Origin of the sequence: Pasteurella sp. WM03 (genome assembly GCF_004570945.1) — a bacterium.
In the GTDB taxonomy this organism is placed as follows: Bacteria; Pseudomonadota; Gammaproteobacteria; order Enterobacterales; family Pasteurellaceae; genus Rodentibacter.
Genome location: NZ_SPPO01000002.1, coordinates 114952 through 230294, shown reverse-complemented (window position 1 = coordinate 230294; position 115343 = coordinate 114952). Strand labels below are relative to the sequence as shown.

Below are 115343 nucleotides of genomic sequence, written 5' to 3'. Positions count from 1 at the left end.
GTGTTGTCATTTGATAGCGCATCCCCTCTGCCGTCTCGTAAGGCTTCAAAAGTTTCCGTATTTTGTTCAAATTTTAATAATTTGATATTCGGATAATTTTTTGTGAAGAAAATATCCGCCGTGGTGCCTTTATCAACGATGAGCGTTTTGTCTTTTAATTGCTCAAGATCGGTAATGACTTCACCATTTTTTGAAACCACGCCAAGCGCCACTTTCATATAAGGATTGGCAAAATTAACCACTTCTTTTCGTGCAGCCGTTACGGTGAAATTGGCGAGGATGATATCCACTTTTTTGGAAAGTAAATATTCAGCACGATTGGCGGCATCCACCAACACAAATTCCACTTTATTTTCATCACCTAAGAGATCTTTAGTGATGGCTTTGCCGATTTCCACATCGAAACCTTGGCTTTTGCCTTGTGCATCTACATAACCGAAAGGTGGCTTGTCGCTGAATACACCAATACGAATTTTGCCGGCTTGTTTCAATTGCTCAATGGTTGAGGCTGTTTGTGAAGTCTCTTTGCTTGATGTATTGTCGTTGCAGGCGGTAATCCCTAGGGCTAAGGTTACAGTGGCAAAAAGTGCGGTTAAATTTTTAAATGTTTTCTTCATAGTTTGTTCCTCTCGGTTCATAGTTTAAGATGTTTAAAAATGTTTTCGCCCGATCCGTGGTAGGGTTGGTGAAAAAATCTTCCGGCTTGGCTTGCTCAATGATTTGCCCTTTATCCATAAAAACAATACGATTTGCCACTTGCCGGGCAAACCCCATTTCATGGGTGACAATCAACATTGTCATGCCTTCTTTGGCAAGCCCTAATATCACATCAAGTACCTCGCGTACCATTTCGGGATCGAGGGCGGCGGTGACTTCGTCAAACAACATAATTTCAGGATTCATACAAAGTGCACGCACAATAGCGATTCGCTGTTTCTGCCCTCCGGAAAGCTCACGTGGGTAGGCGTTTTTTCGATCAAATAATCCCACACGTTTTAATAATTCATCTGCTTGTTTTTCGGCTTCTGCCCGATCACGTTTCTGAACCTTTAAAGGTCCGAGTAAAATATTGTCGATCACTGATAAATGGGCAAATAATTCATAGCTTTGAAATACCATTCCAATTTGTTGCCGAGCATTGATCCAACTTATCTCTTTGCCAAGTTCGCCGGCATTTTGGAGCAATAATTGACCGCTCTTTATGGGCTCTAGGCCGTTTAATGTACGAAGTAATGTGCTTTTGCCGCAGCCGGACGGGCCTAAAATCACCACGACTTCGCCTTTTTCGACGGAAAGATTAATCCCTTTTAGTGCTTCAACCTCGCCATAGTTTTTAACAAGATTTTTTATTTCTAGTAATGCCATATATATTCCTTTAGCTTTCCCAACGAGTTTCTAAATAACGGGAAAATAATGAGAGCGGATAACAGATTACAAAGTAAAGAAAGAAAATGACCCCGTATATCCAAAGTGCCGCTGATTGATTGCTAAAAAGTGAGTGTTCAATAATTTGTTGACCCACTTTAATCACCTCTATTACACCGATTAACATCGCTAAAGAGCTGGTTTTCACCATTCGGGTGAAAAGATTGATGGCACTTGGGGTGACACGTTTTAGACTTTGGGGGATCAAAATATAAATAAAGGTTTGAAAAGGCGTTAGTCCTAAAGCATAAGCGGATTCAACCTGATGTTTTTCGATGGAGGTTAACGCGCCGCGCACAAGATCGCCCATTTCTGCGGTTCCCCAAAAAATAAAGACCCAAATGCAGACGGTGATAGCGTCTAAATGTATGTCAAACCATTTTGCCAAGCCAAAATAGGTGATAAACAGTAGAACGAGCAAAGGGATGATGCGGACAAATTCTAAATAAACTTGGCAAATCACTTTAATTACGGCATTTTTGCTTGTCATTACCACCCCTAAAATTACCCCAAAAAGACAGGCAAAAAAGACGGAAACGAAGGCTATTTCAGCGGTCACCCAAAGACCGTTTAGCAATCTGGTGAAATTATTGCCTTGGAATAATAATTCAAATCCCATATTTTGCTCTCCGTGTGCGTTGTTCTAAATAACGAATAGAAATTGAGATAGGCAGTAAAATAATTAAATAAAACACCACTAATAAAAATAACGCTTCGTTGGTTTTATAATCCATTCCGATAATTTCTTTTGCTATAAACATCAGTTCTGCCACCGCAACGGCACTAATAACGGAGGTTTCTTTCATTAAAAACAGACAGTTCGCCCCAATCGCCGGTATGGAAATAGCCAATGCTTGTGGAAAAATCACGTAACGAAAGGCCTGAAATGGTGTTAAACCAATACTGAGCGCAGATTCAATTTGACCTTTGGAAACCGCTTCTAAGCCTCCACGAATCGCTTCCGCCATGTAGCTTCCGCCCAAAAAAGCTAAGCCGATTACCCCGCAAGTAAAACCGTCTAATTTGATGCCGACTTTTGAAAGCCCGAAGTAAAGGAAGAAAACTTGAATCAATAATGGGGTATTACGTGAAAGTTCAATATAACTTTTCACCAACCAATTTAATGCCTTAAAGTGATAACTATTGATGACTGCACAAATCGTACCAATAATAAATGAGAATAAAATTCCCCAAAACGAGAGGGCAAGTGTTATCAATGTTGCATCAACAAAGCGTGGTAACACGCTGATAATGTAATCCCAATTCATTATTTCTTTCATCAGATAATCGTTTTCGTAAGCGTATAGTAGAGCAGATTTCTCTCATCGGGAAAGAATTGAAATGAATTAGTTATAATGGAATGGAATAAATGATTTTTATACAGGGGGAGAAAGAAAGGAGGAAAATAGGCATATTTGGGGTGTCTGATAAATTATAATAATCAAAGTGATCTGTTGAGGTGTAGAATATAAATACCAAGTTTAATCATAAACAAAAATGAAATGCTAATGTTTTATTACTGACGCAATACAGGCTTACTTAATTTAGCTAACAAATGTAGTAATATCTCACAGCGCTTAATTTTTAGTATGGTATATACTCAAAGATGAAATCCACTCTTACTTTTAAAGTTTACCTATGTTACGAATGCTATGAGGTAGCATGAGTAAAAATAATGATGGAATTTTATTCGGTTATTTAAGGGTAATATGAAGTTTTTAGCGGAAAATAATTTAAGCTCAAATTAATCTGACAGACACTGTAATTTTAAACGGGGACTGTCAGATTTGAGTCTGGCTTTGACGTATTATTGTGTGGTTAATTCATCGGCAATTTCTTCTGCTTGTTGTAAGACGAATGTTATTGCTTCTTCTGCTTTATCCGGTGGATATTTATATTTTTGCAATGCTCGGCGAACGAGTAGGCGAATTCTTGCTCGCACGGCTTCTTTATGTTGCCAATCAATACTGATAGATTTTCGCAAAATATCGGTAATCTCTTTTGCCAATGCTGAAAGGGTTTCATCTTGCATTAATTCCTTTGCACTCTCATTTTGGGAGAGGGCATCATAAAACGCCAATTCTGCAACGCTTAAACCGAGTTTTTCGCCTCGTCCCAAACGTTCGGAGAATTCTCTTCCCATTTGCACGAGAGCATCAAGAATTTCAACTACCGTGAGATTGTGGTTGTGATATTGATTTAAGGCTTCTTGTAAACGTTGTTCAAAGTCTTTCTGTGCTGCAAGGTTTCTCCCTGCTTTGGCTTTGATTTCTTGCTTCAAATAGCATTCCATTGCTAATACCCAAAGGCTTTTGGTTTCGCTATTTTTTATCGCTTGCAAAAACTCATCAGATAGCAAATCAATTTGTGTTTGTTCTTTGCCGAGTAACTCAAATAAATCAATAGTTCCGCTTGAAACAATACTTTGGTTAATTAAGGCTTTCAGTTGAATAAGCCGTTCTTTACTACCTGTACCTTTTTGTTCACGTTTGGAAAGCACCGAACGCACCGCATCATAAAAAGCAATTTCTTGATTATAGGGTTCTGCCTCTTTTAATGCACCACATAGAGCATAACCTTTTTTAAGGCTGGCTACAGTTTTTAAAAAGGCTTTTTTGCGGGGCTCAGGATCATCTGAATTTTTCCATTGTTGATGATATGCTTTATCATCATCGGTCTGTTGATCAAGTCTTGAGATATGTTCTGCTGCACGTGCAATGGCTTTGAGTAATAGTGCCGGTTCGGCTTCAGTAATAGCGGATGGCACATCAAAAGTCTTACCGTTAATTTTAGTTGTAAACAAAGTGCGGATAAATTCGAGTTGCTCTTTCATTTTAAAGAACACTTCTTGCACATTTTCCGCCAATTTCCCCTTGCCTGTGGAATTAGTGTATTGTTTCGTTGCCTCTTTTAATTCTTCGGCTAAACCCACATAATCGACAATCAACCCACCGTTTTCTCGGCTTTTATTTGCAAATACACGGTTTACACGAGCAATAGCTTGCATTAGATTATGTCCTTTCATCGGCTTGTCGAGATACATGGTATTACAACAAGGTGCGTCAAATCCTGTGAGCCACATATCACGGACAATCACGATTTTTAACGGATCATTCGGATCTTTAAAACGGCGTTCAAGGGTTTGCTTTTCTTGTTTGCTGTAAATGTGTTTCTGCATTTTGAGGTCATCGGATGCAGAACCTGTCATCACAATTTTTATCGAACCCTGATTGATATCATCAGAATGCCATTCTGGGTGAAGGGCGGTAATTTGATGATATAAATCCACACAGATTTGACGGCTGGAAACCACAATCATCGCTTTACCGTCCTGCTGTTCATTACGTTTGCTAAAATGGCTGACAAAATCCATTGCAAGATCCCGTAATCGGGCTTCTGAACCCAGTAATTTTTCTCGCAAGCGTAATTTCGGATTATCTTCGTTTTCTAACAGTTCATCAATTTCAGCAAATAAGGCTTCGTGATTGGTTTTTTCTGCCAGTTGAATTTGCCTTGCTTCATAAATAATCGGCACCGTCGCCCCATCTTCCACGGCATCTTGCAGATCATAAATGGAAACGTACCGCCCAAACACTTCTTGTGTATCTTTATCCTCAAGGCTAATTGGCGTACCGGTAAAACCGATAAAAGAGGCATTGGGTAGGGCATCCCGTAAATGGCGGGCGTAACCTGCTTGATATTTGCCGTTGTGTAATTTTTTGGTTAAACCATATTGGCTACGATGTGCTTCATCGCTAATTACAATAATGTTAGAACGGCTATTTAATATCGGGAATTTATCTTCTGTTTCCTCTAAGCCAAATTTTTGAATGGTGGTAAAAAACACCCCGCCGGACTCACGTTCACTTAATAATTGGCGAAGTGCTTCCCGATCTTCCACCTGTTGTGGCGTTTGTTTAATTAAATCTTTACCGCTACTGAAAGTTTGGAAAAGTTGTCCGTCTAAATCGTTACGATCCGTGACCACCAAAATTGTAGGGTTCTTCAATTCAGGTTGGGAAAGCAATTTGCCGGCATAAAACAGCATAGAAATAGATTTACCCGATCCTTGCGTATGCCACATCACACCAATGCGTTTATCCCCTTGTTCACTAGTGGCAAAAAGGGTGGATTCCACCGCTTCATTGACCCCGTAATATTGGTGATAAGCGGCAATTTTTTTAATTAACGCCCCATTAGAATTCCGTTCAAACAACACAAAGTAACGTACATAATCCAGCAATTTTTGTGGCGTGAGTAAACCATTCAACAAATTTTGCAATTCATCGCCAAAATCTAACCGCTGGCTCTGGGCTTTTTCATCTACCACTTTCCAAGGAGTAAAACGTTGAAAATCAGCCGAAAGCGATCCTAATCGAGTATTCAAGCCATCACTGATAATCAAGGCTTGGTTATAAACAAAAAGATCAGCAATTTCATCTTTGTAGGTTTGCAACTGATTAAAGGCTTGCAACAAATCGGCCGACTCACGCAAAGGATTTTTCAACTCAAACACTACCAAGGGCAAACCATTCACAAAACCGATAATATCAGGGATTCGTTTGCCTCCTTTACGGCTGCGAATTTCGAGTTGATTCACCATCACAAAACGGTTGTTTGTCCAGTGTTCAAAATCTACTAGGCGTGCCACATCAAATTTCTGCTCTCCGTTTTGCTGATATTCCACCTTCACGCCATCACGTAACCCTTTATAAAACCCCTGATTTCGCCCCACTAATTCGCCAATGTTGCCTTTAGTCACCGATTTCACCACAAAATCAACCGCACTTTCTGGCAATTGTGGGTTCAGTTTCTTCACCGCTTCTCTGAGCATTTCCACAAACACGACACCGCCCAAGTCTCCACGGGCAAATTTCCCTTCAGAAACCGGTAAATTTTTCCCATAGTAGTGCTCCCAGCCGAGATTTTGTAAGCGTTCTATTGTTAATTGTTCAATGTCGTTTTCGTTAATCATAATTGTTCCTCAAATTTTGCGATCTTGATCGTACAACTTATATTTGGCTATTTAAAAAATCTTTATTTTTCATTAAGTTATTACATCTATATATTAAGGCTATCAATAAAGTATGAATAGACCAAATAGGAAAACCGTTCGTGTTAAATGGGATAGTTATCAAAATGGTTGTTATTTTGTGACCGCTTGTACCAAAGATAAAATTCATTATTTTGGCGAAATAAAAAATCAAAAAATGTATTTATCACCACTGGGAATGGAATTACAAAAAATTATTAAAAACACAATAAATTTAAGATCTGATCAATTTATTGAAATACCTATTTACACGATCATGCCCAATCATTTTCATTTAATCATTATTATAAATAGCCATACAAACCAACATCAGCATTGCTTCGGTCATGGACAACGTAAAAATTTAGCTTCAATTATTCGTGGTATTAAAGCATCTTTAACCTCTTTTGCCATTAAAAACCAAATGCCATTTCAATGGCAACCTCGTTATCACGAACATATTATTAAAACGGAAAAAGCATTTACGTATATTTATCATTACATTGAAAATAATGTCATAAATTGGAAAATGGATTGTTTTTATTAAAACCTTATATATCAAATACGGACACACGCAGTGTGTCCCTACCAGTCACGTTATTTAATATTTTTTATGTTTCATCATATCAATATTTAATTAACCAAAATTTATTTCATATTTCACATATCAGTAGGGACACACTGCGTGTGTCCGTGTCAATTATATCAATTAATGTTTTGTTTTTTGATAATGCCAATATTTAATTCATTTGTGTTTATTTTATTTCAGTTAAAATTTGATTTCGGACACACGCAGTGTGTCCCTACCAATCACGTTATTTAATGTTTTTTATGTTTCATAATGTCAATATTTAATTAACCAAAATTTATTTCATATTCCACATATCCAGTAGGGACACACTGCGTGTGTCCGTGTTAATTACATCAATTAATGTTTTGTTTTTTGATAATGCCAATATTTAATTTATTCGTGTTTATTTTATTTCGGTTAAAATTTGATTTCGGACAAATGTCGGACACACGCAGTGTATCCCTACCAGTCACATTATTTGATGTTTTTATGTTTTATCATATCAATATTTAATTAACCAAAATCTATTTGATATTCCACATATCCAGTAGGGACACACTGCGTGTGTCCGTATAAATTGAAACAATCCACGTACACAAATATAACCTATCAACTATTTATTATTGAATATATTATTTGTTCGAGTGTGAACCTTACGGTTCACACACTCTATCCAACTTATTTATTTCTTCTTGTATTTTATCTAATTCTTTTTCTAAGGCTATTTGAGGATCTGATTCTTTTAATTTGTTATAAATTATTTTTATTCCTATTTCATTATTATAAGTCAATAATAAATCCTTTCCTAAATTAATATTGGATTCATTTAAAATATAATTGAGAAAATCTAGTATATTGCTGATAAGTTCATCAATGTCTTTCTTAGATATCTTCGCTTTTTTATAAAAAATATTGATATCATAATCTTCTGTATGTGCAATCGCCTTATCTCTAATTATTTTTAAACCATCTTTTATTCTTTTAAAATCAGGAAAAATTTCATCTAGCCTTGATAATCTTTTACCTAAAAAATATTCTGATTTTTTTCTTAATGTAGGTAGGTTTCCTACACCATCATTTGAAAAAATAGTATTTAATATCACTAAGCAATATTCAATATATGATTTTTTTATAAAAGCTAATGAAAAATAATATTGCTTATATATTTTTCCATTATCTTCATTATTCAATAAATTTATTACCTCCCATTCTTGAAGATAATGATTAGCTATCTTTAGTTTCTCAAAAATAGAATTTATTTCTTTTCTTATTAAGTTTTCTAAACACATTTAATACCTCTAACTCAATAATTTTGGTAATAATAAATCCCTAATTTCTGATAAATAGGAATTTTCTAAATCATTAATAAATATTTTTGAAAAAATTTCTTTAACGATATTTCCAAATAATTCGGTTAATTTAGGATTTGGAACAATAATTTCCTTAATCAAAAAATCAGGAAAATGCCCTTTATATTCAACAAATTCTTGTTTTCCTAATGTTGCTAGATAAGTCCAATAAATATTTAATTCTTTTCCCTTAAAAGCAAAAACATTTTGAATTGCACTAAAATCGTAAGAAATCAAACGCATATAGCAAGTGTGATTGGCAAAAACAATTACTGGTTCTTCAATACTAGCTTTTACTCCTGCTTCATTATTGTGATAACCAATAATACCTGATCGCCCTTGATCTAGAATTGGAATATTCCCTTTTTCAAGTGCCGTTTTTGAACTATATTTTTTACCAACAGGGATTTTCTGAATAACATCATCAATCCTTTTAACCTGCCACCCCCTCGGCACTTCTCCAAACCCATCAACCTCCTCAAACTCACTCGGAAAGGCTCTAGCAATTTCCGCTAATTCCGCATAGCGGTCGGGGTGGGTTTGGGAAAGTGCGGTTAATTCTTCCGGTGTTTTTCCGCTGATGATTTGCTGAGCGGCGAGTTCGGCTTCCGCTTGGGTTTTGCCTTGTGCGAGGGCATCGGCTTTGGCACGCACGGGGTCGAAATCCACAAACCAGCTTTTAAAAATCGCTTGGGCGATCTGTTCTAGGGTTTGGTTTATTTGAGTATTTAATTGAATTTTTTCATCGAGAGAAGATAGTATATCAACAATTTTATGTCGTATATTTTTATCTTCAAAGTAACTAATTTCTATAGAGTTTAATGCTTTCTGTGAAATTTTTTTCTGAACCGCACCAGTAACAAAAGGAGATACTTTTATGATCTGTAAAGCATAATACAAATACTTCGTTTCGTAATCATCTTTTCCTTTTAAAACATGAGTATGATTATTAACCCAATATTTTCCATTAGCTAACTGAACTACAGGAAAACCTTTTTCAGTCTCCACAGACCCATCTTCAGCAATTAAAACACTCAATCCCTGATGAGTAAAATCATTAACATAATCAATAATTTTTGCAGCTCCATAATAAGGTATATTACCTTTTCTTTTTTCTCTTTCATTTGAAGCTAGAGGAACTCTAAATCTATCTAGATTTTCAGCAAAATTAGAAATAGATATTTTTCTTGTATTATTCATAACAACCTCTTAAATACTCTTCAAGATGAATAAGATCAAAATTACTGATAGTAACAAAGCAACAATCATTTTTCTTGATCGTAAGGTAGTAGTCTTTTGAATTTTCAACAATGAAAAGATCAAAGCTATTAAAATTCTCTTCATTTAGTATTTCATTTGAAATCAATATATCTTTAGGCCTGTCAATATACTGTTTTATATTACGATTTTCTAAAATATCTTCTAACGAAAGAAGACCTAATTTAGTATTAACAACACTTATATTAGCCATTCCACTAAATAGTTTATCTAATCTAAAATCTGTTTCATAAATGTAGTACATAAAAACTCCTATTTAAAATCCTAGTGTTGATAAATTCGCCTTAATCTTCACTTCCAATTCCGCACTTTGTTTAAATTGTTCATTTAAAAGCGCGGTCAGTTTTTGCATTTTTTCGGCAAAGGGAATATCGTCATCTTCTTGTTCAGCGGTGCCGACATAGCGTCCGGGGGTGAGGACGTAATCGTTCTTTTCAATGTCCTCTAAGGTGGCGGATTTACAGAAAGCGGGTTGATCTTCATAGCCTTCGGATTTTTGCCAAGTGTGGAAGGTGTCGGCAATGTTGGCGATGTCATCAAGGGTGAAATCACGCAATACGCGGTCTTTCATATAGCCGATTTGACGGGCGTCAATAAATAGCACCTCATTTTTACGGGGCTTGTTGCGGTTTAACAACCAAATGCAGGCGGGGATTTGGGTGTTGGTGAATAGTTGTCCGGGTAGGGCAACCATGGCTTCCACAAGATCTGCTTGCACGATGGCTTTGCGAATCTCCCCTTCGTTGTTGGTTTGGCTGCTCATTGAGCCGTTAGCGAGTAAAAGTGCCATTTTGCCTTTCGGGGAGAGGTGGTAAATCATATGTTGTAGCCACGCAAAGTTGGCGTTGCCTTTTGGCGGTATGCCGTATGCCCAGCGAGGATCGTCCGAAAGGCTTTCGCTCCACCAATCTTTGCTGTTGAAGGGTGGGTTCGCCATAATGAAATCCATTTTTTTGTCGAGATGTTGTGGTTGAACGAAACTGTCGGCATTGTGTTTGCCAAAATCGTAATCAATGCCTCGAATCGCCATATTCATAGCGGCAAGTTTCCATGTGGTGGGGTTGAATTCTTGCCCGTAAATAGACACTTGGTTGATATTGCCTTGGTGGGCGGTGATAAAGCGTTCTGTTTGCACGAAAAAGCCGCCACTTCCCATTGCGGGGTCGTAAACCCGTCCAGAATAAGGTTCGAGCATTTCAACAATGAGAGAAACGATGGATTTGGGGGTGAAATATTGTCCGCCCCGTTTACCTTCTGCTTGGGCGAACTGCCCGAGGAAATATTCATAAATGTGTCCGAGAATATCTTTTGCCCCTAAATGAATCGGTGTGCCGTTGTAAGTGGGCTGAGTAAAATTGGTATCGGAAAAAAGGTTAATTAAGCCCCGTAATGTATCTTCATTCACCCCATAGCCACTAATGCGTTGCAATACGCCTTTGAGTTTGGCGTTGTCTTTTTCAATGGCATCAAAAGCATCATCAATTAAACGGGCGACACCGGTGAATTTACCGCCCCAAGGTAATGCCGTGCCGGTGTTAAAAAGGGCGACAGATTGTAACGCTTGCCAACGGGCGGAAGGTGGCACCCAGAATATATTATCGGCGATATAGTAATCACGGTTTTCTAATTCGGCGGTGAGGGCTTCTTGATAGTCTTCGTCCGAATCGTAAAACGTGCGGTCAAGATAAAGGGGATTTTCAGGATCGGCAAGTTCCGTACGGATTTTTTCCTGCTGGGTCGTGAAACTGTCGGAGATGTATTTTAAGAAAATTAAGCCGAGAACAATGTGTTTATAATTGGCGGCATCGAGTTGTTGGCGGAGACGGTCTGCGGCAGACCAAAGTTTTTCATCTAAATCATTAAGAAAGGCTTGCTGTGTTTGCGTTTCGCTGACACAATCTTGGTGACTTCTGACTTCTGACTTCTGACTTCTGACTTCTGCATAAAATTCGTCCTTTGTAAAGTGAAATGTAGATATTTTGAAAAAAAGTGCGGTTATTTTATAGAAAAGTTGAAGTCTGAACAATTTGATTTTAAGCGTACTGATGGGATTTTTTTGATTTGACATTTCATTGCACATTTCCCCCTTTCCTCGTAGAATACGCAAACGCTTTTAATATTATGTTGTAAATGCGCATAACAGGAATTTCAATAAGTAGGGATACACAGCATGTGTCCGAATTTTGATCTATTGAAATGATTTTATAACGGACACACTCAGTGTGTCCCTACAATGGAAATAAATGCAATACGACATAATACAGCCCCATCTTTAAAGTGCGGTTGATTTTGACCGCACTTTTTTTACAGTCAACTATCCCGAGAGATAAACGAGTATGTATAAATTATTCCGTCAATGTATTTTTCAAATGGATGCGGAAACCGCCCATAATTTCACCCTTCAATGTTTAAAACTTGCCGGCAGTCCATGGTTGCAGCCACTATTGAAATCCCTTATCGGCACGCCAAAAGGCTCGGAAAAAACTGTGATGGGGGTGCGTTTCCCAAACCCTATTGGCTTGGCAGCGGGGGCAGATAAAAATGGTGATGCCATTGATGGTTTTGGGGCGTTGGGATTCGGTTTTGTGGAAGTAGGTACAGTGACCCCCCTTGCTCAAGACGGCAATGCGAAACCCCGCCAGTTTCGTTTGATTGAAGCGGAAGGTATTATTAATCGTAATGGTTTTAACAATAATGGCATTGATTATTTGATCGAAAATGTGAAAAACGCACGCTATCGTGGTGTGATTGGCATCAATATCGGTAAAAATAAACAAACGCCATTGGAACACGGCAAAGACGATTATATTTTCTGTTTGAACAAAGCCTATAACTATGCCGGTTATATTACGGTGAATATTTCATCGCCAAATACGCCGGATTTGCGTCAGCTACAATATGGCGATTATTTTGATGATTTGTTGCAAAGCATTAAGGCTCGTCAGGCAATTTTGGCGGATCAATACAATAAATATGTGCCGATTGCGGTGAAAATTGCGCCGGATTTATCGGAGGCGGAATTGGTGCAAATAGCCGATACGTTGGTTCGTCATAGAATGGATGGGGTGATTGCCACCAATACCACTATTTCCCGTGAAAATGTCGCAGGATTGAAAAATGCCGAAGAGCAGGGCGGATTAAGCGGTAAGCCGTTGCAACAGAAAAGCACGGCAATTATTAAACGATTAAATGAAGAATTAAAAGGGCAAATCCCGATTATTGGTAGCGGTGGGATTGACGGTGTGCAAAATGCTCAAGAGAAAATGGCAGCCGGCGCTGAATTGTTGCAAGTGTATTCCGGATTGATTTATCATGGACCGAAATTAGTGAAAGAATTAGTAAAAACAATTAAATAATGACAAAAATATACGATTTACATTGTCATAGCACCGCATCGGATGGCGTGTTAATCCCTACTGAAGTGGTACAACGGGCAGCAGAGCAAGGCGTGAATGTGTTGGCATTATGCGATCATGATACGGTTTGTGGCATTGATGAGGCTAGTTCGGCGGCGAAAGAAGTCGGGATCGAATTGATTACCGGTGTGGAAATTTCCACCACTTGGGAAGGGCGGGGTATTCATATCGTAGGGCTGAATTTTGATCAAACTCACCCGAAAATGACCGCACTTTTGGAAAAGCAAAAAGCCTTGCGTGAGAAAAGGGCGGTAGAAATTGGGGCTAAATTAGAAAAAGCGGGAATCCCCAATTCCTATGAAGGGGCAAAAGCCTTAGCAAATGGGGAAGTGACACGTGCTCACTATGGACGATATTTGGTGCAAATTGGCAAAGTGTCGAACGATGGACAGGCTTTCAAACGTTATTTAGGACAAGGAAAACCCGCCTTTGTTAAAGCAGAATGGGTGGATATTCCTACTGCTATTGAAACCATTCATGCCGCAGGGGGAATGGCTGTCATTGCTCATCCGTTACGTTATAACTTAACAGGAAAATGGATTCGCAAATTGATAGCAGATTTCAAAAATTGGGAAGGCGATGCCATGGAAATTTCCGGCTACGGACAAACCAAAGACCAACGCCAAATGCTCGCCCGCTGGGCAAATGAGCTTGGCTTGTTCGGCTCGGTGGGATCGGATTTCCATTTTCCTTGTGGCTGGGTAGAGTTAGGAAAAAATCTCGATCTTCCTGAAGGCGTAGAACCGATTTGGGCAAGGTTTTAGCGTAGGGACAAATTGTGTGTGTCCGTTACAAAATCAAATTATTTCAATATGTTAAAATTCGGACACACGCAGTGGGCCTCTACAAATCCCAAGTGTAATACTGAAAAACAAGATAAAAATGACCGCTCTTTTACCCCAAATGCCCCACATCATTGACTTTTTCAACGGTAAAGCCTTTTTCGCTGTCATAATGTACAACGCTGATAGAGGTGTTGAGTAAGGAAATGGATTGTCCTTCTTCTCTGTGATTTTGCCAAGTCGCACCGCCAAGTAGAGCGATGAGTAAGCGTAATGTATGGCCGTGAGAAACAATTAAAATATTGCCTTTATGGTGGATTTGAATAATGTCTTGCATTGCGTGCATTACTCGTTCAGCCAGTTGTTGGTAGGTTTCGCCACCGTTTGTTTCTGCTTTGTAATTTGCCGGATCGCTGATCATTTGCTTAAATTCAGCCTGCTCACGCAAAGGTTCAACCCATTGTCCCTCCCATTTTCCAAAAAATTGTTCGTTTAGCCCTTTATGTTGAAAAAGTGGAATATTGCGTTCGCCAATAATATATTCTGCTGTGTCAATGGTACGTTTTAAAACGCTGGAATACGCTGCAACAAAGGGGATATGTTGCAATGCACTACCTGCTTTTTGTGCGCCTAAAATCCCTTGTTCCGTTAAAGGTGAATCACCATGCCCTTGCATTAAACCTTTTTCATTCCAAACCGTTCTGCCGTGGCGGATAAAATAAAAAGTCAGTTGTTTTTTCATTTTTCATTAAACCGAGTAAAAAAATAAGGAAGCCGAAACTTCCTTATAGAAAATAATTAACGGGAATAATAACCCGCCATTGCGCTATATACGGCGTTTTCTGCCTGAATTAGGCTATATTTCGCTTGTAAAATAGCAAGCTGTGAGGATTTTTCGGTGTTGGCCGCATTTAACCATTCACGCAATTCGGATACGCCGGCGTTATAGCGATTATGATAATATTGTGTGATACGTTTGTTGTAGTTAAAGGTTTTTTGCTGATTCGCAAAGGCACTTTGGGCTTGAGTGAAAGCAAAATAGTTGGTATCCACGTCATTTAACGCTGTGGTGATACTTTGCTCGTAATTTAAACGTGCAGTTTCATAATCGGCTTCAGAGATTTTCACGTTCCATTTTACCGTATTCCAATTTAAGAACGGCAAACTGATTCCCACTGTCCCACCTGCAACGGGGCTATGAAGAGCGTTGCCGACTTTGTTCCCCGTTGAGCTTAAGCTACCGCCCAAGGTGATTTCCGGGAACCAACCTTTTTCTGTGGCTTTGGCATTTTTAAATGCACTGCTTAAGCGGTATTGATTGCCTTTTACATCAGGACGATTGGCGATCACTGAAACCGGCACATTCAAATTCACGCCCACGTTTTTCACGTTAAGAATATGTGGGAAATTGATATTCAACGCTTCTTCCGGTTTTAAATTGAGTAAATTACGCAAGGTTTGTTCTGCGGTTTTGCGTTGGGTTTGGTAGTTGATTAAATTATTGCGTGCGGTTAAAACAGATTGCTGTGCTTGATCCACACTTGCCGCATCCGCAACACCTTGGCTTAAGCGGCGTTGCATAATATTGCTGATGTCATTGTAATATTTGATGCTTTCTTGCGTAGTGCTGATGGCATCATTTAAATAGGCGATTTGATAATAGGTTGTTACAACAGAATTGATTAAGGATAACTTCGTTGCTTCTAAATCTTGTGCTGAGGCTTTGTGTGTCCATTCTGCGGCATCGGCAGAATCCGCTAAACGACGCCATAAATCAAGAGTATAAGCTACGTTTAATGAACCGGTATGTGAAATGGTTGAACTGGCGGAGGTATCAATACGGCGTTGTGCTCCTGATGAGGTTGAACCGCTAAAGGTTGGCACTAAATTTGCGCCGACTAAATTCGCATTATAAAGCGCACGATTAACCGCAACGGCAGCTTTGGCAAGATCTTTATTGTTTAATAGCGCTTGCTCGACCACTCGATTAAGTTGCGGATCATTATAAAGTGCCCACCAGTTTTCTTTTACATTGAATTGTTTGGTGATTTCTTCATATTTTTGATAGTCTGCTTGGCTGGCTTGGTAAGAATCGCCAATATTGGCACAGCCGGCAAGGGTGGTTGCCATAACAATAGCAAGAGTCAATTTTTTCATTTTTAACATTGTTTTTTCCTTCATTCAAACATCATCGTATCAGTGTACAAAACCGAGGATTTAATGAAATGTAGGGACACACTGCGTGTGTCCGTTTATTACATATTGAAATAATTTGAATTTATAACGGACACACGCAGTGTGTCCCTACGGATAATCCCACAAATTGTTTTGCGCAACGGTTACATCATTAAAAGTGCGGCTGATTTTAACCGCATTTTAGGGTTTTACAAAATCTATTTCTATTCTCTGGCAAGGGCGGTAATGGGGTTCAATTGTGCAGCCCGTTTTGCCGGCATATAGCCAAATACCACACCAATGAGCGTTGAAAATAACACGGCTGTGATAATAGAGACAGTAGAAAATGCCATAGTGAAATCCTTCATAAATAGGTTAAATAGCAAGCCGATTAAACCGGAAAGCAAAATGCCGGTGATACCCCCGATTAAACAAATGAGCACGGCTTCAATTAAAAATTGTTGCAAAATATTGGTTTGACGGGCACCAATCGCCATTCGCACACCAATTTCTTTGGTGCGTTCCGTGACGGAGACCAACATAATATTCATCACACCAATCCCCCCTACAATGAGAGAAATAAAGGCAATGGAAGAAATTAAGAGTTTCATTGTGCCGGTAGTGCTTTCAATGGTTTGTTTAATGGTGTCGCTATTCATCACAAAAAAATCTTTCTTGCCATGGCGCAGGGTGAGTAATTCGGTGATGCCTTTTTCCGCCACGGTGGAATTAACATCATCGGCAATTTTCACGGTGATAGAGCTGATTTTTTTGCTGCCGGAAATGCGGTTCATCACTGTGGTGTAAGGTGCATAAACATTCAAAGAACTGCTTGCACCGCCCATTTGTCGGTCTGAGACCACACCAATAATTCGCAATGGGCGTTTTTCAAACATCACCACTTTCCCAAGAGGTGATTCATTTGGAAAAATGGCTTTTTTAGCACTTTCATCAATGAGAGCGACTTGATTATTTTCCTGTATATCTTGTGTGGAAAATAAACTACCTTGTTTTAGCGTTAGCCCCTCTACATCAAAATATTGTTCACCGACACCTTTCAGGCTTGTGGAAGAGAAAGTTTGATTGCCATACACCAATGTGCCACTGGAAGCACTATTTGGTGTCACACTTTGTATGTAGCTTTGTTGATTTAATGCATTGGCATCATGAACGGTAAGATTTTGCATTTGGTCGGCACGGCGATCGCCAAAGCCTGTGCCATTGAAAATAGTCATCGTGCTGGTGCCGATACCTTTGATATTTTCAAGAATTTTCTGTTGTGAACCATTTCCTAGTGCCACAACGGAAACCACGGAAGTAATGCCAATAATGATCCCAAGCATGGTGAGTAAAGAACGCATTTTATGGGCGACAATGGCGCTGACGGACATCCGAAAGGCCTCAATGAGTTGATCTTTGCTAAAGCCAAAGTGCGGTCTAATTTTTGCTTGATTTTCAACTGCACTTTTAACCGGTTCTTTTTGGGAATCTGCAATGATTTCGCCGTCTTTAATTTCAATGACTCGGTTTGCACTGGCGGCAATGTCACGGTCGTGGGTGACCATAATAATGGTATGCCCTTCCTTGTGGAGTTGGCGCAGAATTTCCATCACATTTTGTCCGCTGTGGGAATCCAATGCACCGGTGGGTTCATCGGCAAGAATAATTTCACCGCCATTCATTAAGGCACGGGCAATACTCACACGTTGTTGCTGACCGCCGGAAAGTTGGTTGGGTTTATTTTGCCATTTATCGCCTAGTCTCAATTTTTCGAGTAATTGTTTTGCTCGATCAAGACGTTGAGTTTGAGGGATACCGGCATAAATGGCGGGTAGAGCTACATTTTCCGCGGCGGTAAGGCTGGAAAGTAAATTATAACGTTGAAAAATAAAACCGAATTTTTGGCTTCGTAAATCGGAAAGTTGATCAGGCGAAAGTTGGTGGGTTTCTTTACCGTCAATTTTATAAGAGCCATTGGTTGCTGTATCTAAGCAACCAATGATATTCATTAGTGTGGATTTTCCCGAACCGGATTGCCCGATAATCGCCACAAAATCGCCTTTCTCAATATTAAGGGAAATATTTTTGAGAATATGGACACGATTTTCGCCTTCGCCAAAGTAGCGGTTGAGCTGATTAATTTCAATAATATTCATCAAATTTCTACCGCACTTTAGAACATTCTCGGGCCACGGTTGCTATTGCCAACTTGTTCGCCGGCAGCCACTTGTGACACGATGACATTTTCGCCTTCCGTTAAACCGGATTTAATTTCTGTTTGGAAATCATTTTGTACACCGATTACCACTTCACGTCTTTCAGGTTGATTTTTCTCATTGAGCACTTTAACAAAGGTTTTCCCTTCTTTCTTTTGAATTGCCATATTGGAAACTAACAAAACATTTTGTGCATCGGCAATTTTGATATTATTTTCTGTTGTCATACCAATGCGTAAAGTGCGGTCAGGATTATCGACGATGAGATTAGCGTAATAATAAACCGCCGTTGTCGTACTTGAGGAACTTGAACTGCTTGAGGACGTGGAGGTGTTGTCACTTTTTGTGGTGGTTGCCGGATCAACAGAGGAAATCACACCATGGTAATAGGTATTGGGATCAGACAAAATCGTAAAACTTACCTTTTGTCCGGCTTTGACTTTGGTAATGTCGCCTTCTGAAATTTCAGGTTTCACCAACATTCTGCTGAGATCAGCGACCGTGACGATGGTTGGGGTGGTTTGTGCAGAATTGACGGTTTGTCCTTCGGAAATCGGTGTAGAAATGATCGTCCCATCAATAGGTGAAGTGATCTGTGTATAGCCCACATTAGTTTCCGCTGTATCCACTTCAATTTCTGCTTGTTTAATGGACTCTTTTAATGCTTCCACTTCGGATTTTGCCGCATCAAACGTATTTTTAGCATTATTGACATCATCAAGGGAAGCCGCTTTTTGCCCGTATAGTTTTGAATAACGAGAATAAGCGGATTGTGCCACGGTAAGTGCGGTTTCTTTTGCTTTTAATTGTGCCTGATAGCTGGCAAGTGCAGCTTTTTTCGTATTCAGCGTATTAATTTGAGTGGTCGAATCGATCTCTGCGATCAAATCGCCTTTTTTTACTTCCTGCCCAAGGGTTACAGCAAGTTTAGTGATTTTACCGGAGACCTGTGCCCCCACATCCACCTCGTTAATACTACTGATGTTGCCGGAGGCGACCACGCTTTTTTCAATGTTCCCACGAGTGACTTTTTCGGTCAGATAGGTGGATTGCTGGTTGTGATTGTTTACAAAAAAATAATAGGCGAGTCCGCCTAAAATTAAGAGTCCGAGTATAACGAAAATTTTCTTCATTGAGCTTCAATTCCAACTAATGAACGTTTGTTCAGTTTGCGTATTTTAATGATAAACTCCGTGTTTTGCACGAAAAATTTAGAGATGAGACAAACCATTTCTTAATTGGTTTGCTTCGGTGGTGAATTTTCACATGGCAAAATTAGCTGAAAATTAGGATGGAAAGGGCGCTATCCTCATATCTCGCTTTTTGACGGCAAAACGTATAGAATAGCACGATTATTTTTTCTATTGATTTGAGAAGGTTATGAGCAATACAGAACATGGTTTAGAAAAAGCGGAAAATATGCGTCCGCACAATTTTATTACCCAAATTATTGATGAAGATCTAGCAAGTGGTAAACACAAAGAGGTTTATACTCGTTTTCCACCTGAACCCAACGGTTATTTACATATTGGGCATGCAAAATCAATTTGTCTAAATTTCGGCATTGCGAAAGACTACAATGGTTTATGTAATTTACGCTTTGATGATACCAACCCTTTGAAAGAAGATGTGGAATATGTGGACTCCATCAAAGAAGATGTGGAATGGTTGGGTTTCAAATGGGCGGGTGAAGTGCATTATGCCTCGGATTATTTTGACGCACTCTATAATTATGCCATTGAATTAATCAAAAAAGGTTTGGCTTATGTGGACGAACTCTCGCCGGAAGAAATGCGTGAATATCGTGGCACTTTAACAGAGGCGGGTAAAAACAGTCCTTATCGTGATCGTAGTGTTGAAGAAAATTTAGCCCTTTTTGAAAAAATGAAAAACGGTGAATTTGCCGAAGGTAGAGCCAGTTTACGGGCGAAAATCGATATGGCTTCACCGTTTATGGTAATGCGTGATCCGGTGCTTTACCGTATTAAGTTTGCCAAACATCACCAAACCGGCGATAAATGGTGTATTTACCCAATGTATGATTTTACCCATTGTATTTCCGATGCGATTGAGCGAATCACACATTCATTATGTACATTAGAGTTCCAAGATAACCGTCGTTTATACGACTGGGTATTGGATAATATTTCCATTGAACGTCCTTTGCCGCACCAATATGAATTTTCACGTTTGAATTTGGAAGGTACATTAACTTCTAAGCGGAAATTATTGAAATTGGTAACAGATGGCATTGTTGATGGTTGGAATGATCCGCGTATGCCAACCATTTCAGGTTTACGCCGCAGAGGTTATACACCAGCATCGATTCGTGAATTTTGTCGCCGTATTGGTGTAACCAAACAAGATAATGTGGTGGAATATAGTGCATTAGAAGCCTGCATTCGTGATGATCTCAACCAAAATGCTTGCCGTGCAATGGCAGTGATTGATCCGGTGAAAATAGTCATTGAAAATTTTGAAGGTGAAGAAATGTTGACGGCACCAAATCACCCAAATCGTCCGGAACTAGGCGAACGTCAATTACCTTTTACCAAAGAAATCTATATTGATCGTGCGGATTTTCGTGAAGAAGCCAATAAGCAATACAAACGTCTCGTACTTGGCAAAGAAGTGCGTTTGCGTAATGCTTATGTGATTAAAGCGGAACGTGTGGAAAAAGACGCAAATGGTGAAATTAGCACAATTTTTTGTAGCTATGATCCGGATACATTAGGCAAAAATCCGGCAGATGGTCGTAAGGTGAAAGGGGTGATTCATTGGGTCTCGGCAGTGCATAACCATCCGGCAGAATTCCGCCTTTATGACAAACTCTTTACGGTTTCAAATCCGGGAGCCGAGGAAGATATTTGTTCAGTCGTCAATCCAAATTCCCTTGTGGTAAAACATGGCGTGGTAGAACAAAGTCTTGGTAATGCACAAGCGGAAAAAGGGTATCAATTTGAACGTGAAGGCTATTTCTGTGCAGACAGCAAAGACAATCGCCCTGAACATTTGGTGTTTAACCTCACGGTTAGCTTAAAAGAAAGTTTTTAGTTTTCATCAATAAAAGTGCGGTCAAAATTAACGGTATTATGTAGCAGTTGCAAAAATCTATTTTTTGGTGAACTTGTAGGGACAGACTGAGTGTGTCCCTACATATTGTTGAAATTTCTATTTTTGTGCATTTGCTACATAATACCAAAAGTTAAGATGGTTTTTGACCGCACTTTTTCTTTAATCCCCTCCTGAGCTCGTGTTTAATGAGCTTCTAAGCCAATAAATTACCGATATATTTCACAAGCGTTATAATGCTTAATATTGCCATGGAAATAACAACGATAGCACCTGAAATCGTCATCCAAATAGGGTGTTTATAATCACCAATAATTTTACTGTTGTAGGCAGCGAGCAAAATGAGACCGAGAGAAATCGGTAAAATTAAACCGTTTAATGTGCCGACAAAAACTAATACTTGGGCTGGGCGACCGATAGTTGCAAGCACGGTAGTCGAGATAACAATAAAGGCCACTATCCAACAATTCTTATGTTTTTCTATCTTAGGTGAAAAACTGGTAATGAAAGAAACGGAAGTATAAGCGGCACCGATGACAGAGGTAATTGAAGCCGCCCAAATGACGATACCGAAAATCATTAATCCGATATTACCGGCTGCGTATGAAAATGGGGTCGCGGCAGGGTTTTTAGGATCGAGAGTAATGCCTTGTGAGACGACGCCTAAAACGGCTAAAAACAATACAATTCTCATTATAGAGGAAATGAGAATTGCTGATACCGAGCTTTTGCTGACCTCTTTTAGAGAACTTTTGCCTTTAATACCGGCATCTAATAAACGGTGAGCCCCGGCAAAAGTGATATAACCGCCCACAGTGCCACCTACAAGGGTAACAATAGCGATGACATCTAATTTCTCCGGTACGAAAGTTCTGAATATTGCTTCTCCAACAGGAGGGTTGGTTTGGGCTGCGACATAAATGGTTAAGGCAATCATCACGAATCCCATGATTTGAGCAAAACGATCCATTGCTTTACCGGCTTCTTTTACAAGGAAGATACATACAGCAATAGAGCCGCTAATTATCGCCCCTATTTCAGGTGACACGCCAGTGAGAATATTCAAGCCTAACCCAGCACCGCCCACGTTCCCAATATTGAAAGCCAATCCCCCTATGACAATAAGCAATGAAAGAAAATATCCCGTACCGGGTAAAATAGCATTTGCAATATCTTGGGCTTTTTTTTCTGAAACGGTGATAATTCGCCAAATGTTTAATTGAGCTCCAATATCAAGCAAGATAGAGAGTAAAATCACAAAGCCAAAACTGGCGAGTAAAGATTGGGTAAAGGTTGCGGTTTGGGTAAGAAAACCTGGGCCGATAGCTGATGTCGCCATTAAAAATGCCGCTCCGAGTAGGGCACTACGGTTAGTATTTGCCATATTGATCTCCGATAGGTTGTTATGCAACTTGAGGCTATTAATATTTTGCCGAAATGATGATTTGTTCTGCATGTAATGCTGCTCGAATTTTTTTCGCAAATTCAATCGCATGGTTACCATCGCCGTGTAAGCAAATACTGTCGGCTTGAATAGGTATATTGAAACCTTCGACAGTAGGAACGGTTCCCTCAATCACCATTTGTAGAACCTGTGCAACCGCTTCTTGATCATTTTCTACCAAGGCATTATTACAGCTGCGCGGCACTAACGAACCATCGGCTTGATAGTGTCGATCGGCAAATACTTCCGAAATGGTTCTGAGTCCGATTTCTTGTGCGGCAGAGAGCATTGCACTTCCCGATAACCCCATTAGGGCTAAATCGGGATTAAATTTTTTAATGGTTTGTACGATTAAACGGGCGAGAGCCGGATCTTTTGCTGCTTGGTTATATAATGCGCCATGCGGTTTGACGTAACTTAATATCACACCTTCAGCCTCACATAAGGCTTTAATCGCACCAAGCTGATAAAGTAAACTGGCTTTGAGTTCTGCATTGGTTAAATCCATATTAAGCCGACCAAAATTTTCTCGATCGGGATATCCAGGATGGGCACCGACGGCCACATTATTTTCTTTTGCCCATAAAATAGCTTTACGCATTTCGTTGTAATCTCCGGCGTGTAATCCACAGGCAATATTTGCAGAGCTGACTAATTGCAACAATTTTTCATCATTCGCATAGCCTTCGGCTAGATCAACATTTAAATCAACGCGTTTCATTTACTTTTCTCCTTATGTGGGCTAAATAATCTTGATCTTGTTGGTATAACTCTCGCGCTTGTTGATGGGTAACCTGTTTAAAATAAACGGTTTCACCAAAAGGTATTTGTGACAATTTGCTAATATCCGCTTGAATAACACAGGCAATTTTTGGATAACCCCCCGTTGTTTGAGCATCTGCCATTAATACAATCGGCTGACCGTCCGGAGGTACTTGAACTGTGCCTATTGGTACGGCATAAGAGAGCATTTCAAGAGGGGAATTAAGCATTAATTTTTGAGAACCGGAAAAGCGATAGCCTATACGGTTGCTATTTCGTTGTAATATCCAGCCCTGTTGCCAAAACAATGTTTGGGTTTCTTCGCTGAATGCCTCGTATTCTGATGAAGGGGTTGCATGAATGGTTTTTGTAAAAGGAATAGGTTCAATCCCTAAGGGACTAAGCACAGTGTCTCTTAATCCTGTCGCAATATGATCGCCTGATTTGAGTAAACGTCCTTGAAATCCGCCAAAACCTGCTTGTAAATTGGTGCTATAAGATCCTAATACCTTAGGCACTTTAAAGCCTCCGGCGACACAAAGATAAGCATAGTTGCCTTGGGTAATGCGTTTGATTTTTAGGGTTTGACGCGCTTTTGCCGTGTAACGCCAGTAAGGAGAAATAGGATTATCATCAAGTTCCGCTTCACACAATGCGCCCGTTAAACAAAATGGCGTGTCACAATCAAATGTGACTGTCAGGCTTCCTAAGGCGATTTCAAGTGCGGGCAAATCATTGGCATTTTTCAATAATAAATTTCCCGCTTGCAATGCAAGGCAATCCATTGCTCCGGAATGTCCGATACCAAATCCGCGTAAGCCAAAGCGGCCTAAATCTTGTAGATGAGCAAAACCTTGAAGATGTTGAATATAAATCATAGGATCATATCCTCCACAACAAAACGTACTTGATCGCCGGCTTTCAGTAAAACAGGCTGGCTTTGGTTCACATCAAAAAGTTGAATTTCGGTTTTACCTAATAATTGCCACCCGCCGGGGGAGGTGAAAGGATAAATTCCCGTTTGGCTCCCTCCGATCCCGACTGAACCTGCCGGGACTCTTGTTCTTGGTTCATCACGACGTGGGGTGTGAAGAGATTCGGGCAATCCGCCTAAATAAGGGAAACCAGGTTGGAACCCCATCATAAAAACCGTGTAGGTAGGGGCTGTATGGCGATTAATAATTTCTTTTGCCGTTGTGTGATGATATTTCGCCACATAATGCAAATCTTCACCAAACTCTCCGCCATAATGCACGGGAATTTCCACCAATTTTCCTTGAAAATGTGTTTTTTGTGATTGAACTTTCTCCCAAAGTTGATGCAATTCATTGATAAGTTGCAGAGGATCGATGTGAAGATGATAAAAAAGTGTAAGATTATTCATTCCGACGACTGTTTCAACTACACCGGGGATATCTTGTGCCAATTCTGACAACAGCCAAATAGATTGCTGTTTTGACAGTTCGGCGGGTGGAGGAAGTGAGCAAATCAAGGAATATTCGCTAGTGTGATGAATGGTAAGCATATGTTGTCCTTACGTTGCTTTTTTGTTAAAAATTTTTACTCCTATTTTTTTGCCTAGTCAATAAAAAGGCTTATAAAAATTATGAAAAATTTCAAAATTGTGAGCGATATCAAGATTTTAATTGATTTGTGCAGGAATAATGTCACGGCATTTGGTTTTTTAGGGGGAGATAATGGTAACATTATCCTGTTTAGGATCGTTGAATATAATAGTGCGGTTCTCGGTGGATGACGCCTGTTTTTAGGTCATCTGAGGTTATTTGTTTTTATGCTTAAAAGTACCAAAATAATGAATTTATCTCCTAATTTTAATTTTTGGCAAACCAAATCTCTACTTGAAATGGCTAACTCCGAATGGGAAGCGTTGTGCGATGGTTGCGGAAAATGTTGTTATCGCAAATATATTCAAGGACGCGGAAAACGACAAAAACTCTATTACACCCGTATTGCCTGTAATTTACTGGATATAGAAAGCGGAAAGTGCGGTAATTATTCGGAACGTTTTAGTATTGAAAAAGATTGTACAAAACTCACTAAAAAGAATTTACCTGATTTTCATTGGTTACCGGATACCTGTGCTTATCGGCTTCTTTACGAAGGTAAACCTCTGCCTGAATGGCACCCGCTGATTTCCGGTGATGAACAGAGTGTAAAAAATGCCGGTATTTTGATTAAAAATGGCGTGCATGAAAATGAGGTGATAGATTGGTTTGAATTTGTCATTGATAAGGAATAAATAACCAGAGAAAAAATGACCGCACTTAGTTCGACGCAGACAAGATAAATGCTGATAGGTAGTGATTTTTATGCTAGAATCAGCCCCCAATTTTATCGTGATGAGTAACATAGGAAAAAATATGAAAGTTTTAGAAGGCTCAGTAGCTGCACCGAATGCCAAAGTTGCAGTTGTTATTGCTCGTTTCAATAGTTTTATTAATGAAAGTTTATTAGAAGGTGCATTAGATGCATTAAAAAGAATCGGTCAGGTAAAAGATGAAAATATTACGCTTTTACGTGCACCGGGTGCTTATGAATTGCCATTGGTAGCACGCCGTTTGGCTGCCAGTAAAAAATTTGATGCGATTGTAGCCTTAGGTACAGTGATCCGTGGCGGCACCGCGCATTTTGAATATGTTGCAGGTGAAGCGAGTAGTGGTTTAGGCAGAGTGGCGATGGAAGCTGAAATCCCTGTTGCATTTGGGGTACTCACTACCGAAAACATTGAGCAGGCTATTGAACGTGCCGGCACAAAAGCGGGGAATAAAGGGGCTGAAGCCGCATTAACCGCACTTGAAATGATGAATCTTCTTCAACAAATTGATGCGGCATAAACAATGGCAGAACAAAAACAAGTGAAAAAAACATCGGCTCGTCGTCGGGCACGTGAATGCACTGTGCAAGCCTTGTATTCTTGGGCGGTTTCCGGCAATACTGCGGAGCAGGTAGAGCTTGCCTTTATGCTTGATCAAGATATGGACGGCGTAGATAAGCCTTATTTTCGTAAATTATTTCGTCAAGCCGTGGAAAATATGGAAACCGTTGATTTTTCCATTACGCCTTATATTGATCGTGGCTTTGAGGAACTTGATCCCATTGAAAAAGCCATTTTACGTTTAGCGGTGTGTGAATTACGTTTTGAGCTTGATGTGCCTTACAAAGTGGTGATTAACGAAGCCATTGAAGTGGCAAAAGTGTTTGGTTCGGACGACAGTCATAAATATATTAACGGTGTCCTAGACAAAATTGCACCGGCATTAGGGCGAAAATAAATTTAGATAATCTATAAATGGCACGCGTGTTTACGCGTGCTTTTTATTTTGGAGGGTAACAATGGCAATGGGTGAATTTGATTTAATTAAACATTATTTTGAGCAGCCACAGGGACAAGCGGATGACTTTGTTGCCTTATCCATTGGCGATGATTGCGCCTTGGTGAGCGTGCCGGAAAATTATCAACTGGCGATTACCACCGACACAATGGTGGAAAATACGCATTTTCTACCCTCCATTGCACCGGAAGATTTAGCTTATAAAGCGGTGGCGACCAATCTCAGCGATTTAGCCTCTATGGGGGCACAACCCAAGTGGCTTTCCCTTGCCTTAACCTTACCAAACGTTGATGAAAGCTGGCTCGAACGGTTCAGCCAAAGTTTGTTACAAACATTAAAAGATTACAACGTCACATTAATTGGCGGTGATACAACAAAAGGCGCATTATCCGTTACCATTACAGCACAAGGCTTGGTGGAAAAAGGAAAAGCCTTATGTCGCCATCAAGCCAAAGTCGGGGATTTGATTTATGTTTCCGGTACTTTGGGCGATAGTGCCGCCGGTTTGCAACAAATTTTATCGGGCAAAAGTGCGGTGGGTTTTGACGAAGAATTTTTACAACAACGTCATTTTCGCCCAACGCCTCGAATTACGCTTGGACGAGCATTAGCCGATATTGCCCATGCGGCTATTGATCTTTCCGATGGGTTAAATTCCGATCTCAGACATATTCTTAAACGTAGTCAATGTGCAGCAGAAATTGATCTTTCCAATCTGCCACTTTCATCCTCCTTATTAAATCTTTATGATCGCACAGAAGTGGAGCAATTCGCCTTGAGCGGTGGGGAAGATTATGAATTGTGTTTTACTCTTCCGCCGAAAAATCAGCCCTTACTTGAGTTTCGCCTAAAAAATCTTGATGTGCCTTGCACCTGTATTGGGCGAATTGTGCCTGAGTTTGAAACGAAAAAGTGCGGTCAGTTTTCCATCCGTTTTTTGCGTGATGGGCAGCCGATCGATTATTCATCAAAAATTGGCTTCGATCATTTTAAGGAATAAAAATATGAAAGAAGAGAATCCGTTAAAACGAATTTCTTTAAAAAATCCCGTTCATTTGCTTGCCGTGGGATTCGGCTCAGGTTTACTTCGTCCCGCACCGGGCACTTGGGGTAGTGCCCTTGGTACCCTATTAGGCGTGATTTTACTCGTACTTTTAGGAACAAAAACGTTCTTAATTTTGACCGCACTTTGTTTTGTTTTAGGCTGTTATTTATGTCAAAAAACAGCAGATGATATGGGCGTACACGATCACGGTGCTATTGTGTGGGATGAATTTGTCGGCGTATTTATTGTGCTTAGCGCTATTCCGACTTTATCTTTGCCGTGGATCGTAACGGCATTTGGGCTTTTTCGCTTTTTTGATATTCTCAAACCTTTCCCGATCCGATTTTTTGATAAAAAACTAGAAAGCGGTTTTGGCATTATGGTGGATGATGTATTAGCGGCGATTTATGCGGTCGTGGTAATTTTCTTGATTCAGATCTGGAGATAAAGCATGCTAAATTTATTAATCGTTCATTTGTTTGGTTTAATGACACCGGGGCCGGATTTCTTTTATGTGAGCCGAATGGCGGCAAGTAATTCTCGTCGAAATACGGTTTATGGCATTATTGGTATTACATTGGGCGTGGCATTTTGGGCGGCGGTTTCAATGCTCGGACTGACGGTACTATTTGCCACCATGCCGGCATTGCACGGTGTGATAATGATATTGGGCGGAAGCTATTTGGCGTATCTCGGTTTTTTATTGGTTCGTAGCAAACAAAATGCCGAATTTAAACCGCTTTCAGTCGAGGAGTTAAATCAACAAACCAACGCGAAAAAAGAAATTTTGAAAGGTTTATTGGTTAATTTATCCAATGCCAAAGCTGTCGTTTATTTTTCCAGTGTGATGTCTTTTGTGTTAGCTAAAATGACGGAAATATGGGAAATGGGGGCGGCATTCGGTTTAATTGTTTTAGTGACATTTTTTTACTTTTACCTGATTTCTTTTATTTTTTCGCGTAGTATTGCGAAACAGTTTTATAGTCGATATAGCCGTTATATTGATAACGTGGCTGGCGTGGTATTTTTGTTCTTTGGTGGCGTGTTAATTTATAGCGGCATCATGGAAATGATTCATTAAAATAAGAGGAAGTAACGATGACATTGAAAATTGCGATTGTCGGTGCCGGTGGAAGAATGGGGCGTCAATTAATTCAAGCGGTTCATTCGACGGAAGGTGTTGAATTAGGGGCAGCTTTTGAACGTAAAGGTTCATCATTAGTAGGCGCGGATGCAGGGGAACTTGCGGGTATCGGACATCTTGGTGTTGCAGTATCCGATAATTTGGAGGGGCAAAAAGAAACCTTTGATTTATTGATCGATTTCACTCGTCCAGAGGGTACGCTTGAACATATTGCATTTTGTGTGGCGAATAATAAAAAAATGGTGATTGGTACGACAGGATTTGATGAGGTGGGTAAAGCTGCTATTCAATCCGCTGCGGAAAAAATTGCCATTGTCTTTGCCTCTAATTTTAGCGTTGGGGTAAATTTAGTCTTCAAACTTTTGGAAAAAGCCGCCAAGGTGATGGGGGATTATTGTGATATTGAAATCATTGAAGCCCACCATCGCCATAAAGTGGATGCCCCATCAGGCACAGCACTTTCAATGGGAGAGCATATTGCGAAAACCTTAGGGCGTGATTTGAAAACCCATGGGGTATTTGCTCGTGAAGGCATCACCGGTGAACGTAAACCGGATGAAATCGGTTTTTCCACTATTCGTGCCTCAGATGTAGTAGGCGAGCATACCGTCTGGTTTGCAGATATTGGTGAACGGGTGGAAATTTCCCACAAAGCCTCAAGCCGAATGACTTTTGCAAACGGTGCGGTACGGGCAGGAAAATGGCTGGAAAATAAACCCTATGGTTTGTTTGATATGACGGACGTATTAGATTTGAATAATCTATAGTTCCAATTCAAGATCTGTTTCCACACGACAACAGCATAATAAAATTTCATTAGGTTGAACAAAGGCAAGGGGCGTTTCCGGATAGGATACCTTGCCTTTTTTGATCTTCACCCGACAGGAGCCACAATAGCCGCTGCGGCATTGGTATTCGTGATGGATATTATTGCGTTCAAGGTGGTCGAGTAGAGTTGTTTCATTATTAAAATCAAGGGTGGTTTGACTACGAATTAGGTGGATTTTCATATTTTGCATATAAAATTTGATTTGATGCATAATTATATAGGAAAAATAGAAAACTCTGTTAAAATTTACCGCTCTTTTTGGTTGTAATGTGGTGTGTATGTCCAATAAAAAAATAGGATTATTTGCGTTAACTGCACTGGTACTCAGTTCCATGATTGGTTCGGGGATTTTTAGCTTACCGCAAAATATGGCTGAAGTAGCCGGTGCAAAGGCATTGTTGATTGGGTGGGCGATTACCGGTGTTGGGATTATTTTTCTAGGGCTGTCTTTTTTCTTTTTATCCCGTCTGCGCCCCGATCTGAATGGTGGAGTTTATACTTATGCGAGAGAAGGATTTGGCGGTTTAGTTGGCTTTTTTTCTGCTTGGGGATATTGGCTTTGCTCCGGTATTGGCAGTGTGAGCTATCTTGTGGTGGCTTTTGAGGGTATCGGCACTTTTGTAGATACGCAGGAACGTATTATTTTTGGTACGGGCAGTACGCTTTATTCCATTTTAGGGGCTTCACTTGTGGTTTGGCTCGTGCATTGGCTGATTGCCCGTGGTATCAGAGAAGCGGCATTTGTGAATATGTTGGCAACCATCGTTAAAGTTTTTCCATTAATTTTATTCATTATTTTAGCCGCACTTTATTTCTCGCCAACACAGTTTTTTACAGATTTTAATGGGGAAACCTTGGCTAATCAAAATCACTCGGCAGATCTGATCACACAAGTGAAGAACACCATGCTGATAACCCTATGGGTCTTTGTGGGAGTAGAGGGGGCGTCAATTTTATCTGGACATGCGAAAAAACAACGTGATATTGGGACGGCAACAGTACTCGGCATTTGTATTACTTTGGTGCTTTATGTGGCGATTACTGTGCTGGCACTTGGCGTGTTACCACGTGAAACCATTAGCACCATGTCAAACCCCTCTATGGCGCCGATTTTAGAATCAATGATTGGAAAGACGGGGAAAATTATCATTACTTTCTGCTTAATTGTTTCCGTGCTCGGTTCATATATCAGCTGGACAATGTATTGTACTGAAGTGCCTTATCGGGGTGTAGAGAGCGGGGCATTTCCACGTATGTTGAGTAAACTCAATAAAAATAACACACCCATTAATTCCCTTTGGTTTACTAATATTGTCATTCAACTTTGTTTAATTTTGGTGTTATTTACCAGTCAAAGTTACACGAAATTAATTTCTCTTGCCACTTCAATGATTCTAGTTCCCTATATCCTTATTGGAGCGTATTTATTTAAATTAGCCTTACAACGTAAGGCAAAATGGTATATTCAACTTACCGGTTTGATGGCAACCCTTTATGGTTTGTGGATTGTTTATGCTGCCGGTATGGATTATTTGTTTTTATCCGTTGTGTTATATGTTCCTGGGGTAACGGTTTACTTATATTCCCAATATCAGCAAAAGGGTAAGTTTGGACTTAGTAAAAAAGAATGGGCATTATTGATAATATTAATAGGGGTATTTTTAATGGCTTGCTGGGAGCTATCTCAAGGATTGCTTTCCATTTAGGGGGAACCGTGAAATTTTCTGTAAAAATTACGGTGATATTCACCGCACTTTACTCCACCGCTTGTGCCGTAGTGAGTAAAGAGCCGGTGAAATCCATTGATATTTATGTGAAACCTTATTATTCAGCAGAAAAAGGTAAAGCCCAAAATGTCTTTGTGCATAAGCAGATTGATCCAATGTTGCGGGAAAATACCTTAAAGGGCTATCAAAGTGCGGTCAAATTTGTAGAAGAAAATTCGGCTCGAATTTCTCCTATCACATTGTTTACCTTATCGGCAAGAGCCTATGATTTGGGTTTGCGTGACGACGCGGTGAAATGGTTTTATCGGGGGCAGAATCGTTTAATTACCGCACTGTATGTATTGGATTTACCCAAGGCGACCGTGGCGGAAAATACCGGATTTAGCCAAGTCGTGGGGCAGTTTGTGAATCCTTATGCATTTTGCGATTTAAATAAACAACGTCAATTGGCAAAAGAGGCGGTAGATTGGGTAATCGCTCATCCTTATGAAATTATTTTTATGAAAGAATTACCCACTAAATTTCAAGATCGTAAAATAGCCTTAAAAGAAGCAGAAGAAAAATTGAAGGATCGTCTAAAAGCACAGGATGAATTTTTTGCTGATCCACAAAATAAAGCGAAATGGCAAAAAGAACGGTTAGAAAATCATGTAAATGAACGATTTTGTTGGTAAAAATAATCCCTTAATCATGAGGGATTATTTTTATTGGGAAATGGATTATTGCGCCATATTTCTGACTGATTTTAAAAATCCCTGTGCACTGTCAAAGACAGCAGATTTACCTTGAGCGGTTAAAATCATATCGGACATTTCACGAAATGCACCTTTTCCACCGCCAAGAGAAAGTACATGATCTGCGGCATTTTTTACATAATGGGGCGCATCAGCCACAGCAAAGGAAAGTCCGCTGACGGCAAAAGCCGGGAGATCTACGCTATCATCGCCAATATAAGCGGTTTCTTCAGGTTTCACGCCGGCTTGCTTCATTAATTCAAAACAGGCACTTTCTTTCTCTAATTTACCAAGCAAGAATAGGTTTATGCCGAGATCGGCAATACGGCGGCGTAAAATGGCAGAATCTCTGCCGGAAAGTACCGCAACTTGAATACCGGATTCCATCAACATTTTAATGCCTAAACCATCACGCACATGGAAACTTTTAATAGCTTCACCATTTGCACCATAGTGGAGTTGCCCATCTGTCAGCACGCCATCCACATCGGTAATTACTAATTTAATTTTTTCGAGTTTTTGTTGCATTTGATTTCCTTAGCTTGAAAATTCGATTAAACCGACCACGTTATTTTCATCATCGACTGCCACAAGAGAATGAATTTTCTTCTCTTTCATAAAATCTTCTGCTTTCGCTAAGAATTCATTTTGATTAATGGTTTTTGGTGAACTTGTCATAAAATCCTGTGCTGTTTTCTTAAGCGTTTTTTCACCATTAGCGGTCAAGGCACGGCGAATATCACCATCGGTGATAATACCTTTCAGCTGTGAGTTTTCCATCACCAGTGCAACGCCCATCCGTCCTTCATTCATCACGGTCAAACAATCAGTGAAATTTGTTTCGGGTGAAATAATCGGTAAGCGTGTCAGCATTTGGTCTTTAACCCGACAGAGCAAACGGCGACCTAGGCTACCGCCCGGATGGTATTTAGCAAAATCAGCAGGTTGGAAATTCCTTGCGGTGATAAGAGATACCGCAAGGGCATCACCGAGTGCCAGAGTGACAAGCGCAGAGGTGGTTGGGGCAAGATTATTCGGGCAAACTTCACGTTCAACGGTAATGTCCAACACATAATCCGCATGACGGGCAAGGGTAGAATATTTATTGCTGGTGAGAGCAATAATTTTATTGCCAAAGTTTTTTAGGCTTGGAATCAGTTTATTGACATCATCGGTTTCACCACTATAAGAAATGAGCATAACAATATCAATTGGCTTGAGCATACCCAGATCACCGTGAAACGCCTCGGTGGGATGGAGAAAGAAGCTTGGTGTGCCGGTGGACGCAAAGGTGGCAACCATTTTTTTTCCAATTAAGCCTGATTTACCAATTCCACCAATGACAAGGCGGCCTTGACAATGAAAAATAAGCTCAACGATTTGGTTGAAGTTTTCATCTAAACGTTGGCTTAATTGGGTGAGTGCGAGGCTTTCTACGGAAAGCGTATCCCGTGCAATTTTTAGATAGTTCATGAACATTCCTAAAGTGCGGTTAAAATTACGGGTATTTTAGCGGAATGCAGTAAAAATAAGAATGAAAATTTGACCACACTTTTATTAATCTCTATACTACGCGCTGAGTTGGTTAGACAATCGCTGGTTTATTGAAGCCCTTAACCGTGTTCACACGACCTAGTGGGACAAGTAAACGAGAGGAAAGTCCGAGCTACATAGGGCAGAGTGCCGGATAACGTCCGGGGGGCGTGAGCCTACGACCAGTGCAACAGAGAGCAGACCGCCGTGCAAACGGTAAGGGTGAAAGGGTGCGGTAAGAGCGCACCGTGCCGTCGGTAACGATTGGCAGCAGGGTAAACTCCACTCGTAGCAAGACCAAATAGGAATCCAATGGGTGGCCCGCTCAGGATTCGGGTAGGTTGCTTGAGCGGCGGAGTAATTCGCCGCCTAGAGGAATGATTGTCCGCGACAGAACTCGGCTTATCGACCAACTCAAAACATAACCGCACTTTAGTTTATTCATGATGAATGAATTAAAGTGCGGTTGTTTTTTTATTAATTTTTATAAATTTCGTTATAAAGTGCACTTTCAAATTGCACCAAAGGAGCGCGTTTGGTTTTATTTTCAAGTTCGCCGGTGGAATAACCGTTGATAAATTGGACAAAGGCGATCTTCTCGCCACGGGCATTTGTCATAAAGCCGGCAAGGTTGTACACCCCTTTTAATGAGCCGGTTTTGGCGATAACATTTTTGACTAACTGTGGATTAATTAATCCGCCACGTCCGCTAATGGTGCCGTCAACGCCGGCAATAGGGAACGTTTCCATTAAATGCAGTTTATCTTCATTTTTCGCAATGTATTCCAGTATGGAAAGCATGGTTTTAGGTGCTACTAAGTTATGGCGTGAAAGACCGGAACCGTCCGCTAAGATGCTATTACCGAATTTGATTCCTTGTTTTTGTAAAACAGATTTAACTGCTAATGTTCCGAGTTGGAAGGAGGCAGGACGTTTATAGTAATGGTAGGCTATAGCTCGAAATAGAGAATCTGCAATTTGATTATCGGATTTTTTCATCATTTTTTTCAATAAATCCGGTAAAGGTTTAGAGAAATGTTGTGCCAATAATTGCCCTTGTTGTGGTTTTTGCGGTTGTAATACTTTTCCGTTAAATTCAATGTCTAATCGTTTTAATTGACGTTGAATAATCGCCGCCGCGTAAGCATCGGGATCTTGTACGGCAAAACTTAACCCGAATGGTTTTGTTTGGCGGGCAAGGCAGCCTTTCACTTGGTAACGATTATTATCATGCACGACCACATCTAATTGGCAATAGGCTGATTCACGACTGTCTGCCACATAAACTTGTCCGAAAACTTGAATAGGAAATTGCGCCGGCACATTGATTTTAACGGTTTCCCCCGGCGTTTGATTTGCATCCAATTCTGCATAGAAACAGTTGTTATCAATATTGGCAGCGGAAGGTGGGGAGTTGAAACACATGGTTAAATCATTCCAAATCCAACCTAAACCACGATCATGACTGGAGAATACGGAAGTATCTAGGATGAGATCGCCACTGATTTTATTGATTCCTTGTTTTTTTAATTCGGTAAGTAAACTATAAAGTTGACCGCTGGTGAGATCCGGATCACCGGTAAAACGTACGATTAAATTGCCTTCTAAAAGCCCGTTTTGAACTTTTCCATTGGTTAACAAGGCTGTATCAAATTTGAAAGTATCTCCAAGGACTAATTTTGCTGCAACGGCGGTAAAGACTTTTTGAGTGCTTGCCGGCAACATAAAGGTCGAACCATTGTAGTCGGCAATGATGTCATTTTTATTGAGATTTTTAGCGATAACGCCCACACTTGCACCTTCAGGCAAATATTCTGTCATGGTGGGAAGATTAATTTCTGCGTAACTGGAAAGGGAAAAGCCGAGAGTGAAAAATGCCGCTTTAAGTGCGGTTGAAATTGAAGATATTTTTTCCATTATTAACGGTTCTGGTTGCTATTTCTTTCAAGACGGACAATAATAGCCCCCGAACTCAGGAGAGTAAATCATTTTCTTGTGTACAATTTATTTTAAGTCGCTACGGCAATATTTTGCAATTTTGCCGTGGTTTTCTTTTTATTAAATTTTAAGGAATGAAGCTATGAAACAAATCCCAATGACAGTGCGTGGAGCAGAATTGCTCAAAGAAGAATTGGATTTTTTGAAGAATGTACGTCGCCCGGAAATTATTAAAGCGATTGCAGAGGCCCGTGAACATGGCGATTTGAAAGAAAATGCAGAATATCACGCCGCGCGTGAACAACAAGGTTTTTGTGAAGGTCGAATTCAAGAAATTGAGGGCAAGTTAGCAAATTCGCAAATTATTGATGTGACGAAGATGCCCAATAAAGGCAAGATTATTTTCGGTGCGACAGTCGTGTTAGTGAATGTGGATACAGATGAGGAAGTGACTTATCAAATTGTCGGCGATGATGAAGCAGATATTAAAGCGGGTTTGATTTCCGTAAATTCACCGATTGCACGTGGCTTAATTGGTAAAGAACTTGATGATACGGTAAATATTGCTACTCCAGGTGGTAATGTTGAGTTTGAAATTATTGAAGTCAATTACGTATAACCTTTGCTACATAACACCGCACTTAATAAAAAAGTGCGGTAAAAATCACCGCACTTTGTTGTTTAAATCTTATTTTCGAGGAAGTTGAATTTTGGCCTCTTCACTCGGGCGATAAAGTACTAGAATATGGCCGATAGTTTGCACATTCATCGCATTGGTTTCTCGGATAATTGCATTAATGATTAATTGCTTGGTTTCACGATCCGCACCGGCAATTTTTACTTTAATGAGTTCATGATGATCTAGCGCATTTTCAATTTCAGCCAGTACACCTTCGGTTAAACCGTTACCTCCAAGCATCACAACTGGATTGAGGTGGTGGGCAAGGGCTTTTAAAAATTGTTTTTGTTTGGTTGATAAGGTTGTCATAAGGAATCCTATAAATATAAATAATAATAAAAAAGAGCGGTCAGAAAAACAGGGATTTTCTGCGTTTTTAGGCTCATTAAGTCTTGAATTTGGCAGATTGTACCCAAATATAGGCGAAACTACTACAAAAAATAGTACAAAAGACAGAGATTATGGGAAAGAAAAAACGTTCGGCAAGTTCTTCTCGTTGGTTAAACGAACATTTTAAAGATCCATTTGTGCAAAAAGCACATAAGCAAAAATTACGCTCCCGTGCTTATTTCAAAATTGATGAAATTCAGCAAACGGACAAATTATTTAAATCGGGCATGACTGTTGTCGATCTTGGAGCCGCACCGGGCGGATGGTCACAATATGTGGTAAGCCAAATCGGTAGCAATGGCAAAGTGATTGCCTGTGATATTTTAGAAATGGATCCCATTGTTGGGGTGGATTTTTTACAAGGCGATTTTCGTGATGAAAATGTCCTCAATGCCTTGCTTGAACGTGTAGGGGAAGCGAAAGTGGATGTAGTGATGTCGGATATGGCACCGAATTTTAGCGGTATGCCATCGGTTGATATTCCTCGCGCGATGTATTTGGTGGAACTGGCATTGGATATGTGTAAACAAGTATTGGCAATAAAAGGCAGTTTTGTGGTGAAGGTATTTCAAGGGGAAGGATTTGATGAATATTTAAAGGAGATTCGCTCTCTTTTTAATGTGGTAAAAGTCCGTAAACCGGAGGCCTCACGTGGACGCTCCCGTGAGGTTTATATTGTGGCTATGGGCTATAAAGGGGAATCGCTTTAATAGCTTTTCATAGTCTGTGATATATAGTATCTTGTGACAAATTTATTAACTTAGGAAAGGTAGGTTAGACTTTGAACGATATGGTCAAAAATTTGGTACTCTGGATCGTGGTAGCGGTTGTTATGATGACAGCTTATCAGAGTTTCAATTCTTATTCAGCGGAAAACGCGACAGACTATACCACTTTTGTTTACGATGTGAGCAATGGTCAGGTGAAAGAAGCTCGTTTTGATACCAATGAAATTACGGTAACAAAAAATGATGGCTCAAAATACATGACGGTTATGCCGCCATTGGAAGATAAAAAATTACTTGATGATTTATTGAGTAAAAAGGTAAAGGTAGAAGGTACACCATTTGAAAAGCGAAGTGTTATTTCGCAACTTTTAATTTCTTCTTTCCCGATGTTGTTCCTCATTGGTGTATGGATTTATTTTATGCGTCAAATGCAGGGCGGTGGCGGTAAAGCCATGAGTTTTGGTAAAAGTCGGGCAAAAATGCTCAGTCAAGATCAAATCAAAGTGACCTTTGCTGATGTCGCAGGCTGCGATGAAGCGAAAGAAGAAGTCGGCGAAATTGTTGATTTCTTGCGTGATCCGAGCAAATTCCAAAATCTAGGCGGTAAAATTCCAAAAGGAATTTTGATGGTAGGGCCTCCGGGTACCGGTAAGACCCTATTGGCAAAAGCCATTGCCGGTGAAGCTAAAGTACCATTTTTTACGATTTCCGGTTCTGATTTCGTTGAGATGTTTGTCGGTGTTGGCGCCTCTCGAGTTCGTGATATGTTTGAACAAGCGAAAAAAAATGCCCCTTGTTTAATCTTTATTGATGAAATTGATGCAGTGGGTCGCCAACGTGGAGCAGGGTTAGGGGGAGGCCATGATGAGCGCGAACAAACCTTAAACCAAATGCTTGTTGAAATGGATGGCTTTGGCGGTAATGATGGGGTCATTGTGATTGCAGCAACTAACCGTCCTGATGTATTAGATCCAGCGTTGACTCGTCCAGGTCGTTTTGACCGTCAAGTCGTGGTAGGATTGCCGGATGTAAAAGGTCGTGAGCAAATTTTACAGGTACATATGCGTAAAGTGCCATTGGCTGATGATGTCAATGCAATGACCTTAGCTCGTGGTACACCAGGTTATTCCGGTGCGGATTTAGCCAACCTGGTTAATGAGGCAGCATTATTTGCGGCGCGTAGCAACAAACGTACGGTTTCTATGCTTGAGTTTGAAAAAGCAAAAGACAAAATTAATATGGGGCCGGAACGTCGCACGATGATTATGACGGAGAAACAGAAAGAATCCACCGCTTATCATGAAGCGGGTCATGCCATTGTCGGTTATTTAGTACCTGAACATGATCCTGTTCACAAGGTAACGATTATTCCTCGCGGTCGTGCATTGGGTGTTACATTCTTCTTACCGGAAGGGGATCAGGTCAGCATTAGTCAAAAACAATTAGAAAGCAAACTTTCCACCCTCTATGCGGGGCGCTTGGCTGAAGATTTGATTTATGGTGAAGAAAATATCTCTACCGGTGCGTCTAATGATATTAAAGTGGCAACCAATATTGCCCGTAATATGGTAACGCAATGGGGTTTCTCTGAGAAACTGGGGCCAATTCTTTATTCTGAAGATGAAGGTGAAGTATTCTTAGGTCGTTCAATGGCAAAAGCGAAACATATGTCTGATGAAACAGCTCATGTGATTGATGAGGAAGTCCGTGCAATTGTGAATCGTAACTATGAACGCGCAAGACAGTTACTTATCGACAATATGGATATTTTGCATGCGATGAAAGATGCGCTTGTCAAGTATGAAACCATTGAAGAAGCACAAATTAAGCAATTGATGAATCGTGAACCGGTTACCCCTCCTTCAGGTTGGGAAGAACCTCAAATGTCACAAGCTGCTTATTCCAATACCTCTTCTGACAGCAAATCGGAAAGTGCGATCGAAAAACCACAAGATTCTGAGTAGTAAATAAAGCCTTCCTGTTGTGAAGGCTTTATTTTTTATCCAATGATTTTTTTCTTGGAGGTATTCCGCTATAATTTCCCACCTAAAATTTATGCTAAAAATTAACCGCACTTTATGAAGCTTTACGCCAATAACAAATCCCTCGATTTATCATTTCCTCAGATTATGGGAATTTTAAATTTTACACCGGACTCTTTCTCTGATAGTGGAAAGTTTTTTACCCTTGATAAGGCATTGTTTCAGGTGGAAAAAATGCTAAATGAAGGGGCGAGTATTATTGATATTGGCGGAGAATCCACCCGCCCCATGGCGGATGAGGTGTCGGAACAAGAAGAATTATTACGGGTAGTCCCCTTGGTAGAAGCGGTGCGGGAACGTTTTGATTGCTGGATTTCGGTGGATTCTTCTAAGGCGATAGTGATGCAAGAGGCGGCAAAAGTCGGAATGGATTTGATCAATGATATCAGAGCCTTACAGGAACCAAATGCCTTACAAGTTGCCTCAGAACTGGCTTTACCCGTTTGTATTATGCATATGCAGGGGCAACCAAAAACGATGCAAACTCATCCTCAATATCAAGATGTCGTGCAAGATGTCCTCACTTTCTTACGGGAACGTTCGGAACAATGTATTACAGCAGGAATAAAAAAAGAAAATTTAATTTGGGATATGGGGTTTGGCTTTGGTAAAACCGTTCAACACAATTATAAGTTATTGCAACAGTTAAATAGATTTTGTGAAGAGGGATACCCTGTGCTTGCGGGATTATCACGCAAATCAATGATTGGTGCAGTGTTGGATAAATCTGTTAATGAAAGAATGGTTGGGAGTGTTGCTGCGGCATTAATTGCTGCACAGGGTGGAGCAAAAATTCTACGTGTACATGACGTGGCTGCGACATCGGATGCACTCAAAGTTTGGCAGGCGACAGAAAACGCCTAATTTTTTAGAAAAAATTGAGAAATAAAGGAATTTATTATGGCAAATCGTAAATATTTCGGTACGGATGGGGTACGTGGTAAAGTCGGTACTTATCCTATTACGCCTGATTTTGCATTAAAATTAGGTTGGGCGGCAGGCAAAGTACTAGCCTCACAAGGATCAAAAACCGTCTTAATTGGTAAAGATACACGTATTTCCGGCTATATGTTGGAATCGGCGTTAGAGGCGGGCTTAGCAGCGGCGGGTTTGTCTGCGGCATTTACCGGGCCAATGCCGACACCGGCAATTGCCTATTTAACCCGAACTTTCCGCGCAGAAGCCGGTATCGTTATTTCAGCTTCTCATAATCCTTACTATGATAATGGGATTAAATTTTTCTCTGCACAAGGGACAAAATTACCGGATGAAATTGAAGAAGCCATTGAAGCAATGCTTGAACAGCCAATGGATTGTGTCGAATCGGCTGAATTGGGTAAAGCTCGCCGTATTAATGATGCAGCAGGGCGTTATATTGAATTTTGTAAAGGTACGTTCCCCGCTCATTTGGGATTAGAAGGTTACAAAATTGTGGTCGATTGTGCAAACGGGGCAACCTATCACATTGCACCGAATGTATTACGCGAACTTGGTGCGGAAGTAATTGAAATTGGTACTGAACCAAACGGTCTGAATATCAATGAAAAATGCGGCGCAACAGATGTTAAAGCATTACAAGAAAAAGTGTTGGAAGTGAAAGCTGATGTCGGTTTGGCTTATGATGGGGATGGAGATCGTATTATGATGGTGGATCATCTCGGAAATAAAGTAGATGGCGATCAAATCCTCTTTATTATTGCTCGTGAAGCATTGCGTGCAGGAAAATTAAAAGGCGGTGTAGTAGGAACATTAATGAGTAATATGAGCCTTGAGATCGCTTTAAAAATGCTTGGTGTTCCATTTATACGTGCAAATGTGGGTGACCGTTATGTCCTTGAGAAGATGATTGAAAACGATTGGACATTAGGGGGAGAAAATTCAGGCCATATTATTATTTCTGATAAAAACAGCACTGGGGATGGGATTGTGGCCTCATTAGCCGTATTAGCAGCAATGGTTCAACACAAACTTTCACTCAATGAATTGGCAAGTGCAGTAAAATTGTTCCCCCAAGTATTAATTAATGTACGTTTTGCCGGCGGGGATAATCCATTAGAGAGTGAGGCAGTGAAAGCCGTTGCGGCAGATGTTGAAAAGCGTTTAGAAGGTAAAGGCAGAATTCTACTGCGTAAATCAGGTACTGAGCCTTTAATTCGTGTGATGGTAGAATGCCAAGATGCGGAGCTTGCACAACAATGTGCAGAAGAAATTGCTGAGGCAGTAAAAGCAAATTAATTGATTTTGACCGCTCTTCAAAAAGAGCGGTCAGTTTTTATCTTAAATTTAGGAAAGCAGAATGAAAATTTTTGTTATGCGTCATGGTGAAGCTGAAGTGATCGCTAAAAGTGATAAGGATCGCCGTTTAACGGAATACGGTAAAAAGCAAGCTTTTGCACAGGGTGAATGGTTAAAAAATTATATAAAATCAACCGCACTTTCGTTTGATCATATATTAGTCAGTCCCTATCAGCGAGCTTTAGAGACATTTGAACAAGTGAATAATCAATTTGAGGGAACACTACAATCTAATTTGGAAATTTGGGAGGGCATTACCCCTTATGGCTCAGCAGAATTGGTTGCTGGATATTTGTCAGTGTTAAAAAATCAAGGGATCGAATCTGTTCTTATTATTTCACATTTACCCCTTGTGGGAGAGATTATTGCTGAGCTTTATGGTAAACGTAACCCAATTAGCTTTTATCCGGCAACTCTCGTACAAGTTGACTGGAAAGAAGGGAAAGGGGAGATAGTCAGTTATCATTATCCGCCGGAAATGCTCTAATCTATAGTGTAGTTAAATCTGAAATTCTATGATTGTATGCGGGTATACTCAAACACTAGGTGATTTATAGAAATGAATGAAAGGTACGATAGCCATTTGGAATAGATTGTATCACATCAGGGATGCTGATTATTTGGTATTTAGCTGGTCTGTAAAGAGATGATGTTGTAAAAAACATGGCTGAAAATATTGTTAATACGAAGGTAGGTTATAATTTATTATTTAAATAATATAATTTTTTGGCATTGATAGGAAAGGGGTAAAAATGAAAATTGCCTTAGGTGTTGAGTATAATGGGCAATATTATTTTGGTTGGCAACGGCAAGAAAAGCTGAGAACTGTTCAGGAAGAATTAGAAACAGCCTTGTCTTTTGTGGCAAACGAAAAAATTGAAGTATTTTGTGCGGGAAGAACCGATTCCGGTGTACATGGTACGGGGCAGATAGTGCATTTTGAAACAAATGCAATTCGTCCTGAAAAAGCATGGGCGTTTGGTACAAATGCCAATTTGCCTGATGATATTGCGGTGAAATGGGCAAAAATCGTTGATGATGAATTTCACGCGCGCTTTTCTGCCACGGCACGTCGCTATCGTTACATTCTGTATTGCCATAAATTACGATCTGCCATTTTACCGGCAGGGATTACCCATTGTCATTTGGAATTAGATGCAGAAAAAATGAATCAGGCCGGGCAATTTTTATTAGGTGAACATGATTTTTCTTCTTTTCGAGCATCGCAATGTCAATCAAATACACCTTGGCGGAATATTCATCATTTGAATGTCGTGAAAAAAGGTGAATATATTATCGTTGATATTCAAGCCAATGCTTTTGTACACCACATGGTAAGAAATATTGTGGGGAGCCTCATTGAAGTTGGGGCTTCTCATCAACCTATTGAATGGATGAAATGGTTATTAGAACAGCGTGATCGTAAACTTGCGGCACCAACGGCAAAACCAGATGGGCTTTACTTAGTGAATGTCATTTATCCTGAAAAATTTGCTATTCCTCAGCATAAATTAGGGCCACTTTTCCTTGAAGATAGGTTGATTTAGGAAGGGGCGCTTGTCTGACTAGCAAGGATAATCAAATTGTGGTTTAATACGCAGGATTTTCTAGTGGATGAATAGGTAAAAATAATGAGCTGGATTAACCGAATTTTTAACAAAAACCCTTCTTCTTCAACACGTAAAGCTAATGTGCCAGAAGGGGTTTGGACAAAGTGTACTTCGTGTGAACAAGTTCTTTATAGTGAAGAATTAAAACGTAATCTTTATGTGTGTCCAAAGTGTGATCATCATATGCGTATTGATGCGCGTGAGCGTCTTTTACGTTTGTTAGATGAAGGTTCAAGTCATGAAATTGCGGCGGATTTAGAGCCAAAAGATATTTTAAAATTCAAAGATCTAAAGAAATATAAAGATCGTATTACGGCAGCTCAAAAAGAAACCGGTGAAAAAGATGCACTTATCACCATGACCGGGACGCTTTACAATATGCCTATTGTAGTTGCAGCCTCAAATTTTGCTTTTATGGGGGGCTCGATGGGCTCAGTTGTTGGTGCCAAATTTGTTAAAGCCGCTGAAAAAGCGATAGAGTTAAATTGCCCGTTTGTTTGTTTTTCCGCAAGTGGTGGTGCACGTATGCAAGAGGCGCTGTTTTCACTTATGCAAATGGCAAAAACCAGCGCAGTGCTTGCACAAATGCGTGAAAAGGGTGTACCTTTTATTTCTGTTTTAACAGATCCGACCCTTGGTGGGGTTTCTGCAAGTTTTGCTATGTTAGGTGATTTAAATATTGCCGAACCAAAAGCATTAATTGGTTTTGCCGGTCCTCGAGTGATTGAGCAAACGGTTCGAGAAAAGTTACCTGAAGGTTTCCAACGCAGTGAATTTCTATTGGAAAAAGGTGCGATTGATATGATCGTAAAACGTGGTGATATGCGTCCTACCTTAGCAAGCCTGCTAAGTAAATTAACCCATAAACCTTCACCTTTTACTGAACCTGAATTAATTGAATATGAATCATAATATGAATTTAAAAGCCACTTCGCCACTCGCTGAGTGGCTTTCTTATTTAGAAAATAGCCATTTTAAAGCGATTGATCTTGGTCTGGAACGAATTAAATCTGTGGCGGAAAAGATGGACCTTTTGCACCCGGCTCCTTATGTAATCACTGTGGGAGGAACGAATGGTAAAGGGACAACTTGTCGTTTATTAGAAACGATTTTGCTTAACCACGGATTACGTGTGGGGGTATATTCTTCTCCACATCTATTACGCTATAACGAACGTGTACGTATTCAAAACCAAGATTTACCTGATGAGGCACATACCCGTTCTTTTGCATTTGTTGAAGAAAATCGAACCGAATCTTTAACTTATTTTGAATTTAGTACACTTTCAGCATTGCATCTATTTAAACAGGCTAAGTTGGATGTTGTTATTTTAGAAGTGGGGCTTGGTGGGCGATTGGATGCCACAAATATTGTGGATAGTAATTTGGCTGTGATCACCAGTATTGATATTGATCATACGGATTTTTTAGGGAATTCAAGGGACACGATTGCCTTTGAAAAAGCGGGTATTTTCCGTCAAAACTGCCCGGTTGTAATCGGTGAGCCAAATGTACCCAATACAATGTTGAAACAAGCCGGCCGTTTAGGCTGTCAGGTATCATGTCGTGATACTGATTGGTCATTTCAAGTTAATTCCAAAAATTGGCAATGGCAGAGCCAAAAAGTGCGGTTAGAAAATCTCCCTTTTTGCCAAATTCCTTTGATGAATGCGGCAACAGCCCTTGCTGTGGTGGAACAACTACCTTTCGATATTTCTGGAGAAACACTCCGTCAATCTTTACAAGAGGTTGAGTTAGCAGGACGTTTTCAAATACTGAGTGAAGATAAATGTGAAAAGCTGGCGATATTAGCGGAAAAGATGTTTGAAAATTTACCAACAGTAATTATTGATGTGGGACATAATCCGCACGCAGCAGCTTATTTGAGTGAAAAATTAACCGCATTTAAAGAACAAAAGCAAGGCAAGATTATCGCTGTATGTGGTATGTTGAAGGACAAAGATGCCCAAGGTGTCTTCACCCATCTTGTTCCGCTCATTGATGAATGGCATTGTGTTACATTAGAGGGAACTCGTGGACAATCCGGCGAAGAGTTATTGTCAAAACTCACGATGTTTTCTTCTTGGGTGAATGCCAGAGCGGCGAATTCCGTGATAGCAGGGGCGAAATCAGCGTTAGCACGAACAGCAAAACAGGATATTGTGCTCATATTTGGATCATTCCATACGGTTTCTGAATTTTTGTCGGCCCTTTGATGATTACTTATCTTAGGAGCCCATGCTTCTTAGCTATCGGTATCATTAAAAGTGCGGTTAATTTTTCTGATGTTTCTGAAAATAAGCATAAATTTGTGGTAGCAACTGCACAATTAAATTTAATTGTTGGAATGGAATAACAAATGCCTTGTTTTCAGAAACTTGGATTTCTGTTTGAGAAACCGCTTTCAGGCTTAATTCAATGTTTTCATGCAATTTTGTAAAGATCTCAGGTGAAAGCTTTTCAATATTTTCAAGGGTATAGATAATCTTTTTGGCAGCCGGATAGAAACCTGATAAAAAGCTTTTAGTTTGTTGTAATTGACGCATTTTGTCGCGGTATGAGCCAAGGGCAGAAATGTAACTCAATAATGAATAGTTGATTTTTAGTAAATCAAAGCCTTCTTGTAAATGGGCTTGATATTTCACCGGTTCGCTATTCATATTTGAAATAATTGTACTAAGTGAGGCGTTATACTCATGAGCGTTGCGGCGGGCGACGCGGTATTTTAAATCATCAGTTTTACCAAATTGAAGTTGTCCGACAATATGCAATAGATATTGCGCATCACTTTGAATAGCGAGTCGGCTAACTTTATCTAATTGTAAATATTTCCAGTCAGGCCATAAGTATGAGACGGCGAACCAAGCAATCGCTGAGCCGAGTAGCGTATCCAGTAATCGGGGCAGTAAGGCTGCTTCTGCGCTGAACCCCATGACATCAAAACTCAATAAAACTTGCAGAGTAATAAAGAAAGTTGAAAAACTGTAATTATTACTACGGAAAAAGAAAAAAAGTGTGCAAGTTAACACAATTAAACCCAGCTCTAGTTCAAGAGTGGGGTTCAAATAAGGAAATAGTGACCCGACAATTACCCCTAGAATTGTACCGATAATACGCTGGCGTAAACGTGTTTTTGTAGCGGAATAATTGGGTTGGCAAACAAAAATTGCGGTGAGTAAGATCCAATAACCGAGATTAAATTGAAAGAAATCTACGATTGTGCAACAAAGAAAAACCACAATGGACAAGCGTATAGCATGGCGAAAGAGTTGTGATTCAAAGCTGAAGTGTCCGGCAATGGTTGAAAACATATTTTTCAATCCCGTCACTTGTGCAGTATGGATTTGTGCAAGCACTTCATTCGTGTTTGATTCTTGTTTTAATTGATTTAGTTGTAAGTTGATATTTTGTAAATTATCCAATAAACCTTGAATATCAACGATAAGATTTTCATCATTAAGATGCCTATGTCGATAGAGCTCAAAGGATTGTAGCGTACCGGAAAGTGCTTTTTCTACACGTTGGTTATAACGATAAGGTTTGTTATGATGCAAGCTTTGTGCAACTTCTTGGCAGGCTTGGGCTTGTAATTCAATGAGTCGTTGAATACGGAAAATTAAATCGGTATTTTTAAGTTTTTCGGCGATTTGGTGATAGTCAAAATGGGTAGAGTTAGCACGTTCGTGAATCTCTTGAGCGGTAAAGTAGTAACGCACCATTTTTTGTGTACGAGCGTGGCGGTGCTGTCCCCGAATTCGATAAAAAAGTGCGGTTCGAGCTAAGTTAAAGGCATTGACGACATTGGCATTTTTCAATGCGAAATTGAGATGTTTTTTTTCTATTTCCTCTATTTCGTCGGGATCGAAAAATACTGATTTCGCGTCAAGATATTCCCCTAAAGCACTAAAAGCTTTGGCGACATTCTCTTGGACAGGACGGTTGGGGAAAAAGAGATGGACGATGAGCGTGACTAAGCTATAAAGCAAAGTTCCGAGTAAAATCATCGTTGGATTAATAAACCAGCTAGCAGAGGCATGAGGGTTATAGGTAAGCGTGGTATAGAGTGCCACGACAAGCGTGCCAAAAGCAATCGTGCTATAACGTTGGCCTACTGCACCTATCATCGTAAAAATAAAAGTGAGTACCGTCATCAATACAATATATTGAATCGGTTTGCCAATATTGAGTTGCACAATAAACGTAGAGATTGCAAAGGCGATTAAGGTATAAAAAATATTTTTTAAACGACCGGTTAAACGATTGTCCAGATCTACCAAGCCACCAGCAATAATCCCCAAGATTAAGGGCATAGATTGGCTGGAAATATTAAAGAACCAAACACCAAGAGCAGCGAGGTTGACCGCAATAAATATCGGAATTGCGGCAATCACTTTTGCATTTAACCAGTTATTCATTTTAATCCCTACTAAAAGAGAAAAGTGAGCTTATTGCTCACTTTTCGTGTAAGTGCGGTCATTATTTATGGGATTTTGCCCAGTTTAAGAAACGTGCTTGTGTTTCTTTATCCGCTTGTTGAAACCAATATTGTAATTGTTGTTCTGCCACATTTTCACCTTGAACAATAACACGGCCTTTAGCTGCTTTACCATTTGTTGCTGGGGCGACGGCAGCCGTAGACGCGACAGGCATCGCTGCAGAGGCAAATGCCGGAACGGAAGCTATTGCACCGGAGGCATTATAATCGGCTAAGTCATTGATAACATTAGCAGATGGAAATAAACCTTCTTGCTTTAAAATATCAATTTTCGCTGGAATTTCTTGTCCCGATGAGGATTTTACACTAATAGCCGGTGCTGATTTAAATTTTTCAGCATCCGCTTTAGAGCGAAGAGAAGGAGCTGAAATCACAATATCTTCTGTTGAACCTTGGAACGTGACAATAATTGGGCTGGACTCAAATAATGATTGACTAGAACCACTCCCTACAATCTCACCAACGCGAACCACAACTTGGTGAGTATTTGTATCGTTCACATTAAATGAACGGGTTTCTTTTAATAATGATTTGCTTGCTTTTTGACCATCAATAGCTAAGAAATCCATATTTGATGAAGTAGATACCATACCGGCAAAACTTACTGTGCTAGCAAATAATATTGAGGCACCTAATACAGCAACGCGTAATTTCATAATTACTCCTTTAACGGGTGAATTAAATAAAAAACGTCGCCTATGCTATGCTAATTTCCTAAAAATGAAAATAGAAAAGTGCGGTTAAAAATGAAAAAGTTTTGTCCATGCTAAGGATTTTGTGTTGGTTGTTTTTCGTTTTAAAATTGGGGACGTAGGTAAATGTGGGGAGAGTAAAATTCATTACCTTGAGGAATTTTACGGATTAAGTCAATGCTATTGTCAGGCAGAAGGAGAGAAAATATGACAAAACAATTTTTTATTTATGGTCGTGTTCAAGGGGTAGGATTTCGTTATTTTTCTTGGAAAGAAGCTGAAAAATTGGGCATAAAAGGTTCGGTACGAAATCGGGCTGATGGTTCAGTAGAAGTGGTCGCACAAGGTAATGAAAGCCAATTAAGGGGATTTGAACAATGGTTAAGAGAAGGGCCGAAAACTGCCAAGGTAGAAAAAATAATTGTGAATAATCATCGTGACATCATTGCAGATCATTTTTCAATTATTCACCGTTAAACTGGACACCTTTGCGAAGTCAGCAGATTTTGCTTAGAATGTGCCACTTATTTATTATGTATGAGTTTATTATAGGGACGATAATGCGTAACCAAACAAAATTTTATCTTGAACAGATACGGCAAACAATGCAACGCTTAAATCTATGGCAAGCAATGCCGCCAGCACAAGAGGCTTTTCTCAGTCAAGAGCCTTTTTTTCTTGATACGATGGCGCCGGAAGAATGGTTGCAGTGGGTATTTATTCCGCGTATGCAGGCATTGTTGGAGAGTCATTCACCTTTACCAAATAAAATTGCGATTTCTCCCTATATTGAGGAAGCATTGAAAGAATTTGATGGGCTCAATTTATTACTTGCTCCCTTGGTCGCGTTAGAAGAGTTATTGCAGAATCAATGATGCTAGACATTTTATATCAGGATGAGTGGTTGGTGGCGGTGAATAAGCCGGCCGGCATGTTAGTACATCGCAGTTGGTTAGATATTCACGAGACACAATTTGTGATGCAAATGTTACGAGATCAAATCGGGCAGCATGTTTTTCCTATCCATCGTTTGGATCGCCCTACATCCGGCGTACTATTGTTTGCATTAAACAGTGAAATAGCGAATTTAATGTGCCAACAATTTGAGCAAAAAAACGTACAAAAATTTTATTTAGCCGTAGTGAGAGGCTATGTGTTTGGAGAGGCAAGAATTGATTATCCCCTAAAAATTCAACGTGATAAAATTGCCGATAAATTTACACAAGAGAATAAAGCACCACAGGATGCAGTGACAGATTGTATTGGTTTAAAAACCGTAGAAATGCCTTATTCAGCAGGGCGTTATGCGACTTCGCGCTATTCTTTGGTACGCTTAATTCCTCATACAGGAAGAAAACATCAGCTACGCCGTCATTGTAAACATATTTTTCATCCTATTTTGGGGGATACACAATATGGCGATTTACATCAAAATAGGGCGCTAGTAGAAAATGTTGGTTGTAAACGTTTATTGTTACATGCGGAACAATTGTGTTTTCTTCATCCTATCTTACAACAGAATATAACAATTTACGCGCCATTGGATGATCCGTGGCAAAATTTAATGAAAAACTTTGGTTGGTAATCATGTTTGATATTCAATTGACACACGAAGAACAACAAAGAGCGGTTGAAAAGATCCAAGAATTGATGAGTCAAGGTGTTAATAGTGGTGAGGCAATTCAAATTGTGGCAAAAGAATTGCGTGAATTACACAAAAAATCAACAGAAAATAAAAATTTTTGTGATCTACATAGCATTTTTTAATATTGTTTGTTGCATAAAAAATCAAAATATTTGAACATAACGCCAGTTGAGGTGATAAGGCATTAGTCTTATTTGATTTATGATTGTATAGGCGAAGCCTAAGAGGTCTATTATTATGGAAATTGGTGTTGTTAAATGGTTTAATAATGCAAAAGGATTTGGTTTTATTTCCGCAGAAGGTGTGGAAGCTGATATCTTTGCACATTACTCTGTGATTGAAATGGACGGCTATCGTTCATTAAAAGCCGGGCAAAAAGTGCAATTTGAAGTTATCCACGGTGATAAAGGATCTCACGCCACAAAAATCATTCCTGTCGTGGAATAAAGAAGAGTGTGAATTAAAGTCACACTCTTAAATTTTCTCTATTTAGTCTTAACTTAAAAGACAAGCCTTACCACCTTGTCTTTTTTATTATTTTAATAAATTTTTAAGACTGTTTTTCATTGCCGACATTTGGCTTTCATACAGCGCTTTACTCTCACGTTCATCAATCATATAACTAATCGTTTCTGAGAGTGTCATATCCATTTTTCGCGAATACTTTGAAAGGCGTAGCCAAACGGCATATTCCAAGTCAATTGACTTCTTCTTGGTTGATTGCTTTTCTGCATTGAAGAAACGTTTTCGCCTTGCACGAATAGCTTGATCCAACTTGATTGGCAATGATAAAGAGAGATGTTGTTTGATCCAAGCCTCAATTTTTTCCGGATAATTTTGACTTTCAAGTAATATTGTGACAACGGATTCTTGCAAGCTCTTTTCTTCGTAACGGGTAATATTTTCCCCTTCTCGATATTTACGGATCAGATAGAGCCATTTCCAGTTAGCTTCTTGATTTTCCAGTTTTTGATATTTCATCGTTATAGTCGCTTAGTGACGTGGTAACTCGAATAATATACGTGTTTTATCACAAATTTTCCAGCTAATTTTTATAATGAATATAAATATGAGATAATGCGGTCAGTTTTATTAATGAGAATCCAACAGTGAGTTCATCTTTTCTTCAAGAGCAATCCCTGTCTTGGGATGTATTACAACCGCAATTAGCGATCGTCGAACCAGCAGTACAATCTTTTGATTTTTGGACATTACAGCCGATAGCTCAAAAGGCTCTTTCCTTGTTTTTGAATCATCCAACTCGTTCCTTAATGATGCTAAAAGCTGATGATAAAGCGGATTATTCTGAGTTATTAGTGCCTGTTATTAGGCAAATGCTTCCCCAAGAGCGGTCAATTTTTGGCGTGAATTATCGCGTGGAACAGGGGAATTCTTTCTCATTTCCTCGAATTGATCTAGAGCCGGCAACATCCTTGGAAGATAACTTTGCCAGTGCAGGGGAGGTACTAAGTGCATTATATTGTGATCAGTTTCAACTTTTTGGCAATGTAAAAATACACCCAAGATCGCAAGATATTCAGCTTACTTCGGGGCTTATTCATCAGGCAAACGGTGGCGTGTTGATTCTGAATGCTTCAACTTTATTGGCTCAGTTTGATTTATGGCAACGTTTAAAACATATTCTACAAACTCAGCGATTTGACTGGTATTCAGCGCACCCTTACAAATCCCTCCCATGTGATATTCCGAGCTATTCACTCAATACGAAAGTGATCGTGCTTGGTAATCGTACAGAACTTGCTACGCTCGGAGAATTGGACGAGGATTTATACCATTTTGCAGATTATGCCGAAATTGAAAGTTATCTCTCTATGGCGGGGGTAAATGAACAAAAAAGTTGGGTAGGTTATGTTCAGCATCTTGCAAAAGAAAGTGGGTTAACATTAGATTTTTCTTCATTTAACAAGTTATATCAGCTTTTAGTAAGGGAAAGTGAAAGCCGCTTTTTAATTAATGCTTCCCCAGCGGTATTGAAAAATATGTTGTTAAATGCAGTGACATTTTCACAAAAAAACGCCTTAAGTGCGGTTGATTTTGAAAGGGTTTTTCTACAACAAACACGGCAACAGGGTTTCTTAAGAGAACAAACCTATGCTGATATTCTCAATGAGCAAGTTTATGTGGAAACAGATGGGGAAATTGTGGGGCAAATTAATGGTTTGTCTGTCATTGAGTATCCGGGGACACCGGTGAAATTTGGTGAACCTTCACGTATTAGTTGTATTGTACAATTTGGTGAGGGGGAAGTGGTTGATGTGGAACGTAAAAATGAGCTTGCGGGTAATTTACACAGTAAAGGCATGATGATTGCTCAAGCTTGTTTATCTAATATTTTGGAATTTCCGTCACAGTTACCTTTCTCGGCTTCTTTGGTTTTTGAACAATCCTATGGTGAAATTGACGGTGATAGTGCGTCACTTGCTATTTTCTGTGTGCTTGTGAGTGCCTTGGCGGATTTACCTTTACCGCAACATATTGCAATGACAGGTGCGATTGATCAATTCGGGTTGATTCATGCAGTTGGCGGCGTGAATGACAAAATTGAAGGTTTTTTTGCAATTTGCCAGCGACGGGGTTTAACAGGTAAACAAGGGGTGATTATTCCCACCACAACCATTCAGCAACTTAGTCTTTCTGATGAAGTAGTAAGTGCGGTCAAAAATGGGGAGTTTTTCATTTTTCCGGTAGAAGATATTTATCAATCCTGTGAATTGGTTTTTCAGCGTGATTTAATTGGGGAAGAGACTAAAAGCTATGAAGATAGTAAAATCCCGATTTCTCGTTTAATTCAACAACGTATAGATTTTCGTGCTGAGCCAACAAAGAAAAGTCTGTTTAATTTTTTTCGATTTTAGGGGCGATGGGCGCTTTTATCGACAACAAAGATAAACACTAAGTCTAAATTTTTATGATTTTTTAAGAGCAAACAATGGTTTGCTCTCATTTTTTGTATTTTATAATTTATTGATTTTAGACTGCTCTGACTAGTTCAGCTAACACTTGTTTTCTATTTACACTTATTTTTATTCCCTTTAGAATGCTATTTATCGGTGATTTGGTGAATTTAAACAATATTAAGGAATAAAAATGCAAAACGCTTGTACACTAAATAAGAAGGAAAGTTATAATTACGAAGATTTACTTGCCTCAGGTCGTGGAGAGTTATTTGGCTCAGAAGGACCACAGCTTCCTGCACCAACAATGTTGATGATGGATCGTATTGTCAATATGACAGAATTTGGTGGTATTTTTGACAAAGGTTATATTGAAGCAGAGTTAGATATTCATCCTAAGCTTCCTTTTTTTAATTGTCATTTTATTGGTGATCCTGTTATGCCGGGCTGTTTAGGCTTAGATGCCATGTGGCAGCTTGTTGGTTTCTTTCTTGGTTGGATTGGTGGAAAAGGGAAAGGGCGTGCATTAGGTGTGGGAGAAGTGAAATTTACCGGTCAAATTTTGCCAACAGCGAAGAAAGTTATTTATCGTATTAATATGAAGCGTGTGATTAACCGCAAATTAGTTATGGGAATGGCAGATGGCGAGGTTGAAGTGGATGGACGAGTGATCTACACTGCAAAGGATCTGAAAGTTGGGTTATTCCAAGACACATCGAATTTTTAATCTCATTCAAACTTGTATCTTATATGTTAATAACTCGTTATGAGTAGATTTTTATGTTTTGATGCTAAGCACATATTTTTACATTAAAAATCAAATTTAAAAATGTGACGAATTTCACAAAATTTCAACATTTTGCTTTTTTTGTTTAATACTTTTCTCTAAAATCGCCAAAGATTTTTATTTGTTATTTTAGAGGGGGGCTTATGGCTCTATTTTTAAGTATTTTTCCAATTGTTCTACTCATTTATTTAATGGTAAAGCGTAATGCTTTACCTTCTTACCTTGCTCTACCTTGGATCGCAGTTGTTGTTCTAATTATTCAATTAATCTTTTTTGGTACAGATATTAGTATTGTGAGTGCGAATATTGCATCAGCATTGGTGGCAGTTCAAACACCTATCACTGTCATTTTTGGTGCAATTTTATTTAATCGTTTCTCTGAAGTGTCTGGGGCGACAGATACTTTACGTAAATGGCTAGGCAGTATTAATCCTAATCCGGTAGCACAAATTATGATTATTGGATGGGCATTTGCATTTATGATTGAGGGCGCAAGTGGATTTGGTACGCCGGCTGCAATTGCAGCTCCAATATTAGTAGGCTTAGGTTTTCCTCCGTTACGGGTTGCGATGTTGGCGTTAGTGATGAACTCTGTGCCGGTTTCATTTGGTGCGGTAGGAACACCGACTTGGTTTGGATTTGGTCCTTTGCAATTGGCAGAGGCTCAAATTTTAGAAATCGGTTCAATGACATCCTTAATTCATGCTTTTGCAGCATTAGTCATTCCGCTGATGGCATTAAGTTTAATTGTCAGTTGGAGTGAAATTCGTAAAAACCTCATTTTTATTTATATCAGTGTGTTTGCTTGTGTGATCCCATATATGTTGTTGGCACAAGTAAACTACGAGTTTCCATCTTTAGTCGGTGGTGCAATTGGTTTATTTGTCTCCGTTATTGTTGCGAATAAAGGGATTGGATTGTCTAAAGTAGAAAATACTTTGGATAGCTCTTCGGTTTCTTTTGGACAAGTGGCAAAAGCGTTGTTTCCAACCGGTATGCTTATCGCTATTTTAATTGTTACACGTATTCAACAATTACCGTTTAAATCAATGATGAATGATGCGACATCTTGGTTTAGTGCACAGCTCGGTTCTCTCGGTTTATTTGATGTAAGTTATGGCTTGATTTTCAGCTTGAAAAACATTTTTGGTACATCAATTAATGCGAGTTATAAGCTGCTTTATGTTCCGGCATTAATCCCGTTTGTCGTCACTGTATTAATTGCTGTGCCGGTGTTTGCTTTATCTATGTCAAAAACAAAAGATATTTTTGTGACGAGTTTTAAACAAACTAAGAATCCGTTTTTTGCATTAGTCGGTGCATTGGTTATGGTGAATTTAATGCTAGTAGGTGGTGATAATTCAATGGTTAAAATCATTGGTCAAAGTTTTGCCCACGCAACAGGTGAATATTGGACATTGTTTGCCTCTTATTTAGGGGCGGTTGGTGCATTTTTCTCCGGTTCAAACACCGTGTCTAATTTAACTTTCGGTAGTGTTCAGCTTTCAACTGCTGAATTAACAGGACTTTCTGCCTCTTTAATTCTTGCCTTACAATCTGTTGGTGGTGCAATGGGTAATATGGTGTGTATTAATAATATTGTTGCAGTGAGTTCAGTATTGAATATTGATAAACAGGAAGGCACAATCATTAAGAAAACCGTGGTGCCAATGATTGTTTACGGTATTATTGCTGCTTTAGTAGCACTCTTTATTATCCCGGTGTTCTATGTGGTATAATACGAATTAATAGGGATTAAAAGAACAAGCGGTTGTGTTTGTGGTATATTTAAAACATTCCGCTTGTTTTTATTTATGTTTTCTATACGGAGTGATTATGAATGTTAATTTTTATGTAACCTGTATTGCGGATGTCGTCAAAGCAGGTGTGGCTAAAAACACCGTTTTATTACTGGAAAAATTAGGATGTCAGGTTATTTTTCTAGAAAAGCAAAGTTGTTGCGGGCAACCGGCATTAAATAGTGGTTATACAAAACAAGCCTTGCCGGGGATGAAAAATTTAGTGGAAACATTTGAAGTGAATGATTATCCCATTGTCGCTCCGGCAGGATCTTGTGTTTCGGCGATTAAGCATTATGCGGAATATTTTGAACAATTCGGTGAATTGCAATGGGCAAAGCGAGCCGAAAAAGTTGCAAAACGCTTTTATGATTTAACAGATTTTATCGTTAATGTATTAGGTATCACCGATGTTGGTGCAAGCCTACCGGGAAAAGCTGTTTACCATCCTTCTTGTAGCCTTTTCCGTAAGTTAGGTATTGTTAATGAACCTTTAACCTTACTAAAAAATGTGAAAGGTTTAGAGCTATTACCGATTAAAAACCAACAAACTTGTTGTGGTTTTGGCGGAACCTTCTCAGTCAAAATGGCTGAAATTTCCGGGGAAATGGTAACAGAAAAAGTCGATCATATTGTAGAAGTTGAACCGGATTATTTGATCGGTGCTGATGTAAGCTGCTTACTTAATATTGGTGGGCGTTTAAGCAGAGAAGGAAAAAATATTAAAGTTATGCATATTGCTGAAGTATTGATGCAGGAGGAAAAATAAAATGTCGTTAAAAACGAGTAATCTTGCTTTCAAAAAACGTGTGGATAATCAAATTCACAATGAGGTGATGCGAAAAGCCGTCGTAAAAGCACAAGAAACGATAGGTGCTAATCGTCAAAAAATGGTAGATGAATTGGGACATTGGGAAGAATGGCGGGATTTGTCTAAACAAATTCGTAATCATGTTCTAGCCAATTTAGATGCTTATCTTTATCAGCTAAGTGAAAAAGTACAGCAAAATGGCGGAAAGGTTTATTTTGCTGAAACTGCAGAAGAAGCGACCGCTTATATTCGTCAAATTGCACTAGAAAAGCAGGCGAAAAAGATTGTCAAGTCAAAATCCATGGTAACAGAAGAAATCGGTTTGAATGATGTTTTAGAGAAGGAAGGAATAAAAGTCGTTGAAACAGATTTAGGTGAATATTTATTACAAATCGTAGGTGATAAACCCTCTCATATTGTTGTTCCCGCAATACACAAAGATCGTTATAAGATCCGTCAGGAATTACACGAACAATTGGGATATAACGGATCCGAAACACCGGAAGAAATGACCGCTTTTATTCGTCAGGTAATCCGTAAAGATTTCTTAGAAGCTGATATTGGTATTAGTGGGTGTAATTTTGCCGTAGCGGAAACCGGCTCTGTTTGTTTAGTGACCAATGAAGGGAATTTACGTTTAGCAACAACGGTGCCTAAAACCCATATTGCCGTCATGGGGATGGAACGATTAGCACCGACGTTTAAAGAAGTGGATGTTCTCATCACTATGTTAGCTCGCAGTGCGGTAGGCGCTAAATTAACAGCTTATAACACATGGCTTACAGGTCCCCGTCTAGAAGGTGAAACAGATGGACCGGAAGAGTTCCATTTAGTTATTGTTGATAATGGCCGCTCTAAAATTTTAGAAAGTGAATTTAAAGAAGTATTGCGTTGTATTCGTTGCGGTGCATGTTTAAATACTTGTCCTGCATACCGCCAAATTGGCGGGCATGGATATGGTTCGATTTACCCAGGGCCAATTGGCTCCGTAATTTCACCATTATTAGGTGGATATGAGGAATTTAAAGAATTGCCTTATGCTTGTTCTTTGTGTACGGCTTGTAATTCAGTATGTCCGGTTAAAATTCCACTTGCACAGCTTATTTTGAAGCATCGTGAACATATGGCACAAACGGGTATTACCCCTGCAGCGGAACGTCTGTCTATTTTTGGTTTTACCTTTGCTAATGCTCATCCCTCAGTTTGGAAGGTCGGGGTTAATGTTGGTGCGAAGGTGGCAGGGAAATTGATCAAAAACGGTAAGGTGCCGGTGCAAATGGGGGCTTTAGCTGAATGGACAAAAGCACGTGATTTACCTACACCGGAAGGTCAGAGTTTCCGTGAATGGTTTAAAAATAGAGGATAAGCAAAGATGGATTTACAAAATCGTGAACAGTTTCTAACTAAATTAGTGAAACGAATGGGGAAATCAACTTGGCAAACTTCACCGGAACCTATGCCGGCGTTAGTGAATGATTATCCGATGACACGTTTAACAGAGCTTAGTCAAGAACAACTATGCAACGAGTTTATTAACTTTGCCAAAGTTATGATGGCTGATGTGGTTGTGGAGAAAGAAAATGCTGTTCCACAAGCGGTTATTGAAATTTGTGAAAAATATGGTGGTGGGCAAATTATTTTGAATAATGACGCACGCCTTGTGGCATTAGGGGTAATGTCAGCTATTCAAGGCAAGTATGATCACCATATTTGGGATGAGATGAAGAGCGAAAGTAATATTCAATATGCTGAACAAGCGAATATTGGTATTGTTTACGCTGAGTATGGGCTTGCTGAATCTGGTGGTATTGTATTGTTTTCTGATAAACAGTTTGGGCGTTCAGTGAGTTTATTGCCGGAAAAATCCATTGTTGTCGTACGTAAAAGTTGTGTATTACCAAGAGTTGCACAGTTAGCAAAAATTTTGGATGATAAAGCGAAGCAAGGGGAACGAATGCCATCTTGTGTCAATATTATTTCAGGGCCAAGTGCCACAGCAGATATTGAATTAATTAAAGTTGTTGGCGTACACGGCCCGGTCTCTAAAATTTATTTAGTTATTGATGACCTTTGATTATCTAAAAAAGCTTACCCTTGGGTAAGCTTTTTATCATCTTGAATATGGGATAAAGGTTGTCAAAAAGTTGAACAAAATATTAAGGCTCATCCACAATATCGGTAAACTCAGCGCCTAGCAATTTTGAAAGATCCGTTGCCGCCAATTCCACGCTTAGGCCTCGTTTTCCACCGGATACATAAATACTATCAAAGGTAAGTGCGGTCGAATTTATCACTGTTTTTAGGCGTTTCTTTTGTCCAATAGGACTAATCCCTCCCACTAAATATCCTGTACTTTTTTGTGCGAAATCTTTATCCGCCATCTCCACTTTTTTACCCCTATAGCTTTCGCTGCTTTTTTAGGTTTAGCATATTGGCTGTCGGTAAAAAAAACAGGCGAGTTTCTTTTGATCACCGTTCTCAGCCACAAGTAATGTTTTGAAAGAACGATGAGGATCAATACCTAGTTTTTCTGCTGCTTCATCACCAAAGTGAGTATTGTTGGGATTGTGATCATAAGTGTGAAGAATAAAAGGAATTTTCTGTTTTTTAAGTAAATCAATTGCGGGTGTCATTTTATTTCTAGCCCTTTTTTTGTAGAATGGTCTGCTTATTTTATAGCGGAGAAAAAAATGGATGCAAGCCTAAATATTGCCATTGCGGCAGAATTTGAATTGTGCGAAAGAATTGTTGAGTCTCTTGAAGAAAGTGAACTCAATATTGCTAAAGTTACCGTGGTTGAAATTTATCCTTTTGAAGAAGAGCAAGGAATTCGCTTTAAAAATAAAAGCGTTACTCAGTGTTCATCAAAGGAAATGGATTGGGGCGAATTGGATTATCTCTTTTTCGCAGGCAATATTGAACAAGTATCCCATATCGCAGAGGCAGCGGAACAGGGATGCGTAGTGATTGATATGAAAGGGATATGTAGCACACTTTCTGATGTACCCGTTGTCGTGCCAAGCATTAATGAGGAAAACCTTATTGCATTAAGACAGCGTAATATTGTTAGTTTGCCGGATCCTCAGGTGAGTCAACTTGCTTTGGCAATTTACCCTGTATTACAAACATCTCATCTCACAAAAATCTTCACGACATCTTTACTTCCAGCCTCTTATCAAAATGTTGAGACTGTCACAAAACTGGCGGGGCAAACCGCCCGATTATTAAATGGCATTCCGTTGGATGAGGGAGAGACTCGTTTAGCGTTCAATGTTTATCCACAAAGTACGTTATCATTATCACAACAGTTTCAAAAAATTTTCCCTCAATTAGAGGCGGTGGTATTTCATGCTGTTCAAGCCCCCGTATTCTACGGGATGGCTCAAAAAGTGAGCGTGCTTTCAGATTATGAGATAGATTTTCAACCTCAAGAGAATGAATTCGTACAATATCATGAACATTTTATTACTCCGGTTATGAGTGCTGAGATTGAAAGTGAAATTTCCCATGTGAAACTCCATATTAGCCGATTAAGTGCGGTTGAAAATGGGATTGAATTTTGGACTGTTGCAGATGAGCAACGTTTTAATCTTGCCCACCTTTCTGTGAAATTATTAGAAGCAATTTATCATCAAGGTTATTAATTTTTAAGGAATGATTATGTTAGAACGACTTTTCAAATTGCGTGAAAAAGGCTCAAGCACAAGAACCGAGATTATCGCCGGTATTACCACCTTTTTTACCATGGTTTATATTGTTTTTGTGAATCCTTCAATTTTGGGCGATGCGGGGATGGATAAACAGGTTGTGTTTGTGACGACTTGTTTGATCGCCGGCATTGGTACAATGGCAATGGGACTATTCAGTAATCTGCCTATCGCGCTTGCGCCGGCAATGGGGCTTAATGCCTTTTTTGCTTATGTCGTAGTGGGCAAATTAGGCTACTCATGGGAAATTGGAATGGGGACGATTTTCTGGGGCTCGGTGGGATTATTGGTGCTCACCCTGTTTCAAGTGCGTTATTGGCTAATGGCGTCTATCCCGTTGAGTATTCGTGTGGGAATTGGCGCGGGGATTGGCTTCTTTATTGCATTGATTGGTTTTAAAAATATGGGACTTGTGGTAGCAAATCCTGCCACATTAGTGGCATTAGGTGATTTGCATGATCCTAAGGTGCTACTTGGTGTACTGGGCTTTTTTATTATCGTGGTATTAGCTGCCCGCAATATTTTTTCCGGCGTATTGATTTCTATTGCAGTCGTTACGGGGCTTGCACTTTGGTTGGATGATACGGTGATGTTCCAGGGTATTATTTCTATGCCGCCTGCATTAGATACAGTGGTGGGTAAAGTGGATATTGGCGGAGCCTTAGACACGGCATTGCTCGGTATTATTTTTTCATTTTTATTAGTTAATTTATTTGACTCTTCCGGCACTTTATTAGGCGTGACGGACAAGGCCGGAATTAGCGATGAGAAAGGACGTTTCCCAAAAATGAAACAAGCCTTACTGGTGGATAGTGTGAGTGCGGTGGGCGGTTCATATATCGGTACTTCCGCAATCAGCACTTATATCGAAAGTGGCGCCGGGGTCTCCGTGGGCGGACGCACAGGTTTAACGGCAGTAACCGTCGGCGTGTTATTTTTACTGACGATTTTCTTCTCACCACTTACTGCCGTTGTGCCAACTTATGCGACTGCCGGCGCATTGGTCTATGTGGGTATTTTAATGGCATCCAGCCTAATTCGTGTGTCATGGGATGATTTAACAGAAGCAACGCCGGCATTTATTACCGCAGCGATGATGCCTTTCACTTATTCCATCACGGAGGGGATCGCCTTTGGTTTTATCAGCTATTGTATTATGAAAGCCTGCACCGGCCGCATTAAAGAAATCAATGCACCTGTTTGGGTCGTATCGCTTTTATTTATTGCGAAATTTGTTTGGGTAGGTTAATGACAGGGCGAGCCTAAGGTTCGCCCTTTTTATATTCAAAGAAAAAAGGACATATTATGCAAAATATTCTTTTCATCATTCATTCCTCGCCTTATGGGGACGAACATTTTTTTAGTGCATTACGTTTGGCGTTACAATTGCAGGAACAGCATAAAAGTGCGGTCAATTTAAAGCTGTTTTTAATGTCGGATGCGGTGAACGGGGGGCTGGCAAAACAAAATCCGGCGGAAGGGTATCATTTACAGCAAATGCTGGAAATTTTAACGGCTCAAGGGGCAACTGTAAAACTTTGTAAAACCTGTACTAATGCACGTGGTATCACCGAATTACCTTTAGCGGACGGGGTGGAAATCGGTACTCTCGTTGAGTTAGCGGATTGGACTGTTGAGGCGGATAAAGTGTTAAATTTTTAATCAATATGAATGGCTTACATGATGTAAGCCATTTATTTTTTCTCTGATACGGCTTTAGCCTTTTCATCCATCGTGACATTAATATTGTGATCCACCACCACATTCATATTAATGGTGATCCCTTCTTTTGGTGTATCAAGTTGAATGGTTGGTGTGCAACCTGCCAATAGGTTAAGGGAAAATAAAGCAACAACAAAGTGCGGTCGATTTTTAAGGTGTTTTTTCATGTTCTAAATTTTGATAAAGCCGATATTGTAAATTTTGTTCAAACTGAGCGCCGTAGTCAATCATATTCCATAATTCAAACATATTTTCTTGGTGATGATAATTTAATGTAATTGGGTGATGTGTTGCTTTGTTGACATTGAAACCTTTGATTGTTGCGCTCAAATTCATTTGTCCGTTAGAGGTAAGATTAAGACTGGCATGGGAATGGTCAAGTTCCATTTCTTTTAATAAATCCACGATAATACTTTCGGTCCAGCCACCTTTTTTTAATCCCTTTGCCACTTCATCGTTTAATTTAATACGCATTTTACCGCTTTGTTGCAATGTACCATTGCAAATAAGACAGGTGTGATTCTTTAACCAAAAAGGCAATGTCGCATTCATCCGTCCTTCTAAATGGATTTGGTTATATTGTGCCATCGCCATAACCCGACTGAGATCAATGTGATGTAATTTGAGCGTAGCCATTTCACTTTGAGGAAAATTAAGTTTATCTAATGTTACCTCACCATCAAATAATCCGATTCTCACCTTACTCAAGGTAAGCGGTTTTAGTTTAGAATACGGATAAGTACCGGATAAATGAAATACAACATTATTCAGGAATAATGCGCCTTTACGCATATTGTGAACAGAAACCTTAATGGGGTTTTTTGTTGAATTTTGTAAAAGATTATTCTGATAATTTAGCGGAAAATGAATGTCTAAATCCTCAATTTCCCCATCAGGAAAAGAAAGTCCGACCTTATAAAGTTGCAGATTCCCCTTCATCGCAATTCCTTCGTGATCGATATTAAAATTGCCTATGCCTTTAATGTGACCATGATGAATTAACCAGCCCCACTGTTGAGGAAAAAGGGATTGGAATACGTTTACCGATTGTTTTTTCCAGCTAATTTTTCCTTTTAGTGTTTGATTTTCATAACGGGCGAGCAGATCTATCGGACCTAGTGTCCCCGCTTTTAAATCTCCGGCAATATTAAAACGTTCTATACTTTCCCCATCAACACCGACACTAAAAATAGGCTTGGTAAAATGTCCGCCGTAATCAAAGGTAATCCGCTCACTTTTGACTTGTAATAAACCTCGAATGTGTTCTTTCTCATAATCCCAACGTAGTCGATCTTTCAGCTCTAGAAAAAGTGGTGCCATTTTTATACCGTTAGTTTGTATTTTATTTGAAGAAGCCGTGAGTTGATTTAATTCAATATGGCTGCCTTGCCAAAAACCAGTACCTTGTAGATTCACCGACGTTTTTAAGGTTTTCCAATAGACCTTGCCTTGAATCGTCCAATCCCAGCGGTTATTGGCATTGCTTTCCGCATTGTGTAATTTATGTTGTGGATCACGTAGTTCAAAAACGGTTTTGATCCCCGCAATAAATTCATCGGCTTGCCCGTCCAGCTTCACATCAATATCAGAAAATTGTGGTGTGAAACCTTGTAATGTTGCCAATAATCGACCATCTAACCCATATTTACTGATTTGTACATTATCTAAAGGTAAACGCATATGAATACTTGAACCTTGTTGCTGATTATCCATTTTAAAAAGAGATCCCGTATTGAAACGAAGTAAAGGGTCATTAAATGAGCCACCGAGATGATAGCTTAAATTCGTGTGTGCAACTGTATTGTTATAGCGTAAATCACCGCGCGTTTTTAAATTAAAATGGATCTGATCTTGTTTTTCTCCACCACCAATTTCGCCATTTTCCCCAGAAATCACTATCTCGCCTTTACCATACTCACCAAAGGTTTGCACGATGATATTGGTATTAATCCCAAGGGGAAACCAGCCTTTTTGTGGTGTACGTAAGGACAAGCCTAAAAATCCTTTAATAGGTTGATAACCGTCAAAGGTCCAATAAAACGTTCCCCAAGAAATTTCCAGTCCGTTCCGAGTAAAAATAAATGGCACATCCAATAATGGCGATTTTCTTGTGAGATCTTGCGCCTTGATTACGCCATTTTCGCCTTCCCAAGACAATGTTGCTTCGCCGTTATTGACGGAAAAATGAGGGGTTTGCCATGTTAAGGTCATTTCTCCTTTTGGCTGTATTTGTAGAATTTCATCATTTAATTGAAGGTTAAAATCGGATTGATAAGATTGATTCTGTTCCGGTTGATAATTGATTTTTCCTTGCCAAATAAAGTGATTATCCTGAGGGGAAAGAGTAGATTGATGATGTAATGTTAATCCTTTGTCATTTTGAGCGGATAAATTCAGCTGAAATTGATCCTGGTGACGATTTACCATTGCGGAAATATTGGCATTGAGAATGTCCTGCAAAACGGGGGGAATAAGATGGTTACTATTTGAAACTTGAAATTGCTTAATATTAATTTCAAAGCTCGGTATTGTCGCAAAAAGTGCGGTCAATTTTATCGGTGTTTTATCATGGCTACTGGGTATAGTTTGAATACAAGCATAATCGACCACGGCATTTTCAACCGATAAATGGGGTGAAAACCAATCGGTGAGCTGAAGCTGAATATCACGTAGCTTTGCCAGCGTACATTTTCCTGAATTGACTTGCAAAGTAGGGAGTGTTAATGCTTCACTGTTTATTGCCCAATCATCGGATAATTGCACAGAATAATTTGGCGTAAGGAAATAATTTACCACCCGTTCAATTTGTTTTGGCGTGATCCACCAAGGTAAAGAAATTGTTCCGATTAAAAGTATCAACGCCAATAAGGCACAACAGCGACCTTTTCGCATATTTCCCCAATTATCCTGTTTTTGTCGCGGCCTATTGTAACGAAATAATTGCCATTAAAAAATCAATTTAATACATAGCCAAAGCAACAATTCCCCCCTAAAATAACGCTATTTAATCCCACATTTGCGAAACTATGACAACATCAACGCCGCTTAATCCTGTCGCATTACCTTTAAATCAAGTGAATTTGATCGAGGCCTCAGCCGGAACGGGGAAAACTTATACCATTGGTTCTCTCTATCTTCGCCTCTTATTACAAGCAGGAGAAAAGAATTTTTCACGCCCGTTAAATGTCGAAGAGATTTTAGTGGTCACTTTCACGGAAATGGCGACGGAAGAACTAAAGCAAAAAATCCGTGAACGCATCATAGATGCCATTCAAAAATTGTCAGTTTATGCGGAAACGCAGTCAGAAAGCGCTTTTAAAGATGATGATTTTCTGACCGCACTTTCTCAGCATATTGATGATCTTCCCCTTGCTATTCAGCGATTAAAATTGGCGGAACAAAATATGGATCTTGCGGCAATTTTTACCATTCATGGTTTTTGTCGCCGAATGTTAATGCAGTATGCTTTTTATTCCGGTGTCCATTTCAATTTGGAATTAGTAAAAGATCAGTCTGATTTATTGAAACAATTTGCCAATGAATTTTGGCGTGAACATTTTTACCCACAGTCTTTTGCGGTCGCAAATTTTATTGCACAAGAGTTGAAATCGCCGGATAGTGTATTCGCACTACTTAAAAATGATATTGGCAAAAATTTCGATGTTGAATTGGAACATCAAGATCTTCTCGTCTTACCTCTTGAAACGCTTTTAGAAAAAGTGGTGGTACAACGCAATATCATTGATAAATTGAAACAAACATGGCAAGAAAATGAGGGGGAAATTAAAGATTTCATCGCACAGGAACTGCAAGATAAGCGATTAAACGGCAATAAATATCGTGCCAATAATCTGCCCGGTTATTATGCACGAGTGGCGACTTGGGTGAAAAATACAGCAGCACATTCATTGAGTGAAGATATTGTAAAATATTTTACGCAATCAGCTGTGAATGCTAATGCAGCCAAGAACAAAAAGCCAAATTGTTCCACTATTTTAGAAAAATTGGATCACTTGGTTGAAGAATTTGAACATACGCTTTCCCCAGAATTGCTAAAGAAACTTATTCTCTATCATTACCGCCAAGGCATTCAACAAAAACTCCTTAAATATAAACGTAATCATCAAGAAAAGTCTTTTGATGATTTATTACGATTACTTTGTGAAGCCTTACAAAATGAACAGGGCGATCAACTCGCTGAAATGATCCGTTTTCAATATCCCTTTGCCATGATCGATGAATTTCAGGACACGGATGCACAGCAGTATGAGATTTTTTCCAAAATTTATCGAGAAAATCGGCAGAATAATACCGGCTTTATTATGATAGGTGACCCTAAACAGGCGATTTATCGTTTCCGTGGTGCGGATATTTTTACCTATTTAAAGGCTGCCAAACAGGCGGATGAGCGTTTTAGTTTAATGAAAAACTATCGTTCCGAGCAACGAATTGTGGAGGGGATAAACAAATTATTTGATTTTCCTAAATCCCCCTTTATCTATGACAATATTGAATTTACATCGGTAGGGGCAAAAGCGGATCATCGCCAATTTTATTTAAATGGTGAACAGGAACCGGCTTATCGCTTTTATTTGACGGAAAAAAATGATGGAAAATTAGATAAAACAGCACTTGCCCAAACTTGTGCGGTTTCAATTCAACATTGGCTAAAAAGTGCGGCTGAAAATCAGGCAGTTTTTAAGGGGGATGAGGATAGCCAAATTTTACAGGCTGCCAATATTGCCGTTTTGGTGCGTGATAGAAATGAAGCCGCATTAGTGAAAACGGCCTTACAAAAATTAGGCATTGCTTCAGTATTCCTTTCTGATCAAAGTAGCGTGTTTGATAGTCGGGTTGCGAAAGAATTGGTACGAGTTTTGAAAGCCTGTTTGAATGTGACGGAACGATCTATTTTAAATGCGATTGCTACTGCACTTTTTGGTTTAACGGCGGCAGAAATTCACCAAATTCATCATAACGAACAAGATTGGCAACGATGGGCGGATAGTTTTGAGCTGTATCAGCAAATTTGGCAACGACAAGGCGTCTTACCCATGTTGCACCATCTTTTGCTTGAACAAGGCATCGCCGAACGTTTATTGGGTTTACCTACCGGAGAGCGTGATTTAACGGATTTTTTACATCTTGCTGAGATTTTACAGCAAGCCTCTACATTAAATAACAGTGAAGCGGCATTACTGAGTTGGTTTGAAAAACAAATTCGTGGAGAGGGCAGACAAGAAGCACAAATTCGTTTAGAAAGCGAACGTCAGTTAGTCAAAATCGTGACGATTCATAAATCGAAAGGATTGGAATATGATTTAGTTTGGTTACCGTTTTTGGCTGTGCCAAGCCGTGATCTCAATCAATTCGCTAACATTAATCTCTATTACTCAAAAGATAAAGATCGCGTTTTATGGGATATGGAGAATCGTCATTTAGATGAATTGGCAGAGGAAACTTTTGCAGAAGATCTACGTTTGCTTTATGTGGCATTAACCCGGGCGAAGTATCAAATGGCGTTTGCCTTGCCGGCAGAATTTGATAAAAAATGGAATCCGTTTCTTTATGTACTCAGTAGTGGGGAAATTGGGAAGAATTTAGCCCTGTTACAAACTTATTCAAGCAGCTCATTACTTGATGAATTTAAAGTGAATATGTCGAGCATTGCCATTGAACCAGCAGAAAAATTAAATGAATTGCCCTCTCTATCCTTTTCTTTACCTCAGAATGAGCTTGCTGTCTCTTCTTTTCACGGTGAGATCGAGCAAAATTGGCATATCACCAGTTTCACAAGCATAGAGCAAAAACATCGTTGGAGGAATTATCTGAATGACAGTGCGGTAAAAAAATCCGCTGTTTTTGATGAGGCAAAAGATTACGATACACAGATAATCTTGGAAAATTCTTCTGAAAGATTAACCGCACTTTCCAATGACAATCGGTTGCTCATTGCTGAGTTTCCTCATGGCACGCAAGTGGGAATATTGTTACATCGTTATTTAGAAAAAAATGATTTTAATGCACTAACTAATGATGTCGCCCTTGAAAAACTTTGCCAAGAATTGCAGGTGGAAACAGATTTCATCACATTATTACAGCAATGGTTTGAGCAAATTGTGCATACTCCGTTGTCGGCATCTCATGGGATCAAATTAATTGATTTGGCAAAATCCGATTATATCAAAGAGATGTCCTTTTATTTATCCATTCAGGATCATTTTGACGTAGCGGGCTTTAATAAAGCCTTACAATCCCATCATCACTTACCAAGTGACATGCTGCAATTTGAAGATATCCAAGGCATGATCCGTGGCACCATTGATTTGGTTTTCCGCCATCAAGGCAAGTATTATTTGTTGGATTATAAATCTAATTTTCTTGGTGAAAATTGGTCGGATTATTCGCCTAACGCCTTAGAAAAAGCGATGTTACATCATCACTATGATTGGCAATATTTGCTTTATACCTTGGCATTACACCGTTATTTAAAAACCGTCGATAAGAATTATGACTATGAACGAGATTTCGGTGGCGTATTTTATCTTTTCTTGAGGGGAATGAATGGTGAGCCCCAATCCGGAGTGTTTTTTGATCGCCCAAGTGTGCAACTCATCAATGAATTAGAGGAGGTGCTTTAATGCTAAGGCTTTTACAATCATTGAATGAACAAAATATTATCAGTTTAGGCGATTATTATTTTGCCAAACTGATTGCAGATAAGCAGCCGGATAACCTCCCTGAACCGACCAAGCATTTAGCCGTTTTGCTCGCAGCACTTTGTAGTTGGCACTATGCACAAGGTAATACTTGCGTTGAATTGGATAAGGCATTAGAACGGAATTTATTCGGTTTGTTATATCGTGCCACAGAAAGGGATTATCTTGCAGAGATTCAACAAAAAATAGATTTTCTCTCGGTCGAACAATGGCAATCTCATTTACGAGGACATCTTGCATTTACACAAGATCCGATTTCACACATTGCTCCGATGGTTTTTCAATTTAATGCCTTATATTTTTATCGTATCTGGCAAGATGAATACCGTGTAGCACAATATATTAAAAACACCTTAAAAAATAACCGCACTTTGGCCTTTTCTCCTGATGAAGTTCGAGAAAAATTAGCATTGTATTTTCCTCAAAAATCGGCAGAGATTGATTGGCAAAAAGTGGCGGTGGCAACGGCGATTAAAAGTCCATTCACGGTGATTACCGGCGGACCGGGCACCGGAAAAACCACCACCGTGACAAGGCTGTTATTAGTTTTGCAAGAATTATACCAACATCAATTACACATCAAACTCGTTGCGCCAACGGGCAAGGCAGCCTCAAGGTTGGAAGAATCTATCCAAAATGCTTTAGGATTTTTACAACAATCCATGAAATTATCCGATACACTGGTGCAATCTATTCCACAAAAAGCTGAAACATTACATCGCTTGCTTGGTGTCAATGCTCTTAACGATCATTGTCATCACAATGAAAGAAACCCATTACAACTTGATGTTTTAGTGGTGGATGAAACCTCGATGATTGATCTTCCTCTGATGGCAAAATTGATCAATGCTCTAAAACCGGAAACCCGCTTGATTTTATTGGGTGATCAAGCACAGCTTGCTTCTGTGGAGGCAGGGGCTGTGCTAGGCGAGTTGGCACAATGGGTCGAAGAGCCTTATAGCAGGGAACAAGCGAATTATTTACGCCAAACCACAGGGTATAATGTGCCAAGTGCGGCAATCACGAATCCAATGCGTGATAGTTTATGCCATCTCACCTTTAGTCGCCGTTTTGATAAAGATTCCGGCATTGGTAAACTTGCCGAGCAAATCCAACACGGAAATGGGGAAGAAAGCCTTAAGCTATTTTCAGCTTTCCCTCAGGAATTATATTTTAATCCGTTTAATACGGAACAAACTGAAGCGGCTTGGGTGCAACAGGTCGTGCAAAGTGCGGTGGAAAATTATCGTCTTTATTTAACGGAATTGCGAGAATTACAAAGGCAAGGTGTGGATTTCAATCAACGGAATGAAGAAGGTAAAAGCTATGCGGAGGTGATTCAAGCCCATTTTAATTCAATCGGATTTTTGACCGCACTTCGTAACAGTCCGTTAGGTGTGGAAAATCTAAATAAAGAAATCGCTTTAGCATTGCGTCGAGAGTATTTGCTTTGGTTTAGAAATGAGCAAGATTGGTATCTTGGCAAACCGATTATGATCACGGAAAACGATCATAATGTGCGTTTATACAATGGGGATATTGGATTGTGTTTGGCAAAGGGCAAAGTGTGGTTTGGCAATCGTGAGGTACTAACCAGCCGTATTCCTGCTCATGAGTCGGCATTTATTATGACAATCCATAAATCGCAAGGCTCGGAATTTGATCACACACTAATGGTTCTACCGACAGAGCCTAACCCGGTGCTTTCCCGAGAATTAGTGTTTACCGGTGTAACACGAGCCAAAAAATCACTCACCGTTTTTGCCAGTGAAAAAATCTGGAAAATGGCAGTGCGCCAAACCGTAAAACGGCAGAGTGGGTTAGGAAAATTATTAGAAAATTTCAATCAAACAGGAGACTAATATGAAATTATATGCTTATGATCATTGCCCATTTTGTGTGCGTGCAAGAATGATCTTTGGGTTAAAAAATCTGCCTTTTGAACTCGTCATTCTCGCCAATGATGACGAAATCACGCCAACAGGTTTAGTGGGGAAAAAGGTTGTCCCGATTTTAGTCAAAGAAGATGGCACAGCAATGCCGGAAAGTTTGGATATTGTCCGTTATGTAGATGAGCATTTTGGTGAAAAAATGCTTTCTGAACAACTTCGTCCTGAAATTGAGGAATGGGTAAAAACGGTCAGTCGTTACTACAATCATTTACTCATTCCGCGTTTTGTCAAAATGGATCTCGCAGAATTTAAAACCCAAAGTGCGGTGGATTATTTCACTAAAAAGAAAACCGAATCGATCGGGGATTTTCAGCAAAATTTAGATGAAACGGCAAGCTATCTTGTTCGTTTACATCAAGATCTCGAAAATCTTGTGCCTCTGATTAAATCCCCTTCATCATTGAATGATGGGCTTTCTTTGGAAGATATTATTGTTTTCCCAATGTTACGTAATTTAACCTGTGTAGGTGAGATTCAATTCCCTCCGGAAGTGGCGGCATATTTAGAGAAAATGTCCGAGCAGAGTGGGGTGGAGTTGTATTTTGATAAGGCGATTTAATCACAAAAAAACCTGCCAACCGGCAGGTTTTCTTTTTATTAGATTGAATTACGCATGGCAAGTTTGGCAAGCGGCTTTGAACATCCATACCAATTTTTCTTGCTCTTTGATGTAGTCGCTCATTTGAGAAGCGGTACCTTCATCATCGGCATCGCCGGCAAGAGCGAGGATTTCACGTTGTTGATCAAGCAATACTTTTAAGCCTGATAATGTACCGGATAAACAGTCTTGCGCATTGCTTACCGCAATGTCTTCTTGAAGACGGGATACTTTTAAGTATTGGCTGTAAGCATTATTTGGCGTATGACCTAAAGTCAGGATTCGTTCTGCGAGTTCATCAATTTTAGTGATTAAATCTGTATAAATTTCTTCAAATTTTGCATGTAATTCAAAGAAGTTTACACCTTTAATATTCCAGTGATAACCACGCACGTTTGTGTAGAAAATTTGATAAGTGGCAAGTAAATCATTTAATTTGTTTGCTAATTCTGCGGATTGTTCTTTATCTAAGCCGATAGATGTTTTTGACATAATGTTTTCCTCTACATTGTTGATAAACTTTTTACAAACAGAAGCCATCTCGCTTCAAGTGTGGCTATTATACATAATAAAAGTAGGGAATAAAGCCACTTTGTTAGATAGAATTGATAGATTATTTGTATCAATTCTATGTTTTTAAAAAGATTTAACGATTGATTAACAAAATGCCTTTATAACTTCAATTGTGATCTTTTTCACAGATTTTATAAATAGTCGATTGATCCGTTGAGTTTTGATCTACAATAAGTGCGGTTAAATTTTAAGATGTTTTTAAGGAGAACGGATGAAAGAATTAATTAAACACGCACTGCTACAGGATGAGCCATTGAATCAGTCAGTTATAAAAGAACTAGAAGCTGGAAATTGGGCAGGCTTTTTGAGGGCTCAACAAGTGGAACGGACTTGCTTAGATTTTGAATTAGAGCCCTTGCAATTAGCCATACATTTACTTCCTATCGCCGCTTGTTATAGTCATACGGCCGTTTCCCATTTTAATGTTGGGGCGGTGGCAATTGGTCAAAAGGGGGATTTCTACTTTGGCGCAAATCAAGAATTTGCAAATGTAGAAATTCAACAGACTATTCATGCGGAACAAAGTGCGATTAGTCATGCATGGCTGCGTGGAGAAACACAGATTGATCATGTGGTTGTGAATTACACACCTTGTGGGCATTGCCGTCAATTTATGAATGAATTACAAGGCGCAGAAACCTTGCTGATTCATCTTCCTCATCGTTTAAATAACCCTTTACTCCATTATTTACCGGATTCTTTCGGACCAAAAGATCTTAATATTACGGCTCATTTATTAGCCAAAGAAGAACATTATTTGATTGCCGATCATTCTGATGAATTGATTAATCAAGGGATTTTAGCGGCGAATCAATCCCATTGCCCTTATTCCGAAAGCCCACACGGCATTGCAATATTGTTTAAAAATGGGGAAATTATTACCGGACGGTATGCGGAAAATGCAGCCTTTAATCCTAGTTTACCGGCATTACAAACCGCACTGAATTTTGCTTATTTGAATGACAAAAGATTAACGGATATTCAGCGTATTGTGATGGTGGAAAAACCGGCAAAATTGAGTCACAAATCAATGACGGAACAACTTATACGGGCATTGAATTTACCTGTTTTAGAATATGTGACGGTATAAAAATAGGGCAGAGTAATCTGCCCGTTTTACTTAACTTTCCTTTTGGAAATCTTTGGCAAGATTTTGAAACATATCCTGAATTTGCTCGGCGCGATGCCCAAGTACACGCACCATTATTCCTCCATTGTTCAAAAGGGAAGCCCCAACCAGCATAGTTTTTTCTTCCGCAATATGTGCGTGAATGGTTTGTAAAATTGCCTTTAATTCGACCGCACTTTTACCTAGGTTTAGATAAAGTAATGATCCTTGATGGGAATAGTTTTCCATTTGGCTCAATGCGGTGAGAGTCATTGATGAAGGCAGCCATTGAATACAATCTGACACAAGCGGGCGTTTTTTGCCATCATTTTGCAGGGCATAAATTTTCAAATGAGATGAAAATTGACGGAAAGCAAAACGCTCATTATTTAGCACACGCCCAATAGCGATAGTTTCACCGTAAATCAGTTCACTGTTTGGCTGCATGTCAATGATCGTTTTTTGTTTGAAAGCAGCATCTTTATGTAACACCAAGGGATGAGGCAAATAGAATAAACGGCTTTCTTCCGCCAAATGAATTTGTGTGATTTGCTCGGCACAGTCGCCGGCATTCATTGCCTGCACACGGCTGAATGCCTGCGTATTCAACGAAAGTGCGGTGGATTTTGCCAGTGAAATTTGAATATCCAACCGATCCCCTGCCAATATACCCGGTGAGGAAGACATTTGCATGGCATTTAATCCGTTCAACCAAGTACCGGAATAATTCAGTAACGTCATCACTTTGAATGGTGGCGTCGCAAAGTATTCTGCAAGTTGGGTTGTACCCTTGGAAGAAAGTTTAGTGGAAAGTTTGAGTTTACTGTTCATTGTCTAACTTTTAAACACCTCTTTGAAAAGGCTAGGGGGATTTTATTTCTATCAAACCCCTCCCTATACCCCTCTTTTCTTAAAGCAGGTAATATCTTTATCTTACTAACGCTTTTGGCTCTTCCACATTTTTCAATAATGCATATTTTTCGATCCAACCGATCACACCATCGAGATTTTCTTTCTTCATCAAATTAGTGAAAATAAACGGCTGACCATTGCGCATACGACGGGCATCACGTTCCATTATGCTTAAATCTGCCCCCACAAAAGGCGCAAGGTCGGTTTTATTAATCACCAATAAATCCGAACGGGTAATACCCGGCCCGCCTTTACGTGGAATTTTTTCACCTTGTGCCACATCAATCACGAAAATCGTCACATCTGCTAAATCCGGGCTAAAGGTGGCTGAAAGGTTATCACCACCTGATTCAATGAACACGATTTCCACATCAGGGAAACGGGCTACCATTTCATCTACCGCTTCAAGATTCATTGAGGCATCTTCACGGATTGCTGTATGAGGACAGCCGCCGGTTTCCACCCCCATAATCCGCTCTGGCGGAAGTAGGCTGTTTTTTGTTAAAAATTCAGCATCTTCTTGGGTGTAAATATCATTGGTGATCACCGCTACGCTATATTTGCTTGCGATCTCACGGGTGAGTTTTTCGATTAACGCCGTTTTGCCCGCCCCGACCGGGCCGGCTACGCCGATTTTAATGTAATTACGCATTGTTTTTCCTTTTTCTAATGGTTTCCCTCTCCACATCCGGGAAAAGGTGGATAAATTCTTTGGTTTTTTGGAGGGAGAGGGTATGAAACATAATACCGAATTTTTTGCAAAAAATGACCGCTCTTTCCCTCTCCCGTAAACGTACTTTCTACGACATATAAAGTCTTGTATAAAGCTGTTCGTGTTGCATTGCCCGAATATCATTGGCGAGAGTGGCCGCACCAAGCCAGTCAAGATTAGGATTTAAACTTAGTTCTACCGCTTGTTGCAGTGCTTGACGTAAGCCGAACAAAATATCTTGTCCGTCCATTTGGCTTAATGGAATCAGCTTTACCCCATTGGTGATCGCTCCGACCGCTGCATTGTAATAAAAGGCATAGAGCGTATCGGCTTTGGTTAGCCCCATTGCTTGGGCTATCATCGCAAAGACGATAGGGAAGTAGCCTTGAACCAGTTTTTCTGTGATGGCTTGTTGATATGCCATAAGAACAGGATGATTTTCATAGCGAATAAAAATTTTGAGCAACCGCACACCAAGTTTAAAACTGCCTTCACGACTTTCACGTGCCATTTTCGTAGCGGAGAGTTCCCAATCCAATTCGCATAAACGGTTGAAATTGTGGTTTTCCATAGCATTGAAAGCAAGAGAGAGATAAGCCCCGTCATTGTAAATCCAGTTTTGTAATAGCTGGGTGTGAACATAGTCTTCAAGTGTCGCTTTACTTTCCACAATTCTCTGTTGAACGAAGGTTTCCAAACCATTTGAGTGGTTAAATCCGCCAATAGGAAGCGTAGGATCAACTAGATGGAGCAATGCGCCTAAATTAGACAAACTCCGGTTTAATGTTGGTGCCAATTTCCGTCTCCGTGATGGTGGTAGCCATTGTGTGAGTGGTGATGAGAATGTCCGTGACCTTGAGCAGAATTTGCTCGTAATGCTTGGCTTAAACGGCGCTCCGCTTTTTGCGGATTAAATCCTGCTGCCTGTAACCATTCAAACATCGGTTTGTCGTAAGGTAAGGTAACTTCATCGCCATCTAAAAAGAGCGGAGAATGTTTATTACCAATTTCATAACAGGCTCGTGCCATTTCGGGTAAGGTTTTTGGTGAAAGTACGATGACTTCACTTGGCAAAATTTCGATCACGATTGCCAGTTCATTGCTAATAAACACCACATCATTATGTTTCAAGCGTTGTCCTTCTTTGAGCAAACGAAACGCCACTTCACGCCCTGTATTGGTGGTTTTCCGTAAAATATTGCGTTCACTTTCATACCATTGCAATGGTACACGCTCAATGCTTTGAGTGGTAATTTTACCCTCTGTACGAAGGTCGGTTAAATTTCCCAAGATGTTTTCCATAATGGGGAGGATAGGGTTGATGATCTTCATATTTTCCCGATAAAACTAAATATCCCCTCTTTTAAATAATGAGGGGAAATATACCTAGAACATAAAATACCGTTGTGCCAATGACACTTTCTCTGCAGGTTCGCAGGTGATTAATTCTCCATCAACCCGAACTTCATAGCGTTCCGGATCTACGGTAATTTCAGGTGTGGCATCATTGTGAACTAAATCTTTTTTACCAATATGACGGCAGCCTTTTACAGCAATAAGCTCTTTTTGTATCCCGTATTGGGTTTGAATATCCGCTTGTTTGCTCGCTTCAGATACAAACACTACCGCAGTTTCCGTTGTGGCTTTGCCTTGGTTACCAAACATTGGACGATAGAATACCGGTTGTGGTGTTGGAATAGAGGCATTTGGATCACCCATTTTAGCATAGCTGATAAGCCCTTTTTTGATGACGGTTTCAGGTTTTACACCAAAAAACATCGGTTTCCATAAGACGATATCGGCAATTTTACCGACTTCTAATGAGCCGACATGATCAGCGATACCGTGAGCAATAGCAGGGTTGATGGTGTATTTGGCAATATAGCGTTTAATGCGGAAATTATCGTTTCCCTCACTGCCGAGTTCGCCACGTTGTGCTTTCATTTTGTCCGCTGTCTGCCAAGTACGGGTGACGACCTCACCGATACGCCCCATTGCTTGTGAGTCTGAACTCATGATGGAGAATACGCCGATATCGTGCAAAATATCTTCTGCTGCAATGGTTTCTGGTCGGATACGGCTGTCTGCAAAGGCGACATCTTCAGGTACACGCTTATCTAAATGATGGCAAACCATCAACATATCCAAATGCTCGTCAATAGTGTTGACGGTGAACGGACGAGTTGGGTTAGTGGAGGCCGGGAGGACATTTGAATACATTGCCGCTTTGATAATATCGGGAGCATGCCCGCCGCCCGCACCTTCAGTATGGAAAGTATGGATAACACGTCCGTCAATGGCTTTCATCGTATCTTCTAAGAAACCACTTTCATTGAGCGTATCTGTATGGATTGCGACTTGTACATCCATTTCGTCTGCCACTTTTAATGCCGCATCAATCACAGCGGGAGTGGCTCCCCAGTCTTCATGAATTTTTAACCCTAATGCGCCGGCACGGATTTGTTCTCTTAATGGCTCAAGTGTAGAGCAGTTGCCTTTTCCGAAAAAGCCAACATTAACAGGTAAGGCTTCAGCCGCTTGGAACATGCGTTGTAGATTCCATGCGCCGGGCGTGCAGGTGGTAGCGTGTGTGCCGTCAGCCGGTCCTGTACCGCCACCAATCAAGGTTGTTGTACCGTTTTCTATGGCGTGTTGTGCTTGTTGTGGGCAGATAAAGTGAATATGGGTATCAATTCCCCCAGCGGTCGCAATCAAATTAGCACCATTATGCACTTCTGTACTGACCCCGATAATCATATTTGGGGTAACACCGTCCATGGTATCCGGATTGCCCGCTTGACCAATACCGACAATACGTCCATCACGAATACCAATGTCTGCTTTAATGATGCCAAGTTTCGCATCAATAATGATCACATTGGTGATAACAAGATCCAGAACATTGGGATTATCACGTGTTGCCGTACCGGATTGTGCCATACCATCACGGACACTTTTTCCTCCGCCAAACTTACATTCATCCCCTTTAGTGAGTAAATCTTGCTCAATGGTTGCCCATAAATCTGTATCGCCTAAACGCACGCTATCGCCCACAGTTGGACCATAAGTTGCCACATATTGGGCTCTTGGAATTGTTAATGCCATCATTTCCCCCTACAATTTGCCGTCAATTTTGTTATGGAAACCGTAAATCACTTTGTTTCCGCCAAATGCTACGAGCTCTACTGTTTTAGCCTCACCCGGTTCAAAGCGTATAGCGTTGCCTGAAGGAACATTTAAACGCATGCCACGTGCTAAAGTGCGGTCAAATTCAAGGGCATTATTGGTTTCAAAGAAGTGATAGTGGGAACCCACTTGGATTGGGCGATCGCCTTTGTTCACCACGTCTATTTTCACGGTTTTTCGCCCGACATTGGCGTGAATATCACCGTTTGCTAATTTGTATTCGCCTGGGATCATTGTTTTTCCTTTTTTTCAATCTTCACGGTTTAGATTATCTAATCGGATTATGTACCGTAACTAACTTAGTGCCATCAGGGAAAGTGGCTTCAATTTGCACTTCATGCACCATTTCGTGGATACCTTCCATGACATCATCAATAGTTAAAAGCGTTGCGCCATATTCCATTACTTCTGCGACAGTCATACCATCACGGGCCGCTTCTTGCAAATGGCTGGCAATGTAGGCAATGGCTTCCGGATAATTTAATTTTACCCCACGGGCTTTTCTTTTCGCTGCTAATTCACCGGCGAGAAAAAGCATCAGCTTTTCTTGTTCTCTTGATGTTAAATGCATATTTACCTTCTTTTATTTCATCAGATTATTTGGGATTAAATAAGTTAGTGAATTTTTTAGAATTTAGTTTTTCATGGTTGAGATTATTTTTAAACCATAAAATCAACCAAGCAGAAACAATAAAGCCGATAGTATAAGGCGGTAAACCCGTTTTCGCTATATTAAATTGAATTAAAATTGCAAGGATAATACCACTGATTACGTATATAAAATCACTTAATTTTTTACCGGCAAAGGCACAAGCCACTAAAATAGCGGAAAAGCTATAAATCCCGTTTGCAAGTTGATTAGGTTCGATATTAAATAAACAATCTGCAATGAAAGGACTAAGGACAGTAGCCGTCATTCCCCAGATTGCGGCAATAGGTGAACTAATCGCAATGGCAATAAACAATAGTAAACCTGTTGTTAAATTTGCACCAAAATTGACTTCTGCCCAAGCATAAAATGGTTGTTTAATTGAATCTAATGTGGCGGTGTGATCAACAAGGTTTGGGGTGGTTTGCGATAATCCGAATAAACCGATTTGTGCTATACCCCAGCAAAAAATCCAACAAGTCAGCACAAAAGGAAAAGTGTAAGCCACCCGATTTCTTTTGGTAAATTCACGCATAATGAGTGTTGCAATGATCGCATTTATCATACCTAAGGAAAAAATAAGAGGAGAAACGCCTTTTAATCCAAAGGTAAACATTGTACACATAAAAGCAAGGCTGGCATTGAAGCCATATAGCCCCTGTTTGATTTCATTTTTGGGATACTTGAGTAAGATGGCTGTTATTGTGCCAATGATTGCCCCAAGTAAGCAACCCATACCTAATGCCCAGTGGCTGAAAAACATTGCGATACAGATAATTAGCCCCGATAGACCGTTCTCTTGTAAAAAGATTTGCCCGATTCCGACAAGGACAATTTTTATAAATTGCATAAAAAATCTCCCTCATAAAAGATGCCTTTATAGTCTAAGTCGTGTTAAGCATAATGCCAACTATAAATAGTTAAATTCTAAAATTTTAACGTTTATAGTTAAATAAATTTTAAATATTTAATTTTTTATTAGATGATTTTTAATATTTTACTTATTTTATCGAAAATAAAAAAAGCGCATATTGGAATGCGCTTTTGAGTAAAGAGAGGGGATTAAAGAACTTTAACAATGCTTTCACATAAATAACGAATGTTATCTTCTGTAATACCGGCCACGTTAATGCGGCCTGAACGCACTGCATAAATAGCAAATTCGTCTTTTAAACGATCCACTTGCTCGGCGGTTAATCCGCTAAAGGAGAACATACCGTTTTGTTCAATGATAAAACTAAAATCTTGTTGGGCTCCAAATTCTTTTAATAATTGCACGAATAAATGGCGCATTTTTTTGATTCGTTCACGCATTTCGGTGAGTTCATCATCCCAAGATTGGCGAAGTTGAGGCTCACTTAACACTTGAACAACGGTTGCTGCTCCATGTGAAGCCGGGTTAGAGTAGAGCGTACGGATAATAGATTTCACTTGAGTCAATGCCGTTGAAGCGATCTCTGAATTTTCAGCCACTAAGGTAAATGCTCCGACACGTTCATTATATAGCCCGAAGTTTTTTGAGAAAGAGCTGGCAACGAGCAATTCTTTGTGATTTGCGGCAAAGGTGCGTAAACCAAGGGCATCTTCATCTAAGCCGTTTGCTAAGCCTTGGTAAGCAAAATCGAATAATGGTAACCAACCGTTTTTTGCAGAAAGATCAGCGAGTTGTTTCCATTGTTCCGGAGTTGGATCGATACCGGTCGGGTTATGGCAGCAACCGTGTAGAAGCACCACATCGCCTTCATTTGCATTACTTAAATCGGCGATTAAATTATCCCAATCTAACGTTTTGTTTTCCGCATCATAATAGCGATATTCACGAATCGTCATTCCGACTGCATTGAAAATCGCATTGTGGTTCGGCCAAGTCGGTGTACTGATCCACACATTTTGCGCTTTGGTTTGGCGTTTAATAAATTCCGCTGCAATACGTAACGCCCCGGTTCCGCCAAGGCTTTGAACAGTTCTGGCACGTTGTTGTTTAATAATGTTGCTATCTACGCCAAAGAGTAGTTCTTGAGTTAAACGGTTGTATTCTGCGATACCATCAATGGTAAGATAATTTTTGGTATTTTCTTTGTCGAGCAAGCGTTTTTCGGCTTCTTTTACCGCTCGCATGATAGGGGTTGCGCCTTGTGCGTCTTTATAAACTCCAATACCAAGATTGATTTTATTGGCTCGGGTTTCGGATTTGAATGCTTCACCTAAGCCAAGGATTGGATCAGCAGGGGCGGCTTTGATATTTTCAAACATAGCGTTTTCCTTTTTTAATGGATTTAGGTCTGTTGTTTTATACTGCAAGCTTTTATGTTTAGCAAGTAAAAACACGATAAAAATTAACCGCACTTTTGTGTTTTGTTAATTACATCAAAAAGTGCGGTTAAAAATGAATTTATTTTAATTGTGCGACTGTCCAGTCCAAACCGGATTGGTAATCTTCCGGTAAAGTATGTCGAAGTTTTTCCAGTTGTTGAATAATAACGGATTTATTCGGGTGAGAAAGGTTAATATGGCCGACTTTCCGCCCCGCACGTACTTCTTTGCCATACCAGTGGAGTTGGGCAAACTCTGTCTCTAGCCATTGCGGGTTATGATCTGTGCCAATTAAATTCACCATGACACTTGGAGCAAAGGTTTTCAAGTTTGGTGTCGGCAAATCCAGTAAAGCACGCAAATGCAATTCAAACTGGCTAATGGTGCAGCCAAGCTGTGTCCAATGGCCGCTATTGTGTACACGTGGGGCAAGCTCATTAATCAGAAGTTTATCGCCAACCACAAAACATTCCATCGCCATGACGCCCACATAATTGAGCTTGTCCATAATTTTACCAAGCATTTCTTCCGCTTGTTTTTGTTGGCTTGATTGTTGTGGGAAAGTGGTATCCATCACACTATAACGTAAAATTCCATTTTGTTGAAGATTGTGTGTCACAGGATAAAAGCGTTTTTCGCCATTCTTGAAACGTGCACCAACAAGTGATACTTCATCATCAAAAGGAATAAATTGCTCTGCAATCACTTCACCGAATAAATCATCGGTAATTTCAGTGTTGTTTTCATTGGTGATAATCCATTGTCCGCGACCGTCATAACCACCGGTACGGCGTTTCACCACAACTTTTTCACCTATGTTTTGGAACACCTCTTGCCATTGATCTTTATTTTCTAATAAGCACCAAGGCGAGGTAGAGAGCCCAAGTTCATCCAAGAGTGATTTTTGCGTTAAACGATCTGCCAACAAGCCAAAGATGGATTGATTAACAAAATGAGGATGGTTGGCGAGTAATTCGGTGAGAGGTGTTTTTTCCCAACGTTCGATTTCAGCTGTAATAATCGCAGTTTTCGGTAAGTCAAAAATAGGGGCATTGAAGGCTAAAGGTTTGACTTGAATATCTAAAGGTGCGCCGGCATAACGAAGCATTCTGCCCAATTGACCGTTACCAAGCACATAAACCACGGGGTAGAGTGAAGACTGTTGCATTTTATTTCTCGTTAAAAATAATCGAAAAAACAACCGCACTTTATTGGCATTATGTAGAAAATGCACAAAAACAGGCGTTTCAGCAAATGTAGGGACACACTGAGTGTGCCCGTTATGAAATCAAATGTATTTCAATATAGCGGACACACTCAGTGTGTCCCTACGAGAAAGTCCAAAATCAGGTTTGTAAAACCGCTACATAATGCTGAACTTTATTAAAAGTACGGTCAAATTTTTAGGTTTTTATAGGCGTGGGTCGGGGTTATCCAATACTGCCTTCGTTTGTTTTTCACGGAAAGCGTGTAAACGTGAGAGCAAATCCTGATCCCACGCCGCCAAAATTTGTGCAGCAAGTAATGCTGCATTGGCTGCACCGGCAGGGCCGATGGCAAGTGTTCCCACGGGAATACCTTTCGGCATTTGCACGATAGAATGAAGGCTATCCACACCACTTAACATGGAACTTTTCACCGGTACGCCAAGTACGGGAACCAAGGTTTTCGCCGCAATCATACCGGGTAAATGTGCGGCTCCACCTGCACCGGCAATAATCACTTTATAGCCGTTTCGCTGTGCATTTTCGGCAAAACTAAAAAGTTTATCAGGGGTACGGTGGGCTGAAACGATTTCAACGTGGTAAGGTACATTGAGTTCATCTAGAATTTGCGTGCTTTCTTGCATGGTCGTCCAATCGCTTTTGGAACCCATCACAATCGCAATTTGTGCTTGTGTTGCGGACATTTTTCGATCTCAAATAAAGGGGTCTGTGGACGTTTTGTTTTTTTACCTGCGTTGTAGTAAAAATTGCCACAGACAAGGAAGAAAACATGGTGAATAGTGGGCTATTTACAAGTTTTCTGATTAGTAGGTGGCAATTTTTGCCACAACCCAAAGGGACGGGACTATTTTTCGCTAATTCTACATTGAAAGTCGTTCGTTTAGAATGGCTAAACTTCACAACTTTCGCCTTGGCTTGACGAAGAATCGCCACCGTCGCAAGCAAAAAACAAAACGTCCACAGACCCTAAAAAACGGTGCGTAGAATAGCATAATTTAACAAGGCTAAGCAAACGTTTGCTCGGTTGTAGTGAGAGAAAATTACATTGCAACTTTTGCCGTAAAATCATATCCTAGTGGGCGATTTTTTCTTAAAAAAGAGCGGATTATGTTAGCCAAAGCAAAATATCGAAAAGATTATAAAAAACCGGATTTTACGGTTACAGACATTTATCTGGATTTTCAATTAGATCCGAATCACACTGTGGTTACCACAACTACAAAGTTCCAACGATTAAACGATGACGCAACAAGTTTGCGTTTAGACGGTCATAGTTTCCAATTTTCCTCCATTAAATTTAACGGTAAGCCTTTTACTGCGTATCAACAAGACGGCGAAAGTTTAACGTTAGATCTCAGCGATCAAAGTGCGGTCGAATTTGAGCTAGAAATTGTCACCATTCTTGTGCCGGCAGAAAATACCTCGCTACAAGGTTTGTATCAATCGGGCGAGGGGATTTGCACACAATGTGAAGCGGAAGGTTTCCGCCAAATTACTTATATGTTGGATCGTCCTGATGTGTTATCGCGTTACACCACAAAAATCACCGCAGATAAAACCAAATATCCTTACTTACTTTCCAATGGAAATCGTATTGCTGAAGGCGAGTTAGATAATGGTTGTCACTGGGTTGAATGGCGTGATCCTTTTCCGAAACCAAGCTATTTATTTGCCTTAGTGGCGGGTGATTTTGATCTTTTGGAAGATAAATTTACCACAAAAAGCGGGCGGGAAGTGGCATTAGAACTTTATGTAGATCGTGGGAATCTTGATCGTGCCGGTTGGGCAATGGAAAGTCTGAAAAAATCCATGAAATGGGATGAAGATCGCTTTAATCTGGAATACGATTTGGATATTTATATGATCGTTGCAGTGGATTTCTTCAATATGGGGGCGATGGAAAACAAAGGATTGAATATTTTCAATTCTAAATTTGTATTAGCGAATCCACAAACGGCAACGGATGAAGATTATCTAGCTATTGAAAGTGTAATCGCACACGAGTATTTCCATAACTGGACGGGGAATCGAGTGACCTGTCGTGATTGGTTCCAATTAAGTTTAAAAGAAGGCTTGACGGTATTCCGTGATCAAGAATTTTCTTCTGATACCGGATCCCGTGCGGTAAACCGTATCAATAATGTAAAATTTTTACGCACTACACAATTCGCTGAAGATGCCGGCCCGATGGCGCATCCGATCCGTCCGGAAAAAGTCATTGAAATGAATAACTTTTATACGGTTACCGTGTATGAAAAAGGCGCAGAAGTGATCCGTATGTTGCATATTTTATTGGGCGAGGAAGGGTTCCAAAAAGGGATGGCGTTATATATTGCGGAAAATGATGGCAAAGCCGCTACCTGTGAAGATTTTGTCTCTGCTATGGAACGTGCAAATGCGCTTGATTTAACCCAATTCCGCCGTTGGTATAGTCAGTCGGGTACGCCGGAATTATTGATTAGCGATGCTTATGACGAACAAAGCCATACTTATCGTTTAACCGTCTCTCAATCTACCCCGCCGACAGCCGATCAAATGGAAAAAGTCAATCTCCATATTCCACTAAAAATGGCGTTGTATGCTCAAGACGGTACGAAACAAATGCTGCAGTACAACGGTACACCATTAAGCGGGGTATTAAATATTACGGAAAAAGATCAAGTGTTTGAATTTCACGGCATTTATGGTCGCCCTGTTCCGGCATTGCTGGAAGATTTTTCCGCACCGGTGAAGTTAGATTACGATTACACCACGGAACAACTTCTTACTTTATTAAAATTTTCTGAAAATGCTTTTGTGCGTTGGGATGCGGCACAAATGTTATTGACGAACGAGTTACGACGTAACGTGACTCACTTCCAACAAGGAGAAGATTTCGAAATTTCACCTCAAATTTTGACCGCACTTTTATCAGTGTTGGAAAATTATGAAGACGATATTGAATTGGCAACCTTAATCCTTACCTTACCACGGGATATTGAATTTGCCGAAAGTTTTAAAACCATTGATCCTGATGGTATTGTAGCTGCACGCTCGTTTATATTGAAAACCATTGCCGAATATCTGAAAGAGCCACTGCTTAAAGCTTACAACCATATTCGTTTGGATGAATATCGTATCACTCAACAGGATATTGCTCTACGTGCAATGCGAAACCTTTGCCTAAATTATTTGGCTTATACCCCCCTTGGCAATAATCTCGTTCATAAGCATTACAATGCGGCGAATAATATGACGGATACACTCGCGGCACTGACAGCGGCAACCAAAGCCTCCCTTGCGTGCCGTGATACCTTACTCGCTGACTTTGAGCAAAAATGGCAACACGATGGCTTGGTGATGGATAAATGGTTTGCTTTGCAAGCCACCCGACCGGATGAAAATGTGTTAGACATTGTGAATCATCTAATGGATCACCCAAGTTTTAATTTCAACAATCCAAACCGTCTTCGTGCTTTAGTGGGGAGTTTTACTAATCAAAACCTTAAAGCTTTCCATGAAATCAGTGGTTCAGGTTATCGTTTCTTAACGGATGTGTTAATTAAACTCAATGATAGCAATCCACAAGTGGCAGCTCGACTAATCGAACCGTTGATTCGTTTTGCCCGTTATGATACTCAGCGTCAAATGTTAATGAAACGTGCGTTGGAACGCTTAAGCACGGTCGAAAATCTCTCCAAAGATTTATTTGAGAAGATTGAGAAAGCGTTACGCTAGATTTTTAAAATGTAGGGACACACTGCGTGTGTCCGATTGTAATATATTGAAACAATTGTAATTTATAACGGACACACGCAGTGTGTCCCTACAAATATCACTTGACATTCTTAAATAGGAGCAAAAAATATGCTTGCCTTGCCTTGCCTAAACTAAACGATAATTGCAAGCGAAATTTATCATTTTTCTTCAATAATATTAATTCGGAGGTCAAATGATCTCTGAAATTCTTTTTTCTAAAGCGGGCGTTTCCGTCAATTCTAAACAACTTGCCCAACTTCAAGCCCTTTTTCCAAATTGTTTTGATAAAAACGGAAAATTTTTACTGGAAAAATTCCAAACGGAGATTGCGGAGCAAACCGACATTAGCCGTGAATTTTACGAGATGAATTGGCTGGGAAAATCCTATGCCAAATTGCTGCGTAATCTTCCGCCCAAAACCTTACTTTGTGAAGACAAAGCACACAATACCAAGCCTGAAAATGCTAACAGCCAAAATTTACTGATCCAAGGCGATAATTTAGAGGTGTTAAAACATCTGAAAAATGCTTACAAAGGCAGGGTGAAGATGATTTATATCGACCCTCCCTATAATACGGGATCGGATGGTTTTGTGTATAAAGATGATCGTAAATTTACGCCCGAACAGTTAAGCGAACTCGCCCATATCAACCTTGATGAAGCGGAACGTATTTTAAAATTCACCGCTAAGGGGGCCAATTCTCATAGCGCTTGGCTCACTTTTATGTATCCGCGCCTTTATATTGCCCGTGATTTACTCAAGGAAGACGGCGTGATCTTTATTTCCATTGATGATAACGAAGTGGCACAGTTGAAATTATTGTGTGATGAGGTGTTTGGGGAAGGGAATTTTGTTGCTGAAATAATCGTTGATGGCACACCTAAAAATGATCCTTATATTGTATCGACATCTCACGAGTATATTCTTGTGTATACAAAGGATAAAGATAAAGCCGAACAGGCTGATTTTGGCTTTTCCAATCCTATTTATTCTGAAATTATGGATATTTTTGATAAAAATGGTAAAGATTATAAGAAAACGGAAGACGATCTCAAAAAGTTTTATAAGGTAAATAAATTATCTCAAGATAATCTTGCAAACTATAAATTTGTTGATGAATTTGGCGTTTATAGAACGAGTCCGTTAGATGATCCGCAAAATAGCGGAATGAAAGATCTTAGAGTAAATCCTAGAACGGGAAACTACTGTAAAGTGCCTAGTCGAGGTTGGAGCTGCACGCTTGAAACTTGGAATGAATGGGTCTCACATAATCTAATCGAATTTCCCGATAATGATGATCTATTACCAAATAAAAAAACATATATTACAAGAGATCGTAAGGATATATTACGTTCCTATATAAAAATGCAAACCCGTAAGGCTACAAATGATTTAAAAACATTATTCGGTACATCGATCACTCCTTTTGCCAATCCTAAACCTGTTGCCTTATTAAAGGATTTAATCCTGAATGCTAACGCTAAAAATGAGCTGTATTTAGATTTTTTTGCAGGATCAGGTTCGTTTGCTGAAGCCATTTTTGAGGCCAATATCACGGATAATGGAAATAGAAAATTTATTTTAATTCAACTAAATGAAAAAATAGAAATTAAGGGAACAGGTAAAGCTAAAAAAATTGCAAAAGCTGCGTATGATTTTATTAATCATCACTTAAAAGAAAATAACCCAACGATTTTTCATTTAACAAAAGAAAGGATCATTAGAAATAGGGTACAGATTGTTTTAAATTATCCTGATCTTGATTTGGGCTTTAAAGTCTACCAAACCACCGATAATTTCAGACATCATAGTGATGATGAATTTTCCCTAGAACAGGCAACGTTGCCTTTTGTAGAAAACTTGACCGAAGCCCAATATCACTCCTTGCTCACCACTTGGGCATTGAATGATGGGGCGTTACTGACAGACCCGATTTCGGAAGTTAAACTTGGCGACTATACCGCCCATTTATGCGATAAACGTTTATATTTATTAGAAACCAGCTTTACTTCTGCAGATTTGCTTGCATTTATTGAAAAGTTGGATAGTGACAAGGATTTCAATCCGAACCGCGTGATTGTATTCGGTGAAAATATGTCAAGTGCGATGCAGCAAGAATTGAACCAAGCGATTGAAACTTATAGCAATAAGAAAAATATCGTATTGAGTTTGATTATTCGTAATTAGGTGGTTAAAAATGAGTGGCTTTAACTACGAAAAAAATCTCTCTCATCAAGAACAAGGCATTCAAGCTGTGCTTGCCGTGTTTGATGGCGTAACCCCAGAACAACATTTTGCTGATGAAAATCCCGAATTGATTTTCGCTAATGGGCAATATGTGAAAAATTTGCGATCGGTTCAAAATTCCAATCAAATTGACCGCACTTTTGATGGTTCAAACGTGTTGGATATTTCCATGGAAACCGGTACGGGCAAAACTTACACTTATACCAAAACAATGTACGATTTACACCGTATGCTTGGCGTGTTTAAATTTATTGTGGTTGTTCCAACGCTTTCTATCAAAGCCGGCACAAAATATTTTTTGCAAAGCCAATCTCTTGCAGAGCATTTCCGCCAAGATTTTGGTAATGATTATGACAAGGTGAATCTTAAAACCTATGTGGTGGAAAGCCAAAAAACATCAAAGGGCAAAAAATCCTATATTTCTGCGGCAATCGATCAATTTGTGAAAGCGGAAAATAAAAACGAAATTCATGTTTTACTGATTAATGCGGGAATGATTAATTCCCCCTCAATGACAGAAAGTAGTGATCGTGCTTTAAAAGATCTCTTTGATCAACCGCAAGCTGCTCTTGCTGCGGTTCGTCCGATAGTGATTATTGACGAACCGCATAAATTCCCAACGGCTAAGAAAACTTGGGAAAATATCAAGCGATTAGACCCACAATATATTTTGCGATATGGCGCAACATTCAATGAACAATATCACAACCTGATTTACCGCTTGACAGCGGTGGATGCGTTTAACCAAGATTTAGTGAAAGGTGTTCGTGTATTTTGTGAAGAACAAGAGGGCGGTTTAAAAGCACAAGTAAAACTGACCGCACTTTCAGGTACTCAAGCGACTTTTGACCTCGCTGAAAACGGCAAGAATAAAACCTTCCATTTAAGCAAAGGCGACAATTTAGCTAAAATTCATCCTGCTATTTTTGAGCTAAAAATTGAGGCGATGAATAAAAGCAATCTAGCATTAAGCAATGGTTTAGAGTTAAAAATAGGTGCGTTACTTAATCCCTATTCTTACTCGGAAACCGTGCAAGATAGCATGATGAAAAAAGCGATTGTTGAGCATTTCAAATTGGAACGAGAGTTGCTTACACAAACGTCACCGAAAATCAAACCGCTTACTTTGTTTTTTATTGATGATATTGCAGGCTATCGCAGTGGTAACGAGATTGCGGGCAGCTTAAAAGAAAAATTTGAAAGTTGGGTTTTGGCAGAAGCAAAAGAAAGATTGAAGATAGAAAAAGATCCGTTTTATCGAGATTATTTGGTTAAAACTATCGCTGATGTATCGCTTACTCACGGCGGTTATTTTTCCAAAGATAATAGCGAAAGTGACGACAAAATCGAACAAGAAGTAAATGAAATTCTGCATGATAAAGAAACGTTACTTTCTTTAGAAAATCCACGCCGTTTTATTTTTTCCAAATGGACGTTACGCGAAGGCTGGGATAACCCGAATGTATTTCAGATTTGCAAATTGCGCTCCAGTGGCAGCAAAACCTCTAAGCTCCAAGAAGTGGGGCGTGGCTTGCGTTTACCGGTGAATGAGTTGATGGAACGGGTGCGTTCGCCACAATATCAGCTCAATTATTTTGTGGATAATAGTGAAAAAGATTTCGTAGAGGAATTGGTTGGGGAAGTGAATAAAGTGTCTGAAATAGAGCAAATTCCGACCGCACTTTCGTCCGAATTATTAGAAAAAATCAAACGCGCTTATCCGCAAGAAAGTAACCGCAGTATCACTCATAAATTGGCAGATAATAAACTGATTGACGATAATGACAATTTTGTGAGCAGTGCCGCTTATCAGCAGGTGAAACAGCTTTTCCCTAATGCATTTAACTCGGGATTGTACAAAGGAAAAATCACCGAGGCAAAAGAGAAAGGTAATTTTATCCCTATGCGTGAGGGGAAATATGAAGAGCTAAAAACATTGTGGGAGCTGATTCATCATAAAGCAATTTTGCAATATAAAATTGATTCGGAAGCTGATTTTTTAGCGTTATTGATTTCTTATTTAAAAGAAAATGGCGACAAATTTAAACAAGCTGGCATTCGCACCAAAGTTTCCGAAACCTATATCAAAAATGGTGTGATGATTGCTCGAAACAAAGATGATTTAGATAGTACATTCATTCGTTTTAATACTATGAGTTATCGTGAATTTTTGGAAACTTTATCTGCGACAGCAAAAATCAAAATGACAACTTTACATCAAGCTTTTCATCAAGTGCGGTCGGAATTGGATATTTCCCAATTTTTGAATATGCAGACTATTGCTCAAATTCGTAGCGGTTTTAATCAGTTCTTATTGCATCATTCTTTTAGTAAGTTTGAATTGGGCTATCAGATGGTGAATAATTCGGTTCATCCAACACAATTTACTGATAAAAACGGACAACCTAAAGCAGTTCGAGTTACGGATTTAGGCAGAATGACCGATGAGGTGCGTGAACCTGCCTCAAGCTATTTGTTCAGCGAGATTTTTTACGATTCTGAAATTGAGCATCAAAATATCACTCATGGAGAAATTGAAGGCGTGACGGTATTTACTAAGATCCCAAAAAACTCCATCAAAATTCCTGTGGCGGGTGGTGGGACTTATTCCCCTGATTTTGCTTATATTATAAAAACTAAAAATAATGAGATTTTAAATTTTGTTATTGAAGCTAAAGGAGTAAAAGATTCAGAATTTCTAAGGCAGCAAGAAAAAAGTAAAATCAAACATGCTGAACGTCTGTTTTCTCATATTTCTACTCAAACTGAGGTGGTGTTTAAAACACAGTTTGAAGGGGAGCAGGTGATAACTTTGATTAGAAGGCATTTACAAAAAGAGAGGGATTAAATTTGGGTAGGGCGTTAATCGTCCTATTTTTTATTTTATCAATCTCCAATTTTTAGCTAATTGTTTTTATAACTAAGGTATGGATATTAAAAATTTGTTTATATTGAATATCTTATTTATCAACGGGTAATCATCTTTTTTGTCGGTATTCTGCTATGCAATAACTGAATTACGCTAAAAGAAGTATTGTTTAATAAACATGGTTTTCAAACCTCTTGAATTTTCTATATTATAAATTTTCATTAACAATACTTAACCTAAAGGAAGAAAAAAATGCAACACAAACATTCAAATCTTACTGCAAGTCTTGTGTGGTTTACTGCGGCTATTTCTATGGCTGAAATTTTAACCGGAACTTGGTTTGCGCCCCTTGGCTGGAAACAAGGGATTCTTGCTATTTTACTCGGGCATATTATTGGCGGCGCAATGTTCTTTTGTGCCGGCTTAATCGGTGCTAAAACACAAAAAAGTGCAATGCAAACCGTGCAGATTTCTTTTGGTCAAAAAGGCTCGATACTTTTCTCCGTGCTCAATGCAATGCAGCTTATCGGTTGGACTGCTGTGATGATTTATATGGGGGCGGAGGTGATCTCTATTTTGAATCAACAGGATGCACAAAATGCACTTTTCCCCTTATTTGCCGTTGGATTAGGTGTACTCATCATAGTCTGGTTATTAATGGGATTTACCAATCTTGGCGTGATAAAAAGTCTTTCTTTGGTGACGATGTTTTTATTAATGCTTTGGTTAACATTGCAAATCATTAGCCGTGATTTTATCCCGCTGTTGGAAGAGCAACATCATATTAAGTTTGGTACTGCGGTAGAGATTGCCGCGATTATGCCGTTATCTTGGATTCCGGTTGTTTCCGATCATACGAAACACACAAAAACACCATTAAAAACAACCGCGCTTTCTACTCTCGCTTATACAGTCACAAGCTGTTGGATGTATTCCATTGGATTAGGGGCTGCGCTTGTAAGTGGAAAATCAGAAATCGCTCAAATTTTGGCATTATCCGGTGTTAGTATCGTTGGTGTGCTGATTGTTGTCACATCAACCATGATTAATACAGCACTACCGGCACATTCCACGGGAATGAGCTTGAATAATATTTACGCTAAATTGAGTGTGAAGTGGGTTTCAATTCTCACAGTGGTTATCGGTATTATTCTTGCAACAATGTTGCCGGTTACACAATATGAACATTTTCTCTTTTTTATCGGCTCGGTGTTCGCTCCTATGATAGGGGTATTGATTGCTGATTTCTTTGTATTTAAACAACGCGAACCTCAGAAAAATATTGATGTTATAGGCTTAGCTATTTGGTTTATTGGCTTTGTTATTTATCGTGTTTTAATGTGGCAAGAATGGGAAACCGAATTAGGAGTAACTTTTCCTGTTATTGCTTTCACCTTTGGCTTAACCGTTTTGGTACGTAAATTGACAAAAAAATAGAAAAGATAAGGGGGAAATAATGAATTTTCCCCTATTTTTCAAAATTATCCGTTCCTCTCTTACTATTCATTACATAATAGTGATATATGGCAAATGGGTATCAGGAGGGATAAATTTTCCGAGCTGTTTGAAAAGTGCAGTAGTTTTAACATGTTTTCTCTGGTAATTAAACCCTGTCACTTTTAGAAAACAATAGATATTTAAGTGGGAATCCATTCCGAAATAAAATCTAATAATATTGATAATAAAGGCATCTTTTATGATAAAATAGCGAGCCATTTCAGAACAAAAATACTTGAAAAGCATTGCGAATGCTGAATTTTCTAGATAAGGAAAAATTATGCCAATTATTACTTTACCTGACGGTTCCCAACGTCAATTTGATCACCCTGTTTCGGTGCTTGAAGTGGCTCAAGATATCGGTGCTGGCCTTGCCAAAGCGACTATTGCCGGTCGTGTAAACGGTGAACGCCGTGATGCCTGTGATATTATTGAGCAAGATGCAAAGTTAGAAATCCTTACTGCTAAGGATGAAGATGGTTTAGAAATTATCCGTCATTCTTGTGCTCATTTATTAGGCCATGCTATCAAACAATTATTTCCTGATGTAAAAATGGCAATCGGTCCAACTATCGAAAATGGTTTCTATTATGACGTGGATTTAGATCGTTCTTTAACTCAAGAAGATATAGAGGCGATTGAAAAACGGATGCTTGAATTAGCGAAAACCAATTACGATGTGGTGAAAAAACGCGTAACTTGGCAAGAAGCACGAGATACTTTCGAGCAACGTGGCGAGCCGTACAAAATGGCAATTTTAGATGAAAATATTGAACGTACGGCAACACCGGCGTTGTATCATCACCAAGAATATATTGATATGTGTCGTGGGCCTCACGTACCCAACATGCGTTTCTGCCATCATTTCAAATTACAAAAAGTAGCAGGGGCTTACTGGCGTGGCGACAGCAAGAATAAAATGTTACAACGTATCTACGGTACGGCTTGGGCAGATAAAAAGCAATTGGCGGAATATTTACAACGTTTGGAAGAAGCCGCAAAACGCGATCACCGTAAAATCGGTAAAGCTTTAGATTTATACCATATGCAAGAGGAAGCACCGGGAATGGTGTTTTGGCATAATGACGGTTGGACGATTTTCCGCGAGCTTGAAACTTTCGTTCGGACTAAATTAAAAGAGTACGATTATCAAGAAGTAAAAGGCCCGTTTATGATGGATCGTGTGTTGTGGGAAAAAACAGGACACTGGCAAAACTATGGCGATTTAATGTTTACCACGCAATCGGAAAATCGTGAATATGCGATTAAACCAATGAACTGTCCGGGTCATGTGCAAATTTTCAATCAAGGTTTAAAATCTTACCGTGATTTACCAATCCGTATGGCAGAATTTGGTTCTTGCCATCGTAACGAACCGTCTGGTTCTTTGCATGGTTTAATGCGTGTGCGTGGCTTTACTCAAGATGACGCGCATATTTTCTGTACGGAAGATCAAATCGAAAGTGAAGTTACCAGCTGTATTAAAATGGTTTACGACATTTATAGTACCTTCGGTTTTACCGATATTTATGTGAAACTTTCAACCCGTCCGGAAAACCGTATCGGTTCGGATGAAATGTGGGATCGAGCAGAAGCTGGTCTTGCGGCAGCCTTGGCACACAATCATCTTGAATATGAAGTTCAAGAGGGTGAAGGGGCGTTCTATGGGCCGAAAATTGAGTTTGCATTGCGTGATAGTTTAGGTCGTGAATGGCAATGTGGTACGGTGCAATTAGACTTTGCTTTACCGGGGCGTCTAGAAGCCAGCTATGTAGCAGAAGATAACGGGCGTAAAATTCCTGTAATGATTCACCGTGCGATTTTAGGTTCGATCGAACGTTTCATCGGAATTATTACCGAAGAATATGCCGGTTTCTTCCCAGCTTGGTTAGCACCAACACAGGCAGTGGTGATGAATATTACCGATAGCCAAGCCGACTATGTAAAACAGGTGGCAAAACAGTTATCTGATGCCGGTTTAAGAGTGAAAACGGATTTACGAAATGAAAAAGTAGGCTTTAAAATCCGTGAACACACCTTACGTCGTGTGCCGTATATGCTGGTTTGTGGTGATAAAGAAATTGCAGAAGGTAAAGTCGCGGTGCGTACCCGTAAAGGTATGGATCTTGGTACATTCAGCGTAGAAGAATTTGCGGAAATCTTGAAAAAACAAGTGAGGAACCGTGAATTAAAGTTATTGAATGAAGAATAAAAAACATTCAAAACTGACTGCACTTTGAGGCGATAATTAATGAAAGGTATAGGTTGTACCAGATACATTCGTTCTTAAAAACTTAGAGAGTTATTTCAAGGGCTGTGCTCAATATTGTCATTGAGTTCAGCCCTTTTAATTTTAGTTGAATACCGTCTTCATCGTGAGTTGTTCACATCGTCTCTAATGGTGTGTTAGGGACTAAACGTCTCTTTCAAAATTTCTTCCAATAATTCAAAGACTTTTAATACTCTTGGAGGCGTAATGATCTCGTAGGGGCGATATAAAAAAAGTTGCCATTTTTGAATTTTGATATCATCAAATAGTGTGCATAATTCTCCTGATTGTAAATAGGGCTTAGCAATAAAATCGCTCACCAAACCTACTGCTTTTCCGCATAAAATTGCTTGTAACATGCTATAAATGTCGGCGCTTTGGAAACTGATATGACGAGGTTTTAATCTGTGTTCGTCATTTAACAGAAAATGCCAAGCCCGTCCGGTGGCAGGGTTTATTTGAGTGGCAAAAGGATAGCGTAATTCTAATTCTTCAAGGGATTGTGGTTTCCCTAGGCGTTCCACTAAAGTTGGGGCTGCAACCAGTACATCTCCAATTTCAGTGATTTTTCGCACGATAAAATTGGGATCCGGTTCTGGCCCAATACGTAATCCGATATCAATGCGCTGGTTAACAAGATCAAGCTTGTTCATATCTTCCCGCCAATCAATAATAATGTTGGGATAGGGCAAAAGTGCGGTTAAAAGTTTTGTCAAAATTTCATCGTTAATTCGCCAACTTGGTACGGTGATTCTCACGATACCATTCATTTCTTTCTCAGAATCTTGCTTATTACGTACAAATAATCGTTCGCTATCAGCTAATAATTGTTGGGCTTGGGGGAGAAATTGTTCGCCAAAATCCGTTAAATGAACTTGGCGGGTATTACGCTGAAATAATGCTTCGCCCAAGTAATCTTCCAATTCGGCAATTAATCGGGTCACGACAGGAGGAGAGACAGCAAGACGAGCGGCAGTTTCTTTAAATTGTAGTGTTTCAGCAAGAGAGCAAAATACTTTTAGGGTTTCAAAACGATTATTCATCTATTATTTCATTTTTAGAAATTATGAAATTCATTTTTACAAATTTACTTGAAATAGTCTAGTTATTAAAATGCGCGCCATCAAGACAATATTGGAATACGGCTTTCAAGCCTTTAGTTGATGAAATGATCTTTAATTTTAATGAGGGAAGCAAAATGACAAAAACACTTTTTAAAAAGACCGCACTTGCTGCAATATTAGGTTCTGCATTATTGGCAATGGGAAGTACCGCTGTTGCTTCACTACCACAGAACACTACAGCAATTGAAATTCCAGCACAACATATTCCATTAGTTCAAGAATGGGATAAAACATTCCCAAAATCAGACAAAGTGGAGCATCGCAAAATTACTTTTAAAAATCGCTATGGTATTACGTTAGCCGCTGATCTTTATGTACCTAAAAATGCCAAAGGAAAATTACCGGCAATTGCAGTGAGTGGTCCGTTTGGTGCAGTCAAAGAGCAATCATCGGGATTGTATGCCCAAACGTTGGCTGAACGAGGTTTTGTGACCTTAGCTTTTGATGGTTCATACACTGGGGAGAGTGGGGGGGAGCCTCGCAATATTGCCAGTCCGGAAATCGCTACGGAAGATTTTAGTGCGGCCGTTGATTTTTTAGGAACACAGGATTTTGTTAATCGTGATGCGATCGGGATTTTAGGTATTTGTGGTTGGGGAGGATTTGCATTAAATGCAGCCGTTGCCGATACTCGTGTTAAAGCGGTAGCCGTAAGCACAATGTATGATATGACAAAAGTGATGGCAAATGGTTATGAAATTGATTTAACACCAAATGCACAAGGCATATATGATAGAAAGCCTGCACTTGATATGGAAGGGCGTTACCAAATGAAGCAGGGGTTGAACTTTCAACGTTGGAGGGATGCAGAAACCGGTAACACAGCCTATACGGAGAAGAAAGATCATTTACCGGCACAAAATGAACAAACTGTTGATACCCCGAAAATGGTAAAAGAATATGCTGATTATTATAAAACAGCTCGTGGCTATCATCCCCGTTCAGTAAATTCAAATGGGGGATGGTCAAAAACGACACCACTTGCATTTATCAATATGCCAATTTTACAACGTGCCGGTGAATTAAAATCCGCTGCCTTAGTCGTTCATGGCGAAAAAGCGCATTCCCGTTATTTTGGGGAAGAAGCCTTCCAATCTCTTGGTTCAAAAAATAAAGAACTTTATATTGTACCAAATGCCACACACGTGGATTTATATGATAACCAAGCGGGCAAAATTCCTTATGATAAATTTGAGGCATTTTTCAAAGCTAATTTGAAATAATCGAATCTTGACCGACTCAAGTGCGGTCAAATTTAGGAGAGATTTTATTAAATGAAAACCTTATTTCCCCTTTTAATGGGGTTAGTGAGTTTATCTTCAGGCGCTGAAATGAACGTTAGAGTTACCCTTGATAGTGGTGTGTATTTTGCCACATTAGCTGATAATCCAACCAGCCAAAGTTTCTGGCAACAACTTCCCATAACCTCAAAGTTAGATAACTACGGTAGCAATGAAAAGGTCGTGTATTTGAAAGAAAAACTGAGTACGGAAAATGCTCCCACCGCTTATACGGGAAAAGCAGGTGATATCGCTTATTATGCCCCCTGGGGTAATATTGCAATGTTTCTTGGTAAAGGCCCTTACGCCCCAGGGTTAATTTATATGGGAAATTTTGATGGCGATTTGACCGCACTTTCACAGTCAAGCCAGATTAAATTTGAACGGGCAGAATAATGAATAAACAAGATTTTATTGAATTTTGTCGTGCCGGAAATGCTATTCCTGCGGACGATATAGCATTGCACGGATTATTAGTGGAATGTGCCTTTGATGCACAAAAGATCACTAAAGAATTGAATGCGGGATTTCATACCCAGGCGGAAATTGTGGAACTGTTTCGTCAATTAACGGATTTACCCGTTGATGAGAGCTTTCTTTGTTTTCCACCGTTCTATACAGATTTTGGTAAAAATATTCACATTGGTAAAAATGTGTTTTTTAATATAGGTTGTTCTTTCCAAGATCGTGGAGGCATTTTTATTGGTGACGGTACGATGATTGGAATGAACGTGAATATCGCCACTCTTAACCACGGCTTAACGGTTGAAACTCGTGGTACAACCTATGCTGCCCCCATTCACATTGGTAGGAATGTTTGGATCGGGTCAAATGCAACAATTTTAGCTGGGGTAAGTATCGGCGATAATGCAGTGATTGCGGCGGGCGCCGTGGTAACAAAAAATGTGCCGACTAATAGTGTGGTAGGAGGTGTACCTGCGAAGGTGATTAAGATGATTAATGATTAGTTTTTAGCGAAGTCTCTTTTTATCATTTTACGGAATAAAGTTAAATTTAACAGGTTAAAATCAATTGTATTTGAATATTGAATAGGAGTACAACAATGAAGAATCTTCAAAATAAAGTCGTAATTATTACCGGCGCATCATCAGGTATTGGCGAAGCTACAGCCTATAAACTGGCGGAAAGTGGTGCAAAATTAGTGTTAGGTGCACGCCGTGAAGCAAAGTTACAAGCGATTGTGAATAACATTAAAGCTAAAGGTGGTGAGGCAGTGTACCGTGTTACCGATGTGGTAAAAGCGGAAGATAATGCTGAATTAGTTGAGTTAGCGAAGGCAACTTTTGGTAAAGTGGATGCTATTTTCTTAAATGCAGGCTTAATGCCAAATTCACCGCTTTCAGTCTTGGAAACCAAGAATTGGGACGCCATGGTGGATGTAAATATTAAAGGTGTGCTAAATGGTATTGCCGCCGTGTTACCAACTTTTGAACGGCAAAAATCAGGGCATATTTTGGCGGTATCTTCCGTAGCTGGCTTAAAAGTGTATCCGGGGGCGAGTGTATATTGCGGAACAAAATGGGCGGTAAAAGCCATTATGGAGGGGTTGCGTATGGAATCAGCTCAAGCGGGAACAAATATTCGCACTGCAACGATTTACCCGGCAGCCGTACAGTCGGAATTAGTTGATCATATTACTAATGAAGCAACCTCAAAAGGCTATCGGGAACTCTACGATAATTTTGAAATTCCGGCTGAACGAGTGGCAAATGTTGTAGCTTTTGCTCTTTCTCAACCAGAAGACACCAATATTAGCGAGTTTACATTAGGGCCAACAAGTCAGCCTTGGTAATATTTGTCACATATATAAATAAACGGCAGTTCATCACTGCCGTTTTTGTTAGTTGCACAAATCTGTTTTGGGGTTAGCTTGGTCTGGACACACTGCGTGTGTCCGTGTCAATGACACCAATCAATGTTTTGTTTTTTGATAATGCCAATATTTAATTTATTCGTATTTATTTTATTGTGGTTAAAATTTGATTTCGGACACACGAGTGTGTCCCTACAGGTCTTTGAAATTTCTGCTACATAATACCGGTTTTTTTCTAAATGATTTATCCGGCGCTTTTTCTTTTAGATTGATATTTTGTTATTGGTAAATGCAAGAATTTGTGCTTCAATGCCCTCCGCATCCAATTGTAATTCATGCTGCATTTCTCGCTGCGTACCTTGTGGAATAAAATAATCCGGTAAACCAATTTGCAAAAGTGCGGTTGGTTTTGCAGATAAATTTAATACTTCAGCCACGGCTGAACCCGCCCCCCCTTGTATTGCGTTTTCTTCTAACGTCACTAAATATTCATGGGTTTGTGCAAGTATGTTAACCATCTCTACATCGAGTGGTTTGACAAAACGCATATTCACGACTGTCGCATTGAGTTTCTCCGCCGCTTTTAAGGCATCAGGTAGTAATGTGCCAAAATTTAAAATGGCTATATTTTTCCCTTCTAGAACTAAATGAGCTTTTCCAATAGGTAACATACTGAGCGGCTGTAATTCTCCCCCGACAGCATTTCCACGAGGATAACGCACAGCAGCAGGTTTTCCACATTGGTAGCCGGTATAAAGCATTTGACGGCATTCATTCTCATCACTTGGGGTCATAATAATCATATTGGGAATACAGCGCATAAAACTTAAATCAAACGCTCCTTGGTGAGTCTGCCCGTCCGCTCCCACGATACCGGCACGGTCAATGGCAAAGAGTACAGGAAGATTTTGAATCGCAACATCGTGGATGAGTTGATCGTAGGCACGTTGTAAGAAGGTGGAATAAATCGCAACAACCGGCTTATAACCGGCAATCGCCAATCCTGCCGCAAAGGTTACTGCGTGCTGCTCTGCAATAGCAACATCAAAGTATTGTTCTGGGAAACGCTGAGAAAATTCCACCATACCGGAACCTTCACGCATAGCAGGGGTGATACCTATCAGTTTTGAGTCCTTTTCTGCCATTTCACAAAGCCAATCGCCGAAAATTTGGGAATAAGTCGGGATAGTATTTGATTTTGGCAATTTTCCGCTTGTCGGATCAAATTTTGGTACACCATGGAAACCGATAGGATCTTTCTCCGCAGGCGCATAACCTTTCCCTTTTTTGGTTTTAATATGGAGAAATTGTGGCCCTTTTAAATTTCTCATATTAGTTAATGTTGCCACTAATTCATCAATATTATGCCCATCTACCGGTCCAATATAGTTAAATCCGAGTTCCTCAAACAATGTGCTTTCCGGTGAGAACATTACCCCTTTCATGTGTTCTTCGGTTTTTTTCATAAAATTTTTGACACTTGGCACTTTATCAAGAATTTTTTTACTCCCATCACGGACAGTGGAGTAGAACGAACCGGAAAAAATACGTGCAAGATGGTTATTTAATGCGCCTACGTTTTCTGAAATTGACATTTCATTGTCATTTAAAATAACCAGCATATCCGTGTGCAATGCTCCTGCGTGATTTAGTGCCTCAAATGCCATACCAGCGGTGATCGCACCGTCGCCAATGACACATACGGTTTTACGTCCTGCGTTCTCCCGTTCTGCTGCGACAGCTACACCAAGCCCTGCACTAATTGATGTGGAGGAATGTCCTACACTTAATACATCAAATTCACTTTCTTCTCGCCAAGGAAAAGGATGAATACCACCTTTTTGGCGAATGGTGGCCATTTGGTCTCGCCGACCGGTGAGAATTTTATGGGGATAGGCCTGATGACCCACATCCCAAATAAGTTGGTCAAATGGCGTTTTATATACATAATGTAGTGCAACGGTAAGTTCCACTGTACCTAACCCTGAAGCCAAATGACCGCTGGTTTGACTAACGGAGGCTAAAAGATAACTGCGTAATTCTTGGCAAAGTTGTGGTAGTTGCTCTTTGTTTAAAAGACGCAGATCTTCCGGTGAATTAATTAAAGATAAAAGAGGGTAGTTGTTCATATCGTTAGTCATTCCCAAAATGTGTTATTTTTGAACCGCACTTTTTTCCAAGTTTGTGACGCGGTCTTAATTAACTTTTTCTCGTAATAATAAATTCCGCTAAAGCTTGAAGGGCGGTTGTATCAAAAGGAATTTTTTCCAATTCGTTCAATGCGGTTTGATATAAATCTTGAGCTTTTTGCTTCGCACCGTTTAAACCAAGTAATTTGGGATAAGTGCTTTTATCCAAATCTAAATCCGAGCCAACCGGTTTTCCGATTTCTGAATATTCGCCTTCAATGTCTAAAATATCATCTTGCACTTGAAAGGCGAGTCCAATTGCATCTGCATAGCGGGTTAGCGTTTGTTCTAATGATTTGTCTTCAAAATGTGGTGAGCAAATAAATCCAAGTTTCAATGCGGCTTTAAGCAAAGCACCTGTTTTATTACGATGGATTAATTCCAGCCTGTGCAAATTAATTTGTTTGTGTTCTGAAATTAAATCTAAACTTTGCCCTAAACACATGCCCTGTACACCAGATGCACGAGATAAAATCTGAACTAAGGCAAGTTTCTGTTCTGAGGAAATATGAGGCGTTTTTGTCAGAATATCAAAGGCTAGGCTTTGTAATGCATCACCGGCAAGGATAGCTGTTGCTTCATCAAAAGCGATATGGCAAGTCGCATGCCCACGGCGGAGAGCATCATTATCCATTGCCGGTAAATCATCATGGATTAAGGAATAAGCGTGAATCGCTTCAATGGCAGCAGCAGCATAATCTAAGGATTGTTCATTTGCTTTGAGCATTTTACCCGTCGCATAAACTAAAAAGGGGCGAACCCTTTTTCCTCCCAGTAACAAGCCGTATTTCATTGCCTCAAGTAAGGGGGAATTATGACTTTCAATACCATCAAACTGTGTTTCCAAAAAGGCGTTAATGCGTTGTTGAACCTGTTTCAGTTCTTGTGCAAATGGGCTCATTTTATTGGTTTCCCTCATAATCGCTTAAGGGGGCATGCTCATTTTTTTGTAAAAGAATTTGAATACGCTGTTCTGCCTGTTGTAAACGCTCTTGCCCGAGCTGGGCTAATTTGACACCTTGTTCAAATTCTTTAAGTGATTCCTCTAAAGGCAATTCACCACTTTCTAAACGAGAGACAATACTTTCTAGTTGGGCTAGTGTGGTTTCAAAGTCTTGCGAGGAAGCGGGTTTGCGGGCCATTTTTTAATCATCCTTTTTATGGGAAAATAAGGGCTATTGTACTGTAATTTTATGGGATGTTAAAAATTTATTTCAAAAAAGACTCATTGATGAGATAGCTCTCTTGTTTTATGGACTTTTCCCTTGCTTTGCGTAAAATACTCGCCATTTTTTATCAATCTCAACGTCTATGAAATTTATCGTTAAACTTTTCCCTGAAATTATGATTAAAAGCGAAACTGTACGTAAACGTTTCGCTAAAATTCTGACCAGTAATATTCGTAATATTCTGCAGAAATATGATGAAGAAACTGCCGTGGTACGTCATTGGGACTACATTGAAGTGCGGTCAAAAAATGAAGAAAATCGTGAGGCACTGATAACCTTGTTACAACGTATCCCCGGTATTCACCATTTTTTGGAAGTGGAAGAAAAACCTTTTACCGATTTGCACCATATTTTTGAATTAACCCTTGAGGATTTGGAATCACAACTTCAAAACAAAACCTTTTGTGTGCGTGTAAAACGCAAAGGAAAACATACATTTAGTTCAATTGAAGCGGAGCGTTATATCGGTGGCGGTTTAAATCAACGCATTGAAAGCGCTAAAGTGCGGTTAAAAAATCCTGATGTTACGGTACGTATTGATATTGAAGATGACAAAATGATGTTAGTAAAAAAACGTCATGCCGGTATTGGGGGTTATCCGATTGGTACACAAGAAGATGTGCTTTCTTTAATTTCCGGTGGGTTTGATTCCGGCGTATCGAGTTATATGTTAATTCGCCGAGGTTCACGAGTTCATTACTGTTTCTTTAATCTTGGTGGTGCGGCGCATGAAATTGGCGTTAAACAAATGGCACATCATATTTGGCAACGTTATGGCTCATCCCATAAAGTACGTTTCATCGCTATTAATTTTGAAGGGGTTGTCGGTGAGATTTTAGAAAAAGTGGATAACGGGCAAATGGGCGTTGTGTTGAAACGTATGATGGTTCGTGCAGCGAGTAAAGTCGCCGTTCGCTTTAATATTGAAGCCATTGTGACAGGTGAGGCATTAGGGCAGGTTTCCAGTCAAACCTTAACCAATTTAAGATTAATTGATGAAGCCGCTGAAGCCTTGGTTTTACGTCCCCTTATCACTCATGATAAGGAACAAATTATCGCCATGGCAAAAGAAATCGGCACAGATGATATTGCGAAGTCAATGCCGGAATTTTGTGGAGTGATTTCTAAAAATCCAACGATCAAAGCTGTGCGTGACAATATTGTGGCGGAAGAAGGGCATTTTGATTTTGAGATTTTAGAAAGTGCGGTGCAAAATGCGCAGTATTTAGATATTCGTCAAATTGCGGAAGATACGGAAAAAGAAGTCATCGCTGTGGACGCCATTTCGATTTTGGACGAAAAGGATATTATTTTAGATATTCGTAGTCCGGAAGAAACGGATGAAAAGCCCTTTAAATCAGATAGTCACGAAGTCATACTAATGCCATTCTATAAACTTTCCTCTCAGTTTGGTTCGCTCGATCAAAGCAAAAATTATGTATTGTATTGTGAGCGTGGCGTGATGAGTAAACTACAAGCCCTATATTTAAAAGAAAACGGCTTCTCAAATGTTCGTGTGTTTGCGAAAAAATAGCGTCAATATTGACCGCACTTTCTATTTTTAGAATAGTGCGGTGACTTCTTCAAACATGATCAATAAAATTTTCTTTTTCTACCTAAAACGGGTTGGTTGGCAAATCATTGTATATGTTTTTATATAATCAATTTTAAATAATTGACCGGATTGATAATCAAATTCAGAGGATCTCATTGCATTGATTCGTTGGAATCTTTTAAAATGCCAACAAGTTTTATCGCATAACTCCGAGCTTGTTTAGTCTAAGTTCCCTTATCGGAATATGACGGCAATGCCAATAACGATATAAGTTATTCAGGGATACGTTGGAAACGGCTTATCCTCTCCATTTTAGAAAGGTGTCTCATGCAATCTATTCCCATTAAAAACGTGGGAGACGCACGTCTAATTGATGCGTTTCAGCGTACCTATTATTATCTGCGTCTATCGATTACCGATCAATGCAATTTCCGTTGTAATTATTGTTTACCGAATGGCTATCAGCCTGAAGCAAATCAGCCTCATTTTCTTACCTTAAGTGAAATTACACGTGTTGCACAAGCCTTTGCCAATATGGGAACAGAAAAAATCCGTTTAACCGGTGGCGAACCTACCTTGCGAAAAGATTTCCTTGTGATTGCAGAACAGATTGCACAAATTGAAGGTATTCGCCAAGTCGCATTAACGACAAATGGTTATCGTATGGCGAAAGATGTGAAAGCATGGAAAGATTCTGGTATTAGTTCCATTAATGTCAGTGTTGATAGTCTCGATCCGAAAATGTTTCATCAAATTACAGGAATAAACAAATTTGATGAGGTAATGCGTGGTATTGAGCGGGCATTTGAAGTAGGTTACCAAAAAGTTAAAGTTAATTCCGTGTTAATGAAACAGATAAATGATAGTGAATTTAACCGGTTTTTGACTTGGGTGAAAAATCGTCCGATTCAAATGCGTTTTATTGAACTTATGCAAACCGGTGAAATTAATTCTTTTTTTCAGCGACATCATCTTTCAGGTAAAGTTCTAGCCGATAAACTCCTTGCTGAAGGCTGGGAATTGCAGCAAAACTCACTAACAGATGGGCCGGCAAAAGTTTTTAAACACCCTGATTATATGGGGGAAATTGGCTTGATTATGCCTTATGAAAAAAACTTTTGTGCAAGTTGTAATCGTTTAAGGGTCTCTGCAAAAGGAAAATTACATCTTTGTTTATTTGGTGAAGAAGGGATTGAATTGCGTGATTTATTGCAATTAGACGAACAGCAATTACTTTTACAAGCCAGAATTTTTACCGCTCTACAGGGTAAACGTGAACATCATTATTTACACCAAGGCGACAGCGGTATTCGTAATCATCTTGCCTCTATTGGTGGCTAATAATAAAAATTTTTTCAAAATTAACCGCACTTTTAAATTATGACAACATTTACTCATATTAACAGCCAAGGCGAAGCCAATATGGTGGACGTATCAGGCAAAATTGAAACAGTACGCGAAGCACGTGCTGAAGCAATAGTGACTATGTCACAAGAAACATTATCTATGATTTTAAATGGTCAACATCATAAAGGAGACGTATTTGCCACAGCAAGGATTGCCGGTATTCAAGCGGCAAAACGGACTTGGGAACTGATTCCTTTGTGCCACTCGTTATTGCTTTCTAAAGTGGAAGTGACTCTTGTGCCTATGGTTGAAACGAATCAGGTTCGCATTGAATCTCTTTGTAAACTTACCGCTAAAACCGGCGTCGAAATGGAGGCATTAACCGCAGCAAGTGTCGCAGCCTTAACGATTTATGATATGTGTAAAGCGGTACAAAAAGATATCGTGATTGGACCGGTTCGATTACTTGAAAAGAGCGGTGGAAAATCAGGTCATTTTTTATCGGAGGGATAGATGTTAAAAGTATTATTTTTTGCGCAAACTCGGGAACTCATTGGCATAGATGAGATTCAAATCGAAAGTGAATTTCCCACCGCTGAGGCGTTACGTACCCACCTAAGACAAAGGGGAGATAAATGGGCATTAGCATTAGAAAAGGGGAAAACGCTTGTGGCAATTAATCAAACGCTTATGCCTCTTGAAAGTACGCTAAAATCCGGTGATGAAATTGCGTTTTTTCCACCGGTAACAGGGGGATGATATGAATAATATTCATATTTCTGTGCAAAAAGAGCGGTTTGATCAAAATGCGATTTATCAATGGCTTTCTGAATCACATTCTGTTGGTGCTTCTGTTATTTTTGTAGGGAAAGTCCGCGATCTCAATTTAGGTGATGATGTTTCTAGCCTTTATTTAGAGCATTATCCGGCAATGACAGAAAAAGCCCTTCATGAAATTGTAGCTGAGGCTATGCAACGTTGGGATATTCAACGCGTATCAGTTATTCATCGGGTGGGGTTGTTGCATACCGGTGATGAAATTGTATTAGTTGGGGTCAGTGCCGCACACCGTGGTGAGGCTTATCGGGCGAATGAATTTATTATGGACTATCTCAAGTCAAAAGCCCCATTTTGGAAAAAGGAACAAACAAACGCAGGTGAACGTTGGATTGAGGCGAGAAAATCGGACGAGAAAGCATTAAGCAAATGGACGTAATTTTTACTTAGTGGCTTATTGGTAGCTGTTTTGATTTTTGTTTTTAACAAAAAGGCGGAATAATTCCGCCTTTATTTGTAGAAAATCAGACTTGAACTGACAAATCGCAATATAAAGGTGAGCGTTTCCCGTTTAGAATATGAGAGTCCAAATTCAATCTAAACAAATAAGGCGAAATTGAAGCCTGACTTAATCAAAATCGATGCTTGTAGTGTACTTCACTGAGGATGAAGCCTTGCCCTTCATCAGTGGCTTTGTCAACACAATTTTTTAGATTAGGCAATCCTTAGAACGTAAAAAAGAAGACAAGATAGCTTATGGTGAAATCGAAACTGCACATCTAGGGTATTTGGGCTCATAAGATACATTCTATGTTGGTCATCTCAAAGGGGGGCGGATTTACCAACAAACGCTTATTGATACTCATAGCAAATTGCAAAACTTTATAGGATGAAGACAGCGAATGCTGCGGTAAGGTAGACAATCATAATGAGTTTTATTTAGCAATAATGATATTGAACACAGTAAAACCATAAACTAACCGTATTTGTGAGCGCTTTCATAAGACGATTGTACAAAAATTTTACTAAGTTGCCTTTCTCAAGAAAATCTATAGGGTGTTGAGTACATTGCAAGCTGATTTAGATGAACGGTTAGTCCATTATAATCGGTATCAACCCCATCATGGAAATGTGCTTGAGGAGGAATACCGATGGAAACATTGCTTGATGGAAAACGTATTGGGGTAGAAAAGAATTTAAGCTCAAATTATCTGACAGACACTGTAATTTTGAATGGAGACTGTCAGATTGGGGTTGAGTTTCTACAAACTTACCACGTTTATCATCTAAAAGCCCTTTGCTTTTCATTTTTTACAAAAATGACTAGAGCCTAAATGGAAAAAAGTAAAGTCATTTCTTTTGAAGGAAATTAATGAGTTTATAAAAAAGCTGAATCTTTTCAAAATTCAGCTTTTTGTCGTTTTACTGGGACAGTTCTGAACGTAATTTTTTCGTTACATTCACCATTACGTTTAATTGCTCAATGGTTTCTTTCCAACCTCGGGTTTTTAAACCGCAATCAGGATTAACCCACAAACGTTCTTTTGGCACGACTTGCAGTGCTTTACGTAACAAATGTTCGACCTCAGCCTCTGTTGGAACACGTGGGCTATGAATATCATACACACCCGGTCCGATGTCATTTGGATATTTAAAATCACTGAAAGCCGTAAGTAGTTCCATATCGGAACGGGATGTTTCAATGGTGATCACATCGGCATCTAAAGCGGCAATTGCCGGTAAAATGTCGTTAAACTCGGAATAGCACATATGAGTGTGTATTTGAGTATCATCTTGACAACCCATTGAACTTAAACGAAAGGCTTCTCCCGCCCATTGTAAATAGCTATCCCAATCAGCACGTTTGAGCGGTAAACCTTCGCGAATTGCCGGTTCGTCAATTTGAATGACTTTAATGCCGGCTTTTTCTAAATCCAATACCTCATCGGAAAGCGCCACCGCAATTTGCTTACATACCGTTGAACGTGGAATATCATTACGTACAAACGACCATTGTAAAATGGTAACGGGGCCTGTGAGCATACCTTTCATCACTTTTGGGGTGAGGCTTTGGGCATATTGAGACCAACGTACTGTCATTGGTTCAGGACGAACGACATCACCGTAAATCACCGGCGGTTTGACACAACGTGATCCATAACTTTGCACCCAACCGAATTTGGTGAAAGCAAAGCCCTCTAATAATTCGCCAAAATATTCCACCATATCGTTACGTTCCGCTTCACCGTGAACCAACACATCAAGATCCAATTTTTCTTGCTCACGTACAACCAATTCAATTTCTTTTTTCATTGCTGCTTCGTAATCCGTCAAACTTAACTCACCTTTTTTAAAGGCGGCACGGGCTAAGCGGATTTCCTTAGTTTGTGGAAAAGATCCTATGGTAGTAGTCGGGAGTAGTGGCAAATTTAACCACGCATTTTGTAATTTAATTCTTTCCGCAAACGGTGATTTGCGTTGATCGGCATCTTTTGGCAAATTTGCCAAGCGTGAAGCCACTTCAGGACGATGAATCGTTTTTGAATTAGCTCGAGCATCAAATACCGCTTGGCTTGCATCAATTTCTGATTGAGCAGCTTGGCGACCTTGCTCAAGTGCTGTCTTAATGACTCTTAATTCTTGAATTTTTTGTAAACAGAAAGCAAGCCAGCTATAAAGTTCTGGTTTGTTTGCCTGTAATTGGGTTTCTATTGATAAATCATAAGGCGTATGGAGTAGGGAACAACTTGGTGCAATCCATAAACGATCACCTAATTTTGCTTTTAACGGTTCCACAACATCTAAAACTTGGCTTAAATTTGCACGCCAAATGTTACGACCATCAATGATACCGACAGACAAAATTTTGTCATAATCAGAAAAAGCAGAAAGTTGTTCAGGGGCACGCACTAAATCAATGTGTAAACCTGCAACAGGCAAAGATTTTAATAAATTGGCGTGTTCTGCCACAGAACCAAAATAAGTGGCTAATAATAATTTTGCTTTTACTTGTGTGGTTAATGTTGAATAAACTTCTTTGTACGCAGCAACCCACTCTGATGGTAAATCAACGGTTAACGCCGGTTCATCAATTTGAATATATTCTACCCCTTCTGCCGCTAGAGCATTGAGGATTTCTACATAAACCGGAAGAAGTTTCGGAAGTAAATCAAAGCGATTAAATGCTGCACCTTTTTCTTTACCTAGCCATAAGAAGGTTAATGGCCCGACAATAGTCGGTTTTGCATTTAATCCAAGCGCTTTGGCCTCACGAATTTGTTCTACATAATGGGAAGAATTGGCTTTAAATTCAGTATTGTCATGAAATTCCGGCACAAGATAGTGATAGTTGGTATCAAACCATTTTGTCATTTCAATAGCAAATTGATCTTTATTGCCACGTGCCAGTTGGAAATACTGATCGAGGGTTAAATGTTGGCTGTCAAATCTGAAACGGGCAGGAATAGAACCTGTTGCCACTTGTAAATCCAGAATGTGATCATAGAAAGTAAAGTCTGCCACGGCGACATAATCCGCATTTGCCTCCGCTTGGTGTTTCCAGCTAATTTCTCGGAGTTTCTTAGCTATATCCAATAAATCTTGCTCGGAAATTTCGCCACGCCAATAACGTTCTTGTGCAAATTTAAGTTCACGTTTTGCACCTACACGTGGAAAACCGGATAAATGAAATGTTGTCATAATAAGTTCCTCATCTATGTGTTGTGGGTAATTTAGACGGCTAAACGTCTGAACGAAGATAGAATGGGGTATTTCTTATTATTATGCAAACTCATTATTTTCAATAAATTTATGAATTATTTTAATGATTGTATGCAAAAAAACAAAGACCGCAAAAGTGCGGTCGTTTTTCTCATTAAATTTTTAACTAGAGAGCAGTAAAAAAAGCGATCAAACCTAGTATGACGCCAGGAGTATTTGCTAGGGCTACGGGTAAATCTCGTTTTTGTTTAAATAGTCCGTAGGCAACCCATAGACTACAATTCACCACCGTTGCTAAGGGTTGCAGAATACCACCTTTTTGCCCTGAAAGATTTAAGTTTATTTGTTCTAAGTAAGAAACGTACATACAAACTGCGGTGAAGGTAGCAATCCAGCCCAAAATTGTAATAAAACGTTGATTTGTCATTTTCCTCCTTCATTTACATTTTTTACTTTTAGTTGAAAATATAAATATAACTATAATGATTTTTTCTAAAAAGTCAAGTTTAAGAATGGTTTAACAATAATTATGCTTTTTGAGGAAAAAATGCTTGCAAACATAATTTGAAATAAAAAATTCAGAGGGGAAGAAAAGTAAGATTGAAATAATCAACCACATTTGTTTGAGAGAAAATTTTATTTTCCAAAGGAAAGTCCTCATTTGCATTGTGAAGAACAAAATACTTCGACAAATTAAATGAGTAAAAAATAACCGCACTTTTTAAATGCGGTTAATCAAAGCATTTATAAACATTTTGCCGGTTTTGGCAAGCCGGCTAATTTTGTTGCTTGTTTTGCCGGTCCTTCAGGGAATAAGCGTTGTAAATAGCGACTGTTGCCTTTATCTTCGCCCAATTTTTCAGCCATCGCTTTTACCAACATACGGATAGCAGGGGAGGTATTGTATTCTTGATAAAAATCCCGCACAAAATAAATCACTTCCCAATGAGCTGGGGTGAGTTCAAGTTGCTCTTGCTCTGCGATTGCACGGGCTATTTCCTCATTCCATTGTTTACTATCCAATAGATAGCCGGCATTATCCGTTTCTAATATTTCTCCATTTATCTTCAACATATCAGCCAACTTCTTTAATACTAATCATTTCATTGTTAGAAAAATCACTCTGTTCTTCATTTTCAAATCTCATTGGCGTGATTTGTTCTTCATCAAATGCTGTGTCGCCTTCAATGCCTTCTAATAATTGTCCGTACCGAATATCTTTAAAATCAAAGAGTTTTGGGTCGCACAAATGTGACAACGTGATGTTTTGCATGGCGCTAAACATCGTTTCTAAACGTCCCGGATATTGACGATCCCAAGTATTCAGCATTTCTTTCACCACTTGACGTTGCAAATTGGGCTGAGAACCGCACAAATTACACGGAATAATTGGAAATCCTTTCGCAACAGCGTATTTCTCAATATCTTTTTCTTTACAGTAGGCTAAAGGGCGAATCACAATATGTTTGCCGTCATCTGAAATTAATTTAGGCGGCATTGATTTTAATTTTCCGCCGTAGAACATATTCAAGAAAAGTGTCGCCAGCATATCGTCACGATGATGCCCAAGGGCGATTTTTGTCGCGCCTAATTCTGTTGCCGTACGGTAGAGAATACCACGGCGTAGGCGGGAGCAGAGTGAACAAGTGGTTTTCCCTTCCGGAATTTTTTCTTTTACAATGCCATAGGTATTTTCTTGCACGATTTTGTAATCTACGCCAACGCTTTCTAAATAAGTCGGCAGAACATGTTCCGGAAAACCCGGCTGTTTTTGGTCAAGATTCACTGCCACAATATCAAACTTAACCGGTGCGCTTTGTTGTAAATTTAACAAAATATCTAAAAGCGTATAGCTGTCTTTTCCGCCGGATAAGCACACCATCACTTTGTCGCCATTTTCTATCATACCGAAATCTGCAATGGCATTTCCCACATTACGGCGTAAACGTTTTTGTAATTTATTAAAATTATAACTTTGTTTTTTTTCTTTTTGGGTTAATTCGATCATTCTGTTTTGCTCACTTATGGAAAGTGCGCATTATACGTGAAAATAGTAAAAGTGCGGTCAATTAAAAAGAAGATTTTCAAGATTTGTAAAAAAACCTGTATAATCGCCTCAATTTTTATTCAATTTTAACGTCTTATCATTTCAATGATTGAAACATCACAGACCATCCCAGAACTCGTCTCTTGGGCGAAAGAACGCGAGTTTTCACTGAATTTACCCACCGAGCGTTTGGTATTTCTGTTGGCGATTGCCATTTATAACAATGAACGATTAGACGGCGAGATGTTAGAAGCCGATCTTGTGGATATTTTTCGCCATACCATCAATGCCTTTGATCAATCTACCGATGCCATTGCCACTCGTGCCAATAACGCCATCAATGAGCTGGTTAAACAACGTTTATTAAATCGTTTTAGTAGCGAGTTTACCGAAGGTTTGGCGATTTATCGTCTTACACCGCTCGGCGTAGGCGTGTCCGATTATTATATTCGCCAACGTGAATTTTCTACGTTACGCCTTTCCGTGCAACTTTCTATTGTGGCTGATGAAATACAACGGGCATCAAATTCTGCTGAGGAAGGCGCTCAAAATAATGAAAGCGAGCATTATTGGCGTAAAAATGTTTTTGCGCCGTTGAAATATTCCGTTGCAGAAATCTTTGATAGCATTGATCTTTCACAACGTATCATGGATGAGAATCAGCAAAGTATTAAAGAAGAAATTGCCGAGCTATTAAGCAAAGATTGGCAAGCGGCAATTTCAAGCTGTGAACGTTTGTTGGATGAAACATCAGGTAACTTACGTGAATTACAAGATACCTTAAATGCCGCCGGCGATAAATTGCAAGCACAATTATTGCGGATTCAAGATTGTGTGATTGGGCGTGATGATTTGTATTTTATTGATCAATTAATTACCGATTTGCAATCGAAACTTGACCGAATTATAAGTTGGGGACAACAAGCCATTGATTTGTGGATTGGCTATGATCGTCACGTACATAAATTTATCCGTACTGCCATTGATATGGATAAAAATCGGGTCTTTTCACAGCGTTTACGTCATTCTATTCACCATTATTTTGATCACCCTTGGTTTTTATGGACGGCACAAGCGGATCGCCTCGTTGATTTGCGTGATGAAGACATGGTACTACGTGAAGATGATGCGTTGGGTGAATTACCGGAAGCGTTGCAATACGAATCCCTGTCAGATTTACATGATCAGATTGTCGATCATATGCAAAACTTGCTGATTCAATACCGAGAAAATAATCGTCCGATAGACTTGAGCGTAGTTCTCAAAGAACAACTTGATAATTATCCGCTTTCCCGCCATTTTGATGTGGCGCGTATTATTGTGGATCAGGCGGTGCGTTTAGGAATAGCAAACGATGATTTATCAGGCGTTTATCCGAATTGGAAAGAAATTAATGAGCAGGGTGCAGAGGTACAGGCTCACGTGATTGATAAGTATTAAAGTGCGGTCAATTTTAAAAGAAATTTGATCATCCTTGGGACAGAGTATAAAAAGTAAGAGAAATAAACTATGACAGATAATCTTCAAGATGTAATTTCCCCAAAACTTGCAACGGCAATTGCGAATCCCTTATTTCCGACAGTAGATAGCCTTTTGCGTTCAGGTCGCCATATCAGCACGGAACAACTTGATAATCACGCCTTTTTAATGGATTTCCAAAATGAGCTAGACGGTTTTTATCGCCGCTATAATGTAGAGCTGATTCGTGCGCCTGAAGGCTTTTTCTATTTACGTCCTAAGGCAACAACTTTAATTGCCCGTTCTGTATTGTCCGAATTGGAAATGTTAGTGGGGAAAGTTTTGTGTTATCTCTATTTAAGCCCGGAACGTTTGGCACAGCAGGGGATTTTTAGTACCCAAGAAGTATATGATGAATTATTAAATTTGGCTGATGAAAGTAAATTATTGAAGGCGGTAAACCAACGTTCGACAGGTTCTGATTTGGATAAACAAAAACTTGCTGAAAAAGTCAGGGCTGCGATAGGTAGATTACGTCGTTTAGGGATGATTCAAACTGTAGGGGAGCAAAATAGCGGTAAATTTACCATCTCTGAATCGGTGTTCCGTTTCGGTGCGGAAATCCGTTCCGGTGATGACCCATTGGAAGCACAAGTACGATTAATTCGTGATGGAGAGGCGGCTACACCTGAATCTCTCGCCTTGGAAAAACAGGTACAATTAACCGAACAAGAAGCGGAAAGTGCGGGTGAAATTGACGAAGAATTTGATGGAGAACAAGCATAATGTCTGATGTTTTAGAATTAGAAAATGAAATCGGGTTAGAAAACGAATCAAGTGAAATCAGCACTGAAACAGCAGATAGTCATCTTATATCGACACCTTTTTCTCAGATACAAAATGACGTAGAACGAGGAAAATTTCGTTCTTTAACCTTAATCAACTGGAACGGCTTTTTTGCCCGAACTTTTGATTTAGATGAATTGGTTACTACGCTTTCCGGTGGTAACGGGGCAGGGAAATCAACCACGATGGCAGGGTTTGTCACTGCTTTAATTCCTGATTTAACCTTACTTCATTTCCGAAATACTACGGAGGCAGGTTCGACAGGCGGATCGCGTGATAAAGGGTTGCATGGGAAATTACGCCCGGGCGTTTGTTACGCTGTATTGGATACCATTAATTCCCGTCATCAGCGTGTTCTTGTCGGGGTTCGTTTACAGCAGGTCGCCGGACGGGATAAAAAAGTCGATTTAAAAACCTTCTCCCTTCAAGGTGTAGAATTATCTCAAAATCCGACCGCACTTTTCACGGAAACCGTGGGGGAGCGTCAAGCTCGTGTGCTGAATTTAAACGAACTCAAAGATAAAATTGAGAATTTAGGCGCTCAGTTTAAACAGTACCATTCCATCACCGATTATCACGGTATGATGTTTGATTTGGGCATTATTCCAAAACGTTTACGTTCCGCCTCAGATCGCAGCAAATTCTATAAACTTATCGAAGCCTCCTTGTACGGCGGTATTTCAAGTGCGATCACCCGTTCTTTACGTGATTATTTATTGCCGGAAAATCTAGGGGTACGCAAAGCCTTCCAAGATATGGAAAGTGCGTTGCGTGAAAACCGTATGACCTTGGAAGCTATTAAGGTTACCCAATCCGATCGTGATTTATTCAAGCATTTAATCACCGAAACGACCAATTATGTGGCATCGGATTATATGCGTAATGCCAACGAACGCCGTGGCAATATTGGAGTAGCATTGGGATCTCGCCGTGAATGGTACAAAGCTAAGGCAGAGCAGGATTTATCACAACATCGTTTAATTGATTTAAGTCGGGAAGCGGCAGAATTGGCAGAAAATGAACGAACTTTAGAAGTCGATCATCAAAGTGCCGTAGATCATTTAAATCTTGTATTGAATGCTTTGCGCCATCAAGAAAAGATTTCCCGTTATCAAGAAGATGTTACCGCACTTTCAGAACGTTTAGAAGAACAGAAAATCGTTGTAGAAAATGCGAATGAAGCCTTGGAAGAAAGCCAAGCCCAATTTGAACAAACAGAAATTGAAA

Annotated in this window: 104 protein-coding genes, 1 other RNA gene, 2 pseudogenes and 1 riboswitch (2 of these 108 only partly in view); of the genes and pseudogenes, 59 read left to right on the top strand and 48 right to left on the bottom strand. The window is 39.6% G+C overall.

The window, feature by feature from the left end; genetic code table 11:
• From E4T92_RS03235 to E4T92_RS03215, 5 genes are all read right to left on the bottom strand, one after another.
• Positions 1 to 617: the 5' portion of a cysteine ABC transporter substrate-binding protein gene (locus E4T92_RS03235; protein WP_135093419.1), read on the bottom strand. It extends 241 nt beyond the left edge of the window; only the first 617 of its 858 coding nucleotides appear in the window; its start codon is at positions 615 to 617; its stop codon lies beyond the left edge, outside the window.
• Positions 601 to 1365 carry an amino acid ABC transporter ATP-binding protein gene (locus E4T92_RS03230; RefSeq protein WP_077492936.1) on the bottom strand — a complete coding sequence of 255 codons (765 nt, stop codon included), beginning with the start codon at positions 1363 to 1365 and terminating at the stop codon, positions 601 to 603. The genes E4T92_RS03235 and E4T92_RS03230 overlap by 17 nt, the downstream gene beginning before the upstream one ends.
• A 10-nt stretch (positions 1366 to 1375) precedes the next feature.
• The gene (locus tag E4T92_RS03225; protein ID WP_135093418.1) at positions 1376 to 2044 is read right to left on the bottom strand and encodes an amino acid ABC transporter permease; all 669 of its coding nucleotides are present in this window, start codon (positions 2042 to 2044) and stop codon (positions 1376 to 1378) included.
• On the bottom strand, positions 2034 to 2693 hold the full coding sequence (locus E4T92_RS03220) for an amino acid ABC transporter permease (RefSeq protein ID WP_135093523.1): 660 nt from the start codon (positions 2691 to 2693) through the stop codon (positions 2034 to 2036). Before E4T92_RS03220 ends, E4T92_RS03225 begins: the two co-directional genes overlap by 11 nt.
• Before the next feature lie 539 nt (positions 2694 to 3232).
• The gene (locus tag E4T92_RS03215) at positions 3233 to 6400 is read right to left on the bottom strand and encodes a type I restriction endonuclease subunit R (protein WP_135093417.1); all 3168 of its coding nucleotides are present in this window, start codon (positions 6398 to 6400) and stop codon (positions 3233 to 3235) included.
• Between the two features lie 112 nt (positions 6401 to 6512).
• On the opposite strand from E4T92_RS03215, the gene E4T92_RS03210 reads away from it, so the two are divergent.
• Positions 6513 to 7004, top strand: coding sequence for a transposase (locus E4T92_RS03210; RefSeq protein ID WP_135093416.1), 492 nt, complete (start codon positions 6513 to 6515; stop codon positions 7002 to 7004).
• Positions 7005 to 7681: 677 nt separating this feature from the next.
• On the opposite strand, the gene E4T92_RS03205 is transcribed toward E4T92_RS03210, so the two are convergent.
• From E4T92_RS03205 to E4T92_RS03190, 4 genes are read right to left on the bottom strand one after another with little or no spacing between them, the layout of a single operon-like run.
• Entirely contained in the window at positions 7682 to 8317 is a 636-nt protein-coding gene (locus E4T92_RS03205) for a hypothetical protein (protein WP_135093415.1), read from the bottom strand.
• A 9-nt stretch (positions 8318 to 8326) separates the two neighbouring features.
• Entirely contained in the window at positions 8327 to 9577 is a 1251-nt protein-coding gene (locus E4T92_RS03200) for a restriction endonuclease subunit S (protein WP_135093414.1), read from the bottom strand.
• Positions 9570 to 9899 (bottom strand): hypothetical protein, encoded by a 330-nt coding sequence (locus E4T92_RS03195; RefSeq protein ID WP_135093413.1) that lies wholly within the window; start codon positions 9897 to 9899, stop codon positions 9570 to 9572. Before E4T92_RS03195 ends, E4T92_RS03200 begins: the two co-directional genes overlap by 8 nt.
• A 12-nt stretch (positions 9900 to 9911) precedes the next feature.
• The gene (locus E4T92_RS03190) at positions 9912 to 11723 is read right to left on the bottom strand and encodes a type I restriction-modification system subunit M (RefSeq protein ID WP_228063535.1); all 1812 of its coding nucleotides are present in this window, start codon (positions 11721 to 11723) and stop codon (positions 9912 to 9914) included.
• Positions 11724 to 11991: 268 nt separating this feature from the next.
• On the opposite strand from E4T92_RS03190, the gene pyrD reads away from it, so the two are divergent.
• Together pyrD and E4T92_RS03180 are read left to right on the top strand one after the other, a co-directional pair.
• Positions 11992 to 13011, top strand: a complete 1020-nt coding sequence (gene pyrD / locus E4T92_RS03185; RefSeq protein ID WP_135093412.1) for a quinone-dependent dihydroorotate dehydrogenase — start codon at positions 11992 to 11994, stop codon at positions 13009 to 13011.
• The gene (locus E4T92_RS03180; protein WP_135093411.1) at positions 13011 to 13835 is read left to right on the top strand and encodes a PHP domain-containing protein; all 825 of its coding nucleotides are present in this window, start codon (positions 13011 to 13013) and stop codon (positions 13833 to 13835) included. Before pyrD ends, E4T92_RS03180 begins: the two co-directional genes overlap by 1 nt.
• Before the next feature lie 130 nt (positions 13836 to 13965).
• Here the strand turns inward: E4T92_RS03180 and E4T92_RS03175 are convergent, their stop codons facing one another.
• The 4 genes from E4T92_RS03175 to E4T92_RS03160 all read right to left on the bottom strand — a co-directional run bounded on the left by E4T92_RS03175 (position 13966) and on the right by E4T92_RS03160 (position 19377).
• Entirely contained in the window at positions 13966 to 14595 is a 630-nt protein-coding gene (locus E4T92_RS03175) for a histidine phosphatase family protein (protein ID WP_135093410.1), read from the bottom strand.
• 56 nt (positions 14596 to 14651) lie between these two features.
• Entirely contained in the window at positions 14652 to 16019 is a 1368-nt protein-coding gene (locus tag E4T92_RS03170) for a TolC family protein (RefSeq protein WP_077494617.1), read from the bottom strand.
• Positions 16020 to 16252: 233 nt separating this feature from the next.
• On the bottom strand, positions 16253 to 18184 hold the full coding sequence (locus E4T92_RS03165) for a MacB family efflux pump subunit (RefSeq protein ID WP_135093409.1): 1932 nt from the start codon (positions 18182 to 18184) through the stop codon (positions 16253 to 16255).
• A 17-nt stretch (positions 18185 to 18201) separates the two neighbouring features.
• The gene (locus tag E4T92_RS03160; protein ID WP_135093408.1) at positions 18202 to 19377 is read right to left on the bottom strand and encodes an efflux RND transporter periplasmic adaptor subunit; all 1176 of its coding nucleotides are present in this window, start codon (positions 19375 to 19377) and stop codon (positions 18202 to 18204) included.
• A gap of 247 nt (positions 19378 to 19624) precedes the next feature.
• On the opposite strand from E4T92_RS03160, the gene glnS reads away from it, so the two are divergent.
• Positions 19625 to 21298, top strand: a complete 1674-nt coding sequence (gene glnS, locus E4T92_RS03155; RefSeq protein ID WP_135093407.1) for a glutamine--tRNA ligase — start codon at positions 19625 to 19627, stop codon at positions 21296 to 21298.
• 214 nt (positions 21299 to 21512) lie between these two features.
• Here glnS and E4T92_RS03150 read toward each other — a convergent pair whose 3' ends face one another.
• Genes E4T92_RS03150 through pxpB form a run of 4 tightly spaced genes read right to left on the bottom strand, consistent with a single transcriptional unit; the run spans position 21513 to position 25047 of the window.
• Positions 21513 to 22700, bottom strand: coding sequence for an NRAMP family divalent metal transporter (locus E4T92_RS03150; protein ID WP_135093406.1), 1188 nt, complete (start codon positions 22698 to 22700; stop codon positions 21513 to 21515).
• A 37-nt stretch (positions 22701 to 22737) separates the two neighbouring features.
• Positions 22738 to 23481 carry a 5-oxoprolinase subunit PxpA gene (gene pxpA, locus E4T92_RS03145; RefSeq protein ID WP_135093405.1) on the bottom strand — a complete coding sequence of 248 codons (744 nt, stop codon included), beginning with the start codon at positions 23479 to 23481 and terminating at the stop codon, positions 22738 to 22740.
• Positions 23468 to 24400 carry a biotin-dependent carboxyltransferase family protein gene (locus tag E4T92_RS03140; RefSeq protein WP_135093404.1) on the bottom strand — a complete coding sequence of 311 codons (933 nt, stop codon included), beginning with the start codon at positions 24398 to 24400 and terminating at the stop codon, positions 23468 to 23470. Before E4T92_RS03140 ends, pxpA begins: the two co-directional genes overlap by 14 nt.
• A complete protein-coding gene (gene pxpB / locus E4T92_RS03135; protein WP_135093403.1) occupies positions 24397 to 25047 on the bottom strand; it encodes a 5-oxoprolinase subunit PxpB in 651 nt (216 codons plus the stop codon). Before pxpB ends, E4T92_RS03140 begins: the two co-directional genes overlap by 4 nt.
• Before the next feature lie 288 nt (positions 25048 to 25335).
• Between pxpB and E4T92_RS03130 the strand changes: the two genes are divergently transcribed.
• The 7 genes from E4T92_RS03130 to dapB all read left to right on the top strand — a co-directional run bounded on the left by E4T92_RS03130 (position 25336) and on the right by dapB (position 29831).
• Positions 25336 to 25782: a YcgN family cysteine cluster protein gene (locus E4T92_RS03130; RefSeq protein ID WP_135093402.1), complete on the top strand. Its 447-nt coding sequence runs from the start codon at positions 25336 to 25338 to the stop codon at positions 25780 to 25782.
• A 121-nt stretch (positions 25783 to 25903) separates the two neighbouring features.
• On the top strand, positions 25904 to 26377 hold the full coding sequence (ribE, locus tag E4T92_RS03125) for a 6,7-dimethyl-8-ribityllumazine synthase (RefSeq protein WP_077540904.1): 474 nt from the start codon (positions 25904 to 25906) through the stop codon (positions 26375 to 26377).
• A 3-nt stretch (positions 26378 to 26380) separates the two neighbouring features.
• A complete protein-coding gene (gene nusB / locus E4T92_RS03120; protein ID WP_135093401.1) occupies positions 26381 to 26815 on the top strand; it encodes a transcription antitermination factor NusB in 435 nt (144 codons plus the stop codon).
• A gap of 61 nt (positions 26816 to 26876) precedes the next feature.
• On the top strand, positions 26877 to 27875 hold the full coding sequence (thiL, locus tag E4T92_RS03115; RefSeq protein ID WP_135093400.1) for a thiamine-phosphate kinase: 999 nt from the start codon (positions 26877 to 26879) through the stop codon (positions 27873 to 27875).
• A gap of 4 nt (positions 27876 to 27879) precedes the next feature.
• On the top strand, positions 27880 to 28368 hold the full coding sequence (locus E4T92_RS03110; protein WP_135093399.1) for a phosphatidylglycerophosphatase A: 489 nt from the start codon (positions 27880 to 27882) through the stop codon (positions 28366 to 28368).
• Positions 28369 to 28371: 3 nt separating this feature from the next.
• The gene (locus E4T92_RS03105) at positions 28372 to 29001 is read left to right on the top strand and encodes a homoserine/threonine efflux transporter (protein ID WP_135093398.1); all 630 of its coding nucleotides are present in this window, start codon (positions 28372 to 28374) and stop codon (positions 28999 to 29001) included.
• Positions 29002 to 29018: 17 nt separating this feature from the next.
• The gene (dapB, locus tag E4T92_RS03100; RefSeq protein WP_135093397.1) at positions 29019 to 29831 is read left to right on the top strand and encodes a 4-hydroxy-tetrahydrodipicolinate reductase; all 813 of its coding nucleotides are present in this window, start codon (positions 29019 to 29021) and stop codon (positions 29829 to 29831) included.
• Here dapB and yfaE read toward each other — a convergent pair.
• Positions 29826 to 30074, bottom strand: coding sequence for a class I ribonucleotide reductase maintenance protein YfaE (yfaE, locus tag E4T92_RS03095; protein ID WP_077545218.1), 249 nt, complete (start codon positions 30072 to 30074; stop codon positions 29826 to 29828). The two genes, dapB and yfaE, sit on opposite strands and share 6 nt — an antisense overlap.
• Positions 30075 to 30171: 97 nt before the next feature.
• On the opposite strand from yfaE, the gene E4T92_RS03090 reads away from it, so the two are divergent.
• Together E4T92_RS03090 and E4T92_RS03085 are read left to right on the top strand one after the other, a co-directional pair.
• Complete coding sequence (locus E4T92_RS03090) at positions 30172 to 31599, top strand: basic amino acid/polyamine antiporter (protein ID WP_135093396.1); 1428 nt, start codon at positions 30172 to 30174, stop codon at positions 31597 to 31599.
• A gap of 8 nt (positions 31600 to 31607) precedes the next feature.
• On the top strand, positions 31608 to 32294 hold the full coding sequence (locus tag E4T92_RS03085; protein ID WP_135093395.1) for a hypothetical protein: 687 nt from the start codon (positions 31608 to 31610) through the stop codon (positions 32292 to 32294).
• Positions 32295 to 32339: 45 nt separating this feature from the next.
• Here the strand turns inward: E4T92_RS03085 and E4T92_RS03080 are convergent, their stop codons facing one another.
• Together E4T92_RS03080 and E4T92_RS03075 are read right to left on the bottom strand one after the other, a co-directional pair.
• Positions 32340 to 32882 (bottom strand): HAD family hydrolase, encoded by a 543-nt coding sequence (locus tag E4T92_RS03080; protein WP_135093394.1) that lies wholly within the window; start codon positions 32880 to 32882, stop codon positions 32340 to 32342.
• 9 nt (positions 32883 to 32891) lie between these two features.
• A complete protein-coding gene (locus E4T92_RS03075) occupies positions 32892 to 33827 on the bottom strand; it encodes a KpsF/GutQ family sugar isomerase (protein WP_135093393.1) in 936 nt (311 codons plus the stop codon).
• 104 nt (positions 33828 to 33931) lie between these two features.
• On the opposite strand from E4T92_RS03075, the gene rnpB reads away from it, so the two are divergent.
• Positions 33932 to 34308, top strand: an RNA gene (rnpB, locus tag E4T92_RS03070) — RNase P RNA component class A.
• Positions 34309 to 34364: 56 nt separating this feature from the next.
• Here rnpB and dacB read toward each other — a convergent pair.
• On the bottom strand, positions 34365 to 35804 hold the full coding sequence (gene dacB / locus E4T92_RS03065) for a serine-type D-Ala-D-Ala carboxypeptidase (RefSeq protein ID WP_135093392.1): 1440 nt from the start codon (positions 35802 to 35804) through the stop codon (positions 34365 to 34367).
• 163 nt (positions 35805 to 35967) lie between these two features.
• Here dacB and greA point away from each other — a divergent pair, with 163 nt between their 5' ends.
• Positions 35968 to 36444 (top strand): transcription elongation factor GreA, encoded by a 477-nt coding sequence (gene greA / locus E4T92_RS03060; protein WP_135093391.1) that lies wholly within the window; start codon positions 35968 to 35970, stop codon positions 36442 to 36444.
• A gap of 69 nt (positions 36445 to 36513) precedes the next feature.
• On the opposite strand, the gene yhbY is transcribed toward greA, so the two are convergent.
• On the bottom strand, positions 36514 to 36813 hold the full coding sequence (gene yhbY, locus E4T92_RS03055) for a ribosome assembly RNA-binding protein YhbY (RefSeq protein WP_077540882.1): 300 nt from the start codon (positions 36811 to 36813) through the stop codon (positions 36514 to 36516).
• A 152-nt stretch (positions 36814 to 36965) separates the two neighbouring features.
• Between yhbY and rlmE the strand changes: the two genes are divergently transcribed.
• From rlmE to folC, 8 genes are all read left to right on the top strand, one after another.
• Positions 36966 to 37604, top strand: a complete 639-nt coding sequence (rlmE, locus tag E4T92_RS03050) for a 23S rRNA (uridine(2552)-2'-O)-methyltransferase RlmE (RefSeq protein ID WP_135093390.1) — start codon at positions 36966 to 36968, stop codon at positions 37602 to 37604.
• An 80-nt stretch (positions 37605 to 37684) separates the two neighbouring features.
• Positions 37685 to 39586 (top strand): ATP-dependent zinc metalloprotease FtsH, encoded by a 1902-nt coding sequence (gene ftsH, locus E4T92_RS03045; RefSeq protein ID WP_135093521.1) that lies wholly within the window; start codon positions 37685 to 37687, stop codon positions 39584 to 39586.
• 114 nt (positions 39587 to 39700) lie between these two features.
• Entirely contained in the window at positions 39701 to 40528 is an 828-nt protein-coding gene (gene folP / locus E4T92_RS03040; RefSeq protein ID WP_135093389.1) for a dihydropteroate synthase, read from the top strand.
• 36 nt (positions 40529 to 40564) lie between these two features.
• Positions 40565 to 41899: a phosphoglucosamine mutase gene (gene glmM, locus E4T92_RS03035; RefSeq protein WP_135093388.1), complete on the top strand. Its 1335-nt coding sequence runs from the start codon at positions 40565 to 40567 to the stop codon at positions 41897 to 41899.
• A 61-nt stretch (positions 41900 to 41960) separates the two neighbouring features.
• Positions 41961 to 42446, top strand: coding sequence for a phosphohistidine phosphatase SixA (gene sixA, locus E4T92_RS03030; protein WP_135093387.1), 486 nt, complete (start codon positions 41961 to 41963; stop codon positions 42444 to 42446).
• A gap of 265 nt (positions 42447 to 42711) precedes the next feature.
• Entirely contained in the window at positions 42712 to 43506 is a 795-nt protein-coding gene (gene truA / locus E4T92_RS03025) for a tRNA pseudouridine(38-40) synthase TruA (RefSeq protein WP_135093386.1), read from the top strand.
• A gap of 84 nt (positions 43507 to 43590) precedes the next feature.
• A complete protein-coding gene (gene accD / locus E4T92_RS03020) occupies positions 43591 to 44481 on the top strand; it encodes an acetyl-CoA carboxylase, carboxyltransferase subunit beta (RefSeq protein WP_135093385.1) in 891 nt (296 codons plus the stop codon).
• Between the two features lies 1 nt (position 44482).
• Positions 44483 to 45784 carry a bifunctional tetrahydrofolate synthase/dihydrofolate synthase gene (folC, locus tag E4T92_RS03015; protein WP_167753988.1) on the top strand — a complete coding sequence of 434 codons (1302 nt, stop codon included), beginning with the start codon at positions 44483 to 44485 and terminating at the stop codon, positions 45782 to 45784.
• Between the two features lie 57 nt (positions 45785 to 45841).
• Here the strand turns inward: folC and yccS are convergent, their stop codons facing one another.
• Both yccS and E4T92_RS03005 read right to left on the bottom strand, forming a co-directional pair.
• Positions 45842 to 47983 (bottom strand): YccS family putative transporter, encoded by a 2142-nt coding sequence (gene yccS / locus E4T92_RS03010; RefSeq protein ID WP_135093383.1) that lies wholly within the window; start codon positions 47981 to 47983, stop codon positions 45842 to 45844.
• A gap of 61 nt (positions 47984 to 48044) precedes the next feature.
• Positions 48045 to 48719 carry a DUF2057 domain-containing protein gene (locus E4T92_RS03005; RefSeq protein ID WP_135093382.1) on the bottom strand — a complete coding sequence of 225 codons (675 nt, stop codon included), beginning with the start codon at positions 48717 to 48719 and terminating at the stop codon, positions 48045 to 48047.
• Positions 48720 to 48962: 243 nt separating this feature from the next.
• On the opposite strand from E4T92_RS03005, the gene E4T92_RS03000 reads away from it, so the two are divergent.
• From E4T92_RS03000 to cspD, 5 genes are all read left to right on the top strand, one after another.
• Complete coding sequence (locus E4T92_RS03000; protein ID WP_135093381.1) at positions 48963 to 49232, top strand: acylphosphatase; 270 nt, start codon at positions 48963 to 48965, stop codon at positions 49230 to 49232.
• Positions 49233 to 49315: 83 nt separating this feature from the next.
• A complete protein-coding gene (locus E4T92_RS02995) occupies positions 49316 to 49630 on the top strand; it encodes a YqcC family protein (protein WP_077540859.1) in 315 nt (104 codons plus the stop codon).
• Positions 49630 to 50340 carry a tRNA pseudouridine(65) synthase TruC gene (truC, locus tag E4T92_RS02990; RefSeq protein WP_135093380.1) on the top strand — a complete coding sequence of 237 codons (711 nt, stop codon included), beginning with the start codon at positions 49630 to 49632 and terminating at the stop codon, positions 50338 to 50340. The genes E4T92_RS02995 and truC overlap by 1 nt, the downstream gene beginning before the upstream one ends.
• 2 nt (positions 50341 to 50342) lie before the next feature.
• Positions 50343 to 50522 (top strand): YoaH family protein, encoded by a 180-nt coding sequence (locus E4T92_RS02985; protein ID WP_135093520.1) that lies wholly within the window; start codon positions 50343 to 50345, stop codon positions 50520 to 50522.
• A 115-nt stretch (positions 50523 to 50637) separates the two neighbouring features.
• A complete protein-coding gene (gene cspD, locus E4T92_RS02980; protein ID WP_077415855.1) occupies positions 50638 to 50847 on the top strand; it encodes a cold shock domain-containing protein CspD in 210 nt (69 codons plus the stop codon).
• An 87-nt stretch (positions 50848 to 50934) separates the two neighbouring features.
• On the opposite strand, the gene matP is transcribed toward cspD, so the two are convergent.
• Positions 50935 to 51381 (bottom strand): macrodomain Ter protein MatP, encoded by a 447-nt coding sequence (matP, locus tag E4T92_RS02975; protein ID WP_077540855.1) that lies wholly within the window; start codon positions 51379 to 51381, stop codon positions 50935 to 50937.
• Positions 51382 to 51509: 128 nt separating this feature from the next.
• Between matP and E4T92_RS02970 the strand changes: the two genes are divergently transcribed.
• From E4T92_RS02970 to E4T92_RS02945, 6 genes are all read left to right on the top strand, one after another.
• Positions 51510 to 53276 carry a Lon protease family protein gene (locus tag E4T92_RS02970; RefSeq protein WP_135093379.1) on the top strand — a complete coding sequence of 589 codons (1767 nt, stop codon included), beginning with the start codon at positions 51510 to 51512 and terminating at the stop codon, positions 53274 to 53276.
• A gap of 232 nt (positions 53277 to 53508) precedes the next feature.
• On the top strand, positions 53509 to 54042 hold the full coding sequence (gene fabA / locus E4T92_RS02965) for a bifunctional 3-hydroxydecanoyl-ACP dehydratase/trans-2-decenoyl-ACP isomerase (RefSeq protein ID WP_135093378.1): 534 nt from the start codon (positions 53509 to 53511) through the stop codon (positions 54040 to 54042).
• Between the two features lie 203 nt (positions 54043 to 54245).
• Complete coding sequence (locus E4T92_RS02960; protein WP_135093377.1) at positions 54246 to 55841, top strand: L-lactate permease; 1596 nt, start codon at positions 54246 to 54248, stop codon at positions 55839 to 55841.
• Between the two features lie 97 nt (positions 55842 to 55938).
• Positions 55939 to 56670 carry a (Fe-S)-binding protein gene (locus E4T92_RS02955; protein WP_077540847.1) on the top strand — a complete coding sequence of 244 codons (732 nt, stop codon included), beginning with the start codon at positions 55939 to 55941 and terminating at the stop codon, positions 56668 to 56670.
• 1 nt (position 56671) lies between these two features.
• The gene (locus E4T92_RS02950) at positions 56672 to 58078 is read left to right on the top strand and encodes a LutB/LldF family L-lactate oxidation iron-sulfur protein (RefSeq protein ID WP_135093376.1); all 1407 of its coding nucleotides are present in this window, start codon (positions 56672 to 56674) and stop codon (positions 58076 to 58078) included.
• Positions 58079 to 58084: 6 nt separating this feature from the next.
• On the top strand, positions 58085 to 58786 hold the full coding sequence (locus tag E4T92_RS02945; RefSeq protein ID WP_135093375.1) for a lactate utilization protein C: 702 nt from the start codon (positions 58085 to 58087) through the stop codon (positions 58784 to 58786).
• An 82-nt stretch (positions 58787 to 58868) separates the two neighbouring features.
• Here the strand turns inward: E4T92_RS02945 and ybaK are convergent.
• A pseudogene (gene ybaK, locus E4T92_RS02940) lies at positions 58869 to 59345 on the bottom strand (Cys-tRNA(Pro) deacylase).
• A gap of 57 nt (positions 59346 to 59402) precedes the next feature.
• Here ybaK and E4T92_RS02935 point away from each other — a divergent pair.
• The 3 genes from E4T92_RS02935 to E4T92_RS02925 are packed head-to-tail and all read left to right on the top strand — an operon-like array spanning position 59403 to position 62081.
• Positions 59403 to 60356, top strand: coding sequence for an oxidoreductase (locus E4T92_RS02935; protein WP_135093374.1), 954 nt, complete (start codon positions 59403 to 59405; stop codon positions 60354 to 60356).
• A gap of 16 nt (positions 60357 to 60372) precedes the next feature.
• Positions 60373 to 61668 (top strand): NCS2 family permease, encoded by a 1296-nt coding sequence (locus E4T92_RS02930; protein WP_228063534.1) that lies wholly within the window; start codon positions 60373 to 60375, stop codon positions 61666 to 61668.
• A 56-nt stretch (positions 61669 to 61724) separates the two neighbouring features.
• Positions 61725 to 62081 carry a DsrE/DsrF/TusD sulfur relay family protein gene (locus E4T92_RS02925; protein ID WP_135093372.1) on the top strand — a complete coding sequence of 119 codons (357 nt, stop codon included), beginning with the start codon at positions 61725 to 61727 and terminating at the stop codon, positions 62079 to 62081.
• A 32-nt stretch (positions 62082 to 62113) separates the two neighbouring features.
• Here the strand turns inward: E4T92_RS02925 and E4T92_RS02920 are convergent, their stop codons facing one another.
• Both E4T92_RS02920 and E4T92_RS02915 read right to left on the bottom strand, forming a co-directional pair.
• Entirely contained in the window at positions 62114 to 62308 is a 195-nt protein-coding gene (locus tag E4T92_RS02920; protein ID WP_135093371.1) for a YnbE family lipoprotein, read from the bottom strand.
• Complete coding sequence (locus E4T92_RS02915; protein ID WP_135093370.1) at positions 62292 to 65033, bottom strand: YdbH family protein; 2742 nt, start codon at positions 65031 to 65033, stop codon at positions 62292 to 62294. The genes E4T92_RS02920 and E4T92_RS02915 overlap by 17 nt, the downstream gene beginning before the upstream one ends.
• Positions 65034 to 65167: 134 nt before the next feature.
• Here E4T92_RS02915 and recB point away from each other — a divergent pair, with 134 nt between their 5' ends.
• From recB to grxB, 3 genes are read left to right on the top strand one after another with little or no spacing between them, the layout of a single operon-like run.
• Complete coding sequence (gene recB, locus E4T92_RS02910) at positions 65168 to 68782, top strand: exodeoxyribonuclease V subunit beta (RefSeq protein WP_135093369.1); 3615 nt, start codon at positions 65168 to 65170, stop codon at positions 68780 to 68782.
• The gene (recD, locus tag E4T92_RS02905; protein ID WP_135093368.1) at positions 68782 to 70722 is read left to right on the top strand and encodes an exodeoxyribonuclease V subunit alpha; all 1941 of its coding nucleotides are present in this window, start codon (positions 68782 to 68784) and stop codon (positions 70720 to 70722) included. The genes recB and recD overlap by 1 nt, the downstream gene beginning before the upstream one ends.
• A 1-nt stretch (position 70723) precedes the next feature.
• On the top strand, positions 70724 to 71371 hold the full coding sequence (grxB, locus tag E4T92_RS02900; RefSeq protein WP_135093367.1) for a glutaredoxin 2: 648 nt from the start codon (positions 70724 to 70726) through the stop codon (positions 71369 to 71371).
• Between the two features lie 48 nt (positions 71372 to 71419).
• On the opposite strand, the gene E4T92_RS02895 is transcribed toward grxB, so the two are convergent.
• Positions 71420 to 71902 (bottom strand): Dps family protein, encoded by a 483-nt coding sequence (locus E4T92_RS02895; RefSeq protein WP_135093366.1) that lies wholly within the window; start codon positions 71900 to 71902, stop codon positions 71420 to 71422.
• 292 nt (positions 71903 to 72194) lie between these two features.
• Here E4T92_RS02895 and cdd point away from each other — a divergent pair, with 292 nt between their 5' ends.
• Entirely contained in the window at positions 72195 to 73073 is an 879-nt protein-coding gene (gene cdd / locus E4T92_RS02890) for a cytidine deaminase (protein ID WP_135093365.1), read from the top strand.
• Between the two features lie 30 nt (positions 73074 to 73103).
• On the opposite strand, the gene E4T92_RS02885 is transcribed toward cdd, so the two are convergent.
• The 11 genes from E4T92_RS02885 to purE all read right to left on the bottom strand — a co-directional run bounded on the left by E4T92_RS02885 (position 73104) and on the right by purE (position 82772).
• Entirely contained in the window at positions 73104 to 73922 is an 819-nt protein-coding gene (locus E4T92_RS02885; RefSeq protein ID WP_135093364.1) for an urease accessory protein UreD, read from the bottom strand.
• Positions 73923 to 74019: 97 nt separating this feature from the next.
• Positions 74020 to 74655: an urease accessory protein UreG gene (gene ureG, locus E4T92_RS02880; RefSeq protein ID WP_105878871.1), complete on the bottom strand. Its 636-nt coding sequence runs from the start codon at positions 74653 to 74655 to the stop codon at positions 74020 to 74022.
• 148 nt (positions 74656 to 74803) lie between these two features.
• Complete coding sequence (locus E4T92_RS02875; protein WP_135093363.1) at positions 74804 to 75511, bottom strand: urease accessory protein UreF; 708 nt, start codon at positions 75509 to 75511, stop codon at positions 74804 to 74806.
• A complete protein-coding gene (gene ureE, locus E4T92_RS02870; RefSeq protein ID WP_135093362.1) occupies positions 75496 to 76047 on the bottom strand; it encodes an urease accessory protein UreE in 552 nt (183 codons plus the stop codon). The genes E4T92_RS02875 and ureE overlap by 16 nt, the downstream gene beginning before the upstream one ends.
• Positions 76048 to 76101: 54 nt before the next feature.
• Positions 76102 to 77820 carry an urease subunit alpha gene (gene ureC, locus E4T92_RS02865; RefSeq protein ID WP_135093361.1) on the bottom strand — a complete coding sequence of 573 codons (1719 nt, stop codon included), beginning with the start codon at positions 77818 to 77820 and terminating at the stop codon, positions 76102 to 76104.
• Positions 77821 to 77829: 9 nt separating this feature from the next.
• Entirely contained in the window at positions 77830 to 78135 is a 306-nt protein-coding gene (gene ureB / locus E4T92_RS02860) for an urease subunit beta (protein ID WP_077540810.1), read from the bottom strand.
• Between the two features lie 34 nt (positions 78136 to 78169).
• Positions 78170 to 78472: an urease subunit gamma gene (gene ureA / locus E4T92_RS02855; protein WP_077540809.1), complete on the bottom strand. Its 303-nt coding sequence runs from the start codon at positions 78470 to 78472 to the stop codon at positions 78170 to 78172.
• Positions 78473 to 78497: 25 nt separating this feature from the next.
• Positions 78498 to 79400, bottom strand: a complete 903-nt coding sequence (locus E4T92_RS02850) for an urea transporter (protein ID WP_135093360.1) — start codon at positions 79398 to 79400, stop codon at positions 78498 to 78500.
• Between the two features lie 212 nt (positions 79401 to 79612).
• Positions 79613 to 80803: an amino acid aminotransferase gene (locus E4T92_RS02845; RefSeq protein ID WP_077540805.1), complete on the bottom strand. Its 1191-nt coding sequence runs from the start codon at positions 80801 to 80803 to the stop codon at positions 79613 to 79615.
• A 139-nt stretch (positions 80804 to 80942) separates the two neighbouring features.
• On the bottom strand, positions 80943 to 82031 hold the full coding sequence (purK, locus tag E4T92_RS02840; RefSeq protein WP_135093359.1) for a 5-(carboxyamino)imidazole ribonucleotide synthase: 1089 nt from the start codon (positions 82029 to 82031) through the stop codon (positions 80943 to 80945).
• Between the two features lie 243 nt (positions 82032 to 82274).
• Positions 82275 to 82772 (bottom strand): 5-(carboxyamino)imidazole ribonucleotide mutase, encoded by a 498-nt coding sequence (purE, locus tag E4T92_RS02835; protein ID WP_135093358.1) that lies wholly within the window; start codon positions 82770 to 82772, stop codon positions 82275 to 82277.
• A gap of 424 nt (positions 82773 to 83196) precedes the next feature.
• On the opposite strand from purE, the gene pepN reads away from it, so the two are divergent.
• From pepN to thrS, 5 genes are all read left to right on the top strand, one after another.
• Positions 83197 to 85806 (top strand): aminopeptidase N, encoded by a 2610-nt coding sequence (gene pepN, locus E4T92_RS02830; RefSeq protein ID WP_135093357.1) that lies wholly within the window; start codon positions 83197 to 83199, stop codon positions 85804 to 85806.
• A gap of 214 nt (positions 85807 to 86020) precedes the next feature.
• The gene (locus E4T92_RS02825; RefSeq protein ID WP_135093356.1) at positions 86021 to 88015 is read left to right on the top strand and encodes a site-specific DNA-methyltransferase; all 1995 of its coding nucleotides are present in this window, start codon (positions 86021 to 86023) and stop codon (positions 88013 to 88015) included.
• A 10-nt stretch (positions 88016 to 88025) separates the two neighbouring features.
• The gene (locus E4T92_RS02820; RefSeq protein WP_135093355.1) at positions 88026 to 90923 is read left to right on the top strand and encodes a type III restriction-modification system endonuclease; all 2898 of its coding nucleotides are present in this window, start codon (positions 88026 to 88028) and stop codon (positions 90921 to 90923) included.
• A gap of 273 nt (positions 90924 to 91196) precedes the next feature.
• Positions 91197 to 92381, top strand: a complete 1185-nt coding sequence (gene cytX / locus E4T92_RS02815) for a putative hydroxymethylpyrimidine transporter CytX (RefSeq protein WP_135093354.1) — start codon at positions 91197 to 91199, stop codon at positions 92379 to 92381.
• A 340-nt stretch (positions 92382 to 92721) separates the two neighbouring features.
• Positions 92722 to 94653: a threonine--tRNA ligase gene (thrS, locus tag E4T92_RS02810; protein WP_135093353.1), complete on the top strand. Its 1932-nt coding sequence runs from the start codon at positions 92722 to 92724 to the stop codon at positions 94651 to 94653.
• A 194-nt stretch (positions 94654 to 94847) separates the two neighbouring features.
• Here the strand turns inward: thrS and E4T92_RS02805 are convergent, their stop codons facing one another.
• Entirely contained in the window at positions 94848 to 95753 is a 906-nt protein-coding gene (locus E4T92_RS02805; protein WP_135093352.1) for a LysR family transcriptional regulator, read from the bottom strand.
• A gap of 155 nt (positions 95754 to 95908) precedes the next feature.
• On the opposite strand from E4T92_RS02805, the gene E4T92_RS02800 reads away from it, so the two are divergent.
• The 4 genes from E4T92_RS02800 to E4T92_RS02785 all read left to right on the top strand — a co-directional run bounded on the left by E4T92_RS02800 (position 95909) and on the right by E4T92_RS02785 (position 98927).
• A complete protein-coding gene (locus tag E4T92_RS02800) occupies positions 95909 to 97057 on the top strand; it encodes an alpha/beta hydrolase (protein WP_135093351.1) in 1149 nt (382 codons plus the stop codon).
• Positions 97058 to 97108: 51 nt separating this feature from the next.
• Positions 97109 to 97510 (top strand): cyclophilin-like fold protein, encoded by a 402-nt coding sequence (locus tag E4T92_RS02795; protein WP_228063533.1) that lies wholly within the window; start codon positions 97109 to 97111, stop codon positions 97508 to 97510.
• On the top strand, positions 97510 to 98082 hold the full coding sequence (locus tag E4T92_RS02790) for a sugar O-acetyltransferase (RefSeq protein WP_077540780.1): 573 nt from the start codon (positions 97510 to 97512) through the stop codon (positions 98080 to 98082). Before E4T92_RS02795 ends, E4T92_RS02790 begins: the two co-directional genes overlap by 1 nt.
• Positions 98083 to 98177: 95 nt before the next feature.
• Complete coding sequence (locus E4T92_RS02785) at positions 98178 to 98927, top strand: SDR family oxidoreductase (RefSeq protein WP_135093350.1); 750 nt, start codon at positions 98178 to 98180, stop codon at positions 98925 to 98927.
• A gap of 284 nt (positions 98928 to 99211) precedes the next feature.
• Here E4T92_RS02785 and dxs read toward each other — a convergent pair whose 3' ends face one another.
• The 3 genes from dxs to xseB are packed head-to-tail and all read right to left on the bottom strand — an operon-like array spanning position 99212 to position 102279.
• A complete protein-coding gene (dxs, locus tag E4T92_RS02780; RefSeq protein ID WP_135093349.1) occupies positions 99212 to 101089 on the bottom strand; it encodes a 1-deoxy-D-xylulose-5-phosphate synthase in 1878 nt (625 codons plus the stop codon).
• Between the two features lie 58 nt (positions 101090 to 101147).
• Positions 101148 to 102038: a (2E,6E)-farnesyl diphosphate synthase gene (gene ispA / locus E4T92_RS02775; protein WP_135093348.1), complete on the bottom strand. Its 891-nt coding sequence runs from the start codon at positions 102036 to 102038 to the stop codon at positions 101148 to 101150.
• A 1-nt stretch (position 102039) separates the two neighbouring features.
• A complete protein-coding gene (gene xseB, locus E4T92_RS02770) occupies positions 102040 to 102279 on the bottom strand; it encodes an exodeoxyribonuclease VII small subunit (RefSeq protein WP_077540772.1) in 240 nt (79 codons plus the stop codon).
• Positions 102280 to 102448: 169 nt separating this feature from the next.
• Here xseB and thiI point away from each other — a divergent pair, with 169 nt between their 5' ends.
• The 6 genes and pseudogenes from thiI to E4T92_RS11195 form a co-directional block, all read left to right on the top strand.
• Positions 102449 to 103900 (top strand): tRNA uracil 4-sulfurtransferase ThiI, encoded by a 1452-nt coding sequence (gene thiI, locus E4T92_RS02765; RefSeq protein ID WP_135093347.1) that lies wholly within the window; start codon positions 102449 to 102451, stop codon positions 103898 to 103900.
• Between the two features lie 216 nt (positions 103901 to 104116).
• Positions 104117 to 104260, top strand: a riboswitch (molybdenum cofactor riboswitch).
• Positions 104249 to 105262, top strand: coding sequence for a GTP 3',8-cyclase MoaA (gene moaA, locus E4T92_RS02760; RefSeq protein ID WP_135093346.1), 1014 nt, complete (start codon positions 104249 to 104251; stop codon positions 105260 to 105262). It overlaps the preceding riboswitch by 12 nt.
• A 39-nt stretch (positions 105263 to 105301) precedes the next feature.
• A complete protein-coding gene (gene moaC, locus E4T92_RS02755) occupies positions 105302 to 105781 on the top strand; it encodes a cyclic pyranopterin monophosphate synthase MoaC (RefSeq protein ID WP_135093345.1) in 480 nt (159 codons plus the stop codon).
• The gene (moaD, locus tag E4T92_RS02750) at positions 105782 to 106027 is read left to right on the top strand and encodes a molybdopterin synthase sulfur carrier subunit (protein ID WP_135093344.1); all 246 of its coding nucleotides are present in this window, start codon (positions 105782 to 105784) and stop codon (positions 106025 to 106027) included. It abuts the gene before it with no gap.
• Between the two features lies 1 nt (position 106028).
• Entirely contained in the window at positions 106029 to 106484 is a 456-nt protein-coding gene (gene moaE, locus E4T92_RS02745) for a molybdopterin synthase catalytic subunit MoaE (RefSeq protein ID WP_135093343.1), read from the top strand.
• Positions 106485 to 106767: 283 nt separating this feature from the next.
• Positions 106768 to 107247 (top strand): annotated as a pseudogene (locus E4T92_RS11195) (IS481 family transposase); the annotation flags it as partial.
• A gap of 220 nt (positions 107248 to 107467) precedes the next feature.
• On the opposite strand, the gene metE reads toward E4T92_RS11195, so the two are convergent.
• The 4 genes from metE to ttcA form a co-directional block, all read right to left on the bottom strand.
• Positions 107468 to 109744 carry a 5-methyltetrahydropteroyltriglutamate--homocysteine S-methyltransferase gene (gene metE, locus E4T92_RS02735; RefSeq protein ID WP_135093341.1) on the bottom strand — a complete coding sequence of 759 codons (2277 nt, stop codon included), beginning with the start codon at positions 109742 to 109744 and terminating at the stop codon, positions 107468 to 107470.
• Between the two features lie 187 nt (positions 109745 to 109931).
• A complete protein-coding gene (locus E4T92_RS02730) occupies positions 109932 to 110192 on the bottom strand; it encodes a SemiSWEET family transporter (RefSeq protein ID WP_135093340.1) in 261 nt (86 codons plus the stop codon).
• Between the two features lie 317 nt (positions 110193 to 110509).
• Complete coding sequence (locus tag E4T92_RS02725; protein WP_135093339.1) at positions 110510 to 110839, bottom strand: TusE/DsrC/DsvC family sulfur relay protein; 330 nt, start codon at positions 110837 to 110839, stop codon at positions 110510 to 110512.
• A 1-nt stretch (position 110840) separates the two neighbouring features.
• On the bottom strand, positions 110841 to 111773 hold the full coding sequence (gene ttcA / locus E4T92_RS02720; protein ID WP_135093338.1) for a tRNA 2-thiocytidine(32) synthetase TtcA: 933 nt from the start codon (positions 111771 to 111773) through the stop codon (positions 110841 to 110843).
• A gap of 144 nt (positions 111774 to 111917) precedes the next feature.
• On the opposite strand from ttcA, the gene mukF reads away from it, so the two are divergent.
• The 3 genes from mukF to mukB all read left to right on the top strand — a co-directional run.
• Positions 111918 to 113252, top strand: a complete 1335-nt coding sequence (mukF, locus tag E4T92_RS02715; protein WP_135093337.1) for a chromosome partition protein MukF — start codon at positions 111918 to 111920, stop codon at positions 113250 to 113252.
• A gap of 69 nt (positions 113253 to 113321) precedes the next feature.
• The gene (gene mukE / locus E4T92_RS02710; protein ID WP_135093336.1) at positions 113322 to 114056 is read left to right on the top strand and encodes a chromosome partition protein MukE; all 735 of its coding nucleotides are present in this window, start codon (positions 113322 to 113324) and stop codon (positions 114054 to 114056) included.
• On the top strand, positions 114056 to 115343 hold the 5' portion of the coding sequence (gene mukB, locus E4T92_RS02705) for a chromosome partition protein MukB (RefSeq protein ID WP_135093335.1). The gene runs 3239 nt beyond the window's last position; 1288 of the gene's 4527 nt are visible here — the first part of the coding sequence; it begins with the start codon at positions 114056 to 114058; the stop codon falls past the right edge of the window. Before mukE ends, mukB begins: the two co-directional genes overlap by 1 nt.

Coding starts and splice junctions, on each gene's coding strand:
- E4T92_RS03230 (WP_077492936.1), bottom strand. CDS start 1,365: ATGGCATTACTAGAAATAAAAAATCTTGTTAAAAACTATGGCGAGGTT.
- E4T92_RS03225 (WP_135093418.1), bottom strand. CDS start 2,044: ATGGGATTTGAATTATTATTCCAAGGCAATAATTTCACCAGATTGCTA.
- E4T92_RS03220 (WP_135093523.1), bottom strand. CDS start 2,693: ATGAATTGGGATTACATTATCAGCGTGTTACCACGCTTTGTTGATGCA.
- E4T92_RS03215 (WP_135093417.1), bottom strand. CDS start 6,400: ATGATTAACGAAAACGACATTGAACAATTAACAATAGAACGCTTACAA.
- E4T92_RS03210 (WP_135093416.1), top strand. CDS start 6,513: ATGAATAGACCAAATAGGAAAACCGTTCGTGTTAAATGGGATAGTTAT.
- E4T92_RS03205 (WP_135093415.1), bottom strand. CDS start 8,317: ATGTGTTTAGAAAACTTAATAAGAAAAGAAATAAATTCTATTTTTGAG.
- E4T92_RS03200 (WP_135093414.1), bottom strand. CDS start 9,577: ATGAATAATACAAGAAAAATATCTATTTCTAATTTTGCTGAAAATCTA.
- E4T92_RS03195 (WP_135093413.1), bottom strand. CDS start 9,899: ATGTACTACATTTATGAAACAGATTTTAGATTAGATAAACTATTTAGT.
- E4T92_RS03190 (WP_228063535.1), bottom strand. CDS start 11,723: ATGTCAAATCAAAAAAATCCCATCAGTACGCTTAAAATCAAATTGTTC.
- pyrD (WP_135093412.1), top strand. CDS start 11,992: ATGTATAAATTATTCCGTCAATGTATTTTTCAAATGGATGCGGAAACC.
- E4T92_RS03180 (WP_135093411.1), top strand. CDS start 13,011: ATGACAAAAATATACGATTTACATTGTCATAGCACCGCATCGGATGGC.
- E4T92_RS03175 (WP_135093410.1), bottom strand. CDS start 14,595: ATGAAAAAACAACTGACTTTTTATTTTATCCGCCACGGCAGAACGGTT.
- E4T92_RS03170 (WP_077494617.1), bottom strand. CDS start 16,019: ATGTTAAAAATGAAAAAATTGACTCTTGCTATTGTTATGGCAACCACC.
- E4T92_RS03165 (WP_135093409.1), bottom strand. CDS start 18,184: ATGAATATTATTGAAATTAATCAGCTCAACCGCTACTTTGGCGAAGGC.
- E4T92_RS03160 (WP_135093408.1), bottom strand. CDS start 19,377: ATGAAGAAAATTTTCGTTATACTCGGACTCTTAATTTTAGGCGGACTC.
- glnS (WP_135093407.1), top strand. CDS start 19,625: ATGAGCAATACAGAACATGGTTTAGAAAAAGCGGAAAATATGCGTCCG.
- E4T92_RS03150 (WP_135093406.1), bottom strand. CDS start 22,700: ATGGCAAATACTAACCGTAGTGCCCTACTCGGAGCGGCATTTTTAATG.
- pxpA (WP_135093405.1), bottom strand. CDS start 23,481: ATGAAACGCGTTGATTTAAATGTTGATCTAGCCGAAGGCTATGCGAAT.
- E4T92_RS03140 (WP_135093404.1), bottom strand. CDS start 24,400: ATGATTTATATTCAACATCTTCAAGGTTTTGCTCATCTACAAGATTTA.
- pxpB (WP_135093403.1), bottom strand. CDS start 25,047: ATGCTTACCATTCATCACACTAGCGAATATTCCTTGATTTGCTCACTT.
- E4T92_RS03130 (WP_135093402.1), top strand. CDS start 25,336: ATGAATTTATCTCCTAATTTTAATTTTTGGCAAACCAAATCTCTACTT.
- ribE (WP_077540904.1), top strand. CDS start 25,904: ATGAAAGTTTTAGAAGGCTCAGTAGCTGCACCGAATGCCAAAGTTGCA.
- nusB (WP_135093401.1), top strand. CDS start 26,381: ATGGCAGAACAAAAACAAGTGAAAAAAACATCGGCTCGTCGTCGGGCA.
- thiL (WP_135093400.1), top strand. CDS start 26,877: ATGGCAATGGGTGAATTTGATTTAATTAAACATTATTTTGAGCAGCCA.
- E4T92_RS03110 (WP_135093399.1), top strand. CDS start 27,880: ATGAAAGAAGAGAATCCGTTAAAACGAATTTCTTTAAAAAATCCCGTT.
- E4T92_RS03105 (WP_135093398.1), top strand. CDS start 28,372: ATGCTAAATTTATTAATCGTTCATTTGTTTGGTTTAATGACACCGGGG.
- dapB (WP_135093397.1), top strand. CDS start 29,019: ATGACATTGAAAATTGCGATTGTCGGTGCCGGTGGAAGAATGGGGCGT.
- yfaE (WP_077545218.1), bottom strand. CDS start 30,074: ATGAAAATCCACCTAATTCGTAGTCAAACCACCCTTGATTTTAATAAT.
- E4T92_RS03090 (WP_135093396.1), top strand. CDS start 30,172: ATGTCCAATAAAAAAATAGGATTATTTGCGTTAACTGCACTGGTACTC.
- E4T92_RS03080 (WP_135093394.1), bottom strand. CDS start 32,882: ATGCAACAAAAACTCGAAAAAATTAAATTAGTAATTACCGATGTGGAT.
- E4T92_RS03075 (WP_135093393.1), bottom strand. CDS start 33,827: ATGAACTATCTAAAAATTGCACGGGATACGCTTTCCGTAGAAAGCCTC.
- dacB (WP_135093392.1), bottom strand. CDS start 35,804: ATGGAAAAAATATCTTCAATTTCAACCGCACTTAAAGCGGCATTTTTC.
- greA (WP_135093391.1), top strand. CDS start 35,968: ATGAAACAAATCCCAATGACAGTGCGTGGAGCAGAATTGCTCAAAGAA.
- yhbY (WP_077540882.1), bottom strand. CDS start 36,813: ATGACAACCTTATCAACCAAACAAAAACAATTTTTAAAAGCCCTTGCC.
- rlmE (WP_135093390.1), top strand. CDS start 36,966: ATGGGAAAGAAAAAACGTTCGGCAAGTTCTTCTCGTTGGTTAAACGAA.
- ftsH (WP_135093521.1), top strand. CDS start 37,685: ATGGTCAAAAATTTGGTACTCTGGATCGTGGTAGCGGTTGTTATGATG.
- folP (WP_135093389.1), top strand. CDS start 39,701: ATGAAGCTTTACGCCAATAACAAATCCCTCGATTTATCATTTCCTCAG.
- glmM (WP_135093388.1), top strand. CDS start 40,565: ATGGCAAATCGTAAATATTTCGGTACGGATGGGGTACGTGGTAAAGTC.
- sixA (WP_135093387.1), top strand. CDS start 41,961: ATGAAAATTTTTGTTATGCGTCATGGTGAAGCTGAAGTGATCGCTAAA.
- truA (WP_135093386.1), top strand. CDS start 42,712: ATGAAAATTGCCTTAGGTGTTGAGTATAATGGGCAATATTATTTTGGT.
- accD (WP_135093385.1), top strand. CDS start 43,591: ATGAGCTGGATTAACCGAATTTTTAACAAAAACCCTTCTTCTTCAACA.
- folC (WP_167753988.1), top strand. CDS start 44,483: ATGAATTTAAAAGCCACTTCGCCACTCGCTGAGTGGCTTTCTTATTTA.
- yccS (WP_135093383.1), bottom strand. CDS start 47,983: ATGAATAACTGGTTAAATGCAAAAGTGATTGCCGCAATTCCGATATTT.
- E4T92_RS03005 (WP_135093382.1), bottom strand. CDS start 48,719: ATGAAATTACGCGTTGCTGTATTAGGTGCCTCAATATTATTTGCTAGC.
- E4T92_RS03000 (WP_135093381.1), top strand. CDS start 48,963: ATGACAAAACAATTTTTTATTTATGGTCGTGTTCAAGGGGTAGGATTT.
- E4T92_RS02995 (WP_077540859.1), top strand. CDS start 49,316: ATGCGTAACCAAACAAAATTTTATCTTGAACAGATACGGCAAACAATG.
- truC (WP_135093380.1), top strand. CDS start 49,630: ATGCTAGACATTTTATATCAGGATGAGTGGTTGGTGGCGGTGAATAAG.
- E4T92_RS02985 (WP_135093520.1), top strand. CDS start 50,343: ATGTTTGATATTCAATTGACACACGAAGAACAACAAAGAGCGGTTGAA.
- cspD (WP_077415855.1), top strand. CDS start 50,638: ATGGAAATTGGTGTTGTTAAATGGTTTAATAATGCAAAAGGATTTGGT.
- matP (WP_077540855.1), bottom strand. CDS start 51,381: ATGAAATATCAAAAACTGGAAAATCAAGAAGCTAACTGGAAATGGCTC.
- fabA (WP_135093378.1), top strand. CDS start 53,509: ATGCAAAACGCTTGTACACTAAATAAGAAGGAAAGTTATAATTACGAA.
- E4T92_RS02960 (WP_135093377.1), top strand. CDS start 54,246: ATGGCTCTATTTTTAAGTATTTTTCCAATTGTTCTACTCATTTATTTA.
- E4T92_RS02955 (WP_077540847.1), top strand. CDS start 55,939: ATGAATGTTAATTTTTATGTAACCTGTATTGCGGATGTCGTCAAAGCA.
- E4T92_RS02950 (WP_135093376.1), top strand. CDS start 56,672: ATGTCGTTAAAAACGAGTAATCTTGCTTTCAAAAAACGTGTGGATAAT.
- E4T92_RS02945 (WP_135093375.1), top strand. CDS start 58,085: ATGGATTTACAAAATCGTGAACAGTTTCTAACTAAATTAGTGAAACGA.
- E4T92_RS02935 (WP_135093374.1), top strand. CDS start 59,403: ATGGATGCAAGCCTAAATATTGCCATTGCGGCAGAATTTGAATTGTGC.
- E4T92_RS02930 (WP_228063534.1), top strand. CDS start 60,373: ATGTTAGAACGACTTTTCAAATTGCGTGAAAAAGGCTCAAGCACAAGA.
- E4T92_RS02925 (WP_135093372.1), top strand. CDS start 61,725: ATGCAAAATATTCTTTTCATCATTCATTCCTCGCCTTATGGGGACGAA.
- E4T92_RS02920 (WP_135093371.1), bottom strand. CDS start 62,308: ATGAAAAAACACCTTAAAAATCGACCGCACTTTGTTGTTGCTTTATTT.
- E4T92_RS02915 (WP_135093370.1), bottom strand. CDS start 65,033: ATGCGAAAAGGTCGCTGTTGTGCCTTATTGGCGTTGATACTTTTAATC.
- recB (WP_135093369.1), top strand. CDS start 65,168: ATGACAACATCAACGCCGCTTAATCCTGTCGCATTACCTTTAAATCAA.
- recD (WP_135093368.1), top strand. CDS start 68,782: ATGCTAAGGCTTTTACAATCATTGAATGAACAAAATATTATCAGTTTA.
- grxB (WP_135093367.1), top strand. CDS start 70,724: ATGAAATTATATGCTTATGATCATTGCCCATTTTGTGTGCGTGCAAGA.
- E4T92_RS02895 (WP_135093366.1), bottom strand. CDS start 71,902: ATGTCAAAAACATCTATCGGCTTAGATAAAGAACAATCCGCAGAATTA.
- cdd (WP_135093365.1), top strand. CDS start 72,195: ATGAAAGAATTAATTAAACACGCACTGCTACAGGATGAGCCATTGAAT.
- E4T92_RS02885 (WP_135093364.1), bottom strand. CDS start 73,922: ATGAACAGTAAACTCAAACTTTCCACTAAACTTTCTTCCAAGGGTACA.
- ureG (WP_105878871.1), bottom strand. CDS start 74,655: ATGCGTAATTACATTAAAATCGGCGTAGCCGGCCCGGTCGGGGCGGGC.
- ureE (WP_135093362.1), bottom strand. CDS start 76,047: ATGAAGATCATCAACCCTATCCTCCCCATTATGGAAAACATCTTGGGA.
- ureC (WP_135093361.1), bottom strand. CDS start 77,820: ATGGCATTAACAATTCCAAGAGCCCAATATGTGGCAACTTATGGTCCA.
- ureB (WP_077540810.1), bottom strand. CDS start 78,135: ATGATCCCAGGCGAATACAAATTAGCAAACGGTGATATTCACGCCAAT.
- ureA (WP_077540809.1), bottom strand. CDS start 78,472: ATGCATTTAACATCAAGAGAACAAGAAAAGCTGATGCTTTTTCTCGCC.
- E4T92_RS02850 (WP_135093360.1), bottom strand. CDS start 79,400: ATGCAATTTATAAAAATTGTCCTTGTCGGAATCGGGCAAATCTTTTTA.
- E4T92_RS02845 (WP_077540805.1), bottom strand. CDS start 80,803: ATGTTTGAAAATATCAAAGCCGCCCCTGCTGATCCAATCCTTGGCTTA.
- purK (WP_135093359.1), bottom strand. CDS start 82,031: ATGCAACAGTCTTCACTCTACCCCGTGGTTTATGTGCTTGGTAACGGT.
- purE (WP_135093358.1), bottom strand. CDS start 82,772: ATGTCCGCAACACAAGCACAAATTGCGATTGTGATGGGTTCCAAAAGC.
- pepN (WP_135093357.1), top strand. CDS start 83,197: ATGTTAGCCAAAGCAAAATATCGAAAAGATTATAAAAAACCGGATTTT.
- E4T92_RS02825 (WP_135093356.1), top strand. CDS start 86,021: ATGATCTCTGAAATTCTTTTTTCTAAAGCGGGCGTTTCCGTCAATTCT.
- E4T92_RS02820 (WP_135093355.1), top strand. CDS start 88,026: ATGAGTGGCTTTAACTACGAAAAAAATCTCTCTCATCAAGAACAAGGC.
- cytX (WP_135093354.1), top strand. CDS start 91,197: ATGCAACACAAACATTCAAATCTTACTGCAAGTCTTGTGTGGTTTACT.
- thrS (WP_135093353.1), top strand. CDS start 92,722: ATGCCAATTATTACTTTACCTGACGGTTCCCAACGTCAATTTGATCAC.
- E4T92_RS02805 (WP_135093352.1), bottom strand. CDS start 95,753: ATGAATAATCGTTTTGAAACCCTAAAAGTATTTTGCTCTCTTGCTGAA.
- E4T92_RS02800 (WP_135093351.1), top strand. CDS start 95,909: ATGACAAAAACACTTTTTAAAAAGACCGCACTTGCTGCAATATTAGGT.
- E4T92_RS02795 (WP_228063533.1), top strand. CDS start 97,109: ATGAAAACCTTATTTCCCCTTTTAATGGGGTTAGTGAGTTTATCTTCA.
- E4T92_RS02790 (WP_077540780.1), top strand. CDS start 97,510: ATGAATAAACAAGATTTTATTGAATTTTGTCGTGCCGGAAATGCTATT.
- E4T92_RS02785 (WP_135093350.1), top strand. CDS start 98,178: ATGAAGAATCTTCAAAATAAAGTCGTAATTATTACCGGCGCATCATCA.
- dxs (WP_135093349.1), bottom strand. CDS start 101,089: ATGACTAACGATATGAACAACTACCCTCTTTTATCTTTAATTAATTCA.
- ispA (WP_135093348.1), bottom strand. CDS start 102,038: ATGAGCCCATTTGCACAAGAACTGAAACAGGTTCAACAACGCATTAAC.
- xseB (WP_077540772.1), bottom strand. CDS start 102,279: ATGGCCCGCAAACCCGCTTCCTCGCAAGACTTTGAAACCACACTAGCC.
- thiI (WP_135093347.1), top strand. CDS start 102,449: ATGAAATTTATCGTTAAACTTTTCCCTGAAATTATGATTAAAAGCGAA.
- moaA (WP_135093346.1), top strand. CDS start 104,249: ATGCAATCTATTCCCATTAAAAACGTGGGAGACGCACGTCTAATTGAT.
- moaC (WP_135093345.1), top strand. CDS start 105,302: ATGACAACATTTACTCATATTAACAGCCAAGGCGAAGCCAATATGGTG.
- moaD (WP_135093344.1), top strand. CDS start 105,782: ATGTTAAAAGTATTATTTTTTGCGCAAACTCGGGAACTCATTGGCATA.
- moaE (WP_135093343.1), top strand. CDS start 106,029: ATGAATAATATTCATATTTCTGTGCAAAAAGAGCGGTTTGATCAAAAT.
- metE (WP_135093341.1), bottom strand. CDS start 109,744: ATGACAACATTTCATTTATCCGGTTTTCCACGTGTAGGTGCAAAACGT.
- E4T92_RS02730 (WP_135093340.1), bottom strand. CDS start 110,192: ATGACAAATCAACGTTTTATTACAATTTTGGGCTGGATTGCTACCTTC.
- E4T92_RS02725 (WP_135093339.1), bottom strand. CDS start 110,839: ATGTTGAAGATAAATGGAGAAATATTAGAAACGGATAATGCCGGCTAT.
- ttcA (WP_135093338.1), bottom strand. CDS start 111,773: ATGATCGAATTAACCCAAAAAGAAAAAAAACAAAGTTATAATTTTAAT.
- mukF (WP_135093337.1), top strand. CDS start 111,918: ATGATTGAAACATCACAGACCATCCCAGAACTCGTCTCTTGGGCGAAA.
- mukE (WP_135093336.1), top strand. CDS start 113,322: ATGACAGATAATCTTCAAGATGTAATTTCCCCAAAACTTGCAACGGCA.